This is a genomic window from Vibrio sp. JPW-9-11-11, assembly GCF_013369335.1.
Classification (GTDB): domain Bacteria; phylum Pseudomonadota; class Gammaproteobacteria; order Enterobacterales; family Vibrionaceae; genus Vibrio.
The window spans coordinates 170,650-285,992 of sequence record NZ_SZQJ01000005.1; the positions used below are offsets into that span (position 1 = coordinate 170,650).

Below are 115,343 nucleotides of genomic sequence, written 5' to 3' on the forward strand. Positions count from 1 at the left end.
AGGTATCGATAGTGCAATTGAACGTGCGATTGCGTGCGTTGAAGCGGGCGCAGATATGATTTTTCCAGAAGCGATGACCAAATTGGATCAATATGTCCAGTTCTCAGAATCATTGCAGCAAGCAACGGGTAAACATGTACCGATTTTGGCCAATATTACCGAGTTTGGCCAAACGCCGCTGTATGGCTGCGATGAGTTGGCGAAATCAAAAGTGGATATGGTGCTTTACCCATTGAGTGCATTTCGCGCCATGAACAAAGCGGCAGAAAATGTTTATCAACACCTGCTTGAAGTTGGCAATCAGGAAGCGTTGATCGACAAGATGCAAACTCGAAAAGAGCTGTATGCGCATCTAAAATATCACGATTACGAAGACAAGCTTGACCAGCTGTTTTCAGAAGGAAAATAGACAATAAAAGCCCAAGAAAACCAATCTTAACTAATTCAATAACGTGAAAACGTTCGATGAACAAACGCTCCATTAAGAGAGCAACATCGAACAGAAAAGGAGTTCAAAATGTCTCTAGCATCGAACAAGAGTGGAGAGTTAGGTGGCGCAGGTCTGCGTGGCCAGAGTGCAGGTAGCACCGCGCTGTGTACGGTCGGTAAAAGTGGAACCGGATTAACCTATCGCGGGTACGACATTACCGATCTGGCGAACAACGCTCAGTTTGAAGAAGTGGCGCATTTACTACTGCGCGGCCATTTGCCGAATCAACAAGAGTTGGATGAGTATAAAACGCGTTTAATCAGCCTGCGCGGTCTCCCCGCAGAGCTTAAGCAGGCGCTTGAATTGATCCCTGCCAACGCGCATCCGATGGATGTGATGCGCACGGGATGCTCAGTGTTAGGTAATTTAGAGCAGGAGCAGGACTTCTCCGGGCAACTGGATGCAACAGAACGAATGCTGGCTCTTTTTCCTGCGATCATCTGTTACTGGTATCGCTATAGCCATGATGGCGTGCGTATCGATACCGAAGATCAATCGCAAACCTGTATTGGCGGCTATTTCCTTAAAATGCTTACCGGCAAAGCGCCGACCGAGATGCATAAACAAGTCATGCACTGCTCGTTGATCCTCTACGCTGAACATGAATTTAACGCGTCTACTTTTGCCGCGCGTGTGTGTGCATCGACCTTGTCTGATCTGCACTCGTGCATCACCGCTGCGATAGGGACGCTGCGTGGCCCACTGCATGGCGGTGCCAACGAAGCGGCAATGGAAATGATCGAAAACTGGCAAACCCCAGACGAAGCGGAAGCCAATATCATGCAGATGCTGGCCAACAAAGATAAAATTATGGGCTTTGGCCACGCGATTTACCGCGAAAGTGACCCGCGCAATGCCCTGATTAAGCAGTGGTCGCAACAGCTGTCTAAAGCGGTTGGCGATACCCACCTTTACGCGGTTTCCGAGCGCGTCGAAGCTGTCATGAAGCGTGAAAAAGGCTTATTTTGTAACGCTGACTTCTTCCATGCTTCGGCCTATCACTTTATGGATATTCCGACTAAGTTGTTCACGCCGATTTTTGTAATGAGCCGCTTGACGGGCTGGGCTGCGCATGTGTTTGAGCAACGTGCTAACAATCGTATTATTCGCCCAAGTGCCGACTATACCGGTCCAGAACATCAACAGTGGGTGCCGATAGAAGACAGGTAATCCCCCCAAAATGCTCCCCTGATTTCGATAGGGGAGCCAACAACATTGGCTTACCTGAATGGACGCTGCTATGACTGTGAATACCCAATACCGAAAACCGCTTCCTGGTACCCATCTCGATTATTTTGATGCTCGAGAAGCGGTCAATACTTTATCTCCAGGCGCTTATGAACAGCTGCCTTACACCTCACGTGTGCTCGCCGAGCAACTGGTGCGCCGCTGCGAACCAAAGATGCTTAAGCAAAGTTTGTTGCAAATTATTGAACGTAAGCGAGATCATGATTTTCCTTGGTACCCTGCACGTGTGGTGTGCCATGACATACTTGGTCAAACGGCTCTGGTTGATCTTGCCGGATTGCGCGATGCGATTGCTGAGCAAGGCGGTGACCCGGCTAAAGTGAACCCTGTGGTGGAAACTCAGTTGATCGTCGATCACTCACTGGCGGTGGAACACGCGGGCTTTGACCCTGAAGCGTTTGAAAAAAACCGTGCGATTGAAGACCGCCGCAATGAAGACCGCTTTCACTTTATCGAATGGTGTAAAACGGCGTTTGAAAACGTCAATGTCATACCGGCCGGTAATGGCATCATGCACCAAATTAATTTAGAAAAAATGTCGCCAGTGATTCAAGCCAAGCAGGGTATCGCTTACCCCGACACCTGTGTCGGTACAGACAGCCATACTCCGCACGTTGACGCGCTGGGTGTGATTGCGATTGGTGTGGGTGGCCTAGAAGCGGAAACGGTCATGTTAGGCAGGCCTTCAATGATGCGTTTGCCGGATATCGTCGGCGTTAAGCTTATGGGCAAACGCCAACCTGGCATTACCGCGACAGACATAGTACTGGCGATTACGGAGTTTCTGCGTAATGAGCGTGTGGTGTCTGCTTATTTGGAGTTCTTTGGTGAAGGGGCGAAAGATCTGACGATTGGCGACCGAGCTACCATCTCTAATATGACGCCGGAATATGGTGCAACAGCAGGAATGTTTTACATCGATGAGCAAACCATCAACTACCTTAAGTTGACGGGACGCGACGACGAACAAGTCGCCCTTGTTGAACAGTATGCGAAGCACACCGGGTTGTGGGCCGACGATTTGGTCGATGCGAAGTATGAGCGCGTGCTCGAGTTTGATCTGTCAAGCGTTACGCGCAATATGGCAGGGCCATCGAATCCACATCGTCGCTTACCGACATCTGAACTAGCGCAGCGTGGTATTGCCAATCATGAGTTGGTACCGCAAGACGGTCTACCCGATGGCGCAGTGATCATTGCAGCAATCACCTCTTGTACCAATACCAGTAATCCCCGTAACGTCGTGGCTGCGGGCTTGCTTGCAAAGAAAGCTAATGAGTTGGGCTTGGTACGTAAGCCTTGGGTTAAATCTTCATTTGCACCTGGCTCGAAAGTGGCCAAACTCTATTTGGAAGAGGCGGGATTGCTACCTGAAATGGAGAAGCTCGGTTTTGGTATCGTGGCGTATGCCTGCACCACCTGTAATGGCATGAGCGGTGCGTTAGATCCATCTATTCAGCAAGAAATCATTGAACGCGATCTGTATACCACCGCCGTTTTATCGGGCAACCGTAACTTTGATGGCCGCATTCACCCTTATGCTAAGCAGGCCTTTTTAGCCTCTCCGCCTTTGGTGGTCGCGTACGCTTTGGCGGGCACCATTCGCTTTGATATCGAACGTGACGCGCTAGGAACGGATAGCAGTGGTCAGCCTATTTATCTTAATGACCTATGGCCAAGTGACGAAGAGATCGATGCAGTGGTTGGCAAGCACGTCAAGCCAGAGCAGTTCAACCAAGTATACATTCAGATGTTCAAATTAGACGAAGGTGCGCGCAACAGCAACCCTCTCTATGATTGGCGACCCAAGAGTACGTATATTCGCCGCCCTCCCTACTGGGAAGGCGCATTGGCGGGTGAGCGCACCTTGTCAGGCATGCGACCACTGGCGGTGTTGGGGGATAATATTACGACCGACCACTTGTCGCCATCTAACGCCATTTTAGCTAGCAGTGCAGCGGGCGAATACTTAGCGTCAATGGATGTGCCGGAAGAAGATTTTAACTCCTACGCGACTCACCGCGGTGACCATCTAACCGCGCAGCGCGCCACGTTTGCCAACCCTAAGCTATTCAATGAGATGGTGAAAGAGAATGGCGAAGTGGTGCAAGGTTCGTTGGCCCGTATCGAGCCAGAAGGCAAAGTGACGCGAATGTGGGAAGCGATAGAGACCTACATGAACCGCAAGCAACCTTTAATCATTGTCGCTGGCGCTGATTATGGTCAAGGGTCATCGCGCGATTGGGCGGCGAAAGGGGTGCGCCTAGCTGGAGTTGAAGCCATTGTCGCAGAGGGCTTTGAGCGTATTCACCGTACTAACTTAGTCGGAATGGGGGTACTGCCTTTGCAGTTCAAACCGGGCACCACGCGCAAAACGCTCGAACTCGACGGAAGTGAACTTTACGATGTCGTGGGGGAAATAACCCCTGGGGCTGATCTCGCTTTGGTGGTGACTCGTGCCAACGGAGACAAGTTCGATGTGCCTGTGACCTGTCGTCTTGATACTGAAGACGAAGTCAATGTGTATAACGCGGGCGGGGTGTTGCAGCGTTTCGCCCAAGACTTTTTGGCGCAGTAGGAGGGAGTATGACAGCGAGTCAAATTAAAATTCCTGCCACCTACATGCGTGGTGGCACCAGTAAAGGGGTGTTTTTTAACCTAGCGGATCTGCCTCCGCCGGCCCAGCAGCCGGGTGAGGTACGTGATCAACTGTTGATGCGCGTGATAGGCAGCCCGGACGCCTACGGAAAGCAAATCGACGGCATGGGCGGGGCCACTTCCAGTACCAGTAAAACCGTGATCGTTTCGAAAAGCACTCGTGATGACCATGATGTCGACTACCTGTTCGGACAGGTATCGATAGATAAGCCGTTTGTCGATTGGAGTGGAAACTGTGGGAACTTGTCTGCTGCGGTGGGGCCGTTTGCGATTCATGCTGGACTGATAGACGCACAGCGCATCCCAGATAACGGTGTAGTCGCGGTGCGGGTGTGGCAAGCCAATATCAGCAAATCCATTGTCGTCCATGTGCCGATCTGTAATGGGCAAGTACAAGAAACAGGCGAGTTTGAGCTCGATGGCGTCACTTTTCCAGCGGCAGAAATCCAAGTTGACTTCATGCAGCCGAGTGATGGCGTAATGTTCCCAACGGGAAACTTAATTGATCAGCTGCAGGTGGAAGGGATTGGCTGTTTTGAAGCGACGATGATTAACGCAGGCATCCCAACGATTTTCATCGATGCAGAAGCGCTCCGTTATCAAGGTACTGAGCTGCAAGATGACATCAATAATGATGCTAAGGCGTTAGAAATGTTTGAGACAATTCGTGCATACGGCGCTTTAAAAATGGGGCTCATCGATAGCGTAGACCAAGCCAAAAGTCGCCAGCATACCCCTAAGGTGGCGTTTATCACTACGCCTAAGTCATACGTAGCATCAAGCGGCAAAGCGGTTGACGCTCGTGAGATAGACTTGTTGGTCAGAGCCTTGTCGATGGGCAAGCTACACCATGCGATGATGGGGACGGCTGCGGTTGCCATCGCGGCGGCTGCCTGTGTACCTGGCACTTTGGTCAATCGTGCCGCGGGTGGTGGGGAAAGGGATTGTGTCACTTTTGGTCATCCATCGGGAACACTCAAGGTTGGCGCTAGCGCAGGTAAAAAACAACAGGGCTGGCAAGTTGAAAAAGCGGTAATGAGCCGCAGTGCTCGAATTTTAATGGAGGGATTTGTGCGTGTACCCTCTGATGTCTTTGTTAACTAGATCATTAATCGAGTGGCAAGTTCAAGACATACTGGAGGAAGCAATATGTCTGCATATGAAAAAGAATACCAATGGGCTACCCAGGATCCGCAAGGCTTTTGGAGTGCTCAAGCTAAAAATATCGATTGGTTCAAAGCACCTGAAACCATTTTGGCCAAAGACGAGCAGGGAATCGAACGTTGGTTTCCGGATGGTTTGCTTAATACTTCGTGGTTAGCATTAGACTATCACTGCGAGCAGGGGCGTGGTGAACAAACGGCATTGATTTATGATTCACCCGTGACAGACTCTCAGCAGAGTTACACTTATGTTCAATTACGTGACAAAGTGGCAAAAATCGCTGGTATGCTCGCAGAGCAAGGAATAGAAAAAGGCGATCGTGTGGTTATCTATATGCCGATGATCCCCGAAGCGGCAATGGCGATGTTAGCCTGTGCAAGGTTAGGCGCAATCCACTCTGTGGTGTTTGGTGGGTTTGCTGCCAATGAACTTGCCGTGCGTCTCGAAGATGCCGAACCCAAACTGGTCATGACGGCATCGTGCGGCATTGAAGTAAACAAAGTGATTCCCTATAAACCTTTGGTTGATAAAGCGATCATGGATAGCCGCTGGAAGCCAGAGCGTGTGATGGTTCTGCAGCGCCCGCAATGCGAGGCAAAGCTGCAACAGCCACGCGACCTTGATTGGGCGAGCGCTTATGAACGCGCTTTGCCCCATGCGTGTGTGCCGGTATTAGCTACCGATCCTTTGTACATTCTGTACACCTCTGGGACGACGGGCAAACCGAAAGGTGTCGTCCGCGACAACGGAGGGCATGCAGTCGCGATGAAGTATTCAATGACCTCTATCTACAACATCCCACAAGATGGCGTATTTTGGGCCGCCTCGGATGTGGGTTGGGTAGTGGGGCACTCCTACATTGTTTATGCGCCGCTAATTCATGGCTGCACCACCATTTTGTTTGAAGGTAAGCCGGTGCGTACCCCAGATCCAGGCGCATTTTGGCGTGTATGTGAGCAGCACAACGTCGACGTGCTATTCTCGGCGCCGACAGCGTTTCGCGCGATTAAAAAAGAAGACCCGAATGGCGAGTGCTTGCAACGCTATGATTTATCGAAGCTGAAAACTATCTTTATGGCGGGCGAACGCCTGGACCCACCCACACTCGAATGGGTGAAAGAGAAAGCACAAAAACCCGTGATTGACCACTGGTGGCAAACTGAAACAGGTTGGGCGATTGCAGGCAACCCAACGGGTATTGAGTTAATGCCTGTTAAAGCCGGTTCGGCAACCAAACCAATCCCTGGCTATCAAGTTGAGATCCTCAATGAACTCGGCGAAGCTGTTGGTCCTAATCAACAGGGTTTTGTTGCGCTTAAGCGCCCGCTTCCACCTAGTTGTTTACCTACGGTATGGCGTAATCACGACCGTTTTGAATCTGGTTACTTGAGTCAATTCCCGGGATACTATGTCTCTGGCGATGGCGGCTATCTCGATGAAGACGGATATCTGTTTATTATGGGCCGGATTGATGATGTGATTAATGTTGCAGGTCACCGTCTATCCACCGGTGAAATGGAAGAAATTGTCGGCGGCCACCCAGCCATAGCAGAGTGCGCGGTGGTAGGGGTACACGATGAACTGAAAGGCCAGTTGCCGCTTGGTTTTGTCGTGCTCAAAGATGGAGTAAAAGTCGATGATGCTGCGTTAGAAGGAGAGCTAGTCGGTAAAGTGCGTGACCAAATCGGCGCTGTGGCTTGCTTCAAGCACGCTTTGGTTGTTGAACGATTACCCAAGACCCGCTCCGGTAAGATTTTACGTCGCACCATTCGCCAGATTGCCGACGGTGAGCAATACACAGTACCTTCGACTATTGATGACCCAACCAGTCTTGAGGAAATTGAAAAAGCGCTGAACTCATAATATTCGATCAGACCTCGAGCAAAGCCCCTAGCGTTAGGGGCTTTTTTATTGCCAAATGTGGACGAAAGCGCCAAACTGTTGCTTTATTTGTAATGCAAAAATATTCATGTCAGCACTATTAATACGCTCAGCAAATAACCAAGAACTAGAGGCGCTCAACCAGATGATGTTTGAGCTTCACCAAGAGCACCATCAACGCTGCCCGGAACATTTTAAAAGTGGCGAGGAAATTGAGCAAGAAAAGAGCATTGCTCGCTATCTTGATGATCCACAGTGTTTGGTGTTGGTCGCGATAAAAGAAGCGCAAATATTAGGGTTTGTCACTGGGCATTTTTGCGAACTCATTTCATCGGTGAGTAAACCCGTTCAAATGGGCAGTATCGACGAGCTCTATGTTGCGCCTAGTGAACGTCAAAGTGGTGTGGCATCCCAGCTCATCAGTGACTTAGAGCAGCGTTTTAGTGATTACGGCGTCAAGCAGATATTTGTTGAGGTGTGGCATTTTAATCATCAAGCGGTGCAGTTTTACCACCAAGCAGGTTTTGAGCACCATATTCACTGGCTAAGAAAAGCAATCACCCCAAATGAGTTGGAATAGAATGAAAATGAATAGTCAGTGGGTAAGGGCGTGGATTGCGCTGTTCGCTATCCTACTCTCGAGCGTTGTCAACGCTGAGACGAGTGACCACATCAAAGGCGCAGTGTGTGTGATTCGCTCCGGTGACAAAGTGGTGATGGTGAATGAGATCATCACCAAAAAACTATCACTGCCTGGTGGAGGGGTTGAAAAAGGAGAGGACCCTAAAGTTGCCGCCCAACGAGAAGCGTGGGAAGAGACGGGCTTGGTGGTGAGTATCAAGCAAGAGCTTGCTCGAATTGACAACGCGATCATATATGACTGTGTCAGCGACTCTGACATTGTGGCTTTTCAGTTCAATAATCATTTGGACGGCAATGAACTTCCGATTTGGTTTGCTCCCCATTATGGTGTCGAAGCGGCGTCAGCGATGTTGGTCGATCCGAGAAATGTGTCACCTTCCCGGTATCGCTTCCCTGATCAGTTGGCTTGGCTAATAGCTACTGTCGACACTGTGAGTGACCAACCGACAATATATGTTGATAACATGGTCGCAGCGGCTCCAACCTGGCATCAGTTTGAGTTGCAGTGGCTTCTTGAGTTTCAGCACGCTGTTCTTAAACTACCGCAAATAGTAAGAGCGAGCTTGGAGTCATTGATTGCGGTTGGGTTGTGGTTGGCTCAACCTGCTATAGGTTTGGTGCTGTTTCCGTTACTGTTTTGGCGTTTGGGTGCGACGCCTAGCTACCAGATCGTCCTCGCTTTAACTATTACCTCACTGTTAACCTTGATTGCCCAGCAGGGGTTTGCACTGCCAAGGCCTCTGGTTTATCTACCCGAAATTGGATTGCGTACCAGTCACGGATTTGGCCTCCCCAATTTACCTGTAGCATTATGGGTCTGCGCCGGTATTCTCGCGTTACATGCCTATAAGCGCTTAGGTGTTAACCGTTGGAGTGCTGGGTTATCAGCTGTTCTGTTATGGTTGGTGATTGCGCAGTATTACACGGGCTCTAGTTTTATCGTCGATGGGCTAGTTGGTGCGCTTTTGGGAGGATTGTGTGCGTGGCATCTGATTCGTTTGCAGCTAAAGCCCGATGTTGATCTCAAAGCATTAATGGTGTCTAAATCGGTGTGGTTCATGTTGCTTGTCGCGAGTGTAATCACAGCTCTGTTTTGGCCGATTCCCGTTTTTACTTATTGGTTAGCGGTGATTGTGACGATTCTAGGCGTCGTGACCTTATGGCGACAACACACCACGATTACGATGAACACAATGTTACTGTGTGTGGTGAGTTTGTTGGGCGTGTATCATGCTATGTCGCTGGTGGCCGAGTTGTTTTCGAGTAGTGGAATGGCGACTCTTTCGGTAGAAACCTTGCGCTACCCGCTGTTAATTGTGTTGTTCACAGTGTTGGTTCAGAGAGACGCCAAGGCTAGTTAGCCTTGGCGACTTGCGGTTTAACGGGCGTTAAGAATAAAACGCTCGATGACCTTAGCCACGCCATCGTCGTCGTTGCTGGCGGTGATGTAATCGGCTATTTGTTTGGTTTGAGGCATCGCATTTTCCATTGCGACCCCAAGCCCGGCATACTGCAACATGTGATGGTCATTTTCTGCATCGCCGACGCAAATTACCTCGTCGGCGGTGACGCCTAAATACTCAGCAATCGCGCCTACGCCAACCCCTTTATTACTGTCTAAGTTGAGAAACTCTAAAAAGAACGGAGCGCTTTGTACAACGGTGAAGCTCTTATGGTACTGAGGTGGAATCTGGTTTATTGCCGCGGATAGTTTTTCCGGCTCGCCGACAATCATCACCTTAATAATTGGGTGATCGTCAGCTAATTGGTCAAACGCCATTTCTGTTACCGGAATCTGATTAATGGTCGCTTCAATATCGGTGTGCGGATTCAATCGCGGCGTAATCAAACCATATTCGGTACTGAATGCATGACAATCAAGGTTGAGTTGCTGAGCTAATGCCGCGACTTTTTTGGCTTTCGCGCCATCAATGATCGCAGTGTGGATGAGCTTGTCACTTCCTAACTCTTTAACCATAGAGCCATTAAAATAGACCACAAACTCGTTGTCACCATCAATATTGAGCTCATCGAGTTTTGCTTGCATTCCATCGAGAGGGCGACCTGAGGCGAGCACCACTTTTACTCCTTGTTGTCTTGCCGCTTGTATCGCGAGTTTCGTCTGATCGCTAATGGTTTTGTCGCTAGTCAGTAGCGTGCCATCCATATCGAGAGCAATGAGTTTATACATAACTTACCTAAAAAAATGAATTGAAAATCAACAAAAGAAGCCAGCATAAAGGCTGTTGATACAATGATCAATTTATGAATGTGTTGACCTTCACAAGCGACTCCTTTAAGGTCTCGTTCCTGCAAAAATTTGATGATGATTTAGGCTAGACAAAGTTGTACAAGATTAACGAAATGTTTGAGACGATACAGGGTGAGGGCGTATTTACCGGCGTCCCTGCGGTGTTTGTTCGTCTACAAGAATGCCCGGTTGGCTGCGCTTGGTGTGACACCAAACAAACCTGGGATGCGCTCCCGCAAGATGAACGGGCGGTGGGTGATATCCTGTTGAAAACATCTGACTCGCCGACTTGGTGCTCAATGTCGGCGCAAGATATCGTTAGTCAATATCACCAACAAGGCTACAGCGCGAAACATATTGTCATTACGGGTGGGGAACCATGCATCTATGATCTGCGGCCGTTGACTGAGGCGTTCGAGTCGATGGGGTGTCAATGTCAAATTGAAACCAGTGGCACATCTCCTGTCTTAGCCACCCCAAAAACCTGGGTGACAGTGTCACCAAAGATAGCGATGAAAGGTAAGCTACCGGTACTCGATAGCGCGCTGGTACGGGCTAACGAAATTAAACACCCTGTCGCGACTCAAAAAGACATCGATCAGTTAGATGAACTGATTGAAAGAGCACAAGTTTCCTCACAAACCGCCGTTGCTCTGCAGCCAATCAGCCAAAAAGCGCGTGCCACGCAGCTTTGTATCGACGTGTGTATTGCGCGCAATTGGCGTTTGTCGATACAGACACATAAATATCTCAGCATTGCTTAAAGGACAGTAATATGAAAACAGCGGTTGTGGTTTTTAGTGGTGGGCAAGATTCGACCACTTGCTTGGTTCAAGCACTAAAAGAGTACGATGAAGTCCATGCGATCACATTTGATTATGGTCAACGCCATAAATTAGAGATTGAAGTCGCGCAAAACCTGGCGAGAGAGTTAGGTGTAAAAGCGCACAAAGTGATGGACGTTAGTTTACTCAACGAGCTGGCGATCAGCTCACTGACTCGTGACGACATCGCAGTGTCTCACCAGTTGCAAGAAAATGGTTTACCAAACTCATTTGTCCCGGGCCGTAACATCTTGTTTCTGACTTTGGCGGGTATTTATGCCTATCAAATTGGCGCCGAGGCTATCATTACTGGTGTGTGTGAAACGGATTTCTCAGGATATCCTGATTGTCGTGACGAGTTTGTCAAAACCATGAATGCGGCTTTGGTTAAAGGAATGGATCGTGCGCTAATTATCAAAACGCCGCTAATGTGGCTCAATAAAGCCGAGACTTGGGCGTTGGCTGATGAGTATCAGGCGCTCGAGTTGGTGAGAGAGAAAACGCTGACCTGTTACAACGGCGTAATAGGTGATGGTTGCGGAGACTGCCCATCGTGTGATTTACGTAGCGCGGGCCTCAACGATTACCTGGATAACAAACCTGAGATTATGGCCGAACTAGTTCGTAAGCAAAATGCGCAGTAGTCTGGTTTTAAAAATCAAAAAAAGCGTCCTTGGTTGGACGCTTTTTTGTATCGAAGCTTAATGGTTACGCAAGGTACATTTTAGCAAGATCTGACGGTTCCATCTCTTTGCCTTCAAGTTGGTCATTCCAGTTTGTTCCAACCAACACACCATCTTCTGCAAGGGTTAGCAACCAATCTTCAACAAAGATATCTAACGGGATTTCTAACACCTCGAAATCAGCCCACTCTTCAACATTGTGCGCTTTTGCATCTTCTTTAGAAGACCAAAAAGGCATTACTTCGCTGTTTTCAAATTCGGTTGAATCGCACGATAGCCAGCCTTCTTCATTTCGCATACCCCAAACCAACTTGTTTTGCTGGGTTTCTGCAACGAAAAGTTCTAGGTTTGCTTGAATATCAGAAGTTAATTTGCTCATTAGATAGCTCTCTTAGATAGAATCGTCGCTAGGGTAGCATCCATCAATGGTTATCAACAATAAAAAAGGGAGCTTTTGCTCCCTTTTCTCGTTATGTGCGGTTACTTTTCAATCTTGGAAAAAATTGTCCACTCTTCTTTCACATCGCCTTTGTGACCAACAACGGTAGCGACGACTTTTCGATTGCGTGCATGGCTGATTTCGTCATCACCATAGGCTTCAAGCTGAGTATCACCGAAACCGACAATGCGTACGCGATTAGAGCTTACACCATTTGCTAGCAGTGACGCCTCAACGGCCTTGGCGCGTCTTTCCGATAGCGCTAAATTATAGTCAGCATTCCCCACTTTACTGGCATAACCCTGAAGCTCGATTGAGGTCGATGGGTAACTCTCAAGGAACTCCGCCATTTCACGAATTTGTGCTGAAAAAGCAGGTTGAATTTCCGATGAGTCATTGGCAAACAAGATGTGCAGATTTAACTCTTCTTCCGTTTTGATAAACGTACCGCAGCCATCGTTGTCAATTTCGGCCTTTCGTGGTGTTTGAGGGCAGAGATCGCGAGCGTTGATCACGCCATCTTTATCATCATCCAACAGGTCGTCGATCTGATTCGGTGTCGGTGTCTCGATGTAATCGTACTCATCTTGTGCCATCACGGGAGCGGAGAGAATCGTCGCAGTGATAAGTAGTGATAAAAGTGTCTTGTTCATATTAGTACTCTACTTCCTCATTCCACTCTTCAGGGGTGTCAACGCGTAATGCGGCAAGCAAATTACCCGTTGCATTCATGACACGGTACTTTGCATACTGCTCATCATACTTGGCATCAAGATAACCTTTACGGGCCTCGAACAGTTCATTTTCTGTGTTGAGCAAGTCAAGTAGGGTGCGTTTGCCTAATCGATACTGCTTATCGTAAGCGATCACTGTGTCGGATGCCGAGTCTACGTGGTCAGCCAAGAACTCTTTTTGTTGCACGGTAAGATCAAGTGCACTCCAAGAGAGTCTGATCCCTTCTTCAACACTGCGGAAAGTACGATCGCGAAAATCTTTCGCTTTATTCAGTTGATAGGCCGCACTCTCGGTACGATCAGAATCTGAACCGCCATTATAGAGGTTGTAGCGCATTCTCAGCATCGCAGAAAACTCATCACTACCGCCTTCGATACCACCGGCATCATCGCGCCAAGTTTGATTCGCTTCAATCGATAGCGTTGGATAGTTGACCCCTTTGCTCTGGTCGTACTGGAAGCGAGCAGAGTCGACGTCGGCCTGCGCGATCTTAATCACAGGGTGTTCATCGAAAGCTTGTTGCAGTGCTTCGTCTATCGTGTAGGGAATAGCCGTTTGGTCGGCACGCGGAAAGGTGAGGCCTTGCGGGGCTTGACCAACAATACGCTTAAATTGTGTGTGAACATCAAAAAGATTGTTTTGCGCAGCAAGTAGATTACCGTGTGCTTTGGCTAAACGCGCTTCAACCTGAGATAAGTCAGCGGTGGAACCAATACCAGAGTCGACGCGTTTCTTGATGTCTTGATAGATTTCTTTGTGTACCGCTAAGTTACTTTCTGATAGGGCCAATACTTCATAAGCCTTGGTCGCATCGAGATAAATTTTCGTGACTTCAAGAGCGATGTCTTGAGCGTCTGAAAAAAGCTGAAAGCGAACCGATTCCGCATCAGCGGCTGTGCGATCCATATCGTTAAGGGTCGCCGAACCATCCCATAGCAGCTGTGTCAGAGATAAGGTCGCTTCTTTACGCGTCAACTCATTCTCTGTTCCAGACGCTAGATCGACCTCTTCGTAACCAATACCAGCATCGAGATCGAGTTTAGGCATATACGCGCCTGTCGATGCTTCGGCGTCATAATACTTACTTTTGAACTCGTTAAACGACGCCTTGATTTCAGGGTTGGTTGTAATGGTATGTGCGACGGCTTGTTCTAATGTTTGACTATGTACAGGAAAGCTAAGTGCCACTGCGCAACTTAGTACTTTCAACTTATTCCATTTCACTCTGACTCTCCTCGAAGTGCTCGTAATTGAGGATATTACTCAACTTAACTGTCTCATTTGTGAGATAAACCCATCATTGGCGCCAATAAAATAACACTCATAAAGCAAGATAACTAATCAAATTCGACAAAATTAGGTTGCACTTATTTAAAAAGTAGAGCGTCAACACTCTTGTTAATTAAATGTGGTTAAAATTACGACACTGGGTGAGAATGCGTCAAAAAGTGAGATCTTTATTCATGTTCTCATTGTTGAGAAATGCAACTTGTATCGTGTTTTACGTGGCATTTATTCAAAAAACTTGTTTGGCAGAATTGTTAATAATGCTAATTTATAGCGTATATGAATCTATAGATTGCCAAATATTTGTCGGTAATCTTATTGAAGTAAAAAGCAGTCAAGGATAAAGGGCTTACATTATGGGTTTTGGTACTTACGTAGCAATGGGAAATCTAGCCGCTAATCAGGTTATCGTCATCGACATCAACGGCAACGTCCGTGTACTCGCTGAGGGTGAACTTCCCAAACCTGGCGAACTGATTGTTCAAGGTAATGAGCAGCTCTCCTCAGAGTCGTTGCCTTTTCAAGTGGAACAAGTCAACGAAGACGGTGAGAATCAAGACATCACTGCTGAACTTGAAGACATTTTCGCTGCGTTAGAAGAAGGCCAAGATCCGACTCAGTTAGGCGAAGATTTTGCCACCGCCGCAGGTGGGCAGAGCAGCTCGAGCTTAACGGCTTCAGCTTCTATCACTCGAGACGGTGCAGAAAGCATTGCCCGCACTGATTTCAGTACGGAAGGTTTTCAGTCTTTAGGCCTTTCCGAAACCCAAAGCCTTGCCCTGCTAGAACAATTTCGTTTATTTGAACCTGTTTTTGTTGACCTTAACAACAATCCTCTAGCTGATGACCTAGCGATTACTACAGATGAAGACACACCAATCAGTGGCACCTTAGTTGCCACCGACCAAAATGCCCAAGACATCCTGACTTTCTCTCAATCTTCTGCTCCTTCAAATGGTACTGCTGTCGTAAACCTTGACGGAACTTGGACATATACGCCAAATGAATTTTTTAATGGAAGTGACAGCTTCACTGTTGAGGTTTCAGATGGAAATGGAGGTACGGACACGCTCACAGTGAACGTGACGATTCAACCAGTCAACGAAACACCGATTATCTCGATCCCTGAAGCTGGCGAAGACGGTTTAGTTAATGCCGTTGAGGCGAGTGATGGTATTCAAGTTTCAATCGAACTTCCGCGCGGAACAGGTGTTGGCGATACCTTGGTTCTGCGTGACCAAAATGGCCAACAAGTCGGTGAGCGTGTAATCACTCGAGATGATTTCAACAACGGCAATATCGTCATTACAGTTCCTACACCAGAAGATGGCACGTATACATACGAAGGGCAAATTACAGATCCGCAGGGTAATGTGGGTCCGGTTTCAAACGAAGTTGGGTTCGAGTTGGATACTCAGTACGGCGAAGACGGCGATGACAATGGCAGCATCATGCCACCAACGGTGATCATCACAGATAACAGCGGTCAGACCGACGGCAGTGAAGAAGTGATCAACGCCACAGAAACCGCGGACATCACGGTGAACTTCGGCGAAGGCGTGACGTCAGGCACGGCGGAAGTGGTCATCAGCGATGAAGACAACACGACCGGCAACATCACGTTGACGCTGACGTGGGCAGCCGACGGCACCGTCACGGCAACGGACGGCGACAAGACGTACAGCGTGACCAGCACCGCAGCAGGCCAGTACACCATAGAAGGCGTGGACGTGAGCGGCCAGAAAGATGGCACGTTGACGGCGACGGCGACGTTCACAGACCAAGATGGCAACACGGTGAATAACATCACTGATGATGTGCAGAAAGACACCGTCTACGGCCAGGCGGGTGAAGACGGCGCCCCAACGGTCGCGATCACCGATGAGAATGGTGAAGAGGTCATCAACGCCACAGAAACCGCGGACATCACGGTGAACTTCGGCGAAGGCGTGACGTCAGGCACGGCGGAAGTGGTCATCAGCGATGAAGACAACACGACCGGCAACATCACGTTGACGCTGACGTGGGCAGCCGACGGCACCGTCACGGCAACGGACGGCGACAAGACGTACAGCGTGACCAGCACCGCAGCAGGCCAGTACACCATAGAAGGCGTGGACGTGAGCGGCCAGAAAGATGGCACGTTGACGGCGACGGCGACGTTCACAGACCAAGATGGCAACACGGTGAATAACATCACTGATGATGTGCAGAAAGACACACTAGCCCCAATCGTTCCGATCATCACCAATATTGCCGACGATTCATCGGATAGCGACTATTCAGTCGTTACCTTGCATGGCACAGGTGAGCCAGGTCATGAGATCAAGATATTTGATGAAGATGGTAACTTAATCAATCAAAATAGTACTGTTACTGTAGATGATGAGGGCAATTGGTCATTTGATATTTCAGATTTAACCAATACTCAAATCAACGACAATGAATTCTTCACGGCGACCCAAGTCGATGCTGCTGGTAACGAGAGCGATCTAAGCGATACAGTACACTATTACCATGGCGACTTTGATCCTGCGCTTAACGAAGGCAGTGATGACTTTGTCTTACTGGGTGATGGTGACGATGTTCTTAGAGTCAACGTTGATGACGCAAACGACAGTATGGTTGCTGACGGTGGTGCAGGGACTGACAAAGCCGTGTTTGATTTCAGCATCGAGCAAGCGAGTATCGTGCTAAACGCCGACGGCTCTGTGACTGTTTCTGAGAATACTGGCAGTGGTGATGTAAACACCTTTATCGAGTTTGAGGAGTTCGAGTTTGAAGGTGGCGATAAGAAGTCCTTCGACGAACTGTTCTCACCAACGATTGAGATCGAACGAGATGAAGATGAGGTAATCAACAGCGATCGCAGTACCATCAATTATACGGTTGGTTTGCCGGTCGGTACAGTGGCTGGTGCGACATTGATCATCATGGCGGAAGGGCAAGCAATTGAACAAAGCCCAATTACGCTCACCCAAGATCACATCACGAATGGCACATTCAGTTTCTCTATTGATTCTGGTTCTGTTGACAGTGAACTTAACGTCTCTGCAACCCTTGATTATGGTAACAACCAAACGTTCAGTGATAACGATGCTTTGGCGATGAATAATGGGCCTGAAGCAGACGACTTCACTGTTGACCTTGGGAGTCAGTCAAGCGTTAACTTTATCTTCGATGAGCATGTTACCGACCAAGAAGATGAAGATGCGTTGACGGTATCAATTGATCAAGAACCAGCGTTAGGCACTTTGTACATCGTTGACGGTGATGATCGAACGGAAGTAACAACTGGAACGCAAATAAGTGAAAGTGATGTCGTAGAATATCAGCTTCGTGATGATATTAATGAGTTTATGAGCTTTGATGCGTCAGAAGACTTTGATGTCGCCGACAATACCGTCTCTGAATTTACCTCAGACAATGGTGTCGTGATCACTGGCGGTCACTTTGAAGGTGCTCGTCCAGATGGCAACGGAAATGAAACGTCGGCAAATCTTTACTACGACAGTAAATACGGGGAAACTGGGCTCGGTGTTGGCGACCAAGAGATCGATGTAAAAGACAAAGACTTTATCTCGGTAGATTTTTCGAACGTTGGTGGGGATAACACTGATATCACGATTACCCAGGCAAATGTTTCTATCGGTAGTATCTGGGGTAACTACGAACACGGTGATAGCGCAGACGCGCAGATTCACATTTTACTGTTTAAAGATGGTCAAGTCGTTACCGATGCAGCCGGAGAGCCTGTCGAGTTTGTTTTCGATGATAGTGTTGACCCTTCAGTTCATGATGGCTCAGGCGAGTTTGTTGCCAATATCCATTATGAGGATGGTTTCGATGAAATCCGCGTGTTTACCACCAAAGGTGGTACAGAAGATACCAGTCATAACTCAAACATTACCTTACAAGGCGTCGATATTGTTGATGCTACTGTATCAGAAGAGATAGCTTACACTGCTACGGATAGCGATAAGGGTGAAGATAGCGGCGTGATCACCGTCAACAGTTCAACAACGGATAGCTCAATCACCACACCAACGATTGATCTGGTTGCATCAAGTGATACGGGTGACAGTGCTACAGATAACATCACGAAAGATACAACGCCGACCTTTGCTCTGGGTAATATTGATAGTGATGTCGCTGCCGAAGGCATCGAGGTATTTAAAGGTGGCGTCGTCGTTCAAGGCGATTTAGATCAGATTGACGGGGTCTGGTACTTCACTCCAAATAGTGAAGTTGTTAGCGGTAGTCAGCAGTGGAGCGTGAAAGTTACTGATGATGCAGGTAACACAGCAACCTCCACTAAACTAGTAGTGACTGTTGATACTGGTTCTGAGGCCACAATATCAATTCACGCGATTGCCGGCGACGACATTCTCGATGCGCAAGAGGCATCCGAAGACGTTGTCATTACAGGTCGTGTCGATGGTGATGCCGAGCCAGGAGATAAGGTTACATTGACTCTCGATGCTGGTGATGGTAGCCCTGTTAGTGCGTACACAGGTGATGTTTTAGCAGATGGTACATACCGTATTAGTGTTCCGGGTAGCGAGTTAGCATCAGATGCCGACGCAACCTTGGTCGCAAGTGTTTCTGGTGAGGATCAAGCTGGAAACGCCTTTACGGCAATGACAGCCGCTAGTGGAGACAATAAGGATGGCGGCTATCATGTAGATACGGCGCCAGTCGTTAATCCAACTGCAGTTATCACCGATGAAGATGAAACGGTCCTTATTGGCTGGGCCTCTTTAGGCGTTGCTGACAGTGATTCAGAGGATTCTACATTGTCCGTTACCATCACCACTTTGCCAGAAGGTGGACAGTTACAATATTATGATGGGAATGATGGCTGGCAAGCGGTAGCAGAAAATCAAGAGTTGGATAAGGCAACATTTGATAATAACGAGGTACGATTTGTACCAGACAATAACCTGTCGGGTAGCAGCCAAATTGGATTTGAGGCCTCTGATGGTGTCAACATGAGTGAATCAGCCACGTTGACTATCAATGTGACACCTGTCGCTGATGCACCAAAGCTAAGCCTAAATACGCCGGATCCTGATTTGCCGCAGCAGGAGTTTAATGTCGCGACTTGGGATAATGTGGTTGTCGATGACACGACTTATGGTGCCGGAAGAGGTGTACCAGGTAGTGATTTGATTGCGCAGCTATCTCAACTGGATAAAGCGGATGCGGCGCGGTCTACGACGGATAATGCTGAAGATAGTGCGAGCACAGCGACTGACCCGAATCAAGCCGTCATAGTAACTGGACTCATTTACCTGGAGGCCAACGTTTCTTACGATTTTGTTGGTCGAGGAGATGATAGCATTGCGATTACTTTGGGTGGAATATTGGTCGATGAGGGTCGTTGGGGCGTATCGAGCGGTGATATTCAGGGTAGCGCGTTTACGCCAACCGAGTCTGGCTACTACCCAATCGCTATTTACCACCACAACCAAAGTGGAGATGGCAACTTTAACGTTGATGTATCTATCGATGGTGCCGACCCTGTTGACTTGGCGAATAGCCAGCTTTCGATCGTGACCGACGTCGGTTCAGCGCAAGATACCGACGTACGCCTTTCTGCATTGCAGACTGATGACAATGGTGTCGAGTATTACGAGACATATTCTGTTAATGAAGGGCGTCAAGATACAGCCATTCCATTGTCTGAAATTGATGCCTCGTTGACCGACACTGACGGTTCAGAAGCTTTATCTATTCTGCTCTCTGGTATTCCTGTGGGGGCCACTATCAGTGATGGCAGTAATACTATCCTAATAAGCGGTGAGACAGATGAAAATGGTCAGCCTATCCAGCCAATTAGTGTGACTGATTGGGCACTCGATAATTTGACGGTTACGCCGCCTCCTGGCAGCCATGAAGACTTTACCTTAACAGTAACAGCGGTAAGTTCTGAGAAAGATAACGACAGTCAAGCGCAATCATCACTCGAACTCGAGGTTGTGGTGCATGAAAACGAGCCTACGCTAACAGAGAGCGACACCAACTCTGGCAATGAAGATCAAGTGATTAGCGGCAACGTATTAGCTAACGACAGCGATGCTGACGATGTGCTGCAAGTGGTAAGCGTTAAGATTGATGGCACTGACTATCAGGTGGATCAGTCGATAGCTCTTGATGAAGGTACGTTTACTATCGATGCAAATGGGCAGTACCGCTTTGAGCCAACAGGCAATTGGTCAGGCAGTGTTCCAGCAATCGAGTACACCACCAATACAGGAGCCACTGAGTCACTCAATCTTGCAGTCATTCCTGTCGCTGACGCACCAAATCTAACGGTAGTACTCGGTGATAGCGTTACAACTAACGTAACGATGGACTCTGCGCTTCACACCAAACTGGTTAATGGTGAAGCATTGTCTGAAGCTGATAAAGCTGCACTGGGTGTTATAGGGGTAGTTGAGGAGGTCAACCGAAGTGCCACGGGCACGAATAGAGCTGAAGTTCTATTCGGTAGTGATCAAGCTGATACTATGTATGGAAAGTATGGCGATGATGTGTTCGTTGGTGGCACCGGAGATGACAAGATTGACGGTGACGACTCTTGGTCTACAACTGATCGCGATGGTGTTGACACCGTTATCTACTCAGGTTCGTTATCTAACTACACATTAGTCAACAACGGTGATTTCGGCGGAAACGTTGAACAATGGGCTGTCTTTGACTCAACAGGCAGAGATGCGTCCGCTCGAAGCGGAACTGGTTGGGAGCAGACCGGTGATCATCTGTATGAAATAGAGCGCCTCATCTTTGCCGATGCTATCGTCGAGCTTAATGCGGATGGTACGGATACGGTAGTCCAGGACGTAGTTACTGAGTTAAATATCTCAGCGTCTGTATCGGACCGAGATGGTAGTGAGTACCTTGATGAAGTGCGCATTAATGGTTTGCCGGATGACGCCGAAATTGTCGACAAGGTTACGGGTGAGGTTATCGGCAGTAGAGACGGCGATGATTGGGTCATTGATGTGACTGGTCAGTCTACTAAGGCCGTGAACTATGACAACCTAGCCGTTAAGCACCAGTCAACAGATTCTTTGGATATTAATGTTACTGCCGTCGCCAAAGAGAGTGGCTTGGAAAGTGACCAAATAGGCAACACGACCACGGTGAATAGTGCAGCAAGTGCAGATGTCGTGGCTGATCAAGGCGGTGATTTGCCAACCACCTTGATCACAGTGGCTATTGATTCTTCAGGTAGTATGAATCAGAAACCATTATCAAATGCCTCAGATGATGATAAGCACACAATGCGTATCGAGTTGGTCTTAGAGGCAACGGTTTCGATGCTAGAAGGTGTCCAAGCGCAACAAGGTTCTAAAGATGTGCTCGTTCAGTTGGTGGACTTTGACAATCAATACTCTAACAGTAAGCATGAACCAGATAGTAAGGCGACCTCTCTGGGGTGGTACAACATCAGAGATGCAATAACCTTGTTAAATGACGCATTAGATGGTTTGGAAAAGAGCAGCTACAAAGGTGTGTTTGACCCAGCAGGAGGGACAGACTACGAAGAAGCAGTCTACGCCATTGTGAATGGGTATCAGGATGACAAGGTAACCGATCTTAATGGGGATACTCAGGATTCTATTTTCATTATTAGTGATGGTGAAAATAATGGTGGATGGGCTGACCCAGCTGAAAGCCTATGGGCTGACTTTATTGAGGGTAAAGATGTCACTGTCGTCGGTGTTGGTAGCGAAGATAAGATTCCTAAAACCGATCTTAAAGAAATCGCTGGCGACTCTGGTGAGGTGATTTATATACCTGATGATGAAGTTAGGGCTAAGTTGCCACAGCTACGTCCAACAATCGGTCAAGCGGGCAGCTTGTTGATGGCGATTGCAGGTGCTGAGGCGGCTGCCATCGTGATTGACGAGTCAAATGCGCAAGTGGCACAGTTTATCAACCAAGATGGCGATGTATCTGTTATGCCTTCTGGACTGACCTTCACCAAAGATACAGTCGGTAATGAACTGGTTGTTGATACTGAATATGGTGTGTTCCGTATCGGTTCAGATGGTTCTTACTACTTCCAGCCTAGTGAGTCTGCGCCGCCAATTGACGAAGGTAAGGCTGTTGGATTTGAGATCGTACTGATGGTCGAGGATACCAATGGTCAAACGACTGAGCAGTTGGTAACACTAAATGTCAGCCACAATGGTCAGGTTAACCGTGTTGATTCGTCTTCTTTCACTGCTTCTACTGGTGACGATCAAGTAAGAGGAACTGATGGTGATGACGTTATCCTCGGTCATTCAGGTAATGATGTACTTGATGGCGGCTTAGGTGATGACTTCCTCACGGGGGGCAGCGGCAATGATATCTTAATCGGCGGCCTAGGTAACGATATCCTGACTGGCGGTGAAGATGCGGATATCTTTAAGTGGGTTGACCAAACGCCTAATGATAGCCGTACTGAAACAGACACGATTACCGACTTCCAAGTTGGTCAAGATCATATAGATGTTTCGCAACTACTAATAGAAGATGACACTATGGAGAAGCTCTTAGAGCATCTTTCAGTGGACAAGCTAGATGATAATAAGCTGGAGATTCATATTACTGACTCGGATAAAGATGTTACGATAACAGTTAATAGTGTTGATAATTCCTTCAGTAGCTTATCTGATGGGCAGATAACAGGAGAGTCTCTCAATGACTTGATCAACTCTCTGTTTACTAATCTTCCAGAGAGCTAAACAAAAAGGGCCGCAAGGCCCTTTTTTAATGCTCGTTACTTAGGCTGTGTATCACTCAGCACCAGTAAAAAGAAAGGGTTGGCACCACCAGGTGCCAACCCTTCAGAATTTTCTCGAAACTCGCAACTACAACACCTTACAAGCAAACCCTTTTAGGTAGAACCCTTCTGGATAGGCACTGTCGGTTGGGTGGTCAGCGGCTTGTTCAAAGCGCTCGACAAACTTTACTTGTCGGCCTGAGTCCACTGCAGCATCAGCAATCACTTTCTGGAATAGCTCACCGCTCATTAAGCCTGAGCAAGAGTAAGTTAATAGTGTGCCACCGGGCTTTAGGATTTGCATCGCCAGCATGTTGATGTCTTTATAGCCGTTGGCCCCAGAGGTGAGGTTGTTCTTACTAGAAACAAACTTAGGCGGATCCATGATCACTACATCAAACTTGGTGCCTTGATCTCTGTACTCGCGTAGCAGTTTAAATACATCAGCGTTAAGGAATACCGCACGCTTTTTAGAGATATCAAACTCGTTGAGTTCAGCGTTGTACTTAGCGGTATTCAGCGCTGGCTGAGAGACATCAGCATTGATCACGCGCTTGGCGCCGCCTTTAAGCGCGTACAAGCCAAAACCGCCAGTGTAAGAGAAGCAATTAAGCACTTCTTTATCTTTGACATACTTCATCGCTTGTTGGCGACTATCACGTTGATCAAGGTAGAAGCCGGTTTTGTGGCCACCGATAATATCAACACTGATTTTTACACCGTTCTCTTCGATAACGACTGATTTTGGCGGCTCTATGCCGTGAAGAACGCCAACAGTCTCTTCAAGTCCTTCTTTTTTTCGTACCGCTACGTCTGAACGCTCGTACACATTACACCCAGGAAAGTATTCAACTAACGCGTCGACGAGAGTCTGTTTATGGAACTCCGCCCCTGCGCTAAGTAGTTGGCATACTAAGAAATCTTGATACTTGTCGATAGTTATGCCTGGCAAACCATCGGACTCTGCTGCAATAAGCCGATAACCGGTTAGTCCATCGCGCTCAATAATATCTTCACGTAGCAACTGAGCGTCTTGAATGCGCTTGATGAAGAATGCCTTATCAATCGATTCCTTTTCAAAACTCCAAACACGAGCACGGATTTGAGAACTTGGTGAGTAGGCCGCTCTCGCCAGCCATTTTCCATCATGAGTAAAAATGTCTACTGTCTCGCCGAGTTTCGGTTCGCCTTCAACCTTATGGATGCCACGGGAGAAAACCCAAGGGTGTCTGCGGCGAAGAGATTTATCACGGCCTTTAACAAGGTAGATAGCTGGAGTCATTGCACTGCTCAATAGTCTATTTCGAAAGGAGGGGTATTTTGGAAGAACTGCTAAGGAAAAGCAAATAAAAGAGCCGCGAGTTAGCGGCTCAAGAAGGTTAGGCTTTAAGCCCGGTCAATAACGCTTCCATTTGGTCGCTTTGACTGCGCAGTTGAGTGATGTTGGCGTTGGTTGCGCTAATCATGTTGTGAACATTGTCTGCCTGAACACGAATTTCCTCTACGCTGGCTGCAATGCTGTCAGCCACGACGCCTTGCTCTTCCGCCGCCGTTGCAATCTGCATGCTACTATCCGAAATAGATTGGTTTTTCTCGGCTAAAGAACCAATTTCAACGTCGACTTCAGACATTAATTCTTGGCCTTCTGCGGCATTGACAACCGTTGTGTCCATCAGCTGAGTTAAGGACTGGCTGTTACCCTGTAGCGCCTCGATCATGGTCTGAATTTCTACCGTGGCTTGTTGGGTGCGACCCGCAAGAGCACGAACTTCATCGGCAACCACGGCGAAGCCGCGACCTTGCTCACCGGCGCGAGCCGCTTCAATCGCAGCATTGAGTGCCAGCAAGTTAGTTTGCTCAGAAATGGCATTAATCGTGGTGATTACTTCGTCGATTTTTGCCGCGTTTGTATCCAGCTTTGCGACCGCTTCAGAGGCCGACTGAATCTCTTTCGATAGCTTAGAAATAGAGCCAAGGGTATGTTCTACCTTTTGTTGGCCCTGTTTGGCCACGCTACGGGCATCTTCTGTTTGGGTGCTAGAGTCGTGAGCGAGGTTGGCAACTTCGCGTATGGTCGAGGCCATTTGTTCTGTGGCACTGGCCAGTGAGTTCAGGTGCTCTTGCTGAGTGCCAGACACCTCGGCGCTTTGTTGATTCGACTGATTTAGGTCGGAGCTAATTTGTTGCATGAGCGCGATTGATTCTTGTATTGAAATCACCATGTTCTGTTCGCGTTCAGCGACTTTATCAATTGTGATGGCGATTTCGCTAAATTCGTCTCTGACCTTGAAGAAGTTCATACGGCTGGTTAAATCACCGGAAGCTAACGTGTTGAGCGCCTTGTTCATCGTGAACATCGCACCGCCAATGAAGGTCATAATGTAGTACACGCCCAGCGCGATTAAAGAGAGCGTAACAAGGACGATAACAATGTGTGTGGTGGACATAGCAGACCAAAGGTCTTGATCATGGCTGGCTACCAAACTGAATGCACCATTGTTGACACTCATTGAGCCGACACCAGACCCAAAGTGTATGGACTCGGAATTATTAATAATGGCTGCCACTTGATCTTTTGAAAGGTTACCCGCTTCGATGAGATCGCGCATCAAGCCGAGTTCTTCTTGGTATAGTAATGCCAACATTTGATCGGCGGTATTATCGAGGACGAGTGTTAAAACGATAAGCGCGACGACAGGCAGGAGGAAAAGCAAATAAAACTTCTCTTGAATTTTTAGATGAATGAGATATTTGTCAATCCAGCGAAAAGGTATTTCTTTCATAATTATTATGTCCAGTTTGGCGTCCCATAAAGCAATAATGGGAGGGAATAGAACAATAAGAATATATCACTGACGGATTAATTGAGGTAAGTCTAATGGAACAAAGTTGTGAGAAGTTCACAGTATCAGGTCTGGTGCAAGGTGTTGGTTTTCGTTATCACACAGCACATCAAGCTATGCAGTTAGGTTTGGTTGGGTATGCGATGAACCTCAGCAATGGTGAGGTAGAGGTAGTGGCTTGCGGTGACCAAAGCAAGATAGACAACTTAGCGGCTTGGTTGGAAAAAGGGCCACGAACCGCCAAAGTTGACTCCGTTGTTCGTGAACCTATTGCCTATAAACCTTACAAAGGTTTCAAAATACTCTAAGCGAGATCAGAGACACTTAGCCGGCTTAGGCAATCCAGCAAGTTTTGTGGCTTGTTTGGCTGGGCCTTGTTTGAACAACTTGAATAAATACTTGCTGTTTCCCTTCTCAGGGCCGTGTGCTTTCTCCATCGCTTTAACCAACATCCTCACTGCGGGGGATGTATTGAACTCCTCATAAAAGTCTCTCACAAAGTGTACAACCTCGAGGTGTGCATCGGTCAATTCGATACCTTCTTGTTCTGCAAGTATCGAAATCATCCCTTCTTCCCAATCTGTGTGGTTAAGTAGATAACCTTGAGCGTCAGTTTCGATTTGTTTGCCGTTGTATTCAAACATTTTACGATCCTAAATATTGTGAAGTTCGATAGGGTAACGCAGCATACCTTGATTGAATAAGATAGCAAGAAAAAGCCCGAAAGGGTTAGCTTTCGGGCTTTGGAATCGCGAGATGTCTACGACAAATTAGTCATCATTCATGATGCCTAGAATGCTCAATAGGCTGATGAAGATGTTGTAGATGGATACATACAGCGTAATTGTCGCTGAAATGTAGTTAGTTTCGCCACCGCGAATGATGCCTTGTGTGGTCATCAGAATCGCCATCGTTGAGAAGACAATAAATAGGCTGCTCATCGCTAAATGTAGGATGGTTGACTGAATGAAGAAGCTCGCAATCATACCTACAACAAGAACAACGAACAACGATAGCATTAGGCCGCCCATCATAGACAGGTCACGCTTGGTCGTTAGTGCGTATGCTGATGCTGCCATAAATGACAGTGCAGTGCCGCCTAGAGCCATCAGTACCACATCACCCATTCCGGCGCCGATATAGGCATTGAGGATAGGACCAATGGTGTAGCCCAAGAAACCGGTGAACAGGAATGTAAAAACCAGACCCATACTATTGTTACGGTTCTTTTCTGTTAGGAAAAGCAGCCCGTAAAAACCGACTAGCATGATGATGAGACCAGGACGAGGTAGGTTCATCGCCATTGAAACACCAGCAACAACTGCAGACCATAGCAGTGTCATAGAGAGTAGAGCGTAGGTGTTACGCAATACTTTGTTTGTTTGCAGAGCACTTTCTTGTGTAGAAGTGCGGGTAAACATAGGACTGTTCATAATCTTCCTCGTGAGGTTTTATGTTTATACCGACATATATGAGGCTTATTGGTAAAAAGATCAAGCCCCAACGAGTCTAGTTGTTAGTAAAATAATAATAGAAATAGAAACTTATGCATTTTGAAAGATGTAACACAATATAACAACTAAAAAGGGCGACCGAAGCCGCCCTTGTAATTATCAATTGCTTAGTGATGCAGGATCTGAGCTAAGAAGTTTTGTGTGCGATCCGATTGGGGATTTTCAAAGAAATCAACAGGGTTGTTTTCTTCTATGATTTCCCCGGCGTCCATAAAGATCACACGGTCAGCCACTTCCTTGGCAAAACCCATTTCGTGAGTCACACACAGCATGGTCATGCCTTCTTCCGCTAGTTCAACCATAACATCTAATACTTCACGTACCATCTCTGGATCGAGTGCAGATGTAGGTTCATCAAATAGCATTACTTGTGGATTCATACAAAGCGAGCGGGCGATAGCAACACGCTGCTGCTGACCGCCGGAAAGTTGGCCTGGGTACTTATCTGCTTGCTCAGGAATTTTTACACGCTCTAAGTACTTCATGGCAATGGCTTCAGCTTCGTCTTTTGGCATCTTCTTTACCCAAATCGGTGCCAGAGTACAGTTCTCAAGCACAGTTAGGTGGGGGAAGAGGTTGAAGTGCTGGAAACACATACCCACTTCTCGGCGAACGGCTTCGATGTTTTTTAAATCATCGGTGAGCTCGTTTCCAGAAACAATGATTTGGCCTTTTTGGTGCTCTTCCAAACGGTTAATACAGCGAATCATGGTGGACTTCCCAGAGCCTGACGGCCCACAGATAACGATCTTTTCGCCTTTTTGTACGTTTAAATTGATGTTCTTTAGTACGTGAAACTCACCGTACCACTTGTTCATATCCTTTAGTTGGATCATGTAATCTTGTTGCTGCGTCATAATACGTCCTTGAGCTTTCTGATTATCGTTTGTGACCGGTATGAAGTTTGTTCTCTAGCCATATCGAGTACCTCGACATGCCGAAACAAAATACCCAGAACACTAACGCGACAAATACATAACTTTCAGTTGCAAAACCTAACCACTCAGGGTCAGTGTTTGCAGCCTGACCAATACCGAGTACATCGAACATACCGATAATAAGTACCAAGCTGGTATCTTTGAACAAGCCAATAAAGGTGTTCACGATAGAAGGGATAGTGATTTTCAATGCCTGCGGCAAGATAATCAGTCCCATTTTTTTCCAATAAGTTAAGCCTAGAGCGTCGGCCGCTTCATACTGACCTTTAGGGATCGCCTGCAAACCACCTCGCACCACTTCAGCCATGTAAGCTGAGCTGAACATCACCACACCGATAAGAGCGCGGATAAGCTTGTCGGTTTCTGATCCTTCGGCAAGGAACAAAGGCAGCATGACTGAAGCCATAAATAATACGGTGATCAGCGGAACGCCACGCCATACTTCGATATAAATGGTACAGATACTGCGAATAATTGGCATGTCAGAGCGTCGTCCTAATGCCAACGCCACCCCAATAGGTAGAGAGACAACAATACCGACTAGCGCGATGATTAGCGTAACCAGTAGGCCACCCCATTTATGGGTTTCCACCACTTCTAAGCCAAATACACCCCCATACAATAAGCCAGCGATGATAAACGGGTAGATGTTGACGAAAAATAACCAAATCCACATACGTTTCGGCGTTTTCTCATAAGCAAGAAGCACAGTGAAAATCGCTAAGGTTATGTAGAATAGGCGAGGGCGCCAAAGCTCTTCCTGAGGGTAGAAGCCATACATAAATTGCTCCCAACGCACACTAATGAATACCCAACATGCCCCATCGCGACTACAAGCGTCGCGAGTGGTGCCCACCCAATCAGCGTTTAAAAACGCCCAATCGAAGATGTTCCACAGTAACGTGAACGACAGATAGGCCAAAATCACTGTCACGATGGAGTTCACCGGACCATTAAATAAATTGGTTCGCAGCCATCCAACTACCCCAACAGTATTCGCTGGAGGTGGCAGATCTGGCTGAAATTGATGTACTTTCATATTATCTCTCCACCAGGGCCACTTTACGGTTGTACAAGTTCATCAATGCTGAGGTAATTAAACTCAAAGTAAGATAAACACCCATGGTCATAGCGATGATTTCGATCGCCTGACCTGTTTGGTTGAGGGTTGTCCCTGCAAACACGGAAACTAAGTCTGGGTAGCCAATCGCCATCGCCAGAGAAGAGTTTTTGGTCAGGTTTAAGTACTGGCTGGTGAGTGGCGGAATAATAATCCGCAGTGCTTGAGGTATAACAACAAGCTTAAGCGTGCGAGAACGAGGCAAACCCAGTGACATCGCCGCTTCAGTTTGCCCGTGGCTTACTGCGTTAATGCCAGAGCGAACGATCTCAGCGATAAAAGATGCTGTGTAGATACTAAGCGCTAGAAGCAGTGCTGCTAACTCCGGTATTATGCTGATCCCTCCGCGGAAGTTGAAGCCTTTCAACTCAGGGTATTCTGCACTGATCGGCGCGCCCATAATAAAGTACACAACAGCAGGTAAACCGACACAAAGCCCTAAAGCAATGCGGCCCATTGGTGTTATCTGCCCAGTCAGCTTTTGGCGGTTTTTAGCCCAGATATTGATAAATACTGTTGCGACAATACCGATGGCCAAAGCGGCCACTACAACTGATGAACCTGCCTCGAACACAGGGGCAGGGAAGTATAGGCCGCGAACGTTGAGGAAAATCGCTTCGCCCAGGCTCATACTCTGTCTAGCCGATGGCAAAGCTTGTAGTACCGCAAAGTACCAAAAGAATATTTGTAACAGTAGAGGAACGTTACGGAAAATCTCAATGTAGACGGCAGCAAAACGGCTAACCAACCAGTTAGACGACAAGCGAGCCACGCCCATGACAAAGCCGATGATTGTTGCCAAAATGATGCCGAAAAAAGAGACCAAAGCGGTATTTAGTAGACCAACGACAAATGTTCGCCCATACGAGTATGTCTCATCATATTCAATTAGCGTTAGGCCAATCCCGAACCCTGCTTCTTGCGTGAGAAAATCGAAACCAGTCGCAATGCCACGCGACTCCAAATTGGTAAGAGCATTATTGACAATGGTGTAAAAGAAAAAAACAAGCGCTGCAATCGCAATGATTTGGAAAACAACAGCTCGAAAGGTGGGATTGTAAAAAAGGTTAGCGTTTGAATTCGGCCCGTTATCCGATTTCGCCGCAACATTAGTAGGTTTCATACAGCTATAACCTCAAATCCATTTTTATAAAAAGGGCGGCCTAAACCGCCCATTTTCTCTCGTTACTAATAACTTGTCGATTAACGGATTGGTGGAGCGTACATGAAGCCGCCAGCGTTCCATAGCGCGTTCACACCACGTGAGATCTGTAGTGGAGAACCCGTACCAACAGTGCGCTCGAAGCTTTCACCATAGTTACCAACTTGCTTAATTACTTGGTAGCCCCAGTCGTCACGAATACCTAGGCCTTTACCTTTTGGACCATCGACACCAAGAATACGCTTGATGTTTGGATCGGTTGACTTAAGCATTTCATCTGCATTCTGCGAAGTGATCCCGTACTCTTCTGCGTTAACCATTGCAGATAGCGTCCACTTAGCAATGTTGAACCACTGGTCGTCACCTTGGCGTACTACAGGTCCTAGAGGCTCTTTTGAAATGATTTCAGGCAATACTTGCGCTGATGAAGGGTCTTGTAAGTTTAGGCGCAGCGCGTAAAGACCAGATTGGTCAGTTGTTAGCACATCACAACGGCCTGCATCGAAGCCCTTAGAGGTTTGAGCTGCAGTATCAAATACCACTGGTTTGTATGACATACCGCTGTTACGGAAGTAGTCAGCTAAGTTGAGCTCTGTTGTTGTACCAGACTGAACACAGACTGATGCGCCGTCGAGTTCTTTAGCGCTTTTCAGACCTAGGTCTTTCTTAACCATGAAGCCTTGACCGTCGTAGTAGTTTACGCCGACAAAGTTCAAACCCAGGGCTGTATCACGATGGAGAGTCCATGTTGTATTTCGCGAAAGAACATCGATTTCACCTGATTGAAGCGCAGTAAAGCGTTCTTTCGCTGTAAGTGGAACATATTTAACTTTGGTTTTGTCACCTAGAACCGCTGCTGCTAGCGCTTGACAGTACTCTACGTCGATACCTTCCCATTCACCTTTTGAGTTAGGGTTAGAAAAGCCTGGCAAGCCAGTACTTACACCACAAGTAATGAATCCTTGTTTAGTTACTTTATCCAGCGTGCTATCAGCTGCAGAAGCGCCTGTAGACATAAGTGCAGTAGATGCAGCTACTACTGAAGCAAGAAGTGTTAGTTTATGTGCCATTTGTATCCTTCCTGTATGATCCATGTTTGTTCAGGGTAATCCTGATACAAGGTTTGAAATGTTGTGTTTCATTATTTATCAGGTTGTTTTTGCTCGTACTCGAGTCTCAACTAAATCAACCAGTTATAAGCGTAGGAAAGGATTCGTAATTTCTCAAATATATAATTTAAAAAGATTTTTGAAAGAACTCACAAACCCTGACAGCCACTAGAATGGCGAAATGTTGCTTAAATGTAAATAGTGCAACACTTCACAAAACTGGTGCGACAGGATGGTGTAACAAAATTATCAATACATATAGATTTAGAAAGTTGAATGGATATCTCAATCTGGTCGAAATCACCAAACTTAGTATGAAATTTGGTCATTAATTATGGCTATGATCGAAATCACATGAATCTCATGCCCCATTTTTGTTAGTATCATGCGCAAAGACGTTTTTTATAATTCAAGGAATGAAATGCAGTATTTTCCACTGTTTCTAGATTTAAAAAGTAAACCCGTATTGGTGGTAGGTGGCGGTGAAGTCGCGAGCCGAAAAGTGGATAGCCTCATTAGAGCAGGCGCTGCCGTGACGATTATATCGCCGCAGATTGAGCCTTATCTTGAAGGATTAATCGAACAAAACATGTGTCGATGGATACAAGGGTTTTATTCACAAGACTTACTGAAACCCGAGTATGTACAAGTGTGGGCGACAACCGATAACCCCAGCCTCAACCATCAAGTTCACCATGATGCAAAACGCAAGGGCATTTTAGTGAATGTGGTTGACGATCAACCGTATTGTGACTTTATTACTCCTTCCATCATCAATCGAGGTCGAATTCAGTTAGCGATTTCTAGTGGCGGCGCTGCGCCAGTGCTTATTCGTAACGTGCGCGAGAAACTAGAAAGTGTACTGCCACAAAATTTAGCGCTTCAAGCTGATTTTGCTGCGTCGAAGAGGAATGACATTAAACACAAGCTGCCTTCAGTGGATGAACGACGTAAGTTTTGGGAGCGTTTCTTTGCTAGAACGGATGTAGCAAGTGCGCTGAACCATAGTGAGCTGGAACGTGCGTATCAACAAACACTAGAAAGCGATGTCGTAGACAAAGGAAGCGTTACTTGGGTCGAGTATGGCAGTGATGTTGAACTACTCACGTTGAAAGCGTTGAGATTGATGCAACAGGCAGAACTGGTATTGTTTGACCACGAGTGCCCATTCGCGTTTGTCGATTTGGTGCGCCGAGATGCAGAACGAGTTGAAGTCACCAATGAAGCACAGTTGGCCACGCTGTTGCAAAGTGCCAAGGCAGAGCAACTGAGAGTCGTTGTTTTTATGTCACCTAAAGCCAATCGTGTGACTTTTATGCAAGCCAATGACAGGGTATTGCTGCTCGGAAAAGAATAAAAAAAGGCTGAGAATTCAGCCTTTGTTGTCTTCAGTTGTTGCTTATCTTTAGTCGCGGAAATTGTCAAATTGGAAAGGTTGCCCCAATTCGGCTTCGCGAATAACCGCGATTACCGCTTGTAAGTCATCACGTTTTTTACCGGTTACGCGTACTTTTTCACCTTGGATTGAAGCTTGAACCTTCATCTTCTTATCTTTAATCAGCTTGACGATCTTTTTGGCCATCGGTGTTTCGATGCCCTGCTTAAATAAGACGATTTGGTGCCAGTTTTTACCTGAGGCTTCTTCTGGTTTCGCTTCCATTGCATTTGCGTCAACACCGCGTTTTGCTAAGTGACCACGTAAAATATCGCGCATTTGTTTAAGTTGAAAATCACCTTCCGCGTTTATTCTGACTGACTCATCTTTTTGCATTTCGAAAGAGGCGTCGACACCTCGAAAGTCAAAGCGAGTAGAGAGCTCGCGAGAGGCGTTATCAACCGCGTTACGCAGCTCAACCGTATCGATTTCTGAAACAATATCAAATGATGGCATTTTTAGTGTCCTTTCTTTTTAGCTACGTGACTGAACAGCGTTCGCTAACATTTCAAGCATGGTGACGGTATCATCCCAACCTAAACAAGGGTCGGTGATCGATTGTCCGTAAGTCAGGTTGTCGAGGTCATCCATAGGTTGGTTACCTTCGAGAATGAAACTCTCCGCCATAACCCCAGCCACTTGGTTTTTGCCCGACTTGATCTGTTCACAAATCTCTTTTGCAACGTCAAGTTGCTTGCGGTGCTGCTTTTGGCAATTGGCATGACTGAAATCGACTACTAATCGTTCAGGAAGACCAAATTCAGCCAATTGTTTGCATGCTGCGTCAACAGATTGAGCGTCGAAGTTGGGACCTTTGTCACCGCCGCGCAAGATGACATGACCATAAGGGTTGCCACTGGTGCGGTACACTGTCATGCGGCCATGCTTATCTGGTGAGTAAAAATAGTGAGAGGCATGGGCTGCGCGGATTGCATCAATCGCAATTTTTATGTTGCCATTGGTACCATTCTTAAAACCAACAGGGCATGACAGTGCAGACGCCATTTCTCGATGGATTTGTGATTCAGTGGTACGGGCACCAATTGCGCCCCAAGTGATCAGGTCTGCGATGTATTGACCAGTAATCATGTCGAGGAACTCAGTGGCAGTGGCCAGACCGAGTTTATTGATATCAAGTAACAGCTTACGTGCTTTGTTTAGTCCTGCTTCTAGTGCGTATGAACCGTCGAGGTTTGGGTCGGTAATGAGGCCTTTCCAGCCGACGACGGTGCGCGGTTTTTCAAAGTAAGTGCGCATGACAATAAACAACTGGTCCTGATATTGCTCTTGTATAGAAGCAAGACGGGTTGCATAGTCGATAGCAGCGTCTGTGTCGTGGACTGAGCAAGGACCAACAATAACGAGAAGGCGTTGATCTTCGCCAGTAAGAATGCGTTCAATTTGACGACGAGATTGTGCGATACGCTCAGCGACTTCATCGGTAATAGGGTGCGCTTGACCTAGTTCTGCCGGAGTTGGCATGGGCCCCAAAGGTTGGGTTCTTAATTCATCGGTTTTTAATGGCATACCACGGCCTGTTCTTTTTATTGCGAAGCGGTAAAGATAGCGGAAACCCGTTGAGGAATAAACCACTTATCAAGATTCTTATCGCTCCTTAGGTGTAAAAGTGAAAATTTATGCATTATAAAGAGTTAAAAATGTTTCTAAGTCTTGTGTTCGCTATACGTGGGCGTTATGTTGGAGGCATAAGATCACTAAGCACTAATGCACGGAGCAGTAATGAGTTTAAACAGTTCGAGCAGTTTGTATCCAGCACTCAACTTAGGGCAATCCTTGCCTTCTATTGATGGCCCTTCAGGTGATAGCCATCTCTACGTATCACTTTCTGAATTGATTCTTGAGCAAGTTTTTTACCATCCGCTGTATCAGCAAGGCAGCACTACACTAGAAGACCTCGAGCAATCTGCCATTGACGCAATTTTAGGTGAGCAAGAAGTCGAAACACATTTTGTACAAACGTTAACTGACCATATTGAATCTGCAATTTTGCCGCAGCATCGAGCGGTGAGAGTGAGCTTAAGTTGTGCCGACAGTGATAGCTTTCGTTCGTTACTCGGAGGGAAGTGCGAGGACAAAGAAGCGAATCCAGCGTTGGGCGTTCGAGGAGTGTCTCGTTATGCTCAACCACAATTCGGCCCGCAGTTTGCCCTTGAGTGTCAGGTGATTAAAGCTTTGCAACAACGCGGCCACACGATTGACGTTGTGGTGCCTTTTGTTCGCGGTTTATCTGATGCAGCCAAGGTGATTGATCTGCTTGCGGAGCAAGGATTGCCAAGAGGACTTGACGGGCTTAAGGTGCTCTATAGAGTCGATGTTCCTTCTGCGGCGTTACTCTCTGAGCGATTGCTTCATTATTTTGACGGCCTAGTGATCAATTTAGAAAACTTGACTCAATTTGCGTTAGGCGTTGATCGCTTTAATGAAGCGCTTGATTACTTATTTGACCCTCAAAGTGAAGCGGTTGTGCAGTTAATCGACTTAGCGGTTGCCGCCGCATCGGCCAGTCATAAGCCAGTGATTGTAACCAGTAGTGGGCTTATAAATTGTCCACGGATGCAAGAGTACTTGGCCGATCAAAGTGACATTGAACTGGTTGTAACAGTGTAACTTTACGCGCAGATAGATCACTATTTGAACGCCCAATGTTAACAAGATGTTGACATTGGGCGCTTTTCGTTATGAACTAAGTTGATATTTACTGGTCGGACGAGTTCTATGCTATCAGCGCTTACTAAAGCAAACCTCTATCTAAATGTGTTTGGTTTTTTCAAGGTCCCTTTTATTTGGCTGGCGAGGCCCAAGCTTCTTCAGTTAGATTCGCAGCGAGTTGAAGTGAAAATACCGCTTAAACGTCGTACCAAAAATCACCTCAATAGCATGTATTTTGGTGTATTGGCGGTGGGTGCAGATGTAGCCGGTGGCTTTATGGCGATGAGCAAGGCTCAAGAGTGTGGTAAACAAGTTTCACTGGCGTTCAAAGCCGTTGAAGGGCAGTTCCTCAAACGACCTGAAGCGGATGTGCATTTTATTTGTGAAGATGGACACCTAATCGACGAAATGTTAGCGCAAACATTTGCGACAGGGGAGCGTGTAAACCAAGCGGTAAAAATTACTGCTATTTGTCCATCGTTACATGGTGATGAGCCTATGGCTGAGTTTCATCTGACGCTTTCACTAAAGAAAACGGGTGCTTGACCTCTTCAACTTCAATCTGCTCAACGGCAACAATTTTGCTTCGGTTGAGCACGATTTTCCAACGGTAATATTTGGGTTGCCCATCGTGATTGTCTTCGCGTGCAATTAAGTTAACCAAGTGACGTTTCTCTACCGATTCGCGACTGACTTGGCCGTTGTTGTTGATGTAAATCTTGTTCGACCCTTTATCCATTAAGCGAGTAATCGCGCGCATACTGACCAGCATGGACTCGCGAGTCTCTTCATAACCACTCATGAACTTAGAAGTCGACATCTCGGTTTTAGAGCTATAGTGTAGTACTTGTTCTTCGCGTTGCACCACGCGCTTTTTACGGATTTGTTTTATTCGATCAGGAAGCCTATCAAGCACTTTAAAGTCGAGCCATTCCAGCTTTTGTCCAACCGCCTTCTTCGTGGTCGGATCTAGGTACATTTTTCGCCATTTGGGGCGGCCTTTTCGGATCCAACGCCACATAACATCTCGCAGATCGTCTTTAAAAATTTCGCGCAGAGCGTAGACAAAAGACATCAATATGATGAAAGAAACGGTGATTTCTCCCCAGTAATCACGCGCTAAGATGGCAGTAATGGTAACAAATACCATGACAAATCCGGTGGCTCCACCTTTCACGACTCGTTTCATATTATTGCCGAGAGATTGGGTTTTCTCTTGCAACACCACGGGGTGTTCAATCAAACGACGCAGTAGGCGCATTTTATTGCTTAATCGCGTTACGTCGTCACGAACTCGCTTTGAATTGTAGTTGTTGAGCTTTCGGTGGGCTGCTTCTTTTTCAACGATAGCGAGTAAGCTCTCTTTTAAGCTTTTGTATTCGCTATCACGCGGCATATGCGCCACCAGCGACATCAGGCGTTGGCCAGTATACCAAGATAGGTAGTTGTCGATGTTGGCGTAGTAACGCTTTAAGCTCTCTTCAAATGGAATACTTCGACGCAGTTTTTTGAGTATGTCTAGCGAGAGATCGATAACTTCGTCTACTTCATCAACCGTCACCGACTCTTTGTTGTGTTTGTTGAGTTCGTTGACTGCTTTGTCGAGGGCAATGACATATTGGTAGGCAAATAGACTCAAGCTGACTCGATATTGGGTTGAGGATAAACGTCCTCGCTTGGCAAGTCGGCTGTGTACCAAAGGGAGTAGAGTTTTGTCACTGTAATAAGCACGTTTCTGAACGATAGACTCGTAGTAGAACTCACTCTCTTTGACGACATCAGGGCTTAAACCCAGATCACCAGGGACAAAGAAGTAAAGATCGAGGTCTGACTTCTTGGTCGATTCCATCGCATGTGAAATCTTAAGAGTAATGCCGTCCTGCTTATCAACGGTTAACAAAAAAAGCTCCTGTTGGGATGAAATATCTTGCGCAAGCATAACAGAGATTCGCTATAATCACCGCAAATTTAACAAGAGACAGTTGAAATGATTAACGTTGGTCAGATGAACCACTTAGAAGTTGTGAAAAAGGCCGGTTTTGGCGTATTTCTTGATGCGGGTGACTATGGCACAGCCTTACTGCCAAACCGATACGTTCCTGATGGGACGGAAGTTGGTGGTCATCTTGATGCATTTTTATACTTCGATTCTGATAGTCAGTTAGTTGCCACAACGGAAGCGCCCATTGCACAGGTCGGCGAGTGGGGGCTGATGAAAATTCAGGGCATTAATTCGACTGGTGCGTTCGCGGATTGGGGAATCAAAGAGAAAGACTTACTCATTCCTTTTAGCGAGCAACGCACACGTTTCTCTGAAGGTCAAACGGTTCTCGTCTACGTGTATGTCGATAAAGCATCTGGGCGTATCGTGGGTACCACCAAATTCAACAAGCTTTTGGACAAAACCCCTGCAAATTATACAAAAAATCAGCAAGTTGATCTGCTCATTGCCGAGAGAAGCGAACTGGGATTCAAAGCTATCGTAGAAGGTGAGCATTGGGGAATGATCTTTAAGTCAGACGTGTTTGGTAAACTGTTCATCGGCAAGCGATTAAAAGGTTATATCAAAAACATTCGTGAAGACGGTAAGATTGATCTCTCATTGCAAAAAATTGGCGTAGGTAAGATGGACGACTTGAGTCAAAAGGTGATGGATTTACTCGAGAAAAAAGGTGGCTTCCTTCCACTCAATGATAAATCGAGCCCTGAAGCCATTTTTGCAGCATTTCGAACCAGCAAAGGCACTTTTAAGAAGACAATCGGTGGCCTGTACAAACAAGGTAAGATAGTGATAGACGGAGAAGGCATTCGTCTGAGTTAGGACCATCTCATTTGGAAAAAAAGGCCCAATGCTGATCCTGCTTTGGGCCTAGGGGAAGGGCTCTCATAGAGCCTGCGCTAATTGATTGATAATCAATGCTTGTCTACCACTAAATTGTAGTGCATCAGCCAAAATTTGCGCGGCTCAAATCCAAATTCATACCAATGATTGACGATTTAAAACAGGTTTTTGTCCCTGACTAATTCTCTTGGTAGACCATTTTTTACTCGGTTTCCAACCCACTTTCCTAATCCAATCACATCGTTATCAAAGGTGACAACCACTTCGCCTTGACCACTTACGCCTACTGGTCTGACATCTCTGCCCATATACCACTCTCGGGCGTCATCAATAGAAAGTGCTACCGTTTTGGCTTCATTGCCTGTTGCGAGCGCCGTAGCAACTTGGTGCTGCCATCGATAGCCCTTCTTATGGGTTTCCGCAATTTTGATGCCCATGCGTGAAAAACGCAGCTCACCTAACATTGCCTCCAAGGCGTTTGGAAATAGCCACACATCTTTGTCGCGTATCCAGAGGGAAGTGTCTTGGGGTAACTCGATATCGAGAGTCTGTTTGAGTTGCTTGGCGACATCTTGAGCGAGCTTCTCTGTGGCCTTTTCAAATGGGAACTTACCTAGACGCTTTTTCACATCGGGTGCAGGAGAAGCGGCAGTCTTTCGAATGCGTGCGACAAAAAAGCCCTCGCAGTCATAGACTTGTGGGAATATGTGCAAAAAGCCTTCTTCGGTTAAAGCGTTACTCGCATTTGGGAATAAGTCGCGCAAGCTTTCAAACTCAACGCAGTCTGCAAATGTCTGTTTTAAGTGATGGCACACTTGCTGGTTTTCTTCGGTGCTCAATGTACAGGTAGAGTACACCATCACACCGCCCGGTTTTAAAGCGTGGAACGCACTTTCAATCAGATCTTTTTGCGTATTCGCGATGTCAATTACTGACTCTTTGCTCCAGTTTTTCATTGCGTCTGCATCTTTGCGTACGGTACCTTCGCCAGAGCATGGCGCGTCGAGTAAAACCGCGTCGAACTGTTCAGGGAGCCAGCCGCCGAACACTCGGCCATCGAAATTGCTTAAGGCCGTATTACGCACGCCGCAACGTTCGACGTTCGCGTGAAGCACCTTAACTCGGCTTGAGGAAAACTCATTGGCCACCAAAACGCCGTGATTGCCCATATTGGCGGCAATTTGGGTTGTCTTCGAACCAGGTGCGGCAGCCATGTCTAGCACGGCGTTCACTTCTGTGTCATGGGCTTGAAACAGTGCCGAGACAGGCATCATCGAGCTGGCTTCTTGAATATAGAAAAGCCCTGACATGTGCTCTGCAGTATTGCCAAGTGGCACCAGCGATTCATCCGCCTCAATCCAGAACCCTTCTTTACACCAAGGCACGGGCTCTAACAACCAACCTTTAACGGCAGCCCGTTGCAAAAAGGCCGCCACTGAGATTTTCAGTGTATTAACTCGGATGCTCTTACGCAGTGGACGCTGACACGCGGCGGTAAAGTCATCCATAGTCAAATGGCTAGGTAGAATCTGTTCGATTTGCTCTAGAAAAGCAGCAGGAAGATAAACGTTTTGGTGCACGACGGTGTCTCGGCTAGCGTGAAAAGGGCAAGATTATAACGGGGTTGAATAAAAAACGCAGCGATTTCGCTGCGTTTTTTCGCCCTTTAAGGCTTAGGTATTGCTGTTCGCCAAGTTGTCCAGCTCTCTTCTGCCTGGTCATAAAGGAAAAAAGACGTTTGTGGCGGGGCTGCTGGTTGGAGCTGAGGTTGCTCTGGCGTTGCGAACGTTATTCCGCCGCGTATTAAGCTATCTAAGGTGCCAGCTTTAATGTCGGCACCACCGAGCCCGATGGAGACATCGACCCCTGACGTATTCCAGAAAACCGTATTGCGTCTAACTAGGTAGGCGTAGTCCGGTTTGATAACTATGGTTGAGACAATACGATCGGCAAACTCGCCTAATTCAACTTTAACGACCTCACCAACTTCCATATCTCGATACAAAATTGGAGTGCCTTGGCTAATTGAGCCACGAGTTTCGCTCTGTAGGGTAAATTGCACGCCTTGCTCTGCTTGCTTATTGACATGAAGGATGAAGCGATTTTGCTTTGCGCCACTGCCCGGTAGGACATTGATCGACTGAGACAAAAGGTTGTGAGCATTTTTTACTCCGTTGACACCAAACTCGGCTTTAGGTAGCCAGAAGAATGAGCCATTTACAGCAACTTTCTGCGTATACTCGGGGAGAATACGGGCTTTTATTTCTACTCGCTCGCGAGTAAAGTCGGGCACAATTAAGGTCACTTCACCCACTTTGACCCCGTTGTAATTGATTGTTGCGCCAGTAGACAATCTATTCTCGCCATCGTAAGTCAGGGTGATCACTTGGCCAAACTTGCGCGCCGTCTTGTAGTCTTGGTAGAGCAGCCATTTATCTTCCTGTTTGTTGTCTACTCCTGGTAGAGAATCAAAGGCGATGCCACCTTTGATAAGAGAAGTCAGTGGCGCTGCGGAAATATTAACCCCCGACAAGCTCGCGTCGATTTCAATACCAGAACGATTCCAGAATACGGTTTGCGCGGTGATAAGGTGTTTGTATTGGTTTTCAATGCTGGCTGTGATGACCACACCACCGTCTACCAAATAATAGTCGGCAATACTGCCGACTTGCAGGTTACGATAGAGCAGTGGGCTACCAATGCTGACAGGTGGCAACTCAGACGCAAATAAGGTGAGTTGAGTGGAGCCTGACATATTGTACTTCGCTAACTCTGCGAGTGATTGACTCGGGTAAAGTTGGTACTTGATTCGCGCTTTGTTTTGCCCTTCGCTCACAAAGCTTATCGACCCCGCGAGAAGCTGTTTGGCTGGTGGTACAGAGATGTTTAGGCCTGACTCGGTAAGTTCGGCGCTCGCGCTGCCTGTCACATAAAAGCGATTCTGTGATTTGATTAAATGGGAATAATCACTGTCTATCAAGGCGTCAAATTGAACACCATCCTTGATGAGCTGAACTTGAGTGACAGAGCCAACGCTAATTCCGCGGTACAAAATTTCCGCGCCTTGTTCCAGCCCGAATGAGTTATCTGCCACTAATCGCAACGCGACCGTACGGTCTTGTTTTCGTTTGAAATCATCGGTGCGAATTGCAGTGAACTGACGCGAGCGCTCTCCTTCTCCAGGCACTATGGTAAGAAAGTTGCCTTTGACGATATTCGCTAAGTTTTCAACGCCACTTAATGAGACTTTCGCTTCCTGCAAAATGAATTGGCTGCCAGTGGTCAACATGTCACTGAATGCTGGTTGAATTGCTGCTGAGGCGACCACCTGCTCACGGTCTTGGGCTAATTCCAAATGAGTCACTTGTCCCACCTCGACGCCTCTGTATACGATGGGCGCGCCTGAGGGACTGATTTTGTTGTTATCAGGTAGGGTAATTTTAATGGCAATACCACGGCCAGCAGTCTGGAGGTCGGGATAGAGTCGGAACTGGGTATTGTCGACCACAGGCTCCCCGCCGTCAGGAGAGTCAACCGCAATCGAACCACCAAGTAAGGCGCTAAGGCTTTCCAAACGTACATCGACGCCTCCGAAACCAATATTGGCTCCCACGCCGCTGACGTTCCAGAATCGACTGTCATGGGTGATAATGTGGCGATAGTCCTCTTCGATGGTGGCGTTGATGATGACATTTTTGTCATCCTCATCAAGCTGATAGCTATAAACCTCACCAATGGGGATTTTTCGATACACGATTTGTGAACCAATAGAGATACCGCCCAAATCGCGAGATTTGAGTGAAATGCTTAGCCCTTCTCTGTTAAGCAAATCAGCAGGCGCGCGCTCTAAAGCGGTAAACTGAGTTTCTGGTTCTGAGGGACCATCTGCTGGTGCGATAGCGATATAGTTTCCTGATACCAAAGCGTCGAGGCCTGAGACCCCCGATAAACTGGCTGTAGGTTTGACCAACCAAAAGCGAGCGCCTTTGGTTAACAACTTAGTGGCTTCTGGATAAATATCTGCATCGACATAAATACTTTGCAAATCTTCCGCTAGGTTGATGTCTTTGACCATCCCGACTTCCAGGCCCTGGTAGCGAATGGTGGTACGCCCAGCAATCAGACCTTGTGCATCTGAGAAATAGATCTGTACCCGTTGCCCAGCATCTTGAATCGCGGTAAACACCAACCATCCAGCTAACACCATCGTCAGTACAGGCAGAAGCCATAGTGGCGAGACGCCCTTATTTCTTCGCACCTTTGGGGAATAAGATTTTTGAGTCTGGGAGGCATTACTCATGGGTAGATTCTTTCTCTTTGATTGCGACAGGGTAGTTATCCCATATTAACCTTGGATCCATGCTTTCGGCTGCGAGCATGGTCAATACGACGACAATACCAAATGCTACTGCACCAAAACCTGGGGTAAAGTCGAGAATTTGACCGCGATCGACTAATGTCATCATGATAGAGATAACGAATAGGTCCATCATAGACCAGCGACCAATCCACTTGATGATAAAGTACATTAGCATTCGATGACGGTGATAAATCTTGCGTTTAAACTGTATCGCGAGCAGTAGGTAAGACAAACCAAGAATTTTGGCCACGGGCACCACAATACTGGCGACAAATATAATGATAGCGATACCCGTCATTTCGCTATTTACCAGCGAAGCCACGCCTGAAAATATAGTATCTTCTAGGCGCTTGCCGTTCGTCAGCAATATAGAAATTGGAAGTACATTCGCTGGAACTATCGCTATACTCGCGGCGAGAAGATAAGCCCACGTTTTTTGAACAGAGAAGGGCTTGCGATGGTGAATTGGGCTTTGACAGCGTAAACAGACTTCTCCCTCCGGTTGAGAAAGGTGACATTGGTGACAGTGTAGCTTTTTGTCCATGACTGGGAAGCTATTTTCGGGGGAAAACACCTCCCAATAGCGTCGCACGCTGACCCTTGTCAATAGCAAGATCGTGGTCATTTGCAATAGCACCAAACCAACAAGGCCAGGGCCGACGAAAATATCAGAGTAATCTTGGAGCTTAAAACAAGAAATGGCGATACTGACTAAGAAGACATCAATCATGACCCAAGGTTTAAGGCGCTGGATGAGCGCCAACGACGGTTTTAATAGCTTAAATGAGCGAGTCTTGAGCGCAATATGAGCGCTAAGTACTGAGCCACACAGTAAAAGAGGTGCCAAAGAGCTGCAGAGCAAGATCAATGCAGCGATGAACATGAACCCTTCTTGTGCCAATGTCCAAATACCTGAAGGTAGCGTGGCGGGAATCATTACGCCAAATAAGCGAATACTGATGAAGTCGAAAAAGTGTGAAGGGATGAACAGCAATAGGCAGGTTAGAGCTAGGGCAAGGTTACCTGACAATGACGGGCTACCACCGCGATAAAGCCAGGTATTGCAGCGCGGACAAAAAGCACTTTTGCCTCTTTCAACGTCGATGAGATCAACTGGCAGCTCACAACCATGACATAAGCGGACAGAGGTGACCTTGGAAGGGTGGGCAAGAGAGTTAGGAGAGCGGCTCATAGCGGCTCTCCTTGATAGTGATTCGCGTGTTATGGCTATAGGTGTGATTGCACACTGCCATATAAGGTTTGATATAAGCCTTGTTGTTCAACCAACTCTCCATGCGTGCCCGTCTGAGTAACTTGACCATCTTCCAACACATAAATCAGGTCAGCTTGCTTAACCGCTGACAATCTGTGGGCCACAATTAAGGTGGTGCGGCCGTGCAGGAAGTCTGTCAGCGCTTTATGCAGTGCGGCTTCTGTTGCGGTATCAAGGGCTGAAGTGGCTTCATCTAAAATCACAAACTTGGGATTACTCAGAATCATCCTTGCTATCGCCAAGCGTTGCCGTTGTCCGCCAGACAAACGAATACCGCTGCGGCCAATCTGTGTATCGAGCCCATCACTCAGTTGTTTAATCACATCTTGCATTTGGGCGATCTCTAACGCGCGCCAAAGCTGCAAGTCGTCGTAATCAGAACCTAATGTCAGATTATGCCTCAAAGTGTCATTAAAGAGTATAGGCTGTTGTAATACCACAGCAATTTGCTCTCTAATTGTCGCAAAACTGATATCCTCACAGCGTTCACCATTGAAGCGTATCGAGCCCGAATCTGCTTGATAGACGCCAATGAGCAGTTGAATCAGAGTAGATTTGCCACCGCCACTGGCACCGACTAAGGCCACTTTCTTACCCGCAGGAATGGTTAAACTCAAGTCACGCAGCACATGTGCTTCGGTGTTGTAAGAGAAATTCACTTTCTCAATTTCAACTTCGACTTCACGGTCTTGAGTAAATGGGTTTACTTTGCTCACCGGGCGAGCTTCTTCTTCTAAGTCGAGAAGGGCGTTAATGCGTTTTAATGCGGCCTTAGCACTATACCAAGAAAATTGGATACCAAGTAGTTCCTGAACCGGTGACAGCATGAACCAAAGATAACCAAATACCGCAAAAATTTGTCCAATAGTGAGGTCACTAAACAAGACCATCAACATGGCGACAGCGCGAAACAGTTCAAAACCTAATAGAAAGAGTAAGAAGGAAACACGTCCCGCCGCTTCGGATTGCCAAGCGTATTTATCAGCGTCGATACGAATTTGATTTGCTTGATGTTTTAGCTCATTAAGGAACTCGCGCTCTCGATTAGCCGCGCGCAGTTGATAGATGCCATCAAGCGTTTCCACCAACCGGTTTTGGAAGCGCTCAAAAGATTGGTTTTCCTTCTTCTTTAAATGCTTTACTTTGCTGCCGAGTTTGCGTGAAAAGTAAATGACGACCGGGTTGACCAATAAGATGAAAAGCCCTAAACGCCAATCCAACCACAGCAACACCGCCGCCGTTCCGAGTACAGTTAACAAGCTGATGAGGAACTTGCTTAAGGTAGAACCGATGAACTGGTCGATGGTTTCGATATCGGTGATCAAGTGTGCGTTGACGCCGCCACTGCCACGCGTCTCATATTGGCGAATACTAATGCGTCCTAGTTTATCAATCATTTTGCTGCGCATTTTGTAGGTAATCGTCTTCGACACGAGAGTGAATTGTCGGCTTTGCAATATGTTCAGTGCTTGGCTTACACTGCGCATGATAATCACCAACATTAATGTCAAAAAGATATAGCCAGTTGGCGTTTGCATTGAAACAGGCAAGAGGCGGTTCATCGCATCCAACCCTTGTCCCGGTTGATTGAGAAGAACTTCGTCAACCATCAAAGGCATAAGCAAGGGAATAGGCACACTAATCAGAGTGGCCAGTAACGCAATTAGATTGGCAAAGATAAGCTTAGATTTGTGCTTTTTTGCTTGAGTTATCAACCAAGAACGGCTAATAGTGTTGGGATTGTCGGTCATTATAATGAGAATGCTTACTATTTATTGTTTGTGCGCATTGTACGTAGATTCATAATAGAAGTCTCCAGTTTTCAAATGGAAGTAGTATGAAAATAGAACATTACCATCGCTTAACCAAACAAGTCGTGGCATTAATTGAATCAGAGCCTGATCTGATTGCTAACCTTTCCAATATCAGCTCTTTATTGAATATGGAGCTAGAGGCGCTCAATTGGGTTGGTTTCTACTTGATGAAAGGTGAAGAGTTAGTGCTGGGGCCATTTCAAGGCAAACCTGCGTGTGTCCGAATCCCGGTCGGACGAGGTGTTTGCGGTACGGCTGTATCGACAAACAGTGTTCAGCGTGTGCACGATGTTCATCAATTTGAAGGTCACATCGCGTGTGATGCTGAAAGTAACTCGGAGCTGGTGATTCCGTTCTCTATTGATGGAAAAGTTGCCGGTGTACTCGACATTGATAGTCCTAAGGTTGGACGATTTAGTGAAATCGATGAGCAAGGGCTAACATTTTTGATGGGTGAAGTAGAAAAGCTGCTTAATTCACACGCTATCAAGGCATAAATTGATTATTGAGTGTGGTTTTTCGCTTGCAGGTCACTATAATACCTCAAATATTTATACTTAATGCTCGCGGACAAGCCGCAACAACCAGGAATCCTCATGGAAAACACTGAAAAGTTAAAAAACAGCAAAGAAGTGATTGCATACATTGCTGAATGTTTCCCTAAGTGCTTTACTTTAGAAGGTGAAGCAAAACCACTTAAAATTGGTATTTTTCAAGATCTTGCGGAACGTCTAGCTGACGATCCAAAAGTGAGCAAGACTCAACTTCGTGCAGCGTTAAGACAGTACACTTCATCATGGCGCTACCTACACGGTGTTAAGCCTGGTGCGGTGCGTGTCGATTTGGATGGCAACCCAGCGGGTGAGCTTGACGAAGAACACGTAGAACACGCAAAAACAGCACTTGCGGAAAGCAAAGCCAAAGTTCAAGCACGTCGTAAAGAGCAAGCTCAAAAAGCACGTGAAGAAGGTAAAGCGAAAGCTAAACCAGCGGCGAAGAAGCCTCAGGGTCGTCGTCCGCAACAGAACAAAGTACAAAAAGCCAGTAAGCCAGTAGAGACGCGCGCTCTGAATGCCGACGAAGTTAAAGTAGGTAATCAAGTTAACGTTAATATGGGCAAAGGAAACATGGCTGCGACTATCGTTGAAATCAATAAGGAAGATGTGCGTGTTCAACTGTCTAACGGCCTGCAAATGGTTGTGAAAGCGGAGCACCTACGCGCATAAAGGAGATACTCCTACGCATGAAATGCCGTTCAAAATTGTCGCTGATTGCTGCTAGCCTCTGGCTAGCAGCATCTACTGCAAATGCATTAGAAGCAAAAATCAGCCTAGAAGACTTACCTGTCCTCGCTCCCGAAGCTCAGCATGAGACCGCAAGCAAACGTGTCACATCGCGCTTTACTCGTTCCCACTACAAGCACTTCTCATTAAACGACCAATTCTCTCAAGCAATTTTCGAACGCTACGTCGAAATGCTTGATTACAACAAAAACATTTTCACCCAAGCCGACATTGACTCTTTTGCCAAATGGTCGAGTTCAATCGATGAAGGCTTAAAAGAGGGCGATAATCAGGTTGCGTTTGATGTCTACAACTTGTCGATGAAACGTCGCTACGAGCGCTTTGAATATGCACTGCGCTTACTCGATAAAGAGATGACGTTTGATGATGATGAGTTTATTGAGCTTGATCGCAGTGACGCAGCTTGGCCGAAAAATACCGCCGAGTTAGACGAATTGTGGCGCAAACGCGTTAAGTATGATGCGTTAAATCTTAAGTTAACCGGCAAAGAGTGGGACGAGATCAAAGAAGTGCTCGGCAAGCGCTATAACAATGCGCTCAAACGCATCAGTCAGACTCACAGTGAAGACGCATTTCAGCTCTACATGAATGCTTTTGCGCGTGAAGTCGACCCGCATACCAGTTATCTCTCTCCACGCAGCGCTGACCAGTTTCAAACTGAAATGAACCTTTCGCTAGAAGGGATCGGCGCCGTGCTACAAATGACCGAAGATTATACGGTGATTCGTTCATTGGTCGCGGGTGGTCCGGCTTCTAAGAGTAAGCAACTGTCCGAAGGCGACCGCATCATTGGCGTGGGTCAAGACGGTGAAGAGATCGTCGACGTGATTGGTTGGCGACTAGATGATGTCGTACAACTGATTAAAGGGCCGAAGGGCACCAAAGTGTTCTTACAGGTGTTGCCGGAAGGTCAAGGCGCTAAGGCTGAAGTTATCACTATTGTACGTGATAAAATCCGCCTTGAAGACCGCGCCGTAAAGTCCGAAGTAGTTGAGAAAGCAGGTAAAAAAATTGGTGTGCTGGAAGTCCCTAGCTTCTATGTTGGGCTGGCAAAAGACACCGATAAACTCATCGCAGAGCTTAAGCAGCAAGGTGTGGATGGCATCATTGTTGATCTTCGCAATAATGGCGGTGGCGCATTGACTGAGGCTACCGCGTTATCGGGTTTATTTATTACCAGCGGGCCAGTGGTTCAAGTACGCGACAGTTATGGCCGTGTCAATGTGAACAGCGATACTGATGGAGAAATCAGCTACGACGGACCGATGACGGTGTTGGTCAATCGTTACAGCGCATCGGCTTCTGAAATTTTTGCCGCTGCGATGCAAGATTATGGTCGAGCTCTTATTGTTGGTGAAAATTCGTTTGGTAAGGGGACAGTGCAACAGCACCGTTCATTAAACCATATCTACGACTTGTTCGATAAAGAACTCGGCTATGTGCAATACACGATACAGAAGTTTTATCGTATCGATGGTGGCAGCACTCAAAATCGCGGTGTTGCGCCTGACATTGCCTTCCCAACCGCAGTGGAACCCAGTGAAACCGGGGAAAGTGTTGAAGAGAATGCATTGCCGTGGGACAGCATTGAACCGGCAAAATACCAGGTGTTACAACGTAACCCAGAGCGGGTCGCACACTTGACCGCGCTTCACCAAAATCGGATTGCTGATGATCTTGAATTTGGCTTTATCGCCGAAGACATTGCCAAGTACCGCGCTGAAAAGGACGACAACACCTTGTCGTTGAATGAAGCAACGCGCAAGATGGAAAGTGAAAAGGCCGATAAACAGCGTCTAGCACGAATTAATGAGCGACGAAAGGCGATGGGTGAAGAGCCGTTCAAGTCACTTGACGATGTACCCAAAGATTATCAAGCCCCCGATGCTTATTTAGACGAATCGGTTGCCATCATGGTAGATATGTTGAAATCTTAGTTATATCAATAGTTAAAAGAGCGAGCCTTAGTGGCTCGCTTTTTTTGTGGGAATAATTAATGTGATTTAGATCAATTTTTTCGCGTTTTATCAGTCGTGTGCCTAAGCTTAAAGAAAAGAGTAAGGAGCGCGCTATGAAACTGATGGCCATGTTATCACTCTTGCTAAGTTTCTCTGTGTTCGCTGATTCGGCAAGAGACAATAGCGATTTAACTCAATTTGACCAGCCTTTCTTGTTAGGGGATTGGTACTTAGTCAATCCTAATCCAGAGCAATCGGAAGAAAACTTCCTCGCGATCAAGCTGTCGCTCGACTCAAACTACAGTTTTAAGATCGACATCCAAAAAAGAGATTACTCCGTTGACCACTGGGAGGGGCTCTATACCGCAAATGAAGATACTATCATCCTCGGCCTCAACAGTGATGAACCTCAAGTCTACCAATATTCTGCTAACCACAATCTACTTAACCTCAATGGTGTTACCTTCACCAAAGCTTTGTCGAATGCTCTCGCAGGTATGTGGTCGAGTGCGCAACTCGGCGGGGACGACGTCGCCTCTAGCGATGTCAACCAACTCGACCTTATCTTGCAACCTGATTTCGTGTTCATGTTTAGAGTGAGCAATGATAATGGCGACGAGGCGATACATCGTGGTGTTTATTATACCGAGGGAGAACACTTGGTATTGCTTTACGAAAATGGTGAACACGAGACCAAATATACGCTTAACCGCGACACTTTAACGTTAGAAATGGAAGAAGGGGCACTCTATGCCGTTCTAAATCGGATTCGATAGTCATAAATCGATTAGTGGGCACTTTGCGGATAAATTAGACAAATTGTTTGAGTTCTTCATCAACAATAGACAAAAAACGAGGTATTTCTTAGCCGAACCTCGTTTTTTTTTGTTTAGGCAGGTAAGCTTACACGCAAATGATTGTCGTTATCCGACATCACACAGCACGGCGGTTGCCGTGTTTACGTATCTCATATTCGTCAGAAGGATTTAGACATGGCTCAGACTCCACAAGCCAAATATCGCAAAGACTATCAGTCTCCCTCTCATTCCATTACTGATATCGATTTAACTTTCGATCTTTATGACAACGCCACAACAGTCAGTGCGGTTTCACAGGTAAAACAGTTAAAAGATTCGACCACTCTTAAGCTTGATGGTGAAGCATTAACGTTAAAAAGTATTCACGTTAATGGTCAGCCATGGAGTGAATATGAACAAGTTGAAGGCGGTTTAGAGATTTATCATCTACCCGCTGAGTTTGAGCTCAGTATAGAAACATTGATTGACCCAGAAGCAAACACAGCGCTTGAGGGATTGTACAAGTCGGGTGGTGCATTCTGTACTCAGTGTGAAGCTGAAGGTTTCCGCCGCATTACTTATTATCTCGACCGTCCAGATGTGCTTGCCAAGTACACCACTAAAGTGATTGCGGATAAAGCTCAGTATCCTTATTTGTTGAGTAACGGTAACCGTATTGCTCAAGGGGAACTCGACCAAGGTCGTCACTGGGTACAATGGCAAGATCCGCATCCGAAACCTGCTTATTTGTTTGCGTTGGTTGCGGGAGATTTCGATGTACTGCGAGATAAATTTGTCACTCGCTCTGGCCGCGATGTTGAGTTAGAGATATTTGTTGATAAAGGAAATCTCGACCGAGCACCGCACGCGATGACGTCATTAATTAACTCCATGAAGTGGGATGAAGATCGTTTTGGCTTGGAGTATGACCTAGATATCTACATGATTGTCGCGGTGGACTTTTTCAATATGGGCGCAATGGAGAATAAAGGTCTTAACATCTTTAACTCTAAGTTTGTTCTCGCCAATGAAAAAACGGCAACGGATACCGACTACTTGGGTATTGAAGCCGTTATCGGCCATGAGTATTTTCATAACTGGACAGGCAACCGCGTCACTTGTCGTGACTGGTTCCAGCTAAGTCTTAAAGAAGGCTTGACCGTGTTCCGTGACCAAGAGTTTTCTTCTGATCTTGGCTCTCGTGCGGTGAATCGCATCAATAATGTCCGAATCATTCGAGGCCCACAATTTGCCGAAGACGCAAGTCCGATGTCGCATCCTATCCGTCCGGATAAAGTGATTGAGATGAACAACTTTTACACTTTGACAGTTTACGAAAAAGGCAGCGAAGTGATCCGTATGATGCATACCTTGCTGGGAGAAGAAGGCTTCCAAAAAGGGATGAAGTTGTATTTTGAACGCCACGATGGCACGGCGGCAACCTGCGAGGACTTTGTCGCTGCTATGGAAGATGCAACGGGTGTTGACCTTAAGCAGTTCCGTTTGTGGTATAGCCAGTCTGGTACGCCAACCGTGAGTGTAACGAGTGAGTATCATTCTGAACAGCAGACGTACTCTCTGACTATCGAACAATCAACCGAGCCGACACAAGATCAGTCAGACAAACTACCACTCCACATTCCTTTTGATGTGGAGTTGTATGCGGCCAATGGTGACATTATAGAGTTACGCCGTAACGGTTCGCGGGTCGGTCATGTTTTGGATGTCACCGAAGCGAAACAGACCTTTGTGTTTGAAGGGGTCACAGAAAAACCTATCCCTTCTTTATTGCGCGAGTTCTCTGCTCCGGTGAAACTTGAATATGACTATAGTGATGAAGAACTCACATTCTTAATGGTCCACGCGAGAAACGAATTTGCTCGTTGGGATGCAGGACAAATGTTACTGGCGAAATACATTCGCGCGAACGTTGAAAAAGTGCAGGCCGGTGAGGAAGTGGTATTAACTGAATCCGTCGTTGATGCTTTCCGTGGGGTCTTGCTTTCTGAACAGCTTGAACCTGCGTTCATCGCAGAGATGTTGTCACTGCCAAGCTTCAATGAAGTGTCGGGTTGGTATAAACAAGTCGATGTGGATGCGGTTGCTCAAGTGTTGAAAGCACTGAAGGTGATTTTAGCGACCGAATTGCAAGATGAACTAAGCGCTATTTATCACAGCACTAAACAGTCCGCTTACTCGATTGAACACAAAGCCATTGGCCTTCGCTCATTGCGCAATACCGCACTTGGCTACCTTGCTTATACCGATCAAGGTAACGAGCTGGTCAAAGTTCAGTACTCTGAGGCTAACAACATGACGGATACCATTGCAGCAATGGCGGCAGCGAACAGTGCTCAGCTCGAGAGTCGCGAAGCGCTCATGCAAGATTACAGTGATAAGTGGAAACATGATGGCTTAGTGATGGATAAGTGGTTTGCGCTGCAAGGAACCAACCCTGCCGAGAATGTACTTGATGTCATTAAACAGACCATGGGTCACGAAGCGTTTAGCCTTAAAAACCCTAACCGTACGCGTAGTTTGATTGGCTCATTCCTCAACATGAACCCAGTACGTTTTCATGCCAAGAGTGGTGAAGGGTACCAGTTTGCTGGAGAAATCTTACGCGAGCTTAATAGCCGTAACCCGCAAGTTGCGTCACGCTTGATTGATCCGCTACTTAAATTCCGTAAATACGATTCAACACGTCAGGCGTTGATCAAACAAGAGCTAGAGTCCTTAAAGTCGATGGATAACCTAGCCAAAGACTTGTTTGAAAAAGTGACCAAGGCGCTTGAGTCTTAATTCGTTGGTATCAAACAGTAGCACGTGATAGTGCTACTGTTTATTTATACAGTTATTTTGTTAGGTGGGCAATATCGCGACTTTTTCCATCAGTTATGAATCAGTATTACTTTACACTCAATATCTCTTATCAAACTTTTCTGTCTCACTACAATGGGGCGGCAAGTAACATTTTAGTCATAACAGACAAAGGGTTACGCCTACAATTGCCTGCATCTCGTTTCAGACCTTTTGTTAGTCAAATTGGCTTAAAAGGGCGCTTCAGATTAACAACTGACCAAAAAAATAAGTTTATTAAGTTAGAACTTCTGTGAGCAACTGATTTTATAGAAGTTTAAATAGAACCTTAGTCACATTCTCAAACATTTCACCTCTTACCACTCCTAAAAGAATTAACTATTTATCAATAAAGCTTTTACAATAAAGCGGCATTACCCGTGTTAAGCACTATGCTTACAACATCCCTCAAAAATACATACAATTCTAATTGTGGAGTGTGATTATGACCGCGCGTGAAACATTGATGCCGGTTCTTCTTGAAAAAGTGTATCAGCTTATTCAAGACAAACTCGAGCTTGCTCATCAACCCCTAGTCACTCAACTTGCTCAACATCTCTTTAGCAACATTTCTCAAGACGATCTCATCGAACGTAATGAATCTGACCTTTATGGTGCTGTTGTCTCTCTTTGGCACCATATTAATGAGAAAACTGCTGATGATATTTCGGTAAGAGTTTTTAACCCAACGGTGAGTCGTCAAGGCTGGCAGTCTACCCATACTATCGTTGAGATTGTGGTGCCAGACTGTCCGTTTTTAGTCGACTCAATCAAAATGGCCCTAAGCCGTTTGGATCTTTCATCACACTTAATGCTCCACGGACCGACTCAAATCGCCCGTACTGGAAAAGGCGAGATTACTTCTATCAATAGTGGTGAAGGTGCACTTCAATCACTCTTCCATATCGAAGTAGACAGACTGAGTAGTAAAGATGCCATGGGCTCACTAAAAAATGAGCTACTGAGTATTCTTAATGATGCGGGTCTGGTGGTTCAAGACTGGTTACTGATGGTCGAAAAACTCGAACAAGTGACCTCTCAGGTTGACGCGCAAAAAGATAAAATTGAGATCGAACGTGATCGTTATGATGAGTCTATTCAATTCCTCCGTTGGTTAGGGGATCATAACTTCACCTTTATGGGCTATAAAGAGTACGATTTGGTCAATGTTGATGGTGATACCGAACTACGCCCAACGCCAGATAAGGGATTAGGTCTTTTTGCCAATCGAGAGCGTGTCCGAACTGTCAAACTAAGTGATTTCCCAGACTCTGCCCGCTTGGAAGCGAAGAAGCCTTTCTTATTGATTGTTACTAAAGGCAACCGCCCATCACGTATCCACCGCCCAGCGTACACGGATTATATTGGTATTAAAAAGTTTGACGATAACGGCAAAGTGATTGGCGAGCATCGTTTTACTGGCCTTTACACGTCTGCGGTTTATAACCAAAGCGTTGCAAGTATTCCGCTCGTGCGTGAGAAAGTCGAGCGCATTCTTGACGCGAGCGGCTATCGTGAAGGCTCATATTCGTACAAAGCACTCCACAATATTTTAGAAAACTACCCGCGTGATGAACTACTGCAAGCGAAAGAAGAAGAATTGCTTGAAGTCGGTATGGGGGTAGTGCAAATGCAAGACCGCGACATGCTGCGTCTGTTTGTGCGCAAAGACCCGTTCGGCCGTTTCTTCAGTTGTATGGTGTATGTCACTAAAGATCGCTATAACACCGAACTTCGCCGTCAAACCCAGCGAATTTTGAAACAGTACTTTGGCTGTGAGCAAGAGGTAGAGTTCACGACTTACTTCTCAGAGAGCCCGCTGGCTCGTACGCATTACATTGTCCGTGTTGACAACAACAATATGGACGTAGACGTTAAAACGATTGAGCAAAACTTAATGGAAGCATCTTCGACTTGGGATGATCGTTTATCAGAGGCGATCGTGGCAAACTTCGGTGAAAGCAAAGGTTTACCACTGTCTAAAGAGTATTTGCGTGCATTCCCACGTTCGTACAAAGAAGATGTGATGCCAGGTTCCGCGGTGGCCGACATTGAGAGGCTCGAAAAGCTTGATGATGACAACAAACTCGGCATGCTGTTCTACCGCCCACAAGAGTTAGGCAGTCATTCAAAATCAGTGAGACTTAAACTGTATCACCGTGATGAGCCTATTCACTTGTCTGATGTGATGCCAATGTTGGAGAACTTAGGGCTTCGTGTAATTGGTGAGTCACCATACGAAGTGCGCAAAGCTAACGGTCAGGTTTATTGGATCCTTGATTTCTCAATGCTGCATAAGAGCGACACAACCGTTGATCTTCGTGAAGCGCGTGATCGATTCCAGCAGGCTTTTGCCGCAATTTGGGCCGGTGAACTTGAAAGCGATGGCTTTAACCGTTTGGTGCTGGGCGCTTCGCTCACTGGACGTGAAATTTCCATCCTACGTGCCTACGCACGTTATATGCGTCAAGTCGGCTTCCCGTTCAGTCAACAGTACATTGAAGAAACGCTTAGCCACTATCCTGATCTTGCCAAAGGGCTGGTGGAGTTATTTGCTAAGCGCTTTGAGCCGAAGTTTAAAGGAAGCCAGAAAGGGCAAACTGATCTGATCGCGCGCATTACCGAGCAGTTGGATCATGTAGAAAGCTTGGATGATGATCGTATTATCCGCCGTTACATGGAAATGATCACCGCGACGCTGCGTACCAACTATTATCAAGTCGATGACGACAAGAACCACAAACCTTGGCTGTCGCTGAAGATGAAACCAAGTGAGATCCCAGAGATCCCGCAACCCGTACCAGCGTTTGAGATTTTTGTTTATGCACCAGATATTGAAGGTGTGCATCTACGTGGTGGTAAAGTTGCACGTGGTGGTTTGCGTTGGTCAGATCGCCAAGAGGATTTCCGTACCGAAATTCTCGGCCTAGTCAAAGCTCAACAAGTGAAAAATACGGTCATTGTTCCGGTTGGCGCTAAAGGTGGTTTTGTCTGTAAACGTCAACATACTTTGAGTGGTCGTGATGAGATATTTGCTGAAGGTCAACGCTGTTATAAGCGTTTTATTCGTGCATTGCTTGATGTCTCTGACAACATCATCGAAGGTGAAGTTGTTCATCCAAAACAGGTGATTCGTCATGACGAAGACGACCCGTATCTGGTTGTCGCGGCCGACAAGGGAACGGCGACTTTCTCGGATTTAGCTAACTCGGTATCGGCAGAATACAATTTCTGGCTAGGGGATGCATTTGCTTCCGGTGGGTCGAATGGTTACGACCACAAAGCCATGGGTATTACGGCTAAAGGTGGCTGGGAATCGGTTAAGCGTCACTTCCGCGAAATGGGCATTGACTGCCAGAGTACAGATTTCACTGCCATTGGTGTCGGTGATATGGCAGGGGATGTATTTGGTAATGGCATGTTGTTGTCTAAACATATTCGCCTCCAAGCTGCGTTCAACCACATGCACATCTTTATCGATCCGAACCCGGACTCTGCGTCTAGTTGGGAAGAGCGTAACCGGTTATTTAATACTCCACGTTCAAGTTGGGAAGATTACGACCCCGATCTTATATCTGAAGGTGGCGGTGTGTTCTCACGCCGCGCTAAGTCGATCCACTTGACACCGCAAATTCAAAAGATGTTGCGAACCAAGAAGAGTTCAGTTGCGCCGAATGAACTGATCAAAATGATCTTATCAATGAAAGTGGATCTGCTTTGGAATGGTGGTATCGGCACCTACGTTAAAGCATCAACAGAAACGCACACCGATGTTGGTGACCGTGCTAACGACGTATTGCGCATTGACGGTTGTGACCTAAAAGCCAAAGTGGTTGGTGAGGGCGGTAACTTAGGTATGACTCAGTTGGGTCGTATTGAGTACGCGTTAACAGGCGGCCGTGTTAACACTGACTTTGTTGACAACGTTGGTGGCGTGGATTGCTCCGATAACGAAGTCAACATTAAGATCTTCTTGAATGGATTGGTCGCCAATGGCGATCTTACCGTCAAACAGCGCAATAAGATCTTGGAATCGATGGAAGATGAAGTGGGCGAGATCGTATTGGATGATGCCTATTGTCAATCAGAGTCCATTTCAGTGACCGAACAGCAGGGGACTTCGCTCGTCAAAGAACAAATTCGCTTCATTCATACAATGGAAAAAGCGGGTTATTTAGATAGAGCACTAGAATATATCCCCGATGATGAAACGCTTCTAGAACGCGAGAAACAAGGGATGGCACTCACGCGTCCTGAACTCTCTGTGCTGGTGGCTTACGCTAAAATGGTGTTGAAAGAAGAATTGGTGCATGAAGATATTGCCAATGATGATTTCCATGCTCAGCAACTAACCAATTATTTCCCAACAGAGTTACGCCGTAACTATTCATCACAAATGGTTAACCACCCATTGCGCGCTGAAATTATTGCAACTGCACTCGCGAACCAAATGGTAAACGAAATGGGATGCAATTTCGTGACTCGACTTCAAGAAGAAACGGGCGCCAATGTGGTTGATATTGCTAATGCGTATGCGGCGTCGCGTGAAATCTTCGGTCTTGGCAATGTGCTTGAAGAGATCCGTCAATTGGATAACCACGCCACGACAGAAGCACAATACGATATGATCTTTTTTGTGCGTCGTACTTTGCGTCGCTTGTCGCGTTGGTTATTGCGCAACCGAATGGGTAAACAGTCAGTACAAGCGCTCATTGAACTCTATCAAGGCGACGTGGAAACCATCAAGATTCATCTCGATGAGATGTTGGTACCGTCAGAAGTACAAGAGCACAACGATATGGCGCAAGCTTGGATCGACCAAGGGATTAGCGAACAGCTAGCAAATTATGTTGCTCGCCTTTCAAGTCTTTATTCGGTACTGGATATATCTACAGTGGCTCGTGAAAAAGGCAAAACAGTCGAGCAAACCGCCAAGTTGTACTACAACCTTGGTGATCGCTTGTCACTGCATTGGTTCTTGAAACAGATCAATGGTCAAGCCGTAGATAACAACTGGCAAGCTTTAGCGCGTGCTGCTTTCCGAGAAGATTTGGATTGGCAACAACGTCAGTTGACAGGGCAGGTGCTAAGTTGTTCATGCGCACCGGAAGATCTTGATGTGATTAAAGCACTTGATGAGTGGATTGTCGCCAATGAGGTTTCATTGCATCGTTGGGAAAATATCCTCAACGAGTTCAAGGTTGGCTCAGTGCATGAGTTTGCTAAATTCTCGGTGGCACTGCGTGAACTGATGCTACTTAATCTCAACTGTTCAGCCATTGAGTAAACGATTGCTATAATTCGTTGAATTATTCGGTAAAACGTTGAATAATACAGCCCCGTTTATACGGGGCTTTTTTCTTTCGGAGGCACAATGCTTTACCGTCTAGCCAGAACTGGCTTTTTCCAACTTGATGCCGAAAAGGCACATGATCTTGCAATCCAAAATTTCAAACGTTTTACGGGCACACCAGTCGATCTTTTGTATCGTCAACAGCTACCACACCGACCTGTCGAATGCATGGGGCTAACTTTCCGTAATCCGGTTGGTCTGGCTGCAGGGTTAGATAAAAACGGTGAGTGCATTGAAGCATTTGATGCCATGGGTTTTGGTTTTGTCGAAGTGGGTACGGTCACACCTCGACCTCAATCGGGCAATGACAAACCACGTCTTTTTCGTCTTGTTGAGGCCGAAGGTATTATCAACCGAATGGGTTTCAACAACCTCGGGGTCGATAACTTAGTTGAAAATGTTAAGAAGGCCAACTACAACTGTGTGCTTGGCATCAACATTGGTAAAAACAAAGACACACCAATCGAAAAGGGTGCAGAAGACTATCTGATCTGTATGGATAAAGTCTATCTGTATGCTGATTATATTGCTGTCAACATTTCTTCGCCTAATACACCTGGGTTACGTACGCTCCAGTATGGCGAAGCACTAGATGAACTGCTTGCTGAGCTCAAGCAAAAACAAGCAGAACTCGCTAAGCTTCACGATAAGTACGTTCCTTTAGCACTGAAGATCGCGCCGGATCTTAGTGATGACGAAATTAGCCAAATTTGCCAGTCATTGATCAAAAATAGCATCGACGGTGTTATCGCCACCAATACCACGTTGGATCGTTCTATTGTTGAAGGGATGAAGCATGCCAATGAAGCAGGCGGTTTGAGTGGCCGACCAGTACAGTCGCGCAGTACCGAAGTAGTTCGACGTTTGCATCAAGAGCTTCAGGGTCAAGTGCCTATCATTGGGGTAGGTGGTATTGACTCTTATGTCGCGGCCAAAGAGAAACTTATGGCAGGTGCGCAATTGGTGCAAGTTTATTCTGGCTTTATCTACAAAGGTCCAAAGCTAGTCAGCGACATTGTAAAAAATTTATAAGTATAAAAAATAAGGTTATCATGTATTTAAGTGACATTGTCACTATAAATATGCGGGCCCCATTAATCGAAGTGTTCAAGAGGAAATGAATTATCATTTCCTCTTTTTTTTCATCTGACAGTGCATAAAATCGAAGTATTGTTTGGCGAGGTAATTAAGCGTTTTACCTAAATTCACAAATACTCAAGAGATGGAACGATGCTTAAACCCAGTGACAAATGGACTTGGTACTATGACGATTCAGAAGGGCACCTTATGCTCGACCTGGGCGATAGCATGGTATTCAAAACCAATCTTGCTCGCAAACTGATCGTCGATTGTGCGATTGGTGTCAACGAATTCTCGGTTGATGATGCATCTGCATATCAAACATACAAAGAACAAGCAGCATTGTTGGGCTTAAGTGAGCCAAGACAGGCTGAACTTGCTCTTTATTGTGTTGCTGCAAAACGCTTCCATAAGCCTGTACAACCAAAAAGCTGGTTTTTCGATTCTTTGACCAGCGGCTGCGACATCCCGGAAGAAGGGGATTTAATCCGCTTATGTAACGACTACAGTGATGGCTACTTCATGATATTAGAAGTAGGTGACTCAGCAAGTCTGTGCGCATTTGTGGGGTTGGAGAGCTTCCAGCTTAATGCCAGTAAAGAGCTTAAATTTGGCCAAGCCATTAAAGTTATGCACGACCGTTTCGAAATATGTAACCACCATTTCTCTATCCAGCCTATCGCTTTGGTTGGCTAATCCATTTATTTAACGTTCGTTTATTTCGTTTCCCGCCAGCTAAAAAAGCTGGCTTTTTTTTGTCTATAACCCTCAACCTTCGGCTAATTACGCTCATTTTACTGTTCGTGTAAACCTCTCTCATTTGTGAGATGTGTTCAAAATTCACACGTTCGACCTTCCTATATTGTCCCAAAAAGTCGTGTAAAACTCGACGCATCACGGTCAAAATTCCTCATTTACCCTAAATATGTAGCAAAATTACACTGTAAATCAACCACTGGTATAGACCAATTTTGATGAGAATAAGTATTCACTTCGCCTGAAAGCCTTAATTTATGGTCAATAGTCAATCAATGACTGTCAGGCAGTGAGGCGATGCATTGGTATTGGAAATTCGACGAATAATCGAACACATAAAGCGAGAAAAAAGACGAATTTTAGCTTTGTGCTAACAGTCACTAGTGGAGTCAGGTATAATGCGGTGTCATTTTTTAGAGAATCAAAAACATCACTATGCATCAATATCTTGCTGTCACCTCGAATGGTCTCGAAAACCTGTTGGTAGACGAACTCACTAAGCTTGGAATTAACGACGCAAAACCTGTCCAAGCAGGGGTTCGATTTAAAGCGACAAATGAACAGATTTATCGAGTGTGCTTATGGAGCCGATTGGCTTCAAGGTTTGTTCGTGTGTTATCAGAATTCACCTGTAATGATGATATGGATCTCTATCTTGCTGCTTCGGCCGTTAACTGGATAAATCAGTTCCATAGCAGCAAGAAACTGGTTGTTGACTTCAACGGCACCAATCGCGAAATACGCAATAGTCAGTATGGTGCGATGAAAGTTAAAGATGCGATAGTCGATAGTTTCGAGAAGAAAAACTTACCACGACCTTCGATCAGTAAAGATCAAGCAGATCTTCGCATTCACGTTCGCTTGCATCGAGAAAAGGCCATCTTAGGTGTCGATATGGTTGGTGGCGGCCTTCATCAACGTGGTTACCGCCCTGAATCTGGTCGAGCGCCATTGAGAGAAACGCTAGCAGCAGCGATTATTCTTCGTAGCGGTTGGAGTGGTGATAAACCGCTACTTGACCCTATGTGTGGTTCAGGAACATTGCTGATTGAAGCCACCATGATGGCCGCAAATATGGCGCCTGGTGTTAAGCGCGCACAGTGGGGCTTTGAGGCATTAGAAGATTTTGAACCTGAAATTTGGGCTGAGATTAAATCTGAGGCAAGTGTTCAAGCGAGAAGAGGTGTCAAAAAAGTTGACGCTAAGTTCTACGGTTTCGACAACGATGCTCGTGTACTTAAAACCGCACGAGAAAATGCCCGTCGTGCGGGGGTTGAATCTTTGATTGAGTTTCAGGTAGGCGACGCCGCTAAGATTAAACGACCTGCGTCGTTTGAAGATGGCGTGTTGGTATGTAACCCACCTTACGGTGAACGTTTAGGTACTCATCCTGGACTGATTGCCCTTTATACCGCTTTCGGCGCGCAGCTTAAAGCGGAGTTTGGCGGCTGCCAAGCCTCAATTTTCTCGAGTTCGGACGAGTTGTTGAGCTGTTTACGCATGCGTGCAGACAAACAGTTCAAACTTAACAATGGTGCGTTACCGTGTCACCAAAAGAACTACTCGATCAGCGCACGTCAAGCTAACAAAGAGGGTGACAGTGTCACTGAGTTGTTGATCGCCCCTGACTTTTCGAATCGACTTAAGAAAAATCTAAGCAAGATTTCTAAGTGGGCTCGTAAAGAGCAGTTGGATTGCTACCGTATTTATGATGCGGATCTGCCTGAATACAACGTCGCGATTGACGTTTACCTTGACCACCTTGTTATTCAAGAGTACGCCGCGCCTAAGAACATTCCAGAAGAAAAGGCTAAGCGACGTTTAACCGATATTATTCGCGCGGCGATTCAAGTGACGGATACCGATGCGAACAAAGTCGTACTTAAAGTGAGAGAAAAGCAGAAAGGCCGTGCGCAGTACCAAAAAATGGCACAGCAATCAGAGACGCTTACTATCACTGAGTATGGTGTAAAGCTTATCGTCAACTTACATGACTACCTAGATACGGGTCTATTCCTTGATCATAAGATCACACGTCGAAAGCTGGGAGAGATGGCACCAGGAAAAGACTTCCTCAACTTATTTGCTTATACCGGCTCTGCAACTGTTCATGCCGCCTGTGGAGGAGCAAAATCTACCACAACGGTCGATATGTCGAACACCTATCTTGAGTGGGCAAAAGAAAACATGAAGTTGAATGGTCAAGTCGGACGTCAACACCGCTTTGAGCAAGCAGATTGTTTGCAATGGTTAGAGAAGTCGACGGCTCAATTTGATTTAATCTTTATTGATCCCCCAACGTTTTCTAACTCAAAACGTATGGAGCAGTCTTTCGACGTTCAGCGCGATCACATTCAACTGATGACCCAGCTTAAGCGTTTATTAAGAGACGGTGGTACTATCGTGTTTTCGAATAATAAACGTCACTTCAAAATGGATTTAGAGGCATTGGAAGCTGTTGGTTTGACAGCGAAGAACATCTCTCACCAAACGCTACCTACGGATTTCGCTCGCAACAAGCATATCCACAACTGCTGGGTGATAACACACAAGGAATAACGTTGACGTGATTACGTTATACAGTACAGAAGGGTGCCATCTGTGTGAGATGGCACTTGCCCTGACACAACAACTCCACATTTTAGACCAAGTCGAGATTATCGATATCGCATTCGACGATGAGCTGCTTTCTCGTTACGGTGTCACGATTCCGGTGCTCAGATATCAGGGCAATGAGTTAAATTGGCCGTTTGATTTGGAACAATTACAAGTTTGGTTAGAAAATAATGGCATTACTGACAATTAATAGCGGATTGCTCGCCTATGGTGACCATCCTTTACTCGACAATGCAGATTTCGCTCTTCAAGAAAACGAGCGTGTTTGTCTAGTGGGGCGCAATGGCGCAGGCAAATCCACCCTAATGAAAGTATTGGCCGGTGAAGTGGTCATGGATGACGGTAAGCTTACTGTTACCCAAGATGTGGTAGTGTCGCGTCTTGAGCAAGATCCACCACGCAACCAAGAAGGCACCGTTTTTGATTATGTATCTGGAGGCCTAGCGGGCATTGGGGAACAGATTAAGATCTATCAAGATCAACTCGATCTGATTGCGGTTGATCCATCTGAGCAAAACATTAACAAACTGGCGCGCATCCAAGAACACCTGGAGCATTCCGGTGCTTGGCGTTTTGAAGACAGAATCAAAAACGTACTTGGAGCGCTCAAGCTTGAAGGTCATACCAAACTGACGGATTTATCCGGCGGTTGGCAACGTAAAGCCGCTTTAGCACGAGCGCTGGTGTGTGATCCTGATGTGTTGCTACTTGATGAACCTACCAACCACCTTGATGTTACCACCATTGAGTGGTTAGAAACCTTCCTTAAGGACTTTCGTGGTTCGATTATCTTTATTTCTCACGACCGTGCGTTTATTAAGTCGATGGCAACTAGGATCGTCGATCTGGATCGCGGTAAACTTGCTTCTTTTCCTGGCGACTATGATAACTACCTAGTTGAAAAAGAGGAGATGCTTCGCGTCGAAGAAATGCAAAATGCAGAATTCGATAAGAAGCTTGCGCAAGAAGAGGTCTGGATTCGTCAAGGTATCAAAGCGCGTCGGACTCGTAATGAAGGGCGTGTAAGAGCGCTGAAAAAACTGCGTGAAGAACGTCAAGACCGACGCGAAGTGCAGGGTAAAGCGAATATTCAAATTGATGATGCGGCGCGTTCTGGCAAGATTGTATTCGAAGCTCAGAATATCAACTACAGTATCGAAGGGCGTCCTATTGTCAAAGACTTCTCTTTCAATATCATGCGCGGTGATCGCATCGCGTTGATTGGGCCCAATGGCTGTGGCAAAAGTACCTTACTCAAACTGCTTCTTGGCGAACTCGAGCCGCAATCTGGTCGTTTACACTGTGGTACTAAGCTTGAAGTGGCCTATTTCGATCAGTACCGTGAAGTGCTTGACCCCGAAAAATCGGTGATTGACAATCTTGCGGATGGTAAACAAGAAGTGATGGTCGGTGGGCGCCAACGCCATGCGTTAAGTTATCTGCAAGATTTTCTGTTTGCTCCTAAACGTGCCCGCACACCAGTTAAGGCATTGTCTGGGGGAGAGAAAAACCGCTTGTTATTGGCTCGTATCTTCTTAAGGCCCAACAATTTGTTGGTTCTCGATGAGCCAACCAACGATCTTGACATCGAAACATTGGAACTTTTAGAAGATTTGCTTGCCAATTATCAAGGTACGCTGCTTCTCGTGAGTCATGATCGTCAGTTCGTTGATAATACCGTCATGACCAGTTGGATCTTCGAGGGTGACGGTATTATTGAAGAGTTCGTCGGTGGTTATCACGATGCTCAACAGCAACGCCAACAAGCCCGAAAAGCAAGAGTGAGTGAAAAACCAGCGAAAAGTGCGAAACAGGTTGAGGAAACTCCCAAATCAGCAGCAGTGAGTAACAAGCCTAAGAAGTTATCTTATAAACTGCAGCGAGAGTTGGAAGCACTCCCAGCCAAATTGGAACAACTTGAAGAAGACATTGAGTTACTTCAGCAACAAGTCAACAGTGCGGAGTTTTTCTCCAAACCTGTCGAACAAACACAACCCGTATTAGAAGAGCTCGCTGACAAAGAGCAGGAGCTTGAAATTGCTTTTGAGCGATGGGAAGAGCTTGAAGCAATGCAACAGGATAGTTAGAAACTGATGAGTCGTAATAGTTTAAGAATTACCACCTTGGCCGCGACGGTAGCGGCCTCTTTTGGCGTCAACGCGGCGCTTTACAATGTTTACATGAGTGCGCCAGAGGGAGCGAGCTCAAGTCTACAAACCTATGGTGTAGCAGTAAGCGACGAAACCATGAATTGTTGGTCTGCGTCTTGTGGCGCATCGACCTCTGAACTGGCCGTTGAAGTCAAACGTTACCGTGAAGGCTTTCAATATCGCGACGAAGCACCGTTCTTTTTGCCTTTTGGCTGGACCTATCTTGATGATGGTTACGATGGTTTTAGAAGTTACTGCCGTAACTTTTTAGGCTACCAAACGACTCAGTGTGATATCTGGGCTGATGCGCAGTACACTAGTGGCTACAAAAATGAGGTCGATGGCAATTATGCAGGGTCTATTGCTTACCTTAATGGCGGTAGTGAGCTGTTTGCAGAGAATACCGTCGTTAACTCTATCAATTCAGCTGGCCAGCCAGTGGGTAACACTCGCAACGGCGGTTCTAATCGCAATTTAGGCTACATTGATACAACACTTGACACTGTAAGTGGTAGTGATTTCTTGTCGTCCCAATATTGGGTTTCCAAGTCTCTCTCTGGTTCGGTATACACTGTTGGTAGCGTTTCACGCAACAATGTTGATACCGGAAACTCAAAAACCTACACATCTAAACCAACAGTTTGGAAAGATGGAACTGCTAATGAGTTAAACTGGCAGGGGAATCGCAGTGAAAACGGCGATGCAAAGGCGCAAGGCAGCATAAGAGATATTGTTGAAACTTCTGCTCTCTATGCGGTGGGTTACTCTTCAGATAGCGACGTACGCCTAAAAGCGGCGGTGTTTAAATCTACTGACAGTGGCACTAGTTGGACCACTACATTGGTCAGCAACTTCCCTTATGATTCGTCGGAGTACGCCAACCAAACGCTAAAATCGGTGAATGATAACGGTATTGCGATAGGTACCGCAAAGCTAAATCGTGCGCTGAACGGTGCTTATGCCAATACGCTATTCTATGTCAGCGATTTGGAAACTCCATCGTATAAAGCGTTCAGTGGTGACATCTTCTTTACTGGCGCCAACGGTAAAGCAGGAGCGATCAACAATCATGATGAAGTAGTAGGTACTATTGACTACGAACGTCACAGTGAAACTAACGGCAACCCACGTGCTAAGCGCGCCTTTATCGCGCCGCTTTCATCAAAGGCACAAGCGCCACTGAACAGCAAAGCGTGGTACTTGGATGACTTAACCTATGGTTCAGGCGCGTCAACCAACAACAATCAATATCGTATTATCGAGGCGGCAGATATCAACGACGCTGGCGTTATTGCGGCAACCGCCTATTACTGTGCTAGTGGCTGGGATAGCGAGGCAATTAACGCTTCGTGTAACGCCGGAGCGTCATTAGTTGCTGTGGAACTTGTGCCTATTCAAGGTGCTACGAGTATCACCGCTCGTCCCGTTGAACAAGAGACTGTAGAACGTAAAGGTGGAACGCTTGGGCTGTTCGTTTTGTCTTTACTTGGTTTGTTCGGGTTCCGTAGAAAATAGATTAAATTGTAAACAAGAGCACAGGTTCACAGTTTTGGACCTGTGCTTTTTTATCGCTTGAATTCAGCTCTTTTTTGATCGAATCTTAATAGTGAAGTCATTAAAGCTTCACACCTCCTTGGTAAGCGATGCAAATGCACACACTTATGCTAAGAGAGGGAAAGTAGTACGTTAAGCAACATTTTATGTATGAGGACGACACTATGAAGAGACAAAAGCGTGACCGCTTGGAAAGAGCTCAATCTCAAGGTTATAAAGCGGGCCTAAATGGCCGCTCGATGGAAGCATGTCCGTACCAACAGATGGATGCTCGCTCCTACTGGCTTGGTGGTTGGCGCGATGCCAGGGAAGACAAACACTCTGGTCTCTATAAGTAACACTCAATCCACATACGATATAGGAACTTAGCCCCGAAAGGGGCTTTTAAATACCATCTTGGCGCACTATAACTAAATTTTTTATGAGTAAAAAAGCGACTCAATCGAATCGCTTGATTCAGATACCAAATTAAAACGCTGATGTATCTTGGAAAAGGCCCACTTTAAGATCTTTTGCTACGTAAATCTCTTTTCCGTCTACAAGTACACGGCCATCAGCAAGACCCATAACCAGTTTGCGGTTCACAACTCGCTTCATGTGAATTTCGTAAGTGACTTTTTTCGCTGTTGGCAGAATTTGGCCCGTGAACTTCACTTCACCAACACCAAGGGCACGACCTTTACCTTTGCCGCCAACCCAGCCAAGGAAGAAGCCGACTAGCTGCCACATTGCGTCCAGTCCAAGACAACCAGGCATTACAGGGTCGCCAGGGAAGTGGCAGTCAAAAAACCATAAGTCAGGAGTAATATCGAGCTCTGCGAGGATAAGACCTTTACCGAAATCACCTTCTGTTTCTGACATCTTAGCGATGCGATCCATCATGAGCATATTTGGTGCCGGTAACTGAGGGTATCCAGGACCAAACAGTTCACCTTGGCTTGAGGCTAGAAGATCATCGCGGTTATAAGAATCACGTTTGTTTTGCATTATCAATTACTCCAAATTTTGATAGCAGCATGTTAGTGAACAGGTGTACGCTAAACAACTCCGATCAGTCCTATTTTGAACGGTTTTTGCTCTATGCGAACCAGTTTTTGATACGTTCCACAATTCCTTGTGGATGCTCGTGTCTTTCAAAGTTTTCAATACGTTGCGCGATCTTACAAATCACGCTTTCTTCATCATCGCCTCTAAAGGGTTTTCCCATCAAAATTGGGACTGCTTCATCGACAGTAGAGACAGACCAGATATGAAACTGATTGTTCTTTATGCTCTCAACCACCTCTTTATTCAGTGCTAAGTGCTTTAAGTTTGTTTTTGGAAGAATCACCCCTTGTTGCCCAGTGAGACCTTGATGTTTGCAAACGTGATAAAAGCCTTCGATTTTTTCGTTGAGGCCACCCACAGCTTGTACTCGACCAAATTGATCAACCGCACCAGTAACCGCAATTTGCTGATTGATCGGATACTCAGACAAGGCACTCACGAACGAACAAAGCTCAGCAAGAGTGGCGCTGTCACCATCGACTTCACTGTATGATTGTTCAAATACCACTGATGCCGAATAGGGCAATGGTTCGTCGAGTTGCAAAGCACTACTGACGAATGCTTGCATAATCATCATACCTTTAGCATGCAGATTTCCGCCGAGTTCCGCTTTACGCTCTACGTCTGAGATATCGCCATCGCCAAAGTGAATCACGCACGAAATACGCGCGGGCTCGCCATAGGACATTGGATGTCCAGGTACGTCGATAACGGTTAAACCGTTGACTTGGCCGACACATTCCCCCGTGGTCTCGATGATCACTTGACCATCAGTAATATCGGTTAACGCACGCTCTGGCAGGTATGCCTCACGGTAGTAGCGATTTTCCAACGCTATCTCAATATCTTGTTCTGATAATACTTTACCATTAGAGCTGAGTTTAGCCTCTTGAAAAAGGGCTAGGTACCACAGTACTTCAATCGGCATATAGTGTTGGTCTTCAGTGTAACGCGCACCAGCAATCATGAGCCTATGTAATGCGCCAAAAGAAAGAGTAGGGAGGCGATAGGTTTGGACTAGCCAAGAAATAAAACCTAAATATGGTTTTATGTTGGCTGAAGACAAGGCGATTTCGTTCTCTATTTCACTAAACAGTGCAAGCCCGGTGTGCGCTTCTGGCTCAATACACTCAAAATCTGCTAATTGATGACGATCGCCTACCAGCACAATTTTTATTGTGTAACTTTGAGTAGGTGGCACCGTAGCTATTTTGTGAGGATTAGCGTTAATAGGACTGACTTCATGGCCAAGTAGCACGGACTTCAAAACTTGCCAACTAGCAGGGTTGGCAAGAAGCAAGGTAATGGGTATGACTAGGTATCCGTTATCCGCTTGATCTAATAATCCCTGACATGAAGTGACCACGTCACCTTTGTCATCGCAAGTATATGAACCCACAAGAGTTGCCAGGCTGAGAGACTCGGTAGTATATACTGGCTTATCATTTCCAAATCGACCTAAGCCATCGGCGATTAGTTGACGATAGAAAGAGTTATCAATTGAATTGACAATGAGCAGGCGGCTTAAACCTTCAATAGCGCAGAATGTCGAGAGTGTATGCTTGAGTCGCGGTTGAATATCGAAAAAATCGACGGGGTCAAGAGTGTCAAAGCTTTGTATTTGGGCGTCGTAATGCGAGTACTGAGGGGTAACGGCGTGCCAGCTTTCTTGGTTCATTGATATCGTTATTTGTCCGAAAAATGGAGATGAATTATATAGAAAAAGCTATCTAGTATATAGAGATAATTTATCTAATGATCTTGATCGCTTTTCGATTACAATGGGATTGTAACTTGAATCGGATAGAGTTACGCTGTCACCAAATGCGTTTACGGAATGGCCTCACAATGAAATATCAGCAGCTTGAAAATTTGGAATGTGGTTGGAAATGGAATTACCTGATCAATAAATGGAAAGCCGGTGAGGCAATCACGTGTCATATAGACACCAGCGAAGCTGAAGCCGCTATTAGCGAGCTCCGTCAACTAGAGCATCAACCCACTCAGGTGTTAGAGTGGATAGAGCAACATATGTCACCAGATCTGGACAATAAGCTCAAACAAGCCATTCGCGCCAAACGTAAACGTCACTTCAATGCAGAACAAATTCATACTAAGAAAAAGTCGATAGATCTTGACTATCGAGTATGGGAAAAGCTTTCGTATCGCGCCAATGAGCTGGGTTGCACCTTGTCTGACGCGATCGAATACCTTTTGTCAGAAGCGTCTCGCAGCGAGAAAGCAAGTAAAGCAGTCAACAGCTTAAAAGAAGATTTAAGTAAACTACTGGATTAACAGGGAGTCTGTTCATGTTGTATGTGATTTTAATTGCTGCCGTGGTGGTTTTTTGGTTAGTCGCTGTCGATCGTCCTGTTTTGAAAGTGAGGTTTAATCAGGGGAAGGTAGTGCAAGAAAAAGGTCACTTTCCTCCAAGCTTCAAACACAATGTACTAGAGATAGCGGAGCGTACTCCTTTTAGTGGTGAGCTAAAAGTCTATCAACAAAGAAGTGGTACCAAATTGATTTTTTCGAAACAAGTACCGAAAAAGGTTCAACAACGAATTCGTAATGTCTTTCCCCATCAAGGGTTTAAAGCCAAAGGAAAACAAAAGAACTCGCTATAGCCTACCAGCCCAAATATCCATTCGGGCTGTTTGCCGAGCGCGCGGCAGCCTTTAAATCATCCCTTTCTTAACAGCCGAGTTGCCTTTTATTGGTGTGGCACATCCGTCGTGGATTGCTATAGTCAATACATAGGGCTAACCGGTCAATGAGCGCGTCAAACCAGCAAGCGGTTGATAAACCCTCTATACCCATATTGTAATTGCGACAAATTTATCCATTAAGTGTGTGGAATTATGCCAGCTACGCTCATAACGAATAAGCGTTATAACCGTGAAGCAACAGAACTTGCGGAGAAAATTACTCAAACCACCAAAGCGCGTCATGCCAAGTGGTTAGTGAGCCTTAAGTACATTCTTGATCAATCGGATGTTGACAGTGCATTCAGTCGGCAGAGTGAGTTTTGTGAAAGCGTCATCCTAAAAGAGGAGGAGCGGATCACCGAGAATCAGCGTTTATTGCTCGAGTGTGAGACGTCTAAGGTTAAAGAGCGTCGCAAAGCGGCAGAAGAAAGGCAAAAAATTCATAAGAACGTCGTACACGAAATAGCCAAGTATGCACAGCAATCAATGCTAGACAAGTTGGCCGACATGACAACAATGCAGCTATTTGGACGTTTCCCTGATTTTTCTTATTTCGTCAGCGTTGCATATTCTCCTTCGCTTAATTTTAGTAAGTTATCCGTGTTGACGACCAATGACAATCAGTTAAAGAATAACGTCTTGGCTCTGGTCAATAACCCTAAGTTTTGCACTAGGATCGGGAAGTCAGCGAGAAATTTACAAGACCCTATGGTTGCGATTGGTACCCTGGGTGTCGATAACTGCTCCTTGTTGTTTCCTATTCTAATGGTAAAACCCATTCTACGTTGGCACGATCCGGTGACAAAAAGCATTGCCCCTAAGCTCTGGCAGCATCTCATCCTCACAGCAAACGTAACACGACTTCGATTAGAGAAAGCCGGTGTGAAAAACCCGCAACAAGGCATTCTTCTCGGGGTATTGAGGACGATGAGTCACTTTGCGATCGTCAACCATTTCAGCCAGTTGTTTGAAGATGCTCAAGTTGAAAAAATGCAGCAGTACAGAGAGAAGAATAGGAGAGAGGAATACTATGCCTGTGCAGAAATTACCCCTGACTTAAGTATTTTACCTACCATTATTCATGATTTAGAAGCGCAATTGACACACAAAGTGGTCGAAGAGATTGAATGGACACCTTTCACTGTGCCGATGAAAAATGCATTGCTAGAAGATTTAGACGAAGTTCCTGTGCTTGAACGAAGTCCCGCTGGTGCGGCTCTCGCACAAGCCCAAGCCTATGCGATGTTTGATACATTAGATCGCAGTGGTGTCTTCGTTGAAAAACACAAACCGTTTTGGTTCGCCAACGTTCAAATGCCACCTGAAGCGTTACAACAGATACGTGATAAGCACCCAGGTCGTATCGAAATCAACAAGTAGTAAAGATGTAAATGGTCGTTGATGTGTAGAATCGATGGATGATTTGATTTCATCAACATCAACTGCAATAGACGTAAGGTCGAGAACATTCCACAAAAGTTTAGACTCAGAGTAAGATACTGTTATGCAAAAAATAGCAGCGGAAATTTAAAAAGCCACGCCACGCTGGAAAGCATCGCATAATAGTTTAACGGGCGTGGTTTACACGGAGTATCAATGACTTGCAGTGGCTTGGTTATGTGGATTGGCAGCCCTACAGAAGCAATAATCTAGTGCGCATTATGAATATGGAATTATGTTGAGGGTTTGCCTTTGGCCTGAATGCAGCAAAGGGTGGGCGAGAGACTTGGACAATCCAGACAAGCGCAGCGCCGTCTGTGATGCCTAGGAAAGAGAATCGCTTTGCCAGTGAAGCCCGTACACATAATTTCCATAATACGCTGAATAATCCAGAACTGGACGCACCGAAAGGGGGATCGTTTATCGATCCCCTTTCAGCGTTCAGAGGATAGCCCCGCAGGGATAGCGAAGCGTAGAACCGCCAGAACTCACCACACCACCAAGCGGTAACGCTACTGCATACACAAAAAGACGTTCAGCAAGTGCAGGAGGCTAGTACCAGCTCAACGCGATCGCCAGTGTCACTCACTGACGGGACTCAAAGCCCCACGAAAAAAGCCTTCATCCTGCCAGAATCCTATAACCACGGAACTAACAGCGCATGCAGAAGTTTATCGCTGTGCTACCCAAGAAAAAGCGCACCGAACTTGTGTGCTCGATGCGCTTGATTTGGTCGGATAGCCGCATGCTCTAATAGCGGCTTATATTGTCATTTTGATTTATTCAATCAATGGAGCGTCAAATTCATCCATGATTCTATCTAGAAATTCATCCAGTTCTTTCTTTTGATCTGGTGTACTGGCGATAGTCTTAAGTGAGCCTAGTACCATGCCAAACGACATTTTTAGTGCCGACATATCATAGTCTTTCTTTCTGGCCTCTCTAATCATGTCAGCCATAAGCATTTCAAACTTAGATTCTAGTACGCTGCCATGCCCATAGGCGAGAAACATGAGTGGGGTTCTGGTTGCCTCAGCGATGCTGACAATGTCTTTAAACTTAGGCTCTGTTTTGCCTGCGGCTATGCGCTTTAAGGTACTAACACTTATGCCAGTGTATTCGCTAGTCAGATCATAACCACCATTATCTTTAATGGCGTGTTTGACACGTTCGGAAAGGGCGTCAATGCCACCAATCTCTTCAAAAATCATAGGTAAGCCTCATAGCATCGTTCTCACCATTATATCCCAACTTTGTGAGGCTAGTTCTTTTGAAGTGCCAGATATGACCCTTACTTGATTGTTTGCAAGGTCACTTCTGGTTGAATCGTGGATTTCATTTTGATAGCATAGTTGACACTTTAAATGACACCATTAGTGTCACAATTGATATTGACAGGGTTTTGGCTTGTACGACTTTCTAGAAATTGCAATTCCACTTAAAGCTGAATGCGTTACCGTAATGGGTGACTGTGGCTTTGTGGATTTTGAAAAACTAGGAAGAAAAACAGGCCTTAAGATCGCATCTGGATCCGTTGAATTTGCTATTGATGGCAGTGACCACACGATAACAGATGATCTTTATCATCCTTGGTCTCGAATCCCGTCTTCATTTACTGATATTGCTTGTCGTGTATTTGATGCCTGTCCTAAAGCTAACCAGTTCTGGGCATATGCTCGAATTAAAGCTTCTCCAGCTAAGGTTATGCAGGGGCACAACGTGTACGGCTCCGACAACTTACGTCTATGTACTGAGTATTTACTGTCAGCACTTCAAGAGGCTCAGCCAGAATTTTTTGACATGCTTGATGTTGGTTTGGCTGAGTTTCGACGTATTGACAGCACTTACTCGATCCAGTGCCAGAGTGAAGATGTCCTCAGACAAACAATTAAGGCACTTGGCAATATCTCTAATCGCTACCTAAAGCCAGCCCGTAATTCAGACTACGAAACCACGCTTTACTTCAACAAGGCTTCAGAAAGTACACCGGATGCGGGTCGTGCTTATGTGCTAGCAATCTACTCCAAGCTTGATGAAATCTCACATCAACTAACTGAGTTAAAACGTAGAGCAAAACGAGAGAAAACATCTCGCTATGAACGGGTGATAAGCCAACTTTCTGATTTTGAGTTGCGTTCTTTTGCTGCGAATCGCTTGCGCTTTGAAGGCCGAGCGAAAAAACGTTTTCTAGAGCGTGTTGTGGGTACTTGTGGGGTTTGGAAAGTGATCCGCCATGCTGAACAATTTGAGCACACGAACAACTATTCATTCTGTGAGTGGATGTTTAAAGAGTTGTTTAAAGACTTGCTTGAGGCGGTCAAGGGTGAAGAACTTGAGATATACAACGACTCAAAAATTAAAGCGTTGTTGCGTGATATGTACCCAATGGTAACGCCTAAAGGAAACATTTCTTATGCAAAGGCTGACCGCCTTTTCCGCTTCTATATGACTCTATGTGACCGTGGTTACGATGAGGTTAAAGCGCATTCTTCACCATCGACTTTAGGTCGAAATATGCGGGATCTAATGGCTATCGGTTTGTCGAAAGCAGATTTGCAAAACTTAAGTACAGGGGAGCGCATGCCACTTGCTCAAATTCTACAGTTTGACTTTGATAATCAGCGCCCAGGCAACTATGTAGAACCGGAATCACCGCTTGCTAATGTTGATGATTCTTCAGCTCTAGCCGTGGCCTTTGGTGTGACTAGCCGATTAGCTCATGAGTATGGTTTAGCAGAAGACCCAGCAGAAAAACTTAAGTCTCAATTAGGCTTGGGGGATGACTTTGATTTAGATCCTTTCTTAGGTGGGGCTGAAGTTCCAGTTTCTCCACGCGAATCAATCTCACTGGTTATCTGGCCAGATGGTGAGTTAACTCTCACGCGACACGAACAACGAAAATTTAAACCTAATCCAATCACAAGGCACATTAACCCGAAACCAGAACGGGACTACGAAAGCCTTATTACTAAACACTAGGACAAACTATGAAAGTCGTATTTATGGGCATCAGTCAACGCAGTGGCGTATCAAACAAAGGGCAGGGCAATCCCTACGAAATGAGCAAGATTCACCTTGCTATGCCGATTGAAGAAATTAACGCACCACACATGACCGCAACAGGTATTGGATACCAAGAACGCCAGCTCGACATTGACCCGTTGTGCATTTCCCAATTTCAACAACTCAAACCCTTTTCGAATGTCGATGTTAAGGTTGAGCCAAAACCAAACAACTTTAGCCAAACTTGGGTTGTTGGTCTCTTTCAGTAAATCACTAAAGGCTGTGCAACCTAGCGGTTACATAGCCTTTTTTGTGTCTGGAATCTGTGCATGCGATAGATTCCAACTGCATGCAGAAATTGCATGAACCCTTGCAGTGCAATGCCTAGCAACTGCAAATCAATTGTTATCAATCCTATAGGAAACTTAAATTATGAATGTAAACCAACTCACCGGAGCACAGTTTTTTGATGCCCGTACTTTTATCGGAATGTCCATTTCTTCAGCGGCTAAACTATCTGGTTTAAACCGCAATGTGATCAGCCAATTCGAAAAAGAGAAGGCAACCTTAACTAACAATGAGAAGAAAAAACTTGTCTCTTTGTATGAAGAGCGCGGTTACGACTTCGAGCAATTGGAGCCGGCTAACGAAGATACTTTTGAGTCCAACATTGAGGACTCTAAGGCCAACCTTGCTCAGGCTGAGCCTAAAGAAGTTGGTCAGCGCATGATCGAATTGATGGATGATGTGTCCGACCTAATCACTAGCAAACTTGTTACGCCAACCGCTAACACTGGACTTCAATTCCACGCTGACATTGAAGAGAACGACGATACGTTGTCACTTTTGAATGATTACCAGCAACTCGACCAGCTAATCACTGAACATCTAGCCAGTGACAAGGCCGGAGAGACAAAAGGCAAAGTAGGGTTCTTTGCTGAAGATGGTGAAGCCCGTTCTGATAAGCTGATTGGCCTAATGGCGTTGCAATACATGCGCACATTGGCTGCTACCGATTCCGAACTTGTGCTGTTGAAGCTGAGTGATGTTGCAGAGCGTGACAGCGACAACCACCGATTACTGAAGCGACTTGCTACGGTTTTTGACTACAACGCATTGAAACTGGATGGTGTTTCTTCAGAGCTGGTTAAATAACCAGTATTAGAAAAGAATGGATTCGCAAGGTCTCTCGACATGACAACAAAAACAGAAAGATACCTAACGTTTAGGGATGAATTACATCAGTGTGGCTATTTACGGAGTCAGCTCAAAGAGTTGATGATGTATCACTTCGATACTTATGCGGAGTGTGCGGCTTATTTTGGTTACTCAGAAAGCTCAGTGAGGCGTTGGGTTGCTACTAATCAGTGGCCTATAGCGGTGGCGCGTTTATTACTGACCAAACACCGAGGCTTTCTACCAACAACCAGAGAATGGGCAGAGTTTCGAATTGACGGTGAATATCTGACAACGCCTTACGGCAAGAGCATTCACGCAAAGGAACTCGCGCTTTTACATATCGACTTTAGACGACGTGGCGATAGTCGGTCTAACTTTAGTAGGCTTCATGCTGTGTGATTGATTTCAAATGTTATTTCAAATAAACGCCTTTGGGACGCAACTCAAGGGCGTTTTTGTTTGTAGTGAGGTCAACTCACATAAAGTGTGATTTGGATGAGTTGATAGAATTTCTCAGCTAACATAAATGCTTCTTTATGGCAGTTGGGCTTGAAAGCTGTAACAAGAATCAAAACCCTAAAATGCGTATTATGAATATGGAATTATGTTGAGGGTTTGCCTTTGGCCTGAATGCAGCAAAGGGTGGGCGAGAGTAATGGACAATCCAGACAAGCGAACATAATCGTATTTACCATAAAATACCTAATAATCATATTCAGTTAATCAGAGATTACTGAACATGATTATTGTTAAACACCTGTGTTAATGATTTCTGGATTTCCAGGCTTCGGATCGGCTTCGAAACAAAGGCGTTCATACCTGCGTCCATGCAAGCTTGTTTATCTTGTGCTAACGCGTGTGCGGTTAAAGCGATTATGGGTGTTTTCTGACAAAACTGACGAATCTTCTGTGTGGCCGTGATTCCGTCCATCACCGGCATAGAAATATCCATAAAAACCACATCGACTGATTCAATATTTGTTTTCAAAAATTCGACAGACTCTTTGCCATTGTTGAGTGTTTTGACTTGATGCCCTAAACGTTCTAAAACAAGCTTAATCACCATTTGGTTGGTTTCGGTATCTTCAACGACAAGAATCGCCAGAGGTTTAGGTATATTAACTCTTGTGTCTGAAATGACCGCTTGAGTTTGGCGTTGAATGGAAACTGGTAGTTCTACCAGAAATGTCGTCCCGGTGCCTAGTGTACTTTTTACACTTATCGTCCCATCCATAAGGGAAACTAAACGCTTGGTGATAGCGAGACCTAAACCACTGCCTCCATATTTGCGTGTGATTGAGTCGTCGGCTTGTTTAAACTGATTAAAAATAGTTTTCAGGCGTGAGCTTGCGATGCCAATCCCGGTATCTATGACCGTGAGCTGCAGTTTGTTACCCACTAGATGTGCGAGAAGTGAAACTTGACCATGTTCGGTAAACTTAATGGCATTGCCTAACAAGTTAAACACAATTTGCATGACTCGAGCGCGATCAACCCAAAATAGATGGCTCTTATCGAGATCAATATTCAAATTGAGCTTCAATCCTTTGCTGAGCGCAAGTTCACGAAAATGCTCGAGTACTTGTGATAACTCACTATTGAGGTTTACCCATTGATATTTAATCGGAAACTCACCGCTTTCGATTCTGGAAAGATCTAATATATCGTCAATTAAAACCAACAAAAGCTCTGCCGAGCACTCCATTTTTTCTAAGATTTCAATTTGATCATTTTGATAGGGATAGCCTAACAACACATCGATATAACCAAGAACGGCGTTCAGAGGCGTACGCAATTCGTGGCTCATCATGGCTAGAAAGCGAGATTTAGCTTCGTTGGCATTTTCAGCTCTTTGCTGTGCCTTTTTTAATTGTTTAGTTCGAATGTCGACTAAGCGTTGTAACTGCTCTTTGTGTTCGATGTCGATGAGGGCTCGTTCTAGTAGAGGACGAAAACGTGACAGTGTATCGCTAGATTCTAAGCTAAACTGCCCTGCTCCACTGCCTATAAGTAACAATACTGAGTCGGATGTCGCTGTCTTTACGCCTGTAATTAACGCACTCTTAATCTGCATGATGTGTTGCGAATTGAGCGAGCCAAACTCGTCTACACTAGCAGGGTCAAATAGAGTGATACATTCTCCGTCAAGGGCACGAGAAAACTTATTTCCGCTCGGCCAGTTCGTTTGTTTAAAGCTGGCATCAGAGCTCAATACTGTCGTGTACTCATGTTGATCCCTACTTTTACTCAAAACAATAAATTGATTAAAATCAATGTATAAGCTTAGTACCTTTCGCAGTTCAGTGAATATTTGTTGTTTGTTGGACGCACTGGTGATGCTGGAAATGGCATCTAATATAGCTCGGTTCTCTGCGAGTAGTTTTGCTTCGCGAGCTTGGCTTTGTTTAAGCTCGATCAGCGCTTCGTTTAGTTGTTCTTTTATCTCTAAACTCATCGTTGTTTAGTCCGAATAGAAAGTCGCAGAAGAGATCATTAAATTACCGTGACCATTGTTACCATTGATAAAACGTCCTTGCTCACCAAATGTAAATGGGCAGATAAACGGGAGTTCTCCCATCTCCTGCTTGATCGTGGCATAAACTTTCTCTATGTCTTCATCTAAATAAAGCATAGCACCGGCGCAAATGACACAAACGGCGCCGGCTAAGTGGCCGTTTTCTACTGCTTGGCGTTTGGCTTCTTTTATAACTCGCGCGGGCCTAGCGATGAGTTGTTCTTTGTCTCCAGACATCAAAGTAACCTGCTCACCTTCTTGTATATCCGTAAACAATAAAATACCGCCAGTTTCGGTGGCAGATACAGGATGGGAAAGCTTGAAGTAAGGTTGCTCGTATAGCTTCCCCGCGATTCGCCCCAATGGATAACGAGTGACAAGTTCGAATTTAAACTGTTCAGAAACACGTATTTGACTGTGCTGAAAGATCCAATCTAAGTAAACGTCTTGAGCGGGCTGTTGATCAATCTCTAATATCTCTCTGCCCACAGCTTTAGTAATTAATCCTGTGTACTCGGTGGGTGAATAGCCACAGCTGAAACCGGTTGAAAGCGGTTTTGAAGCAAACACCAACTGAATAGCGAGCCCTTTATTTGTCGCGCCGTCTTCGGTAAATACGGACCATTGCCCTTTAATTGCATTGTCTGCTGCGGTGGCACCAATCAGTGGAACTGGCGTTTTGAATACGCTGTCGATGGATTTGATCAACGTCTCTTCCATACCCGGTGTACTGTGAACAATAGCAAAACGGGGAACTTCGCCTGTGCGATTAGCTTTGTCCAACGCTATGCTGATTGCTTGTTTGGTCGCTTCAATAGATTCTGATTGGGTGTCAAACGTCATCAAAGCGGAACCGTAAGCGTGAGACTTGCTGTCATAAATCGCCATGACTCCCAACACTGAGCCAAAGTGGACACCACGTTCGGTCATTATGCCTTTGCACGTTGAACAGCCAATAATTGAAACGTTTGGTAATGCATGCTTAAACGCTTTTCTAAGCTTATCCGCGCCGTAATTTTGGGTGAAATAGCAGACCAAACTGACGAGGTTGGTGGTGGTCAGTTTAGCAACCAGCTCTTCAACGGCGATTTGCTCATTTAACTGGTGGGTGATGTGAGTTTTAAAATCCATTAACGTATGCTGATAACGACATTTTTGTTTTGGCCGGACACGTTAACAGTGAACTGCCACTCTTTTAATGACTCAGGGTAAGAAAATGTCCAAAAGTCGCCTTTTTGAGTCACATTTATTGCCGTCTGACTGACGAGTATCGCTACTTCGGATGTGTCTGTCTGGATCTCTCCCTCAGTGCGATTAAATTGACCGACAAATCTTACATCGTTTACATAAAAGACACACTCCTGCCCCTCAAGACACGAGACAAATTCTTGTGATGAATGCCCAACAGTTCGCCAAATAAACGCACTAACTAGTAGGGTTAACATGATGATTATTTGAACAAAACGCCCACGAGTAAGTTTTTCGGCAGCCATTTGAGGGGTTCTCCGTGTAACAAAGTTCAAAGTTTTAAAATAAAAGGCCAAAACCTGACCGACTGTAAGGTTACTACTCTGTCATTGAATTGTTAAATGCAGTATAGTTGGCGGCTGAAAATGCCACTTTTTTTAAAAATCGGCAAGAATTATTAACCGACTGATACGGTTCTGTTTTTCTTTATGGTTTGGGTGGCATTACGACATGTGTCGTGTTGGAAGTAAAGTGTAGTTAATTAGAAATTGGAAGCATGCAAATGAGCCAAGAAAAGCAGCTTGAACAAAACTACAACTATACAGTCGTTCGTCAGTTTACCTTAGTGACTATTCTCTGGGGTATTGTTGGCATGGCTGTTGGTGTTTTGATTGCCGCTCAATTAGTTTGGCCACAGCTAAACTTTGATACGCCGTGGTTGACGTACAGTCGCTTACGTCCTCTGCATACTAATGCGGTTATTTTTGCGTTTGGTACAAGTGCTCTGTTCGCAACGTCTTACTACGTTGTGCAGCGTACCTGTCAAACACGTTTATTTGGTGGCCCTCTTGTCGCCTTCACCTTCTGGGGTTGGCAAGCCATTATTTTAGCAGCAGCCATCACTCTGCCACTCGGTTTTACATCGGGTAAAGAGTACGCTGAGCTAGAATGGCCTATCGACATTGCCATTGCCGTTGTCTGGGTCTCTTATGCGATCGTGTTCTTCGGAACTCTGATTAAGCGTAAAACCTCACACATCTACGTAGCAAACTGGTTTTTCGGTGCCTTCATCATCACTGTTGCGGTTCTTCATATCGTTAACAGTATGGCAATCCCTGTCTCAATGGGTAAATCGTACTCGATTTATTCTGGTGCAGTCGATGCCATGGTTCAATGGTGGTACGGTCACAACGCAGTAGGTTTCCTACTGACCGCTGGTTTCCTAGGTATGATGTACTACTTCGTACCTAAACAAGCTGAACGCCCAGTCTATTCTTACCGTCTATCTATCGTTCACTTCTGGGCTTTAGTCTCTCTTTATATTTGGGCGGGCCCACACCACCTGCACTACACTGCGCTTCCAGACTGGACGCAATCGCTAGGTATGGTGATGTCACTGGTTCTATTCGCACCTTCTTGGGGTGGTATGATCAACGGTATTATGACCCTATCTGGGGCATGGCATAAACTCCGTTACGACCCTATCTTACGTTTCCTCATCGTATCACTATCGTTCTATGGTATGTCTACGTTTGAAGGTCCAATGATGTCAATTAAGACAGTAAACGCTCTGTCTCACTACACTGACTGGACAATCGGACACGTACACTCAGGTGCGTTAGGTTGGGTAGCAATGGTATCGATTGGTTCTGTTTACCACCTAGTTCCACGCCTATTCGGTCAAGAGCGTATGTACTCTGTTGGCCTAATCAATACGCACTTCTGGTTGGCAACGATTGGTACGGTTCTTTACATTGTTGCAATGTGGATTTCCGGTGTAATGCAAGGTCTGATGTGGCGTGCAGTTAACTCTGACGGTACGTTGACTTACAGCTTCGTTGAGTCTGTTCAAGCGTCTTACCCGTTCTACTTTGTACGTTTCCTAGGTGGCTTTATCTTCCTAGCTGGTATGTTCCTAATGGCATACAACACGTACAAGACGGTTACAGCGCCAAAAGATAGCCTTAAAGCTATCCCTCAGCCGGCATAAGGAGATTTAAAGAATGAGTTCTAATTCTAACAATCGCCACGAAATTGTTGAACGCAATGTCGGTCTGCTAGCGATTCTTATCGTTTTTGCCATCAGTTTGGGGGCTCTAGTCGAAATCACCCCACTGATTTTCCAAAAACAAACCACCGAGCCTGTTGAGAACTTACGTCCTTATACTGCGCTTGAAATGGAAGGTCGAGACATATACATCCGCGAAGGTTGTAACGTATGTCACAGTCAGATGATTCGTCCATTTCGCTCTGAAACCGAGCGTTACGGTCACTACTCTGTTGCTGGAGAAAGCGTGTACGAGCACCCATTCTTATGGGGTTCTAAGCGTACTGGCCCTGACCTTGCTCGAGTGGGTGGTCGTTACTCTGACGAGTGGCACCGAGTTCACCTTATCGATCCACGTGAGTTGGTTCCTGAGTCAAACATGCCAGGTTTCCCATGGCTAGCTGACAATGTTCTTGATGGTAAGGACACAGAGAATAAACTACGAATTTTCCGTGATCAATTTGGTGTTCCATACACAGACGAACAGATCGCAAACGCGTCAAAAGAAGTAGAAGGTAAAACAGAGATGGATGCCATCATTGCTTATCTTCAGTCTCTTGGTCACGCAATGAAGTAATTAAAGGGGTGACATTATGGATATCGGTACTATTCACAGTATTTGGACCATAGTTCTGTTTGTTAGCTTTCTCGGCGTGGTTTGGTGGGCATACGGCAAAAGTCGCAAGGCTCGCTTTGATGAAGCCGCTAACCTTGTTTTCGCTGATGAGCAGAAAGCGCCTGAAAAAGAACAAGGAGTGACTAAGCAATGACGACGTTTTGGAGTCTTTGGATAATCATCATCACGGTCGGTACTCTTGTCGGCTGTGCTGCACTACTTATTTGGTGCCTTAAAGATAAAATGGGCGTTGAAGAGGGAGCAGACATGGGGCACGAGTACGACGGTATTCGTGAACTTAATAACCCACTACCTAAGTGGTGGACTTACCTTTTTGTTGGCACGTTTGTATTTGCGGCAATTTACCTAACCCTTTATCCAGGGCTAGGCAGCTTCAAGGGTGTGTTAGGTTGGCAGAGTTCTGACCAAACCGTTCGCACTGTTGAAGAGTCAAAAGCTTCAATTGCAATGTCTCAAGAAAACAAGCATTTGGTTCAGTATGCAAAAGAGCTTGATGACGCAGAAACCTATTTCGGTGAAGCGTTCAAAAAGCTTGCTTATGTCGATGGTTCTTCTGAGCTTCGTCCTATCCCCGAAATTGCAGCGGATAGCGAAGCAGTAAAAGTTGGTCAACGTCTGTTCTTGCAAAACTGTTCTCAGTGTCATGGTTCGGATGCGCGCGGTCAAAAAGGTTTCCCTAACCTAACTGACGATGCATGGCTTTACGGCGGTGAGCCTCAAGCGATTGTGACAACCTTGACGCAAGGCCGTATTGGTCAGATGCCATCATGGAAAGACGCGCTCGGCGAACAAGGCGTAAAAGAAGTGGTAAGCTATACACTTAGCCTGTCAGGTCGTTCTGTGAATGCTCGTGAAGCTGAAGCCGGTAAAGCTCGATTCGTTGTATGTGCAGCGTGTCATGGCACAGATGGTAAAGGTAACCCAGCGGTTGGTGCTCCTGACCTAACAGATCAATACTGGTTGTTTGGTGGTTCACGCGCAGATGTGACAGAAACTGTCATGAATGGTCGTTCTGGTGTGATGCCTGCTTGGAAAGACATTCTAGGTGAAGACAAGATTCAACTTGTTTCTGCCTATGTTTGGAGTCTAAGTAATACAGAGAATAAGTAACATTTCAATAACGGTCCCTATCATAGGGACCGTCTTTCCTTTATTGTTAAAGCCCTAATTTTTAAATCTTTTTATTGAGAACTTTTTTATGGTAAAGCCTTGGTATAAGCAGTTCTGGCCGTGGTTCCTAATCATTTTGCCACTGACCGTTGTTGTATGGACTATCATCACCGTTGTTGTTTTCTCGAAAAACTCGGTCTCGTTGGTGACTGAGGATTACTATAAAAAAGGTAAAGGCATCAACATCGATATTTCGAAGCAGAATATCGCTAAAGAACTTGGACTCTCTGCTCAAGCATACTCTCAAGGTAATGATATCGTCATTGAGTTCGACAAAGGTCAACTCGAACACTTTCCTGCTATTACCGCCATGTTCGCCCATCGAACGCTGCCTGACCGTGATTTCAAGCAATTACTGACCTCTGACGCCAATGGCCTTTACCGCTTTACATTGAGCGACGAGCTTCAAGGCCCTTGGTTTATCGAACTTACACCTCATGATGAACAATGGCTTGTTCAAGGTCGGGTCACTTTCCCGACCACCACTTCTGTCCCTCTGACAAACTAAGCGCTTATGTGTAAATCGTGTTATCACTGCGGTGAAGATGTACCAGCCAACACGGATTTTAACGTCGAGATTCTCGGAGAGTCGAGAACCATGTGTTGTCCTGGGTGTGAAACGGTCGCTCAAACGATTGTTGATAGTGGACTCGTTTCCTATTATCAGTATCGGACTGCGCCTGCAGAAAAGGCGGACCTCGTACCCGAACAGTTGCAAGCTTTGATTCATTACGACAATGATGAGGTTCAATCTGAATTTGTACGAAATAGCGAGAACAGTGCTGAGGTGACATTGTCACTTGAAGGGGTGTCGTGTGCTGCATGCGCTTGGCTAATCGAAAAGCAAGTCTCTAACAAGTCTGGGGTCGTCTCGATTCGTGTCAACACCACCACCAATCGTGCCTTGCTTGCTTGGGATAAGACTCAAGTTCGCTTAAGCGAACTGCTCTCTTTGATTCATCAACTCGGATACAAAGCGGCTCCCTTCGAAGCGGACCAACAAGAAGCAGCTTACCATCAACAAATGAAGCAGTATTTGTACCGACTCGGTATCGCAGGCCTTGCAACCATGCAGGTCATGATGTTGGCGGTGGCGCTTTATCTAGAAGTATTTGGTGATTTAGAGCCGGAGTTTAAAAACTATTTCCGTTGGGTAAGTTTGATCTTTGCTACACCGGTGATGCTCTACTCTGCACTGCCGTTTTACCTTAACGCTTGGCGGAGTATCCGTGGCAAAACGCTTGGCATGGATGTCCCCGTATCTATCGCGATGATATTCGCGTATGTGGCAAGCCTAGTGGCAACGGTAACCGAACAAGGAGAAGTATTCTTCGAATCCATCTCTATGTTTGCTTTCTTCTTACTGGTTGGGCGTTTCTTAGAAATGCGAGCTCGACGCAAAGCCGCCGCCGCGAGTGGCAATTTGCTCAAGCTTATTCCTGCGATCGCTAATAAGTTGAATGGAGAACAAGTACCGGTCAAAACGTTAAAAATTGGCGATCAAATCCGTGTGTTGCCTGGCGAGCATGTTCCCGCAGACGGTAAAATCATCTCCGGCCGAGTGCATATTGATGAGTCCATGTTAACCGGAGAATCCTTACCTGTGGTCAAACAGGTGGACGATTCGGTATTCGCAGGAACCTTAAACGGCGAAGAGGCATTTGACCTCGAAGTCACGTCATCCAAGGCTGATTCAATGATATCCAATATCGTCCGTCTACAAGACGAAGCGCAGCTATCTAAGCCTAAAATTGCAGAGATTGCTGATATTGTCGCGCGCTATTTCGTCGCCATTATATTGGTTATTGCAGCTGGAACTTGGTTCTATTGGCACGCCAGTAATCCCGATGATGCGTTTTGGATAATGCTGTCGGTATTGGTCGCGACCTGCCCTTGTGCTTTATCTCTTGCGACGCCAACCGCGCTCACTTGTGCAACATCGCGTATGGGTAACTTGGGAATTTTGCTGCGTAAAAGCCATGTCTTTGAAACCTTGTGTCAGGTGAATCATCTCATTGTCGATAAGACAGGTACGCTGACCCATGGTGATATCGTTATCGACGAGGTTATCCTTCATGACGATAGCTCTGAGGAGCGCGTACTGGCGATAGCCGCCTCGCTAGAAGCTCATGCAAATCACCCTATTGCTCGTGCGTTCAGACGTTATGCCGATATCAACATCAGCGTCGACCAGGTCGAAAATGTCATCGGATCAGGGATTCAAGGGGATTTTAACGGCGGCAAAGTTAAGATCGGCAGCGCACAATTTGTGTTGGGCGACGCGTGTTTGGCACAAGCGAACTGTGTCTACCTCTCACTGAATGATCAGCATATTGCCACTTTCCGATATCAAGACCCAATTCGGTTGGAAACGAAACAGTTTATAGAAAAGTTCCAACGCACTGGCGTCAAAGTGACGTTGCTAACGGGCGATATTGAGCACAACGCTCAATTGGTTGCCAGTCAAATTGGCATTGAAAATGTAATCGCTGGCGCTAAGCCGCAAGATAAATTGAGCTATTTAAAGAGCGTCGATAGTGATGACATCACCATGATGATTGGTGATGGGATCAATGACGCCCCTACTCTTGCTGGTGCGCACTTATCGGTGGCAATGGGAAGCGGTGCCGATGTAGCAAAAGCCTCTGCAGACATGGTGTTGCTGGGTGATAGATTAGACCGGATTTTGGAAGCGCGGGCGCTGGCTCTGCAAACGCGCAAAATTATTCGAGAAAACCTTGCTTGGTCACTTGGTTATAATGTGCTGATTCTACCATTGGCGGTGATGGGGTTTGTTGCGCCTTATTTTGCTGTCGTTGGTATGTCTGCGAGCTCAATTATTGTAGTATCTAACTCTCTACGCTTGCTCAAAGAAAAAGGTAAGTAAATGGAAAGCCTTTATATTCTAATCCCTATCGCCATTGTTTTGGTCTGTGTTGCGGTTGCTGTGTTCCTCTGGGCCGTTAAGAGTGAGCAGTTCGAGGATCTTGAACGCCAAGGACACAATATTTTATTTGACGAAGACGACCACAAAAAGAACCCACCTAAATGACCCCAGATTGGATTGGCGCGTTTTTTATTGGATTGGTTGGCGCAGGTCACTGCATGGGTATGTGTGGTGGCATCGCCTCTATGTTGTCGATGGGCCAAGCTCAACCTTCCAAGTTGACACCTCTGTTTTATAACCTCGGCCGTTTGGCCAGTTACGTCCTGTTTGGGGCGATCATCGGAGGTACTGTTTCTACGATTTCTCAAGTGAGCCAAGTCAACGATGTGTTGGTATGGCTTAGATTAGCCGCCGCCATATTCATGATCTTACTCGCTGGTTATATTGGGCGTTGGTGGCAAGGTTTACTCTATGTTGAAAAACTCGGTCAATCACTTTGGCGTCTGATCTCACCCGCGGCAAAATCGCTTTTACCATTGCGCTCGCCGACCTACGCCATTCCTTTTGGCTTTGTTTGGGGGTGGCTGCCGTGTGGGTTAGTTTACTCAACGTTAACTTGGGCAGCGGTATCGGGAAGTGCCACCAACGGGGCGTTAGTGATGCTGGCTTTTGGTCTAGGAACACTGCCCGCAATGCTACTGGTTGGCCACACTGCCACTCAATTAAATAAGCTGCAATCTTCTCACACATTTCGACACATAGTCGCGGTCACAATCTTGCTTTATGGACTCTATACAGGCTATGGCGCGCTTAAACTATTATCAATAAACTTGTAGTTAACTGTTTTAGCGACTCTTTTTACACTACCCTTTACGCCTAATGGGTGCTAAAATATTGATGTATATCAAATAGTGAAAGGTTGTTATGATTTCTGAAAAGCCTGCAACAAAGCGAATTCAGTCCGGTGGCTGTGCTATTCACTGCCAAGACTGTAGCATCAGTCAGCTTTGTATCCCGTTTACACTGAATGAGTCTGAGCTTGATCAGCTCGATCAAATCATTGAGCGTAAAAAGCCAATCCAGAAAGGACAAGAGTTGTTTAAAGCCGGAGATGAACTCAAATCTCTATACGCAATTCGTTCAGGCACAATCAAGAGCTACACCATTACCGAGCAAGGTGACGAGCAAATTACAGCCTTCCATCTTGCGGGTGACTTGGTTGGTTTCGATGCGATTACTGGCGATCTACACCCTAGTTTCGCTCAGGCGCTAGAAACTTCGATGGTGTGCGAGATCCCATACGAAATTCTTGATGACCTATCGGGTAAAATGCCAAAGCTGCGTCAGCAAATCATGCGTTTAATGAGCAACGAAATCAAAGGCGACCAGGAGATGATCCTATTGTTGTCTAAGAAGAATGCTGAAGAACGTTTAGCCGCTTTCTTATATAATCTTTCTACTCGTTTTTCTCAACGCGGCTTCAGTCCACGCGAGTTCCGTTTAACCATGACTCGTGGCGATATCGGGAACTACTTGGGTTTGACAGTCGAAACCATCTCCCGTTTATTAGGCCGCTTTCAGAAGTCAGAAATCCTCAGTGTCAAAGGTAAGTACATCACGATTCTTGATCACGATGCGCTGATGGAACTAGCTGGCGTTTCGACAGAATCGTAATATCTTTCAATGATGTAGCTCGCTTTTCAAATGAAATAGAGCTACATCATACTTCTCTGATTATCCTGCAATTATTACTAATACTCTCGCCCTAACTAAGCTACATTAATCATATAGCCCTCCTCTTCTCTAAGGAGAATATATGAGTATCTACAACAAGATTTTGGTCGTAGCAGACATCAATAAAGACGAACAACCCGCGTTGGCACGTGCCATTCAGTTGGCCGAAAAAAGTCGTTCACCAAGTCGAGTCACTTTCTTTTTGTCTATTTACGATTTCTCATACGATATGACCTCCATGCTCTCTGTGGATGAACGTGATGCGATGCGTCGTGGCGTTATCCACCAACGCGAGCAGTGGATGAGGAAGATCGCCAAAGATTATGTCAATGATGGAATAGAGTTTGACGTTCGGGTGGTTTGGCATAACCGACCTTACGAAGCGATTATTGCAGAGGTCTTTTCTGGCGAACACGACATCGTAATCAAAGGCACACGCAAGCATGATGTCCTTGAATCGGTGATCTTTACTCCGACAGATTGGCATCTGTTACGTAAGTGTCCATGCCCTGTCCTATTAGTGAAGAATGAAGATTGGCCTGCTGATGCGAGTATTCTAGCGTCGGTGCATGTTGGTTCAGAAAACGATACTCACCTTGGTCTTAATGATGCCATGGTCGAACAACTGAACAGTCTTACCGAGCGTTTGGGCGCTAAACCCTACTTGGTCAATGCGTACCCTGTTACCCCCGCTAATATCACGATTGAGCTGCCAGAGTTTGACCCTGCGACTTATACCGATGCTGTACGAGGTCACCACCTCACGGCGATGAAGGCGCTACGTCAGAAGCATGGCTACGATGAAGAGCATACAGTGGTTGAACAAGGTTTACCTGAAGACGTCATTCCTCAAGCAGCAGAGCGATTAAACGCTGCTATGGTCATTATCGGGACTACCGGCCGCACTGGACTATCAGCGGTATTTATCGGTAATACTGCTGAGCATGTGATTGATAAAATCAACTGTGATGTGCTCGCGTTAAAACCCCAAGGGTATATTAGCCCTCTCGATCCAAAAACCGCGATCTAACGTTTAGCGAAACAAAAAAGGAAGATAGCAACTATCTTCCTTTTCTATTCCATCAAACTCGGCTCAAAGTTTAAACATTGGTTACGTCGATAAACATCGACTCATCTATGTTGGTTGATGAAACTGTGGCTTCGCTAAATTCGTACTGATCTCGATTCCCATCTCGATCCAATGGTAAGTTTTCAAAGTCAAACAGGTTTCTATCTGCTAGCTGGCTTGGGCTGACGTTTTGAATCGATTTAAATATCGCCTCGACGCGACCAGGCGTTTTCTTGTCCCACTCTATCAGCATTGCTTTAATGGCTTGACGCTGAAGATTCTCTTGAGAACCACACAAGTTACACGGAATAATCGGGAATTGCTTGTGTTCAGCGTATTTGATCAAGTCTTTTTCTCGACAATATGTCAATGGCCGGATCACGACATTTCGCCCATCATCGGAGCGCAGCTTTGGTGGCATGGCCTTTAAACGCGAACCATGGAACATGTTCAAAAACATGGTTTCAACGATATCATCCATATGATGGCCAAGCGCCAACTTGGTCGCACCAATCTTTTCAGCAAATGAGTAAAGTGTTCCACGACGCAAACGCGAGCAAAGACCACAGGTTGTTTTCCCTTCCGGGATTTTTTCTTTAACAACTGAGTAGGTGTCTTTGTCAACGATGTAGTATGGGATGTTCAGCGTTTCAAAGTAGTCAGGCAGTATATGCTCGGGGAAGCCTGGTTGCTTTTGATCTAAGTTAACCGCGACCACGTCAAATTTAATTGGCGCCGCTTTTTGCAGATTCAATAGGATATCCAACATCGCGAATGAATCTTTACCCCCGCTGATACAGGCCATGACAACATCACCCTCTTCGATCATGTTGTAATCTGTGATGGCGTTACCAACATTTCTTCTCAGGCGTTTTTGAAGCTTGTTGAATTCGAGGGTTTCTTTTCTTGTATCTACTTGTGTCATTGCGTGCTCTCACATTGTCGGAGTAACCGACAGTAGGACATCCTAATGTGTTTATTTGGGGCGTGGATTATACGAGCTTTTTAGACAGGATTAAATGCTTGTAGGCGGAACACTAGGTGAAAAGTGAGGTAATTAGAACGTTTGGGGCTGGTTTATCTCAACAAAAAAGAAAAGGTCGCCTGGCGCGACCTTTAAGCTAGTTGGCTTTAGGCAAGTATGGTAAGACTCTCGCAGTTTCTTGCGGCAGAGTCATGCTTCCCCCGACTCCAATCTCGTCTAGGGCAACTTGTACCTTGCCATCGACGATGGGTTTTGTGGCGCCGTTTGAAAATACGATTTCTGAGTTAAGATCATCAGCAAACTCCATAGTGACGCCCTCAACGTCAGGCGTAAACCAACTGGCAAACATGCCACCTAACTGCTCTAGAATGGCTTGCATTTGAGGTAATAAAACTTTCACTTGGTCATAACTGACTTCACCAGACATTGGCTGTTTTGTCATGACGACCATTGAGAAATCACAACGTTGGTCCATTGGCGTATGGACAAATACTAATGGGTTTGCCGAGCGAAGGTTGTTATCTAATGGCACCACGACTTCTTTGTAGGGTGAAATCTCAAGCTCTTCATAATGCTCTTCTTTTTCCATCCACGCTTTTTCAATTTGACACAACTGCTTGGTGTCTGCATTTAAAAAGAAGAAGCCTACCTTGACATCTTCATGGCCCTCTTTGGCATTCTGCTTCATGTGAGAGAAGAGTTTTGAATAGGTAAACATATATTCTTGGGCGTGAGCAGGTAGTGCCACCGCCGTTGCCAGCGCAGCAGTGAATAGGGCTAAGGTTACTTTTTTCATTGATATCTTTCTTATTGATTTGCCAGGGGAGTTTCCCAGAATGACGCATTGTGCCTGATCATCGCTTGGAGATCATTGACGTAGGCCTCACCACGTTCAGAGTACTTGAGTAATCCACGAGTTAATGCCATAGCCGCATCAGTATCGCTCAAGCTTTGGCCCGCTAAGTGGCGCTCATAGCGAATTTGGCGTAAGTCATGGTATGCATTGTTTCGGTTTACGTTCATAAAGTAACCATAGATGGATTGTTGTACCGAACGGAATTTGGCAACTTCATGAGTCATGCCTTCACTGCGTTGTTTCGGAACGAGTCCGCACCCTGGTGAGTAACACCATTGGCCAAAATAGTTATTGGCTTGGGTTGCAAAACGCGATGTGCCCCATGCTGACTCATTGGCGCCCTGAACCAGCACGAGTGCTTCAGGAATGACATCCACACGGTGTAGCATATCATCGAGCCATTCTTTGGTTACGCCCTCGAGAGTAAGCTCCAAGTTGTAGAGGTTACCTAGACGCTTGGCGTCTTGAATGTCGTTCGAAGACAAGCTTTGCTGCTCGAAGTTTGCTTGAATCGCTTCCAAGCGTTGACGTTCGTGACGAACGCGTTGATTCTCTAACGCGATTCCCGGTCTTAGATAGTCAAAGAACGCTTGTTTTTTTAGTGTAACGTCACCTATCGCGGCGAAATCAGGCGCATCCCCTACTTTGCGTGCTTGGGTTTGCGACGTTACGGTCTCGGTCACGGCCTGCTGGGTATTTTTCTCGTAGCTATAAAAACTACAGCCAGCAATAATGCCAGCTGCAGCAATAGCAACAAATTCACTTTTACGCATTGAACACTTGTGAATCGTCATCATTGTCATCTTTATCTTGTGGTCGGTCAGAGGCGACAATTTTTAGCTTAATGCCAAACATGTTGCGGTAAATGACGCCTTTTACGTGGAAGAAAAACGGCAATACGATAATCAAACCAATGCCATAGAACATCATTCCGAGTACGAACATAATTGAAATGAGAAGGTAAATGCCCGCTAGGACGAGGAGCTTTTTATTGACAGCGCGAAGCGACAACAATAGAGATTGCATTGGCGGAATTTGCTTCTCACAAATAAGTAAAATCGAGTTACTAAACGCTAACGATAAGTAGAGGGATAAGAACGGGAAGATCATTCCTGCCACGCCTTGTAACATCAGACTAAACAGAGTCGCGAGAATTACAGGCACAGTGTGTTGTAATCCTTTACCAATATGACGCGGTTTAGTCGCAAGCCCGGCGGCATGGCTCATCGCCATTAAGCTAATGCCCGCATAGATTGGCGCGCTGATCACTTCATAGCTGAAGTTGGCGACCATGATGGCTGTGAAAATGCTCGGGTCAAACGCTTCTGAGTTAGTAAAAGCATCGATTATGATGCCCGGATTCCCCAACTGCAGTTTTAACGCAATGTAAAAAATAGCGAGCTGTAATGCTATCAGTATTACGATAGAAGGCGAGAAAGAGAGAAAGTTCTTCATCGTATGTTGCCAAGCTTCACGTAATATGTCGCCTGCTTTGAGTTCGTAGTCGCCAGAAAGCGCTCTATCGATGCTCCCACCTAAATTGAAATCTTTTTCAATGTCATTATTCATTCTTGAATCCAATACCTAATGAACAGTGTCACCAAGCTAATCTGATGATTGAAATTAATGTCATTATACTGCAAGCGCTCAAAGTCTAAAAACGGTTCTCCAACATCAACTTGCTTTCTTGATTGATTGGTTGATAATTAACCACAATGCGCACTAGTCAGTCTCTCTATCTCATTAATAAATCGAAAAATTGCCTCACTAGACAAATACGTACCCGCGAGTCTAGTCAGAATGGTAACAAGTGTTTACTTTTACCGGCTTAACTTTTTCTAAATCAAGTTGAGAAAATGCTTTAATTTCACACTATTGGTGATTATGATGCGCGCCTCGAAATTATGTAACGATGATCGTTTAAATACCACGCCCTAATCGGAGAAATACAGACGTTGAACGCGACGAATAGTGCAGGACAACCAGTAGTACGCCTTGCTGGAATTAGTAAAAGTTTCGATGGTAAGGAAATCATCGGGAATTTAAACCTAGATGTGAATCATGGTGAGTTCTTGACCATACTAGGCCCATCGGGTTGCGGTAAAACCACAGTACTGAGAATGATTGCCGGATTTGAAACTGCGGATAGCGGTGAGATTCTTCTAACTAGGCAAGATGTAACTCAACTTCCTGCAGAGCAACGTCACGTCAATACGGTATTTCAGAGTTACGCCCTCTTTCCTCATATGACGGTGTTCGACAATGTTGCTTTTGGTCTGCGTATGCAGAAAGTTAACTCCAGCGATATTGAACCGCGAGTCATGGAAGCATTACGTATGGTACGCCTAGAAAAAATGGCCGCGCGTAAGCCACACCAGCTTTCGGGTGGCCAGCAACAACGTATTGCCATCGCTCGCGCTGTGGTCAATAAACCCAAAGTACTGCTTCTTGATGAGTCGCTTTCAGCCCTCGATTATAAGCTACGCAAACAAATGCAAATTGAGCTGAAACAGTTGCAACGTCAACTAGGTATCACTTTTATTTTTGTTACGCACGATCAAGAAGAAGCTCTGTCGATGTCTGACCGCATCATTGTTATGCGAGATGGAGTGATCGAGCAAGACGGGTCACCACGCGAGATTTACGAAGAACCCAAGAACCTCTTTGTCGCTAAGTTTATTGGTGAGATAAACGCGTTTAATGCCACCATGATTGAACGTATTGACGACAAGCGAATTCGAGCCAATATCGAAGGGGTTGATTGCGTGGTTTATTATGACAAATCGGCCAACAATGGCGATAAACTGCAAGTATTGCTTCGTCCTGAAGACTTACGCCTTGAAGAAATCAAAGAGACTGAGCACAAAGGTATTGTTGGTCATGTCACTGAGCGAACGTATAAAGGCATGACACTCGATTCAGTAATTGAGCTTGAATCCGGCATGCGTGTTATGGTCAGTGAGTTTTTCAATGAAGACGACCCCGACGTCGATCACTCTTTAGGTCAAAAAGTGGCGATTACTTGGGTTGAAAGCTGGGAGGTCGTCCTCAATGAAAGCCAAGACGCTTAGTCTCCAGAACGCGATTATCACCCTCATTGTAGGCTGGCTAACACTGTTCGTGTTGGTACCTAACTTAATGATTATTGGTACCAGTTTCCTAACCCGTGACGAAGCGAACCTCATCGAGTTAACGTTTACGCTCGACAATTACGTGCGCCTGATGGACCCTTTGTACGCCAAAGTGTTAATGCACTCGTTTTATATGGCCATCATCGCTACCCTATTGTGCCTGATGATTGGTTATCCATTTGCGTACATTGTGGCTAAGATGCCGCACAAATGGCGTCCGATTATGTTGTTTTTGGTGATCGTACCTTTCTGGACCAACTCCCTTATTCGTACTTACGGTCTGAAAATTGTGTTGGGTACCCAAGGCATTTTAAATAAGTCGCTACTCGCTTTGGACATCATCGACAAGCCAATACGCTTAATGTACACCGAAACTGCTGTAATGATTGGTTTGGTCTATATTTTGTTGCCGTTTATGATTCTGCCGCTCTACTCTGCAATAGAAAAGCTTGATCACACTTATATTGAAGCCGCCAAAGACCTGGGCGCCAACAAGCTTCAAACCTTTACCAAAGTGATACTACCGCTTACCACTCCCGGTATTATTGGTGGGTGTTTGCTCGTATTACTGCCAGCGTTGGGGATGTTCTACATCTCTGATTTACTCGGCGGTGCAAAAAATCTACTGATAGGTAATGTAATCAAAAGTCAGGTACTTAATGCGCGTGATTGGCCCTTTGGTGCGGCAACTAGTATTGCTTTAACGATTGCCATGGCAGTGATGCTTTACGCCTACTACCGAGCTGGCAAACTATTGAACAAAAAAGTGGAGCTAGACTGATGGGACGTACAGTTAGATTTAGCTTTATGGCGTTGGTTTACGCATTTTTGTATTTGCCGATTGTCGTACTGATCGTCAACTCATTTAACGCGAACAAGTTTGGTATGAAATGGGGCGGTTTCACCACCAAGTGGTACGAAACCTTGGTCAATAATGACAGCTTGATGCAAGCTGCATGGCACTCTCTCAACGTCGCGGTATTTTCCGCCACTGCGGCGACCATCATCGGAAGTTTGACCGCGGTGGCCCTATTTCGCTATTCCTTTAAAGGGAAAAGTGCGGTCAATGGCATGTTGTTCGTGGTGATGATGTCCCCCGATATTGTGATGGCGATTTCATTGCTTGCACTGTTTTTGGTTTTGGGTGCCCAACTAGGCTTTTTGACGCTATTGATTGCGCACATCACGTTTTGTCTGCCTTTCGTCGTAGTCACCGTTTACAGTCGACTCAATGGCTTTGATGTAAAAATGCTTGAGGCGGCAAAAGATCTTGGCGCTAGCGAGTGGGTTATTTTGCAGCAGATCATTCTGCCTTTGGCTAAACCTGCCGTCGCTGCGGGTTGGCTACTGAGCTTCACCTTGTCACTTGATGATGTCATCATCAGTTCATTTGTGACGGGGCCAACCTACGAGATTTTACCGCTGAAAATATACTCTATGGTCAAGGTTGGTATCTCGCCAGAGGTGAATGCTTTAGCAACGGTGATGTTGGTCGTGTCATTGATTCTGGTGGTTGCCTCTCAGTTGCTGGCAAGAGAGCGAAGTTAAACAAAAATAGGCCGCGTTCGCTGCCTATTTTTGTTTTTGACTGATATACTTAGCGGTTGCTAGGTTTGTCGAAATGACAGGCAGGTTTAATCATCAGTTTCCACAATATTCAGCGTATCAGGGGCCACTCTATGCTGAAGGAACACAGATAAGACGGAAAACAAATGAAAAGTAAATTCTACGCAAGTGCGCTATGCGCAGCGACGCTATTCACGACGCCTGCGATGGCGGCTGATCAAGAACTCTACTTCTACAACTGGTCTGAATACATTCCAAATGAAGTTCTTGAAGACTTTACGAAAGAGACTGGGATCAAGGTCATTTACTCAACTTATGAGTCGAACGAAAGCATGTACGCTAAGTTAAAGACTCAAGGCTCTGGCTACGACCTTGTTGTACCGTCGACATACTTTGTGTCAAAAATGCGCAAAGAGGGCATGCTGCAACAAATCGATAAAGCAAAGCTTTCTCATTTCGATGACTTGGACCCTAATTTCCTCAATAAACCTTTTGACCCAAGCAATAGTTACTCTATTCCCTACATTTGGGGAGCGACAGGTATCGGCATCAACTCAGATATGCTCGACAAGTCATCAGTCACCAAGTGGGATGACTTCTGGGATAGCAAGTGGGAAGGCCAGTTGATGCTAATGGATGACTCGCGTGAAGTGTTCCACATTGCGTTGACCAAGCTGGGCTACTCGCCAAACACAACCAATCCAGATGAAATCAAAGCGGCGTATGAAGAGCTCAAAAAATTGATGCCAAATGTGTTAGTTTTCAACTCTGATTTCCCGGCTAACCCCTATCTTGCGGGAGAAGTATCTCTAGGCATGCTTTGGAATGGCTCTGCGTATATGGCTCGTCAAGAAGGTGCATCGATCGACATCATTTGGCCAGAGAAAGGCACCATTTTCTGGATGGACAGTTTGGCAATTCCTGCAGGCGCAAAAAACCTAGAAGCGGCACACAAGATGATCGATTTCTTACTGCGTCCTGAAAATGCGGCCAAAATTGCGCTAGAAATTGGTTACCCGACTCCCGTGGCAACAGCACACAAGCTATTGCCTGAAGAGTTTGCCAACGACACCAGTATTTTTCCACCTCAAGAGGTAATGGATAGCGGTACGTGGCAAGATGAAGTTGGTGAAGCAAGCGTCCTTTACGATGAATACTTTCAAAAACTTAAAGTCGATAATTAAGCGTTTTGATGATTCAACGATATACTTAAAGAGCGGCATCTAGCCGCTCTCTTTGTATTTAAGGAAAACAGCTCACGTTGGCTAAGGATTAGCGATGAAGTCAAAGCATATGATTATACTCATCATATTGTGCTGCCTATTTGTATTGTCCACTCTCATCGCCTTTCTCACCCACGCAGAACTCATCGACTCACGGTATGATGTTTGGTTTGAAAGCAATACCTTGTTTGTCCTTATCTTTATTTTTTTCATTTCCCGAAATACGATTCTCGATAATACCTTTATTAAGTACGGTTTTTTAATCCTGATCTTAAATCAAACCTATGACGTGCTGACTGAAGTAAAAGTGCTCGATACTGTTGCTGACCGCCACGACTTGATTGACACCATGATTGAGGATGGAAGCCTGCAAATAGCCTACCTGCTCATCGCATTCGGCATTACAAAGCTGCTCAAACGGCTCAATGAGAATGCCTGTATTGATGAACTTACTGGCCTGTACAACCGCAAAAAGCTCTCTAGCATCAAGATGCCTCGTTTTGACCTGATCTATTTAGATTTAGACGGGCTAAAAAACGTAAATGATACCCAAGGGCACGCTGTGGGAGACTTGTTGCTGATTGAGTTTTCAAACGCGATATCACAGGTAACCAGCCGCGATGAACAAGCGTTTAGAGTTGGTGGTGATGAGTTTGTAATTGTGACTGAAACTGGATTGGGTGAAACCTTTATTGAAAAATTGCACCACTACTTACAAGGAAAAAAGATCAGCTTTAGCTATGGAATTGAGACCACAACGAAAAAGAATTTAGAACACGCTTTGCAAAAGACAGACCAAGCGATGTATACCATGAAAAAGGCCCAGCGGAATCACTGAGCCGGAAATTTTCTCTATGCGTGCTTAATATCTGCTTGCTGCATCGCTAGAATTTCGTCAACCAACTTTGGTACTTCAACGCTGGCTTTTCCGTAGCGCTTTTCTTCGAATTCGCTTTCGACTGCACTCGGTTCAAGGTTGATTTCAATCGTATGTGCACCATGCATCCTCGCATCATGTACAAAACCAGCCGCCGGATAGACAACGCCCGATGTACCAATCGAAACAAACAGATCCGCTTCTTCGAGCGATGCGTATATGTCGCCCATTCTTAGAGGCATCTCGCCAAACCAAACAACATGTGGACGCATTTGTGAAGGGATTTGACAGCAGTGGCATAGATCGCCCGTCTTAAGCTCTCCCTTCTCTTCCACTACCTGATTCGAAACACTACATCGTGCCTTGAGTAACTCACCGTGCATGTGTATCACATTGCTACTTCCTCCACGCTCGTGGAGGTTGTCGATATTTTGCGTAACAATGGTTACTTTACCTTCAAGTAACTGTTCTAGTTTACCCAAGGCGATATGCGCGGGATTTGGTTTAATATGGTCGTCTTGCAGGCTGATACGGCGTTTATTGTAAAAGTCCTGCACTAAGTCTGGATCACGCTCAAACCCTTCAGGTGTTGCGACATCTTCAATGCGGTGGTTTTCCCACAACCCATCCTGAGCACGAAAAGTTTGAATGCCTGACTCGGCAGAGATGCCAGCACCAGTTAAAATCACGACGTTACGATAAGGAAAGCTCATACTACATCCTTTTTAGTCTCCATGCTGTCAGCTTAGCACTCTCAGTGCTGTTGCCCTAGCCTAGTCACTTAGACCATGGTCGAAATCGTGCCGTTTTTACGTAGTTTTTGTGAGGTTAAACAAAAAAGGCGACATCCATGCCGCCTGTTGATAAGGAGGGAGATTAATCGTCATTCGTGGAGGAAATTTTGTGGATCGCCAGATCTGCGCCATTGAACTCATCTTCTTCACTCAACCTTAACCCACAAGCTTTATCGATAATGCCGTAAACAATACCAGCACCAATCAGCGCAACGGCGACGCCTGCTACTGTACCAAGCAATTGTACGCTTAAGCTGACGCCTCCCAATCCACCCAGAGCAGTTTGGCCAAAGATACCGGCAGCAACACCGCCCCAAGCACCACAAACACCGTGCAGGGGCCAAACACCCAACACATCATCGATTTTGGTTTTGTTTTGTAAGTAGGTAAATAAATAGACAAATAATGCACCGGCCACCGAGCCAGTAATCAATGCGCCAATTGGATGCATCAAGTCTGACCCCGCACAAACTGCCACAAGGCCGGCAAGAGGTCCGTTATGAATAAATCCCGGGTCGTTTTTACCCGCAATTAGTGCGGCCACGATACCACCTACCATCGCCATTAATGAGTTCATCGCGACCAACCCGCTAATACCGTTAAGTGTTTGCGCAGACATCACGTTAAAACCAAACCAGCCGACACATAAAATCCAAGCGCCAAGCGCCAGAAACGGGATGTTTGAAGGCGCAAAGTTGGTGTGCTTACCCGCGCGAATGCGCCCTTTACGCATGCCTAAAAATATCACTGCGACGAGTGCTATCCAGCCACCCACGCCATGAACAACCACAGAGCCTGCAAAATCATGGAATCCATAACCAAACTGACTTTCAAACCACCCTTGAAGGCCGAAATTTCCGTTCCAAATCATCCCTTCGAAAACAGGGTAAACAAGACCAACGGTAAAGAAAGTTGCAATAAGAACCGGGTAGAAACGTGCACGCTCAGCAATACCACCAGAGACAATCGCAGGGATTGCCGCAGCAAAAGTAAGCAGGAAAAAGAACTTAACCAGCTCATACCCGTTACCCTGTGACAAAGTTTGTGCATCGGCAAAGAAGTTGGCGCCATAGGCGACCCAATAACCAATAAAGAAATATGCGAGTGCTGAAATCCCAAAATCCGCCAGTATTTTTACCAAGGCGTTGACTTGGTTTTTATGTCTCACTGTGCCAACTTCTAGGAAAGCGAATCCCGCGTGCATTAAGAACACCATAATGGCACCAAGCAAAAGAAATAGTGTGTCGGAACTTTGCGTCAGGGTTTGTACTGCTCCATGTACCTGACTGGCTGTTACGCTCATCCGTATCGTCTCCATGTTGATTGTTGCGCACTTTTTATGTGCATCAGATATTATTTTTCACCAGCGTGGTGAATCGGCATGAAGCGGGATTACGGCAATTAATATGCCACTTATCAATGAATGAGAGGCGCTGATTTAAGGTGTTAATATTTAAGTGATTATTTTCTTAGGCAGGGTTTTTAGTATTAAATATTGAATCATAGCCGCTTACAATTTGCACCAATACAGTGAAGGCGCACCAACTTAAAGCGCGCAACTATGGTGCACAAATGGCCCCGCATGAGTTGCAGGGCACAAACGATCACGCTGTTACAGGTTCGGTCCTTTGGAAAAACTAAAGGGTAAGTTATCCCTCAATCGAGTCATACCTTGAAACATCCGTATAAACCAGACCACAATCGCGACTAAGCCAAAAACAAAACCTATGTATGGGATAAAATAGGCAACCTTGTCGATAAGCTGACTGTTGTACCAATAATCGTTGACCCCTGACAAGACACCATTGGATGTGGCGACCGTGATGATGAGCACGACAAAATAGGTCAAGTTAAGAAAAAAGGTACGAATTAAGCCATAGTAGTGGGAATCTAAAACCTCACCGTCTTGCCCTTTATCTAGTCGGTATCCTGCGTACACAATCGCGATAACGCCGGAAATCAAACAAGTAAAAGGGGTGAAACAACTGAGGATATAGGCAACCCAGATACCTTTATGAGGTTTGTTCATTGGTAGTGACTCCTTCGACACGTTGAGCAGTTTTAGCCGCTTGCTCTTGTTTCTCTTGCTCCATCACCTCGTGATACCAAAGATCGTGGTGCTCTTTTGCCCAAGTTTCATCAACTTCTCCGGTTACCATGCCTTCCAAAGCTCCTTCCATGCCAAACAGACCGATGTAGATATGGAAAACAAAACCACAGATGAGGATCAAGGCGGCGATCATATGGACGAGGTTCGACATCTCCATATCACGACGAGTTTGACCAAAGATAGGGAAATCGAGTACCAGCCCACTCAGCGCCACCACACTCCCGACGACAATCAACATCCAAAACAGTGCTTTTTCGCCCGCGTTTGAGAACTCTGCCGAAGGATGGGAACCTTTGTGCTTACCTACCATACCGCCCAGTTTCATAAACCAGTGCAAATCGACCTTTCTAAAGATCGACTTACGCCACCATTTGACGAGCACGCACAGCAACAATACATAGAAAATTGGTCCGATATAGTTATGGTACTGCTTAGCCAACATAATGATGAACCCCCATAAATCCGCAGGGATATACGGCTTAAGAAAGTGCTTACCATAGACTAACATCAGTCCACTAAACGCGAGAGTTAAGAAAGTGAACGCCATACTCCAGTGCAATGCGCGATCAAGTCGGGACCAACGCTTGATCTTACGACCAGTTCTTGGCGCACTGAGCATAATCGGTCCAACCACAAGATACATCAGCGTCACTAGCGCGATACTGCCAAAAATGGCCACCGCTCCCGCTGGAGACATCCATTTCTCTTTTAATATGTACCAAGCTTGCCCAGGTGCACTGATGAGAGTGCCATGCTCTGGGAACTGAGACGTGGTATACCCCTCTTCGCCTTGACGAACTTGACGCCAAAAATCGGCGCCCGCCAGTTGGGTCATTTCGCGTTGTGCAACTTGAGACTCGCTTTGCTCGGCATAGGCGGGTAACGACCAAGCAAATGACAATGCTGCCAACAGAGACAGCATTGCGAGAGATGCACGTTTAAATAGTGAAAACATGACTCTCTCCAGCATCAACTCTTGGTGGCATCGTAAGACAAATCGTTGCCGTCGGTCCAACCAGCCCCTTTCGCTCCGCGCTCAACTACACGCTGACGGAAAATATCAGAGACTTTTTCGGCATCGCCTGCCAGCAAGGCTTTGGTTGAACAAAGTGATGCACACATAGGCAATTTGCCTTCTGCGATACGATTAGCACCATATTTGTGACGTTCTTCAGTCGAACCTGGCTCGGTTTCTGGACCGCCAGCACAAAACGTACACTTATCCATTTTGCCACGCTCGCCAAAGGCTTCCTGTTTAGGAAACTGCGGCGCGCCAAACGGACAAGCAAACAGACAATAGCCACAACCGATACAGAGATCTTTGTTGTGCAGCACAATGCCATCTTCGGTATGCTCAAAGCAATCGGCAGGACAAACCGCCATACATGGCGCATCTGTACAGTGCATACAGGCTACAGAGATCGAGTTCTCTCCAAGCTCGCCATCGTTAAGCGTGACAACGCGTCGACGTTGAATCCCCCACTCTAATGCGTCGTCATTTTCGTTCTTACATGCAGTGACACAGCCGTTACATTCGATGCAGCGTTTGGTGTCACAAAGGAATTTCATTTTAGCCATTTTTTGACTCCTTACGCTTTGCGAATGTTACATAGAGTGACTTTGGTTTCTTGCATCTGCGTGACCGGGTCATAGCCATACGTGGTCGCAATGTTAGCCGACTCACCAATCACATAAGGGTCAGTCCCCTCTGGGTATTTATTACGCAGATCTTCACCCTGGAATTTGCCGCCAAAGTGGAATGGAATAAACGCCATGCCCGGCTTAACCCGACGAGTCACCATGGCTTTAACGTGGATTCGTCCCTTTTCGGCACCTTCAACCCAAACCATCTCTCCGTCTCTAAAGCCCAAGTCGTTGGCATCTTTCGGGTTCACTTCAACGAACATCTCTTGTTGAAGCTCGGCAAGCCAAGGGTTGGAGCGTGTTTCTTCACCACCCCCTTCGTATTCAACTAAACGGCCTGATGTAAGGATAATGGGGTATTCGCCGGAGACGTCTTTGTCTTGAATTGACTTGTACATGGTCGGCAAGCGATAAATAGACTCACTGTCATCCCAAGTTGGGTAATCGGCAACCAAGTCACGTCGCGGCGTGTAGAGTGGTTCACGGTGCAGTGGCACGCGATCAGGGAAAGTCCACACCACAGCGCGTGCTTTAGCGTTACCAAATGGCATACATCCATGTTTGATCGCCACTCGTTGGATCCCGCCAGATAAATCTGTTTTCCAGTTTTTACCTTCTGCAGCGGCTTGTTCTTCTGCGGTGAGGTCGTTCCACCAACCCAGCGCTTTGAGTAGCTTATCGTTAAATTCAGGGTAGCCATCTTCTAGCTCACACCCTTTCGAGTAGCTGTCTTCTGCAAGCAGATTTTGGCCTTCAAACTCAACGCCAAAGCGAGCGCGGAAGTTACCGCCGCCTTGAGCTACCGGTTTAGAGGTGTCATAGAGAATATGTGTGCCTGGATGCTTCATCTCTGGTGTGCCCCAGCACGGCCAAGGCAAGCCATAGGTTTCACCGTGAGCTGCGCCGCCTTCTGCCTCTAGTGAGGTTTTATGGAAGGTATGCCAGTTTTGTTGATGAGTTTTAAGTCGCTCGGGGCTTTGACCTGTATAGCCTATAGTCCACATGCCACGGTTGAACTCACGGGTAATGTCTTCGATAAGTGGTTGGTTGTTCTCAACCTTGATGTTCTTAAACAGTTGATCTGCAAAGCCCAACTTTTTCGTCAACAAGTACATGATTTCGTGGTCAGGCTTAGACTCAAATAGCGGCTCTACAACCTTGTCACGCCACTGTATCGAACGGTTCGAAGCCGTCACACTGCCATAGGTTTCAAATTGAGTGGTGGCTGGCAGCAGGTAAACACCGTCGGTGCGGTCATTCATTACGGCGGCGACCGTTGGGTATGGATCAACAATCACCATCATATCGAGCTTTTGCATCGCTTTGCGCATCTCGACACCACGCGTTTGTGAGTTCACGGCGTGTCCCCAGTAGAACATGGCGCGAATATTATCGTTTTGTTCAATGCTGTCTTTGTTTTCGAGTACCCCATCAATCCAACGTGATACTGGAATGCCCATGTTGTTCATGGGCTTCTTGCCACGGTACTCGTTTTGGTCGAACTGACCTTTGACCCATTCATAGTCAAGGTCCCACACTTTCGACCAATGCTTCCAAGCGCCATCAGATAGACCGTAGTAACCAGGAAGAGTGTGAGACAGCACCCCAAGGTCAGTTGCGCCCTGGACATTGTCGTGACCACGGAAGATGTTAGCACCGCCGCCTGATTTACCCATATTGCCTAGCGCCAACTCAAGCACACAGTAAGCACGAGTATTATTGTTACCCGTGGTGTGCTGAGTCCCTCCCATACACCACACGACGCAGCCCGGACGGTTTTCAGACAGCAGTTTTGCTGTTTTGTACACATCGGCTTCGGAAACCCCCGTTACACGCTCGACTTCAGCAGGCGTCCATTTGGCAACTTCCTCACGGATTTCATCCATACCAAACACACGTTGACGAATAAACTCTTTATCTTCCCACTGGTTAGCAAATACATGCCACAGGATGCCCCAAATAAATGCGACGTCCGAACCAGGACGAAGGGAAACATAATGGTCGGATTTAGCGGCTGTACGAGTACGACGAGGATCGGCAACCACGATCTTACAGTTGTTCTTCTCTTTTGCGATCAAGATGTGCTGCATCGCTACTGGATGCGCTTCAGCAGGGTTAGAGCCAATGAACAGCATCGACTTACAGTTATGCATGTCATTGAACGAGTTGGTCATCGCACCATAACCCCAAGTGTTCGCCACACCAGCAACCGTCGTCGAGTGACAGATACGTGCTTGGTGATCGACGTTATTGGTGCCAAACAAGGAAGCCATTTTACGGAACATATAAGCTTGTTCATTACTGTGCTTGGCGCTACCTAACCAGTAGACTGAGTCGGGGCCAGATTGTTTGCGGATGTCTAATACCTTATTGCCAATCTCTTCGATGGCTTGATCCCACGAGAGCTTCTTCCATTTGCCGTTTTCGAGTTTCATTGGGTATTTCAAACGACGCTCACCATGACCATGCTCACGCAGCGCCGCGCCTTTTGCACAGTGTCCACCAGCGTTAAATGGGTGGTCAAAAGCCGGCTCTTGTCCTGTCCAAACGCCATTTTGTACTTCGGCGTAAATGCCACAGCCCACTGAGCAATGTGAACAGATGGTACGTTTGATCTCCTTTTTTGCCGAAGGCTCAACCGAATTCGCTTGAGCCTTCTTGATCATTCCCGGCGCAAACATACCCGCCCCCACTACCGCTCCGCCCGCGGCCAGTGAGCTGTTTTTCATGAAGGTACGGCGAGAGACGCCTAACTGACTTTGTTCTTTAGTGACGCTGTCGGAGCGTTTAACTAGTTTCATCGTTTAGCTCCTATAGCGTATCGTAGTAATCGCGGATATGTTGCGTTTCGTGGTAGCCCGTTTTCTTTACTTCTTGCTCTGGGCTTAGTGTTTCAGCAGCCGTGGCCGCTTTGCTCGTACCCGCTACAACCGCACCTGCTACAGCAGCAGTCGTTAATCCTTTGAGCAGGTCTCGACGACCCTGATTCAATTCTTTGTTATCTTTCATTATTGCTTCCTTACCTTTGGCGTAGGTACTGTTCTCAATGTGACGCTTAAGACTGAGGTTGCTCATATTCAGTCACGTTCTTTACATCAATTTTTACTCTGTTTTTACTGCTAGTTGGATTTTCACTAAATCGCACTTGTTCTATGGTGAAAAATGCAAGACACAGCTGCGCGACGGATTGATAAAAATTCGCGTGTCGCGCTTGAACGATTTGTTTTATCAGGGACTCGAACCAAGGGGCGATGTGGCGGTTAAAAAATCGCTGCTGAATTTGCTCTGCTTCGTTGGTTAGCGCAGCCATCACTTCACATAGTGCGCTGATATGATCCTCTGGCTCTTTGACGCTGGGGGCTCGCTCAAAACCGAGTAGCTCGAGATCGTGGCGAATATCCGCAAGTGGCTTTTCCATCAGCGACCCCGTCAGGTGCCATGACGCAAACGGCATCACTTCACCTCGACCGATGCCAATAAATAACTCTTGGTATTCGTCTGCAAGCGATGTGGTTTGGCTATCTTGCGCAGCACGTGAGATCTGCTGCCATGCTTGCTTCATTGCACTATCGGCCGACTCTGTTTCGAGAGATGACAGAAACGCAAGCATCTCATCGCTCGGGGCTTGACGAAAAAGCGCCGCCAACACCAAGTAAATATCGCTACGAATGGATTGATAATCTTGTTCCATTGCTCACACCTGTCTTAATAATTGAGTTGTTTGGTTGGATCGTCAGCCATCGCTTCGAACATATCGACGACTCGGCAGTCTTCACACATCGCAATACGATTGAGTGCGGCGTCATCAGCAAAATGAGAGTGACCGCGTAACTTATTCTGCAGCATGTCTATCATTGACTGCGGCGCAAAAGGTTTATGACAACGCACGCACTCCGCTGCCTTTTCCTGATGGATAACTTTCGCATCTTGACGAGTCTTCTGGTCCCAGTTCATTCTTGGCGTCATGGTCAATACCTGCTCTGGACAGGCTTTGACACACAAGCCGCACTGAACACAATCTTGTTCAACAAATTGAAGTGAGGGTGAAGTACCATCGGTATGTAAAGCGCGAGTCGGACACACAGCAACACAACTCATACACAGGGTGCAGTCGTTACTTTGGCAAGTAATGTCGCCATATGGCGCACCAACTGGCAGGTTAACGATGTTGTCGACGGGTATCCGCGATTTCGCGAGCGCATCCAACGCAGTGAACAGCCGCTGTCGTTTGTTACCGTTTAACTCACCCAAAGCGAGGTCAAAAGGTTCATGACACAGGGTTGGCGTGCCTTCTTGTAGTGACTCTAGGTAGAGAACATCAATGGTTTCTTTGGCGATGCCCAACTGTTCGAGCAACGTTTGAGCGATCGACACTTCACTGTTTAAGGTGCGTAAAATGGTCGCTGGCATGTGATGACTCGCTGCAAACAGCACCTGAGTCGCGCCATTAGCGAGAGCTGCAAACCAAGAGTCAATGCCGACAGAGGGCAACTCTTCCACGACGATGGGAATAACGTTGTCAGGAAGAAGCGTTAGTGCCATGGCAGTATGAGATTCATGTCGAGAGCTGCAGATCAAGATGATCGGGTCTAATCCACCTCCAGACTCATAGTTGGCCAAGGTGCGTTCTATAAATTTTTGTGTTTCTTGAGGGTTTGGCAAGGCATAATGAATCGCTTCTGTCGGGCAGGCCGTGGCGCAGGTACCTACTCCTTGACAAAGATACGGGTTTATTTCGATTTTGTGCCCGGTTTTATCCGTTCCTTCACTTGATAGCGCACCTGCAGGACAGGCATCGACACAGCGTTCACATCCTTTTACCCCGCGCGAACTGTGGGCACATAAATCGGTGTCTAGACGAAAGTACTTGGGCTTATCAAAAGTCCCCATCAGTGTTGGAATTTCTTCTAATGCTTGTGCGAGTTTCGGGTAACCACGTCCAACCGGATAGTAACCCGGGACCGGCACCTCTTCGCTCATACAGCTATTGAGACAGAGGTCGAGGACAATATCAAAGCAGTCATGATTAATGGCGATACTGGCCAAGTTAACCTCAACACCCTTGTTGTCCGTCACGACCTTAAAAGCGCCCAGAAAGCCACTTATCTCGACGCTGTTAGCAAAGAAAAGGTTGTTGTGCTCACTTGGCTCACCATCGGTTGATAGCAATGTGATGCTACCCATCTGCTCAAGCTGTTGAGCAGCGCTTTCAATGATCGATGTTGGCCCGACAATTAAGGTATGCCCTCCACTCTCGTAACTGACCGTGGGAGGAATGAGGTTGGTTAACTCAACCGTATGATCAACGGCATACCATCGTGCTTGACCATTGGTTGTGTCGGATTGTTTTAATAATTGTTTTAGCATTGCTCAGTTCCAGTTAGAACGGAATATTCACCTAGGTGAGTAAAAGCAAGTGCTATACCAACTTTTTAGTACTTATAAATCAGTAGATTAGCAATTTATAACCAACTCAGCGAGTAGAGAAATCGCAAATGAGACAAAATGTCTCACTTGCTTTGATGAAGGTTGGTCAAAATGTACCTAATCTTTGTGTGGTCTATTTTGTCCCACTTCTTGACTGGTGCTATGAGCTTGTTCACGATCATTCTTGTGAGGGGGAATGCCTGTTTCGTGATCAGTCTCGTCTACCGAACTTGTGTCAATCGACTCTTCAAGTGATGGGTCAGTATCTTGTTGATTCACCCAGTCACGCAGCTTTCCTGCAACTTCACTCGATAACGACCTGACCGCTTTGTAATCGTGATCATAATCATTTAAGCCATCCACTTCGCTAAACTGGCCAGAAAGAAATAACTTTCTTAATGCTGCCCTTTTTACACTTGTCTCGACTTGTGACGCCAAGAGTGTTGCGACTGATGTAGAAGTATCGGTCGTCTTCTCGACTGCATGTTCGTCGAACTGATGATCGCTCTCTTCGATTATCTCTTGCTGACTATCTTCTAGTTCGAGGTGAGATTTAGGTTCTAGTTTTCGCTGTGACCAGCGAGTAAAGAAGTTAGTTGCCACTGGCTCTTCCCGCCCCTTTACGCTTCTTACGACGCTGCTCTAATAGCTCTCCATGGCGACCAATGAACGCCTCTATCCAAGCTTGTACTGGAAGCGGCATATCGTTAGAGAGTACGAGATAGTCACCATCCATATACTGTCCTGCCACACTTTGTGAAGCCGTAATGGCCACAATGCTCGGTTGTTGATCCGAATCGACACTGTCTAGCACGACGAATAGTTTGGGTTGGTTGGAGCTCAAGTTAAAGCGATAATCGGTACGTTCATCGCGATGCAACTGCAATACACGCACCCGCTCAGAGAGCTGGGTGGGTTTTAAATTAAACCCAGTCAATTGCCATTGAGTCGTGGTCCATAAACCTGTCGCGATCTCGTGCGCGATAAGCAAGCACTCTACTGACCACAACTCCTCGCTCTTATGCAATGAAGCGGTTATAGATGGTTGTTTTGACATGGTTTACCCATTAGTAATATGTGTTTCAATGTTGATTGAATTTACGCTTAACAATAGCGCTACCTATCAGCAACTAAGTAAGCAAATTTTGTACCTAGAGGCCATTGCTCATAGAATGTTCTTTTGCCGAACTCTTGGTGCTTTAATAAAGCTAGCCGAACGTGCGGTTCAAAACTGAGAATCTGGCTATGGTTATACCGAGCATCAGATGGGAACGCTATTTGCTTGTCTCGTTGACTCCTTCAACAACTAAACAGGAACCGTTGTGGTTAAACCAACTATTATTAAAACCAGTGACAATCCGCTCCAAACGATAGAAGTCGATGTGTTCGATGAATATGGAGAGCGTTTAACCAAACAAATTGCCTGCGAACGTCCGCTCACCGTGATGTTGAACTGGAAAGAGGTGGTGACATTAATGACACTGGGCTCAAGGCCAGAATCTTTAGTATTAGGCTATCTCAAGAACCAAAGCTTCTTGAGTGACCTCAATGCATTGGAATCGGTCATTATTGATTGGGAGACGCATAGTGCAGCAGTGGTCACCTCCGAAGATATCCAGCAGGTTGAAGGTGCTTTGAAAAAGAAGACCGTCACTTCTGGCTGCGGCCAAGGCACCATGTATGGCAACGTCATGAAGCAACTGGAAGGCTACCAAGTGCCTCAAACCCCTCTCAAACAATCTGAAATCTATGCCGCTCTTGAAGCCCTAACTCACTACAATGATACCTACAAAAAAGCCGGCGCTGTGCATGGCTGTGCGGTTTGTCAGCAAGACCGAGTGCTCTCTTTTGTTGAAGATGTCGGTCGCCACAATGCCGTGGACACACTCGCAGGTGAGATGTGGCTCAATCAAGAGTCAGGCGCCGATAAGATCTTTTATACGACCGGACGCCTAACTTCTGAAATGGTCATTAAAGTCGCACAAATGGGTATCCCCGTTCTGCTCTCTCGCTCTGGGGTTACACAAATGGGGCTGGAGTTGGCGGAGCGCTTTGGCATCACCACGATCGCCCGGGCAAAAGGATTGCGTTTTCAAGTTTTTACTGGCGCGAACAAGATTGAGTTTGATGTCAAAGGTCAGCAGTAGTTTAGCGACGATTTCTCACCACTTGCGTTACAACTAAAAACAAAAAGAGCCTCACTAAGGAGGCTCTTGTGGCATTCGCTGGGCGACTTTTAGCCGTCAATTCCACGCGCTTTGAGGAATTCAGCGTAGGTACCTTTGAAGTCGGTGATTTGATTGTTTTTAATCTCGATGATACGAGTGGCCAACGAGTCAACGAACACTCGGTCATGAGAAACAAAGAATAACGTCCCTTTGTATTGCTCCAATGCATTGTTCAACGACTCGATAGATTCCATATCCATGTGGTTGGTTGGCTCATCCATCAGCAGCATATTTGGCTTATGCATCATGATTTTACCCAGTAGCATACGCCCCTGTTCACCACCAGATAGTACCTTAACCGACTTTTTAATATCGTCTTGAGAGAACAACATGCGACCTAAGAAACTGCGCACCACTTGCTCGTCATCGCCTTCTTGGCGCCATTGGCCCATCCACTCCATCAAGTTTAGATCTTCGGCAAAATCGGCCGCATGATCTTGGGCGTAGTAACCAATGTTGGCATTTTCAGACCATTTAAACTCACCAGAACGCGGCGCAAGCACGCCTGCTAACGTGTTCAATAGTGTCGTTTTACCCACACCGTTTTCACCAATAATGGCCACACGTTCCCCCACTTCAAAGATGGCGTTGAAATCGCTGAATAGGTCCTCGTCGTAGCCTTGACTTAAATTCTCGACAATCAGTGCGTTACGAAACAGCTCTTTAGACTGTTCAAAGCGAATAAACGGGTTTTGGCGACTAGACGCTTTGACTTCTTCAAGTTGGATCTTATCGATCTGTTTCGCGCGCGAGGTTGCTTGCTTAGCTTTCGATGCATTGGCAGAGAAGCGAGCAACGAAAGTTTGCAGCTCAGCAATTTGCGCCTTCTTCTTGGCATTGTCGGAGAGTAGACGATCTCGCGCTTGCGACGCGGCGGTCATGTACTCATCGTAATTACCTGGGTACACGCGCAGTTCACCGTAGTCCAAATCCGCCATATGGGTACAGACAGAGTTCAAAAAGTGACGGTCATGCGAGATAATGATCATGGTGCAGTTACGCTGGTTTAACGTCTCTTCTAGCCAACGTATGGTATCCATATCCAAGTTGTTGGTGGGCTCGTCAAGCAGCATGATGTGCGGGTCAGCAAACAGAACCTGAGCAAGCAGTACACGTAGCTTCCAACCAGGGGCGACTTCGCTCATAAGACCGTAGTGTTGCTCTTCAGGAATGCCAACGGCTAGCAGCAGCTCTCCGGCTTTAGCGTCGGCCATATAACCATCCATCTCTGCAAACTGAACTTCTAGGTCTGCAACCAGCATGCCCTCTTCTTCGCTCATTTCAGCAAGAGAATAGATACGGTCACGCTCTTGTTTGACTTTCCACAGCTCTTTATAACCCATAATAACGGTATCAATCACTGTGTACTCTTCGTAGGCGAACTGGTCCTGGTTCAGTTTCGCGACGCGTTCATTCGGGTCATAGCTGACATTACCACCGGTTGGCTCTAGCTCACCGCTAAGTATTTTCATAAAGGTTGATTTACCACAGCCGTTCGCACCGATCAGGCCATAACGGTTACCTTCACCAAACTTTACTGAAATATTTTCAAATAGAGGCTTCGCACCGAACTGTTGCGTGATGTTATTTGTGGAAATCAATGTCATTACCTATTAAATATGAAAAACGGCGCCACACTACTGATTCATGCCGCCGACTGCAAGTGTTGTTTTGACTTTGCCAGCTGGTTGGCCCATTGAGTCAATCAAATAGAAACCGTCGAGAGCACGACGGCCGTTTAGTTAAAGATTGGTAATTTTTAAATCTGACTCAACCCTTAAAGGAAGGTAGATATAAAACGTAGATCCTTTACCCCACTGTGACTCTACCTTCAGTTCTCCACCCGTTTGACTCAAAATACTTTGCGAAACAGAGAGTCCAAGCCCGGTGCCTTCCCTTTTGGTGGTATAAAACGGTGAGAAAATACGCTTGAGATTTTCTGGCTTGATCCCACATCCTTGGTCGCTGACACTGATGATCGCGCCTCGGCAATCGCCGGCTTCCATCCAATCTTGTGTCGTTATGGTCAGTTTGCCTTTTCCTTCCATGGCATGAATGCCATTCATCTGTAGGTTGACCAGAATTTGTAAAAGCTGGTGACGATTAACTTCAACGCAGCTTTTTGCTGTCAACTCGGAGACAAACTCTACATCCCGTTTCTTTGCCCCTGTTTTGACCAAAGTAATGCTTTCTTCGACGATAGGGTTGACGTGCTGCCACGTGATTTCGTCTTGAACTCCGCCCTGTCGGCTGTACTGGAGTAGACTGCGGGTAATGTTGCGAATTCGATCGATCTGAGCATGAATCGCGTCAATTTCTTCCGATACTCGTTGCGAATCTTGACCCAGTTCGAACTGAATGAGTTCAACGTTACCAAGGATGACGGCAGTCGGATTATTGATTTCATGGGCGATACCTGCCGTCAGTTCACCGAGCGCAGCGAGTTTTTCATTCACGATGAGCTTATCGCGTGTCTGGTTGAGCAACTGAATATGAAGCTCTAACTGATCTGTTTTCTCTTTTAAGCTCGCGGTCCGCTCTTGGACTTTACGCTCAAGTTGACCAGCGGCAATCTCAAGTTCATTTTTTTGCTGCTTAAGTAGGTCGAGCATATTATCGAACTGCTTCGCTAACTGGGCTAATTCGTGGTTTTCATCTAACCCTAAATGACCAATCCGAGTTTCTTTGCCCAGTTGAATCATTTTTACCACACGGTGGATATGCTCCACGGGCAAAAACAGATCGCGTGATCCTCGATAAACAATCAAGCTCGACAGCAATAGTAATACTATTGTTGTAATCGAGATCTCGGCGATATTGGTCATATATGTAGCGACAAAGGGCCACATCAGATATCCGGTATAAAGCATGCCGATGACATTGTCGTATTGGTCGTAAAGGGGTTGGTAGGCGGTGATGTACCAAGCATCGTACACAAACGCTAAGTTGACCCATTCCTCTCCTCGAGTCAGTACAGCTTGTTTTACCTCATCCGAGACTCGTGTGCCAATGGCGCGGCCTAATCGATCATCACTGTCTAAAGGCACGTTGGTACTGACCCTGAGATCATCCAAAAATACCGTTAATGTTCCCACCGGGCGCAGGCTATCTTGCTTCGATGGGTAAATGAGATCGCGAATAGCATCGACGAGGCCAGTACTGTTGTTAAGGAGTAAGCCCCCGTCAAGGAAGCCAATAATGTCGCTATTCGGGTTATAGATAGGAATGACAGTGCGACTCACTAAGCCGCGCTCTTCGACATTTTGGCTATTCAAGATTGGGGTTTGCGCCCGCTTCACCAGATCTTCGCCTAGCTCTGCAAGCTCTTGTACTGTTAAGACATCAAAGAACGACTCACGATGCGTTAAATCCATAAAACGAAACTTGCTTTCGGCAGTGTCGACGCGATGAAAGCGTAAGAAGTCGAGGTTATACACGTGGCGTTGTTGATACACCCAATGTTGTAGGCTGCTCTCATCAACATTAGGGTTACGTACACGACGAATAAATTCATACGAGCTGGCAAATGATTTAACGTGGTTCGCTTGTTTTTCTTGAATTAGGTCGATACTGTTTTCAGCCACACCAAGACGCTCAGACACATCGACTAACGCACTTTGCCACGTATAGTGAATCGACCAGTAGATCGTGATTCCGATCAGGGCGAGTAGTGTTAATAGGATCGGCGCCGATGTTAGGATGATCAAGCGATAGCGAACCATGGTTTTAAAACGGTAACGCCACTTTGACCATAGCGAGGCGCTAATCGGCATAGCTCGACTCCTCACTCTCCCACTCTTTAAATTTGCGTTCTAGAGTTTTCCTCGCCACGCCAAGATCGCGCGCTGCAGCTGATTTGTTGCCATCGTGGTAGTCAACCAGTTGTTGAATATGGGCTTTCTCGACATCTTTCAAACACCAGCTATTTGGATAGCCTTGGCCGTTTGCTCCACTTGAGGTAAGTTCAATCAGCTCAGCACCATTTGAAACCGTCATCGTCACTGACGGTTTCAGTGTTTCGCCGTGGATTTCACGCCAATAATGCGCGGGCGGCTTGCCAAGCAAAATGCAGCGTTCAATCAAGTTTTTGAGCTCACGAATATTCCCCGGCCAATCATACTCATTCATGGCTAAAATATCCTCATGTGCCCATTTCGGGTCAGGCATGCCGAGCTCTGCTGACAACATCTTAGTGAAGAAAGGCACCAGTTCAATTAAGTCTGCTTTTCTCTCGCGCAGCGGGGCAACGTCAATTTTAAGCACATTCAGACGATAATAGAGGTCTTGCCTAAAACGACCGTTCGCGACTTCTTGCTGAAGGTTACGGTTGGTTGCGGCGACAACCCGTACGTCGACCGTGACCTCTTTCTCTGAGCCGACCGGACGTATCGTACGTTGCTCAAGCACGCGTAATAGTGCTGACTGCATCGCCAGCGGCATTTCACCAATTTCATCAAGAAATAGCGTGCCGCCGTTGGCTACTCTAAATAGACCTTCTCGACTCTTCTTTGCGCCAGTAAATGCGCCGGCATTATGGCCAAACAATTCACTCTCTAAAAGTTCAGGGGCGATTGCGCCGCAGTTGATGGGAACAAACGGACCGCTGCGCTGGCTAGCCTCATGAACGCCACGTGCCACCAGCTCTTTGCCAGTGCCCGACTCCCCCTCTACCAACACGGAAGCGCGTGAGGGCGCGAACTGACTGATGAGCTGTTTCAATTGCTTAGTTTTGTCAGAATTGCCGACGAGGTCAGTAGTGATGTGACGCTTAAAGTCATGACGTAGCGCATATTGATGACGCTGCTCGAGTCTTTTGTCCATGCAGCGCTGCACCGCTTGCAACATTTGTTCAAGATTAAACGGTTTAAGAATAAAGTCCGACGCACCGAGCTTAAGCGCTGAAATCGCGGTGTCTAGGTCGGCATAACCCGTCATGAAAATCACGTCGGCTTTTTTGTCTGGATCCGTAAACGCCTCTTCCCATTCGATGCCTGAGCGACCCGGTAAATTGATATCGAGCACAATCAAGTCGTAGTGATGCGTGGCTCGCAGTGACTCCGCTTGTTCAATGGACCCAACACAGTCGACTTTTGAGAACCACTTGCTTAAGGCTTTATTCAAGATAGTTTGCATGCCTAACTCGTCATCAACGACGAGTACGGAGAAAGCTTGATATAGGGACGCTTTATTTGGATCAAAGGAAGGAGGCATATCACTCAATTCAACTAGTTGCAATTAGGTCAGAGTGTACCAAGTTTCTTATCAACAAACTGAATAAAAGTGGGACATTTTG

General features: G+C 46.2%; 95 protein-coding genes and 1 pseudogene (1 of these 96 running past the window's edge). 53 read left to right on the forward strand and 43 right to left on the reverse strand.

The genetic code is table 11. The features are described 5' to 3' along the window. From prpB to FCU94_RS06700, 7 genes are all read left to right on the forward strand, one after another. On the forward strand, positions 1-409 hold the 3' portion of the coding sequence (gene prpB / locus FCU94_RS06670) for a methylisocitrate lyase (protein WP_176287766.1). 488 nt of this gene lie to the left of the window's left edge; 409 of the gene's 897 nt are visible here — the last part of the coding sequence; its start codon lies beyond the left edge, outside the window; the stop codon is at positions 407-409. 108 nt (positions 410-517) lie between these two features. Next, on the forward strand, positions 518-1,660 hold the full coding sequence (gene prpC, locus FCU94_RS06675; protein ID WP_176287767.1) for a bifunctional 2-methylcitrate synthase/citrate synthase: 1,143 nt from the start codon (positions 518-520) through the stop codon (positions 1,658-1,660). A 70-nt stretch (positions 1,661-1,730) separates the two neighbouring features. Beyond that, positions 1,731-4,316 (forward strand): Fe/S-dependent 2-methylisocitrate dehydratase AcnD, encoded by a 2,586-nt coding sequence (gene acnD / locus FCU94_RS06680; RefSeq protein WP_176287768.1) that lies wholly within the window; start codon positions 1,731-1,733, stop codon positions 4,314-4,316. A gap of 8 nt (positions 4,317-4,324) precedes the next feature. Further along, the gene (gene prpF / locus FCU94_RS06685) at positions 4,325-5,500 is read left to right on the forward strand and encodes a 2-methylaconitate cis-trans isomerase PrpF (RefSeq protein WP_176287769.1); all 1,176 of its coding nucleotides are present in this window, start codon (positions 4,325-4,327) and stop codon (positions 5,498-5,500) included. A 45-nt stretch (positions 5,501-5,545) separates the two neighbouring features. Continuing rightward, on the forward strand, positions 5,546-7,423 hold the full coding sequence (locus tag FCU94_RS06690; protein ID WP_176287770.1) for a propionyl-CoA synthetase: 1,878 nt from the start codon (positions 5,546-5,548) through the stop codon (positions 7,421-7,423). Between the two features lie 106 nt (positions 7,424-7,529). Next, complete coding sequence (locus FCU94_RS06695) at positions 7,530-8,021, forward strand: GNAT family N-acetyltransferase (RefSeq protein ID WP_176287771.1); 492 nt, start codon at positions 7,530-7,532, stop codon at positions 8,019-8,021. Between the two features lies 1 nt (position 8,022). Next, positions 8,023-9,444 carry an NUDIX hydrolase gene (locus FCU94_RS06700; RefSeq protein WP_176287772.1) on the forward strand — a complete coding sequence of 474 codons (1,422 nt, stop codon included), beginning with the start codon at positions 8,023-8,025 and terminating at the stop codon, positions 9,442-9,444. A gap of 17 nt (positions 9,445-9,461) precedes the next feature. Here the strand turns inward: FCU94_RS06700 and FCU94_RS06705 are convergent, their stop codons facing one another. Continuing rightward, positions 9,462-10,274: a Cof-type HAD-IIB family hydrolase gene (locus FCU94_RS06705; RefSeq protein WP_176287773.1), complete on the reverse strand. Its 813-nt coding sequence runs from the start codon at positions 10,272-10,274 to the stop codon at positions 9,462-9,464. A 155-nt stretch (positions 10,275-10,429) separates the two neighbouring features. On the opposite strand from FCU94_RS06705, the gene queE reads away from it, so the two are divergent. Then, the gene (gene queE, locus FCU94_RS06710) at positions 10,430-11,098 is read left to right on the forward strand and encodes a 7-carboxy-7-deazaguanine synthase QueE (RefSeq protein WP_176287774.1); all 669 of its coding nucleotides are present in this window, start codon (positions 10,430-10,432) and stop codon (positions 11,096-11,098) included. 11 nt (positions 11,099-11,109) lie between these two features. Then, entirely contained in the window at positions 11,110-11,802 is a 693-nt protein-coding gene (gene queC / locus FCU94_RS06715) for a 7-cyano-7-deazaguanine synthase QueC (protein WP_176287775.1), read from the forward strand. Between the two features lie 64 nt (positions 11,803-11,866). On the opposite strand, the gene FCU94_RS06720 is transcribed toward queC, so the two are convergent. From FCU94_RS06720 to FCU94_RS06730, 3 genes are all read right to left on the reverse strand, one after another. Next, the gene (locus FCU94_RS06720; protein WP_176287776.1) at positions 11,867-12,220 is read right to left on the reverse strand and encodes a DUF2750 domain-containing protein; all 354 of its coding nucleotides are present in this window, start codon (positions 12,218-12,220) and stop codon (positions 11,867-11,869) included. A gap of 101 nt (positions 12,221-12,321) precedes the next feature. Further along, positions 12,322-12,933, reverse strand: a complete 612-nt coding sequence (locus tag FCU94_RS06725; protein WP_176287777.1) for an OmpA family protein — start codon at positions 12,931-12,933, stop codon at positions 12,322-12,324. A 1-nt stretch (position 12,934) separates the two neighbouring features. Beyond that, complete coding sequence (locus tag FCU94_RS06730) at positions 12,935-14,239, reverse strand: TolC family outer membrane protein (RefSeq protein ID WP_176287778.1); 1,305 nt, start codon at positions 14,237-14,239, stop codon at positions 12,935-12,937. 419 nt (positions 14,240-14,658) lie between these two features. On the opposite strand from FCU94_RS06730, the gene FCU94_RS06735 reads away from it, so the two are divergent. Further along, a complete protein-coding gene (locus tag FCU94_RS06735; RefSeq protein ID WP_176287779.1) occupies positions 14,659-23,043 on the forward strand; it encodes an Ig-like domain-containing protein in 8,385 nt (2,794 codons plus the stop codon). A gap of 126 nt (positions 23,044-23,169) precedes the next feature. On the opposite strand, the gene FCU94_RS06740 is transcribed toward FCU94_RS06735, so the two are convergent. After that, complete coding sequence (locus tag FCU94_RS06740; protein ID WP_176287780.1) at positions 23,170-24,363, reverse strand: class I SAM-dependent methyltransferase; 1,194 nt, start codon at positions 24,361-24,363, stop codon at positions 23,170-23,172. A gap of 97 nt (positions 24,364-24,460) precedes the next feature. Next, complete coding sequence (locus tag FCU94_RS06745; protein ID WP_176287781.1) at positions 24,461-25,864, reverse strand: methyl-accepting chemotaxis protein; 1,404 nt, start codon at positions 25,862-25,864, stop codon at positions 24,461-24,463. Positions 25,865-25,959: 95 nt separating this feature from the next. On the opposite strand from FCU94_RS06745, the gene yccX reads away from it, so the two are divergent. Further along, positions 25,960-26,232 (forward strand): acylphosphatase, encoded by a 273-nt coding sequence (gene yccX / locus FCU94_RS06750; RefSeq protein ID WP_176287782.1) that lies wholly within the window; start codon positions 25,960-25,962, stop codon positions 26,230-26,232. A 6-nt stretch (positions 26,233-26,238) separates the two neighbouring features. On the opposite strand, the gene FCU94_RS06755 is transcribed toward yccX, so the two are convergent. From FCU94_RS06755 to FCU94_RS06780, 6 genes are all read right to left on the reverse strand, one after another. Next, positions 26,239-26,568 (reverse strand): TusE/DsrC/DsvC family sulfur relay protein, encoded by a 330-nt coding sequence (locus FCU94_RS06755; protein ID WP_176287783.1) that lies wholly within the window; start codon positions 26,566-26,568, stop codon positions 26,239-26,241. Positions 26,569-26,694: 126 nt separating this feature from the next. Continuing rightward, positions 26,695-27,357: a Bax inhibitor-1/YccA family protein gene (locus FCU94_RS06760; RefSeq protein WP_176287784.1), complete on the reverse strand. Its 663-nt coding sequence runs from the start codon at positions 27,355-27,357 to the stop codon at positions 26,695-26,697. Between the two features lie 188 nt (positions 27,358-27,545). After that, positions 27,546-28,295 carry an amino acid ABC transporter ATP-binding protein gene (locus FCU94_RS06765; protein WP_176287785.1) on the reverse strand — a complete coding sequence of 250 codons (750 nt, stop codon included), beginning with the start codon at positions 28,293-28,295 and terminating at the stop codon, positions 27,546-27,548. Positions 28,296-28,317: 22 nt separating this feature from the next. Then, entirely contained in the window at positions 28,318-29,415 is a 1,098-nt protein-coding gene (locus FCU94_RS06770) for an amino acid ABC transporter permease (RefSeq protein ID WP_176287786.1), read from the reverse strand. Position 29,416: 1 nt separating this feature from the next. After that, positions 29,417-30,619: an amino acid ABC transporter permease gene (locus FCU94_RS06775; RefSeq protein WP_176287787.1), complete on the reverse strand. Its 1,203-nt coding sequence runs from the start codon at positions 30,617-30,619 to the stop codon at positions 29,417-29,419. A gap of 80 nt (positions 30,620-30,699) precedes the next feature. Continuing rightward, on the reverse strand, positions 30,700-31,728 hold the full coding sequence (locus tag FCU94_RS06780; protein WP_176287788.1) for an amino acid ABC transporter substrate-binding protein: 1,029 nt from the start codon (positions 31,726-31,728) through the stop codon (positions 30,700-30,702). Between the two features lie 460 nt (positions 31,729-32,188). Here FCU94_RS06780 and FCU94_RS06785 point away from each other — a divergent pair, with 460 nt between their 5' ends. Beyond that, positions 32,189-33,124: an NAD(P)-dependent oxidoreductase gene (locus FCU94_RS06785; RefSeq protein WP_176287789.1), complete on the forward strand. Its 936-nt coding sequence runs from the start codon at positions 32,189-32,191 to the stop codon at positions 33,122-33,124. Positions 33,125-33,172: 48 nt separating this feature from the next. Here the strand turns inward: FCU94_RS06785 and FCU94_RS06790 are convergent, their stop codons facing one another. Both FCU94_RS06790 and FCU94_RS06795 read right to left on the reverse strand, forming a co-directional pair. Continuing rightward, positions 33,173-33,658, reverse strand: coding sequence for a YajQ family cyclic di-GMP-binding protein (locus tag FCU94_RS06790; RefSeq protein WP_176287790.1), 486 nt, complete (start codon positions 33,656-33,658; stop codon positions 33,173-33,175). Between the two features lie 18 nt (positions 33,659-33,676). After that, positions 33,677-34,729, reverse strand: a complete 1,053-nt coding sequence (locus FCU94_RS06795; protein ID WP_176287791.1) for a 3-deoxy-7-phosphoheptulonate synthase — start codon at positions 34,727-34,729, stop codon at positions 33,677-33,679. A gap of 213 nt (positions 34,730-34,942) precedes the next feature. Between FCU94_RS06795 and FCU94_RS06800 the strand changes: the two genes are divergently transcribed. Both FCU94_RS06800 and FCU94_RS06805 read left to right on the forward strand, forming a co-directional pair. Further along, a complete protein-coding gene (locus FCU94_RS06800; RefSeq protein ID WP_176287792.1) occupies positions 34,943-35,830 on the forward strand; it encodes a putative PEP-binding protein in 888 nt (295 codons plus the stop codon). Positions 35,831-35,938: 108 nt separating this feature from the next. Further along, positions 35,939-36,418, forward strand: coding sequence for a DUF4442 domain-containing protein (locus tag FCU94_RS06805; RefSeq protein WP_176287793.1), 480 nt, complete (start codon positions 35,939-35,941; stop codon positions 36,416-36,418). Here the strand turns inward: FCU94_RS06805 and FCU94_RS06810 are convergent. Continuing rightward, the gene (locus FCU94_RS06810; protein WP_176287794.1) at positions 36,369-37,772 is read right to left on the reverse strand and encodes a hypothetical protein; all 1,404 of its coding nucleotides are present in this window, start codon (positions 37,770-37,772) and stop codon (positions 36,369-36,371) included. The two genes, FCU94_RS06805 and FCU94_RS06810, sit on opposite strands and share 50 nt — an antisense overlap. 87 nt (positions 37,773-37,859) lie before the next feature. On the opposite strand from FCU94_RS06810, the gene FCU94_RS06815 reads away from it, so the two are divergent. Next, positions 37,860-38,693: a CvfB family protein gene (locus FCU94_RS06815; protein ID WP_176287795.1), complete on the forward strand. Its 834-nt coding sequence runs from the start codon at positions 37,860-37,862 to the stop codon at positions 38,691-38,693. 176 nt (positions 38,694-38,869) lie between these two features. Here the strand turns inward: FCU94_RS06815 and rsmF are convergent, their stop codons facing one another. The 4 genes from rsmF to FCU94_RS06835 form a co-directional block, all read right to left on the reverse strand. Beyond that, on the reverse strand, positions 38,870-40,294 hold the full coding sequence (rsmF, locus tag FCU94_RS06820) for a 16S rRNA (cytosine(1407)-C(5))-methyltransferase RsmF (RefSeq protein WP_176287796.1): 1,425 nt from the start codon (positions 40,292-40,294) through the stop codon (positions 38,870-38,872). 86 nt (positions 40,295-40,380) lie between these two features. Further along, the gene (locus tag FCU94_RS06825; protein ID WP_176287797.1) at positions 40,381-43,014 is read right to left on the reverse strand and encodes a PqiB family protein; all 2,634 of its coding nucleotides are present in this window, start codon (positions 43,012-43,014) and stop codon (positions 40,381-40,383) included. Continuing rightward, positions 43,007-44,266: a paraquat-inducible protein A gene (locus tag FCU94_RS06830; RefSeq protein WP_176287798.1), complete on the reverse strand. Its 1,260-nt coding sequence runs from the start codon at positions 44,264-44,266 to the stop codon at positions 43,007-43,009. The genes FCU94_RS06825 and FCU94_RS06830 overlap by 8 nt, the downstream gene beginning before the upstream one ends. A 35-nt stretch (positions 44,267-44,301) precedes the next feature. Continuing rightward, on the reverse strand, positions 44,302-46,098 hold the full coding sequence (locus FCU94_RS06835) for an ABC transporter ATP-binding protein (RefSeq protein ID WP_176287799.1): 1,797 nt from the start codon (positions 46,096-46,098) through the stop codon (positions 44,302-44,304). Between the two features lie 86 nt (positions 46,099-46,184). Between FCU94_RS06835 and FCU94_RS06840 the strand changes: the two genes are divergently transcribed. The 14 genes from FCU94_RS06840 (at position 46,185) to rmf (ending at position 66,926) form a co-directional block, all read left to right on the forward strand. Continuing rightward, positions 46,185-46,658 carry a GAF domain-containing protein gene (locus FCU94_RS06840; protein WP_176287800.1) on the forward strand — a complete coding sequence of 158 codons (474 nt, stop codon included), beginning with the start codon at positions 46,185-46,187 and terminating at the stop codon, positions 46,656-46,658. A gap of 99 nt (positions 46,659-46,757) precedes the next feature. Beyond that, positions 46,758-47,387, forward strand: coding sequence for an RNA chaperone ProQ (proQ, locus tag FCU94_RS06845; RefSeq protein ID WP_176287801.1), 630 nt, complete (start codon positions 46,758-46,760; stop codon positions 47,385-47,387). A 17-nt stretch (positions 47,388-47,404) separates the two neighbouring features. Then, positions 47,405-49,402, forward strand: a complete 1,998-nt coding sequence (gene prc, locus FCU94_RS06850) for a carboxy terminal-processing peptidase (RefSeq protein ID WP_176287802.1) — start codon at positions 47,405-47,407, stop codon at positions 49,400-49,402. 134 nt (positions 49,403-49,536) lie between these two features. Beyond that, complete coding sequence (locus tag FCU94_RS06855; RefSeq protein WP_176287803.1) at positions 49,537-50,199, forward strand: hypothetical protein; 663 nt, start codon at positions 49,537-49,539, stop codon at positions 50,197-50,199. A gap of 216 nt (positions 50,200-50,415) precedes the next feature. Further along, positions 50,416-53,022 (forward strand): aminopeptidase N, encoded by a 2,607-nt coding sequence (gene pepN, locus FCU94_RS06860; RefSeq protein WP_176287804.1) that lies wholly within the window; start codon positions 50,416-50,418, stop codon positions 53,020-53,022. A 95-nt stretch (positions 53,023-53,117) separates the two neighbouring features. After that, entirely contained in the window at positions 53,118-53,336 is a 219-nt protein-coding gene (locus FCU94_RS06865) for a DUF2835 domain-containing protein (protein ID WP_176287805.1), read from the forward strand. 188 nt (positions 53,337-53,524) lie between these two features. Continuing rightward, positions 53,525-58,366 (forward strand): NAD-glutamate dehydrogenase, encoded by a 4,842-nt coding sequence (locus tag FCU94_RS06870; RefSeq protein WP_176287806.1) that lies wholly within the window; start codon positions 53,525-53,527, stop codon positions 58,364-58,366. Between the two features lie 87 nt (positions 58,367-58,453). Next, entirely contained in the window at positions 58,454-59,464 is a 1,011-nt protein-coding gene (pyrD, locus tag FCU94_RS06875) for a quinone-dependent dihydroorotate dehydrogenase (protein ID WP_176287807.1), read from the forward strand. 198 nt (positions 59,465-59,662) lie between these two features. Beyond that, a complete protein-coding gene (locus tag FCU94_RS06880) occupies positions 59,663-60,208 on the forward strand; it encodes a cell division protein ZapC (protein WP_176287808.1) in 546 nt (181 codons plus the stop codon). Positions 60,209-60,703: 495 nt separating this feature from the next. After that, positions 60,704-62,827 (forward strand): bifunctional 23S rRNA (guanine(2069)-N(7))-methyltransferase RlmK/23S rRNA (guanine(2445)-N(2))-methyltransferase RlmL, encoded by a 2,124-nt coding sequence (rlmKL, locus tag FCU94_RS06885; protein ID WP_176287809.1) that lies wholly within the window; start codon positions 60,704-60,706, stop codon positions 62,825-62,827. A 7-nt stretch (positions 62,828-62,834) separates the two neighbouring features. Next, positions 62,835-63,074, forward strand: a complete 240-nt coding sequence (locus FCU94_RS06890) for a glutaredoxin family protein (protein ID WP_176287810.1) — start codon at positions 62,835-62,837, stop codon at positions 63,072-63,074. Continuing rightward, positions 63,055-64,971, forward strand: a complete 1,917-nt coding sequence (locus FCU94_RS06895; protein ID WP_176287811.1) for an ABC transporter ATP-binding protein — start codon at positions 63,055-63,057, stop codon at positions 64,969-64,971. The genes FCU94_RS06890 and FCU94_RS06895 overlap by 20 nt, the downstream gene beginning before the upstream one ends. Before the next feature lie 6 nt (positions 64,972-64,977). Continuing rightward, the gene (locus FCU94_RS06900; RefSeq protein ID WP_176287812.1) at positions 64,978-66,549 is read left to right on the forward strand and encodes a DUF3466 family protein; all 1,572 of its coding nucleotides are present in this window, start codon (positions 64,978-64,980) and stop codon (positions 66,547-66,549) included. 203 nt (positions 66,550-66,752) lie between these two features. Next, positions 66,753-66,926 (forward strand): ribosome modulation factor, encoded by a 174-nt coding sequence (gene rmf / locus FCU94_RS06905; RefSeq protein ID WP_004414030.1) that lies wholly within the window; start codon positions 66,753-66,755, stop codon positions 66,924-66,926. A 130-nt stretch (positions 66,927-67,056) separates the two neighbouring features. On the opposite strand, the gene fabA is transcribed toward rmf, so the two are convergent. Further along, entirely contained in the window at positions 67,057-67,575 is a 519-nt protein-coding gene (fabA, locus tag FCU94_RS06910; protein WP_176287813.1) for a bifunctional 3-hydroxydecanoyl-ACP dehydratase/trans-2-decenoyl-ACP isomerase, read from the reverse strand. Between the two features lie 91 nt (positions 67,576-67,666). Then, entirely contained in the window at positions 67,667-69,313 is a 1,647-nt protein-coding gene (locus tag FCU94_RS06915) for a S16 family serine protease (protein WP_176287814.1), read from the reverse strand. 170 nt (positions 69,314-69,483) lie between these two features. On the opposite strand from FCU94_RS06915, the gene matP reads away from it, so the two are divergent. The 4 genes and pseudogenes from matP to FCU94_RS19430 form a co-directional block, all read left to right on the forward strand. Next, positions 69,484-69,930 (forward strand): macrodomain Ter protein MatP, encoded by a 447-nt coding sequence (gene matP, locus FCU94_RS06920; protein ID WP_176287815.1) that lies wholly within the window; start codon positions 69,484-69,486, stop codon positions 69,928-69,930. Positions 69,931-69,944: 14 nt separating this feature from the next. After that, the gene (locus FCU94_RS06925; protein WP_176287816.1) at positions 69,945-70,259 is read left to right on the forward strand and encodes a DUF3634 family protein; all 315 of its coding nucleotides are present in this window, start codon (positions 69,945-69,947) and stop codon (positions 70,257-70,259) included. Positions 70,260-70,493: 234 nt separating this feature from the next. Beyond that, complete coding sequence (locus FCU94_RS06930) at positions 70,494-71,720, forward strand: HDOD domain-containing protein (protein ID WP_176287817.1); 1,227 nt, start codon at positions 70,494-70,496, stop codon at positions 71,718-71,720. A gap of 198 nt (positions 71,721-71,918) precedes the next feature. Then, a pseudogene (locus FCU94_RS19430) lies at positions 71,919-71,993 on the forward strand (DUF3693 domain-containing protein); the annotation flags it as partial. Positions 71,994-72,559: 566 nt separating this feature from the next. Here FCU94_RS19430 and FCU94_RS06935 read toward each other — a convergent pair. Further along, positions 72,560-72,991 (reverse strand): helix-turn-helix domain-containing protein, encoded by a 432-nt coding sequence (locus FCU94_RS06935; RefSeq protein ID WP_176287818.1) that lies wholly within the window; start codon positions 72,989-72,991, stop codon positions 72,560-72,562. 196 nt (positions 72,992-73,187) lie between these two features. Between FCU94_RS06935 and FCU94_RS06940 the strand changes: the two genes are divergently transcribed. The 4 genes from FCU94_RS06940 (at position 73,188) to FCU94_RS19435 (ending at position 76,361) form a co-directional block, all read left to right on the forward strand. Further along, positions 73,188-74,759, forward strand: coding sequence for a phage/plasmid replication protein, II/X family (locus FCU94_RS06940; RefSeq protein WP_217906385.1), 1,572 nt, complete (start codon positions 73,188-73,190; stop codon positions 74,757-74,759). 23 nt (positions 74,760-74,782) lie between these two features. Then, a complete protein-coding gene (locus FCU94_RS06945; RefSeq protein ID WP_176288345.1) occupies positions 74,783-75,052 on the forward strand; it encodes a hypothetical protein in 270 nt (89 codons plus the stop codon). Positions 75,053-75,215: 163 nt separating this feature from the next. After that, positions 75,216-75,938: an XRE family transcriptional regulator gene (locus tag FCU94_RS19220; RefSeq protein ID WP_217906386.1), complete on the forward strand. Its 723-nt coding sequence runs from the start codon at positions 75,216-75,218 to the stop codon at positions 75,936-75,938. A gap of 126 nt (positions 75,939-76,064) precedes the next feature. Further along, the gene (locus FCU94_RS19435) at positions 76,065-76,361 is read left to right on the forward strand and encodes a DUF3653 domain-containing protein (protein WP_369597241.1); all 297 of its coding nucleotides are present in this window, start codon (positions 76,065-76,067) and stop codon (positions 76,359-76,361) included. Positions 76,362-76,692: 331 nt separating this feature from the next. Here FCU94_RS19435 and FCU94_RS06960 read toward each other — a convergent pair whose 3' ends face one another. The 3 genes from FCU94_RS06960 to FCU94_RS06970 are packed head-to-tail and all read right to left on the reverse strand — an operon-like array spanning position 76,693 to position 79,970. Next, the gene (locus FCU94_RS06960; protein WP_176287820.1) at positions 76,693-78,417 is read right to left on the reverse strand and encodes an ATP-binding protein; all 1,725 of its coding nucleotides are present in this window, start codon (positions 78,415-78,417) and stop codon (positions 76,693-76,695) included. A 6-nt stretch (positions 78,418-78,423) separates the two neighbouring features. Beyond that, the gene (locus FCU94_RS06965) at positions 78,424-79,608 is read right to left on the reverse strand and encodes an FIST signal transduction protein (RefSeq protein ID WP_255199239.1); all 1,185 of its coding nucleotides are present in this window, start codon (positions 79,606-79,608) and stop codon (positions 78,424-78,426) included. Beyond that, entirely contained in the window at positions 79,608-79,970 is a 363-nt protein-coding gene (locus FCU94_RS06970; protein WP_176287622.1) for a hypothetical protein, read from the reverse strand. The genes FCU94_RS06965 and FCU94_RS06970 overlap by 1 nt, the downstream gene beginning before the upstream one ends. 257 nt (positions 79,971-80,227) lie before the next feature. Here FCU94_RS06970 and ccoN point away from each other — a divergent pair, with 257 nt between their 5' ends. The 10 genes from ccoN (at position 80,228) to uspE (ending at position 89,170) form a co-directional block, all read left to right on the forward strand. Then, positions 80,228-81,655, forward strand: coding sequence for a cytochrome-c oxidase, cbb3-type subunit I (ccoN, locus tag FCU94_RS06975; RefSeq protein WP_176287821.1), 1,428 nt, complete (start codon positions 80,228-80,230; stop codon positions 81,653-81,655). 13 nt (positions 81,656-81,668) lie between these two features. Further along, a complete protein-coding gene (gene ccoO, locus FCU94_RS06980) occupies positions 81,669-82,289 on the forward strand; it encodes a cytochrome-c oxidase, cbb3-type subunit II (protein WP_176287822.1) in 621 nt (206 codons plus the stop codon). Positions 82,290-82,305: 16 nt separating this feature from the next. Then, positions 82,306-82,482, forward strand: a complete 177-nt coding sequence (locus FCU94_RS06985; RefSeq protein WP_004745916.1) for a cbb3-type cytochrome oxidase subunit 3 — start codon at positions 82,306-82,308, stop codon at positions 82,480-82,482. Further along, positions 82,479-83,459 carry a cytochrome-c oxidase, cbb3-type subunit III gene (gene ccoP / locus FCU94_RS06990; protein WP_176287823.1) on the forward strand — a complete coding sequence of 327 codons (981 nt, stop codon included), beginning with the start codon at positions 82,479-82,481 and terminating at the stop codon, positions 83,457-83,459. Before FCU94_RS06985 ends, ccoP begins: the two co-directional genes overlap by 4 nt. A gap of 88 nt (positions 83,460-83,547) precedes the next feature. Further along, the gene (locus FCU94_RS06995) at positions 83,548-84,027 is read left to right on the forward strand and encodes a FixH family protein (protein WP_176287824.1); all 480 of its coding nucleotides are present in this window, start codon (positions 83,548-83,550) and stop codon (positions 84,025-84,027) included. 6 nt (positions 84,028-84,033) lie between these two features. Continuing rightward, on the forward strand, positions 84,034-86,406 hold the full coding sequence (locus FCU94_RS07000; RefSeq protein ID WP_176287825.1) for a heavy metal translocating P-type ATPase: 2,373 nt from the start codon (positions 84,034-84,036) through the stop codon (positions 86,404-86,406). Further along, the gene (ccoS, locus tag FCU94_RS07005) at positions 86,407-86,571 is read left to right on the forward strand and encodes a cbb3-type cytochrome oxidase assembly protein CcoS (RefSeq protein ID WP_176287826.1); all 165 of its coding nucleotides are present in this window, start codon (positions 86,407-86,409) and stop codon (positions 86,569-86,571) included. Next, complete coding sequence (locus FCU94_RS07010; RefSeq protein ID WP_176287827.1) at positions 86,568-87,242, forward strand: sulfite exporter TauE/SafE family protein; 675 nt, start codon at positions 86,568-86,570, stop codon at positions 87,240-87,242. Before ccoS ends, FCU94_RS07010 begins: the two co-directional genes overlap by 4 nt. An 88-nt stretch (positions 87,243-87,330) precedes the next feature. After that, positions 87,331-88,080: an FNR family transcription factor gene (locus FCU94_RS07015; RefSeq protein ID WP_004414051.1), complete on the forward strand. Its 750-nt coding sequence runs from the start codon at positions 87,331-87,333 to the stop codon at positions 88,078-88,080. 142 nt (positions 88,081-88,222) lie between these two features. Further along, a complete protein-coding gene (gene uspE, locus FCU94_RS07020) occupies positions 88,223-89,170 on the forward strand; it encodes a universal stress protein UspE (RefSeq protein WP_176287828.1) in 948 nt (315 codons plus the stop codon). A 70-nt stretch (positions 89,171-89,240) separates the two neighbouring features. On the opposite strand, the gene ttcA is transcribed toward uspE, so the two are convergent. From ttcA to FCU94_RS07040, 4 genes are all read right to left on the reverse strand, one after another. Further along, complete coding sequence (gene ttcA / locus FCU94_RS07025; RefSeq protein ID WP_176287829.1) at positions 89,241-90,134, reverse strand: tRNA 2-thiocytidine(32) synthetase TtcA; 894 nt, start codon at positions 90,132-90,134, stop codon at positions 89,241-89,243. 196 nt (positions 90,135-90,330) lie between these two features. Beyond that, positions 90,331-90,990, reverse strand: coding sequence for a DUF2987 domain-containing protein (locus FCU94_RS07030; protein ID WP_176287830.1), 660 nt, complete (start codon positions 90,988-90,990; stop codon positions 90,331-90,333). A gap of 11 nt (positions 90,991-91,001) precedes the next feature. Next, positions 91,002-91,823 carry a glucosaminidase domain-containing protein gene (locus FCU94_RS07035; protein WP_176287831.1) on the reverse strand — a complete coding sequence of 274 codons (822 nt, stop codon included), beginning with the start codon at positions 91,821-91,823 and terminating at the stop codon, positions 91,002-91,004. Further along, positions 91,816-92,619: a hypothetical protein gene (locus FCU94_RS07040; protein WP_176287832.1), complete on the reverse strand. Its 804-nt coding sequence runs from the start codon at positions 92,617-92,619 to the stop codon at positions 91,816-91,818. The genes FCU94_RS07035 and FCU94_RS07040 overlap by 8 nt, the downstream gene beginning before the upstream one ends. Positions 92,620-92,987: 368 nt before the next feature. On the opposite strand from FCU94_RS07040, the gene potA reads away from it, so the two are divergent. The 5 genes from potA to FCU94_RS07065 all read left to right on the forward strand — a co-directional run bounded on the left by potA (position 92,988) and on the right by FCU94_RS07065 (position 97,808). After that, positions 92,988-94,121 (forward strand): spermidine/putrescine ABC transporter ATP-binding protein PotA, encoded by a 1,134-nt coding sequence (gene potA, locus FCU94_RS07045; RefSeq protein WP_176288348.1) that lies wholly within the window; start codon positions 92,988-92,990, stop codon positions 94,119-94,121. Beyond that, the gene (gene potB / locus FCU94_RS07050; RefSeq protein WP_176287833.1) at positions 94,102-94,962 is read left to right on the forward strand and encodes a spermidine/putrescine ABC transporter permease PotB; all 861 of its coding nucleotides are present in this window, start codon (positions 94,102-94,104) and stop codon (positions 94,960-94,962) included. The genes potA and potB overlap by 20 nt, the downstream gene beginning before the upstream one ends. Next, a complete protein-coding gene (potC, locus tag FCU94_RS07055) occupies positions 94,962-95,729 on the forward strand; it encodes a spermidine/putrescine ABC transporter permease PotC (protein ID WP_176287834.1) in 768 nt (255 codons plus the stop codon). The genes potB and potC overlap by 1 nt, the downstream gene beginning before the upstream one ends. Before the next feature lie 164 nt (positions 95,730-95,893). Next, complete coding sequence (locus FCU94_RS07060; RefSeq protein WP_176287835.1) at positions 95,894-96,931, forward strand: extracellular solute-binding protein; 1,038 nt, start codon at positions 95,894-95,896, stop codon at positions 96,929-96,931. Between the two features lie 94 nt (positions 96,932-97,025). After that, positions 97,026-97,808: a GGDEF domain-containing protein gene (locus FCU94_RS07065; protein WP_176287836.1), complete on the forward strand. Its 783-nt coding sequence runs from the start codon at positions 97,026-97,028 to the stop codon at positions 97,806-97,808. 14 nt (positions 97,809-97,822) lie between these two features. On the opposite strand, the gene cobB is transcribed toward FCU94_RS07065, so the two are convergent. From cobB to FCU94_RS07120, 11 genes are all read right to left on the reverse strand, one after another. Beyond that, positions 97,823-98,560, reverse strand: a complete 738-nt coding sequence (gene cobB, locus FCU94_RS07070; protein WP_176287837.1) for a Sir2 family NAD+-dependent deacetylase — start codon at positions 98,558-98,560, stop codon at positions 97,823-97,825. A gap of 163 nt (positions 98,561-98,723) precedes the next feature. Next, entirely contained in the window at positions 98,724-99,944 is a 1,221-nt protein-coding gene (locus FCU94_RS07075) for an ammonium transporter (RefSeq protein ID WP_176287838.1), read from the reverse strand. Positions 99,945-100,253: 309 nt separating this feature from the next. Then, entirely contained in the window at positions 100,254-100,670 is a 417-nt protein-coding gene (locus FCU94_RS07080) for a hypothetical protein (RefSeq protein ID WP_176287839.1), read from the reverse strand. Beyond that, on the reverse strand, positions 100,654-101,706 hold the full coding sequence (locus tag FCU94_RS07085; RefSeq protein ID WP_176287840.1) for a formate dehydrogenase subunit gamma: 1,053 nt from the start codon (positions 101,704-101,706) through the stop codon (positions 100,654-100,656). Before FCU94_RS07085 ends, FCU94_RS07080 begins: the two co-directional genes overlap by 17 nt. A gap of 14 nt (positions 101,707-101,720) precedes the next feature. After that, complete coding sequence (fdh3B, locus tag FCU94_RS07090) at positions 101,721-102,329, reverse strand: formate dehydrogenase FDH3 subunit beta (RefSeq protein WP_176287841.1); 609 nt, start codon at positions 102,327-102,329, stop codon at positions 101,721-101,723. 11 nt (positions 102,330-102,340) lie between these two features. Beyond that, on the reverse strand, positions 102,341-105,196 hold the full coding sequence (locus FCU94_RS07095; protein WP_176287842.1) for a formate dehydrogenase subunit alpha: 2,856 nt from the start codon (positions 105,194-105,196) through the stop codon (positions 102,341-102,343). 10 nt (positions 105,197-105,206) lie between these two features. Then, positions 105,207-105,404: a twin-arginine translocation signal domain-containing protein gene (locus FCU94_RS07100; protein WP_176287843.1), complete on the reverse strand. Its 198-nt coding sequence runs from the start codon at positions 105,402-105,404 to the stop codon at positions 105,207-105,209. A 46-nt stretch (positions 105,405-105,450) separates the two neighbouring features. Then, positions 105,451-106,086 carry a TorD/DmsD family molecular chaperone gene (locus tag FCU94_RS07105; protein ID WP_176287844.1) on the reverse strand — a complete coding sequence of 212 codons (636 nt, stop codon included), beginning with the start codon at positions 106,084-106,086 and terminating at the stop codon, positions 105,451-105,453. Positions 106,087-106,100: 14 nt separating this feature from the next. After that, positions 106,101-107,762 (reverse strand): 4Fe-4S dicluster domain-containing protein, encoded by a 1,662-nt coding sequence (locus FCU94_RS07110; protein ID WP_176287845.1) that lies wholly within the window; start codon positions 107,760-107,762, stop codon positions 106,101-106,103. A gap of 177 nt (positions 107,763-107,939) precedes the next feature. Continuing rightward, entirely contained in the window at positions 107,940-108,425 is a 486-nt protein-coding gene (locus FCU94_RS07115) for a DUF3306 domain-containing protein (RefSeq protein ID WP_176287846.1), read from the reverse strand. Continuing rightward, complete coding sequence (locus FCU94_RS07120) at positions 108,415-108,879, reverse strand: DUF3305 domain-containing protein (RefSeq protein ID WP_176287847.1); 465 nt, start codon at positions 108,877-108,879, stop codon at positions 108,415-108,417. The genes FCU94_RS07115 and FCU94_RS07120 overlap by 11 nt, the downstream gene beginning before the upstream one ends. Before the next feature lie 265 nt (positions 108,880-109,144). Between FCU94_RS07120 and FCU94_RS07125 the strand changes: the two genes are divergently transcribed. Continuing rightward, entirely contained in the window at positions 109,145-109,969 is an 825-nt protein-coding gene (locus FCU94_RS07125; RefSeq protein ID WP_176287848.1) for a formate dehydrogenase accessory sulfurtransferase FdhD, read from the forward strand. An 89-nt stretch (positions 109,970-110,058) separates the two neighbouring features. Here the strand turns inward: FCU94_RS07125 and FCU94_RS07130 are convergent, their stop codons facing one another. The 3 genes from FCU94_RS07130 to FCU94_RS07140 form a co-directional block, all read right to left on the reverse strand. Next, entirely contained in the window at positions 110,059-111,651 is a 1,593-nt protein-coding gene (locus FCU94_RS07130; RefSeq protein ID WP_176287849.1) for an ABC-F family ATPase, read from the reverse strand. Between the two features lie 141 nt (positions 111,652-111,792). After that, positions 111,793-113,823, reverse strand: coding sequence for a sensor histidine kinase (locus FCU94_RS07135; protein WP_176287850.1), 2,031 nt, complete (start codon positions 113,821-113,823; stop codon positions 111,793-111,795). Then, on the reverse strand, positions 113,813-115,261 hold the full coding sequence (locus FCU94_RS07140; RefSeq protein WP_176287851.1) for a sigma-54-dependent transcriptional regulator: 1,449 nt from the start codon (positions 115,259-115,261) through the stop codon (positions 113,813-113,815). The genes FCU94_RS07135 and FCU94_RS07140 overlap by 11 nt, the downstream gene beginning before the upstream one ends. Positions 115,262-115,343: the final 82 nt, after the last annotated feature.

Coding starts and splice junctions, on each gene's coding strand:
- prpF (WP_176287769.1), top strand. CDS start 4,325: ATGACAGCGAGTCAAATTAAAATTCCTGCCACCTACATGCGTGGTGGC.
- ccoN (WP_176287821.1), top strand. CDS start 80,228: ATGAGCCAAGAAAAGCAGCTTGAACAAAACTACAACTATACAGTCGTT.
- FCU94_RS06815 (WP_176287795.1), top strand. CDS start 37,860: ATGATTAACGTTGGTCAGATGAACCACTTAGAAGTTGTGAAAAAGGCC.
- FCU94_RS06725 (WP_176287777.1), bottom strand. CDS start 12,933: ATGAACAAGACACTTTTATCACTACTTATCACTGCGACGATTCTCTCC.
- FCU94_RS06840 (WP_176287800.1), top strand. CDS start 46,185: ATGAAAATAGAACATTACCATCGCTTAACCAAACAAGTCGTGGCATTA.
- fdh3B (WP_176287841.1), bottom strand. CDS start 102,329: ATGGCTAAAATGAAATTCCTTTGTGACACCAAACGCTGCATCGAATGT.
- FCU94_RS06760 (WP_176287784.1), bottom strand. CDS start 27,357: ATGAACAGTCCTATGTTTACCCGCACTTCTACACAAGAAAGTGCTCTG.
- FCU94_RS07030 (WP_176287830.1), bottom strand. CDS start 90,990: ATGAAAAAAGTAACCTTAGCCCTATTCACTGCTGCGCTGGCAACGGCG.
- FCU94_RS06765 (WP_176287785.1), bottom strand. CDS start 28,295: ATGACGCAGCAACAAGATTACATGATCCAACTAAAGGATATGAACAAG.
- pepN (WP_176287804.1), top strand. CDS start 50,416: ATGGCTCAGACTCCACAAGCCAAATATCGCAAAGACTATCAGTCTCCC.
- matP (WP_176287815.1), top strand. CDS start 69,484: ATGAAATATCAGCAGCTTGAAAATTTGGAATGTGGTTGGAAATGGAAT.
- ccoO (WP_176287822.1), top strand. CDS start 81,669: ATGAGTTCTAATTCTAACAATCGCCACGAAATTGTTGAACGCAATGTC.
- potC (WP_176287834.1), top strand. CDS start 94,962: ATGGGACGTACAGTTAGATTTAGCTTTATGGCGTTGGTTTACGCATTT.
- FCU94_RS07105 (WP_176287844.1), bottom strand. CDS start 106,086: ATGGAACAAGATTATCAATCCATTCGTAGCGATATTTACTTGGTGTTG.
- cobB (WP_176287837.1), bottom strand. CDS start 98,560: ATGAGCTTTCCTTATCGTAACGTCGTGATTTTAACTGGTGCTGGCATC.
- FCU94_RS06925 (WP_176287816.1), top strand. CDS start 69,945: ATGTTGTATGTGATTTTAATTGCTGCCGTGGTGGTTTTTTGGTTAGTC.
- FCU94_RS06780 (WP_176287788.1), bottom strand. CDS start 31,728: ATGGCACATAAACTAACACTTCTTGCTTCAGTAGTAGCTGCATCTACT.
- pyrD (WP_176287807.1), top strand. CDS start 58,454: ATGCTTTACCGTCTAGCCAGAACTGGCTTTTTCCAACTTGATGCCGAA.
- FCU94_RS06700 (WP_176287772.1), top strand. CDS start 8,023: ATGAAAATGAATAGTCAGTGGGTAAGGGCGTGGATTGCGCTGTTCGCT.
- FCU94_RS07120 (WP_176287847.1), bottom strand. CDS start 108,879: ATGTCAAAACAACCATCTATAACCGCTTCATTGCATAAGAGCGAGGAG.
- FCU94_RS07015 (WP_004414051.1), top strand. CDS start 87,331: ATGATTTCTGAAAAGCCTGCAACAAAGCGAATTCAGTCCGGTGGCTGT.
- FCU94_RS06945 (WP_176288345.1), top strand. CDS start 74,783: ATGGGCATCAGTCAACGCAGTGGCGTATCAAACAAAGGGCAGGGCAAT.
- FCU94_RS19220 (WP_217906386.1), top strand. CDS start 75,216: ATGAATGTAAACCAACTCACCGGAGCACAGTTTTTTGATGCCCGTACT.
- FCU94_RS07060 (WP_176287835.1), top strand. CDS start 95,894: ATGAAAAGTAAATTCTACGCAAGTGCGCTATGCGCAGCGACGCTATTC.
- FCU94_RS19435 (WP_369597241.1), top strand. CDS start 76,065: ATGTATCACTTCGATACTTATGCGGAGTGTGCGGCTTATTTTGGTTAC.
- FCU94_RS07000 (WP_176287825.1), top strand. CDS start 84,034: ATGTGTAAATCGTGTTATCACTGCGGTGAAGATGTACCAGCCAACACG.
- FCU94_RS06985 (WP_004745916.1), top strand. CDS start 82,306: ATGGATATCGGTACTATTCACAGTATTTGGACCATAGTTCTGTTTGTT.
- FCU94_RS06770 (WP_176287786.1), bottom strand. CDS start 29,415: ATGAAAGTACATCAATTTCAGCCAGATCTGCCACCTCCAGCGAATACT.
- FCU94_RS06690 (WP_176287770.1), top strand. CDS start 5,546: ATGTCTGCATATGAAAAAGAATACCAATGGGCTACCCAGGATCCGCAA.
- FCU94_RS06805 (WP_176287793.1), top strand. CDS start 35,939: ATGCTATCAGCGCTTACTAAAGCAAACCTCTATCTAAATGTGTTTGGT.
- FCU94_RS07095 (WP_176287842.1), bottom strand. CDS start 105,196: ATGAAACTAGTTAAACGCTCCGACAGCGTCACTAAAGAACAAAGTCAG.
- FCU94_RS06835 (WP_176287799.1), bottom strand. CDS start 46,098: ATGACCGACAATCCCAACACTATTAGCCGTTCTTGGTTGATAACTCAA.
- FCU94_RS06935 (WP_176287818.1), bottom strand. CDS start 72,991: ATGATTTTTGAAGAGATTGGTGGCATTGACGCCCTTTCCGAACGTGTC.
- FCU94_RS07080 (WP_176287839.1), bottom strand. CDS start 100,670: ATGAACAAACCTCATAAAGGTATCTGGGTTGCCTATATCCTCAGTTGT.
- ccoS (WP_176287826.1), top strand. CDS start 86,407: ATGGAAAGCCTTTATATTCTAATCCCTATCGCCATTGTTTTGGTCTGT.
- queC (WP_176287775.1), top strand. CDS start 11,110: ATGAAAACAGCGGTTGTGGTTTTTAGTGGTGGGCAAGATTCGACCACT.
- FCU94_RS06735 (WP_176287779.1), top strand. CDS start 14,659: ATGGGTTTTGGTACTTACGTAGCAATGGGAAATCTAGCCGCTAATCAG.
- FCU94_RS06775 (WP_176287787.1), bottom strand. CDS start 30,619: ATGAAACCTACTAATGTTGCGGCGAAATCGGATAACGGGCCGAATTCA.
- FCU94_RS06830 (WP_176287798.1), bottom strand. CDS start 44,266: ATGAGCCGCTCTCCTAACTCTCTTGCCCACCCTTCCAAGGTCACCTCT.
- acnD (WP_176287768.1), top strand. CDS start 1,731: ATGACTGTGAATACCCAATACCGAAAACCGCTTCCTGGTACCCATCTC.
- FCU94_RS06740 (WP_176287780.1), bottom strand. CDS start 24,363: ATGACTCCAGCTATCTACCTTGTTAAAGGCCGTGATAAATCTCTTCGC.
- FCU94_RS06800 (WP_176287792.1), top strand. CDS start 34,943: ATGAGTTTAAACAGTTCGAGCAGTTTGTATCCAGCACTCAACTTAGGG.
- FCU94_RS06705 (WP_176287773.1), bottom strand. CDS start 10,274: ATGTATAAACTCATTGCTCTCGATATGGATGGCACGCTACTGACTAGC.
- FCU94_RS06785 (WP_176287789.1), top strand. CDS start 32,189: ATGCAGTATTTTCCACTGTTTCTAGATTTAAAAAGTAAACCCGTATTG.
- FCU94_RS06960 (WP_176287820.1), bottom strand. CDS start 78,417: ATGAGTTTAGAGATAAAAGAACAACTAAACGAAGCGCTGATCGAGCTT.
- rlmKL (WP_176287809.1), top strand. CDS start 60,704: ATGCATCAATATCTTGCTGTCACCTCGAATGGTCTCGAAAACCTGTTG.
- FCU94_RS07100 (WP_176287843.1), bottom strand. CDS start 105,404: ATGAAAGATAACAAAGAATTGAATCAGGGTCGTCGAGACCTGCTCAAA.
- prc (WP_176287802.1), top strand. CDS start 47,405: ATGAAATGCCGTTCAAAATTGTCGCTGATTGCTGCTAGCCTCTGGCTA.
- rmf (WP_004414030.1), top strand. CDS start 66,753: ATGAAGAGACAAAAGCGTGACCGCTTGGAAAGAGCTCAATCTCAAGGT.
- FCU94_RS07140 (WP_176287851.1), bottom strand. CDS start 115,261: ATGCCTCCTTCCTTTGATCCAAATAAAGCGTCCCTATATCAAGCTTTC.
- FCU94_RS07075 (WP_176287838.1), bottom strand. CDS start 99,944: ATGAGCGTAACAGCCAGTCAGGTACATGGAGCAGTACAAACCCTGACG.
- FCU94_RS07135 (WP_176287850.1), bottom strand. CDS start 113,823: ATGCCGATTAGCGCCTCGCTATGGTCAAAGTGGCGTTACCGTTTTAAA.
- FCU94_RS06855 (WP_176287803.1), top strand. CDS start 49,537: ATGAAACTGATGGCCATGTTATCACTCTTGCTAAGTTTCTCTGTGTTC.
- FCU94_RS06825 (WP_176287797.1), bottom strand. CDS start 43,014: ATGAGTAATGCCTCCCAGACTCAAAAATCTTATTCCCCAAAGGTGCGA.
- FCU94_RS06720 (WP_176287776.1), bottom strand. CDS start 12,220: ATGAGCAAATTAACTTCTGATATTCAAGCAAACCTAGAACTTTTCGTT.
- FCU94_RS06930 (WP_176287817.1), top strand. CDS start 70,494: ATGCCAGCTACGCTCATAACGAATAAGCGTTATAACCGTGAAGCAACA.
- FCU94_RS06745 (WP_176287781.1), bottom strand. CDS start 25,864: ATGAAAGAAATACCTTTTCGCTGGATTGACAAATATCTCATTCATCTA.
- FCU94_RS06970 (WP_176287622.1), bottom strand. CDS start 79,970: ATGGCTGCCGAAAAACTTACTCGTGGGCGTTTTGTTCAAATAATCATC.
- fabA (WP_176287813.1), bottom strand. CDS start 67,575: ATGCAAAACAAACGTGATTCTTATAACCGCGATGATCTTCTAGCCTCA.
- proQ (WP_176287801.1), top strand. CDS start 46,758: ATGGAAAACACTGAAAAGTTAAAAAACAGCAAAGAAGTGATTGCATAC.
- FCU94_RS07010 (WP_176287827.1), top strand. CDS start 86,568: ATGACCCCAGATTGGATTGGCGCGTTTTTTATTGGATTGGTTGGCGCA.
- FCU94_RS06870 (WP_176287806.1), top strand. CDS start 53,525: ATGACCGCGCGTGAAACATTGATGCCGGTTCTTCTTGAAAAAGTGTAT.
- yccX (WP_176287782.1), top strand. CDS start 25,960: ATGGAACAAAGTTGTGAGAAGTTCACAGTATCAGGTCTGGTGCAAGGT.
- FCU94_RS06965 (WP_255199239.1), bottom strand. CDS start 79,608: ATGGATTTTAAAACTCACATCACCCACCAGTTAAATGAGCAAATCGCC.
- ttcA (WP_176287829.1), bottom strand. CDS start 90,134: ATGACACAAGTAGATACAAGAAAAGAAACCCTCGAATTCAACAAGCTT.
- FCU94_RS06695 (WP_176287771.1), top strand. CDS start 7,530: ATGTCAGCACTATTAATACGCTCAGCAAATAACCAAGAACTAGAGGCG.
- FCU94_RS06880 (WP_176287808.1), top strand. CDS start 59,663: ATGCTTAAACCCAGTGACAAATGGACTTGGTACTATGACGATTCAGAA.
- FCU94_RS06790 (WP_176287790.1), bottom strand. CDS start 33,658: ATGCCATCATTTGATATTGTTTCAGAAATCGATACGGTTGAGCTGCGT.
- uspE (WP_176287828.1), top strand. CDS start 88,223: ATGAGTATCTACAACAAGATTTTGGTCGTAGCAGACATCAATAAAGAC.
- FCU94_RS07035 (WP_176287831.1), bottom strand. CDS start 91,823: ATGCGTAAAAGTGAATTTGTTGCTATTGCTGCAGCTGGCATTATTGCT.
- FCU94_RS06755 (WP_176287783.1), bottom strand. CDS start 26,568: ATGTTTGAATACAACGGCAAACAAATCGAAACTGACGCTCAAGGTTAT.
- FCU94_RS06900 (WP_176287812.1), top strand. CDS start 64,978: ATGAGTCGTAATAGTTTAAGAATTACCACCTTGGCCGCGACGGTAGCG.
- FCU94_RS06865 (WP_176287805.1), top strand. CDS start 53,118: ATGAATCAGTATTACTTTACACTCAATATCTCTTATCAAACTTTTCTG.
- ccoP (WP_176287823.1), top strand. CDS start 82,479: ATGACGACGTTTTGGAGTCTTTGGATAATCATCATCACGGTCGGTACT.
- potB (WP_176287833.1), top strand. CDS start 94,102: ATGAAAGCCAAGACGCTTAGTCTCCAGAACGCGATTATCACCCTCATT.
- FCU94_RS07040 (WP_176287832.1), bottom strand. CDS start 92,619: ATGAATAATGACATTGAAAAAGATTTCAATTTAGGTGGGAGCATCGAT.
- prpC (WP_176287767.1), top strand. CDS start 518: ATGTCTCTAGCATCGAACAAGAGTGGAGAGTTAGGTGGCGCAGGTCTG.
- FCU94_RS06895 (WP_176287811.1), top strand. CDS start 63,055: ATGGCATTACTGACAATTAATAGCGGATTGCTCGCCTATGGTGACCAT.
- FCU94_RS06915 (WP_176287814.1), bottom strand. CDS start 69,313: ATGAACCAAGAAAGCTGGCACGCCGTTACCCCTCAGTACTCGCATTAC.
- FCU94_RS06995 (WP_176287824.1), top strand. CDS start 83,548: ATGGTAAAGCCTTGGTATAAGCAGTTCTGGCCGTGGTTCCTAATCATT.
- FCU94_RS07110 (WP_176287845.1), bottom strand. CDS start 107,762: ATGCTAAAACAATTATTAAAACAATCCGACACAACCAATGGTCAAGCA.
- FCU94_RS06795 (WP_176287791.1), bottom strand. CDS start 34,729: ATGCCATTAAAAACCGATGAATTAAGAACCCAACCTTTGGGGCCCATG.
- FCU94_RS07065 (WP_176287836.1), top strand. CDS start 97,026: ATGAAGTCAAAGCATATGATTATACTCATCATATTGTGCTGCCTATTT.
- FCU94_RS07085 (WP_176287840.1), bottom strand. CDS start 101,706: ATGTTTTCACTATTTAAACGTGCATCTCTCGCAATGCTGTCTCTGTTG.